The sequence below is a fragment of the Nonomuraea guangzhouensis genome, assembly GCF_019396345.1.
Lineage (GTDB): Bacteria > Actinomycetota > Actinomycetes > Streptosporangiales > Streptosporangiaceae > Nonomuraea > Nonomuraea guangzhouensis.
This window is the reverse complement of sequence record NZ_JAHKRM010000020.1, coordinates 111339-226681: the sequence shown is the minus strand read 5'-3', so window position 1 is coordinate 226681 and position 115343 is coordinate 111339. Positions and strand designations below refer to the sequence as shown.

The following is a 115343-nucleotide window of genomic DNA, read 5'->3' as shown; positions in this document are numbered from 1 at the left end:
AGTGGGATCGAACTGCCGCCGAGCACCCGGCCGACCTCCTCGCGGGTCTCGATCATGGTGCCGACGTGCGGGTGCAGGCAGGCTCCAGGGCCGTACGCCGCGGCGATCCGGTCGAGGTTGGCCAGCAGCGTCGCCCAGCCCTTCTCGTCGAGCACCGGCCGGGTGTCGTAGCCGTCGGCGCCGGTGGCCGCGGCCAGCACGAGCATGCCCGGCGGGTCGGGGGGCAGCTCGGGGAGCGGGTCGTGGCCCGGGTCGTGCAGCACCACGGGCACGAACCCGCCGGCGACGCGCAGGCCGTACTCCTCGATGAGGGCGGGCGTCAGGAAGCCGTCCGGGCCCAGCTCGGTCGCGGTGAGGCCAAGCTCGCGCATCTCGGCGAGCACTCGCTCGGGCGGGAGCTGGAAGCCCCAGCCGGGCACCTCGCACACGCCCCACGAAATGGGCGCTCCTGCCAGGTTCATCGCGTCACCCACGCTCATCGCTTTACCTCCGCGACCTCGACGGGGCGGTGTTCGCGGCGGGAGAGCTCGGCGGCCTCGGCGATGTACAGGGCGGCCAGGGCGTCCTCGATGGAGCACGAGCTCACGTCGCTACGCAGGAAGCCGTCGATCTCGGCGACATAGGCGTCGGCGAAGCGGGTGACGAAGTCCGGCCACGGCTCCCCGGGCGGCTGCAGGCCCTCCGAACTGCGCAGCGGGGCGCGCGGGTCGAGGCCGACGGCCTGTGTGCCCTTCGTCCCGGCCAGCTCCATGCGCACGTCGTAGCCGGCGCCGTTGTAGCGGGAACCCTGCAGGGTGGCCAGCGTGCCGTCGTCGAGGGTGAGCAGCGCCGCGCTGGTGTCGACGTCGCCCGCCTCCCCGAAGAAGGCGGCGCCCCGGTTCGCGCCGGTCGCGTAGACGGACACCACCTCGCGCCCGGTCACCCAGCGCAGGATGTCGAAGTCGTGGATGTGGCAGTCGCGGTAGATGCCGCCGGACAGCGGGATGTACTCGGCGGGCGGCGGCGCCGGATCGGCGGTGATGAGGTGCACGCGGTGCAACTCCCCCAGCTCACCGGCGCGCAGCGCGCGCGCCGCGTCTGCGTAACCGGCGTCGAACCTGCGCTGGAAGCCGATCTGCACCCGGTTGCCCCGGCTGGCTTCGAGCACCTCCAGCGTCTCCTTGACGTCCCCGGCCACGGGTTTCTCGCAGAACGCCGGGATGCCCAGCCCGCACGCCTTCAGCAGCAGCTCGGCGTGCGTGCTGGTCGGGGTGGCGATGACCACCGCGTCCGCCTCGAAGGGGTCTCCCGGCCTGCCGTACGGCGACTCGCGCACGGGATCCGTGACGATCAGCTCGTCCACCAGTGGATGTGCGGCCAGGGTGGCCGCGTGAAACGCGCCGATCCGGCCCAAGCCCAGCAGTCCCACGCGCATGGCACCTCCAATGTGGTGGGGATTTCTTTCTAAGCTAAACCTTGTCCATCAGTCAATATTTTGTCCTGACATTCTGACCTTTAAGCCTTGGATGACCTCCGCCGCCCGATGAGCGGGCAGGCGGGCGAAGCCCACCACGACCGCGGGCGGGCCCGGCGTGAGGCGCGTCGGGCCGACCGGGTCGGCGGCCAGGCCCAGCTCCCGCGCCGGTCCCACGAAGGCGTCCTCGTCCCAGCCCGGCGGCAGGTCCAGGTAGGCGTGCAGACCCGCCTCGATGCCCCGGACCCGCACCTCCGGCAGGTGCTCGGCCACCGCCTTGACCAGGGCGTCCCTGCGACGCCGGTACTCCCTGCGCATCCGGCGCAGGTGCTTGTCGTAGCCGCCGGTACGCAGGAAGTGGGCCAGCGCGTACTGGTCGATGACCGGGGAGCCCAGGTCGAGCTCGCCGCGCGCCTGCCGGATGGACTCGGCCAGGTCGGCCGGGGCCGCCACCCAGCCGAGCCGCAGTCCGGGGGCGAGCGCCTTGCTGACGCTGCCGCAGAGGATCACCCGGCCGGGGGCCAAGCCCTGAAGGCAGCCGACGGGATCGCGGTCGAAGCGGAACTCGGCGTCGTAGTCGTCCTCCAGGACCACACCGTCGCTCTCGGCGGCCCACTCCATGAGGGCGGCCCGCCGGGCCGGGGAGAGCACGACGCCGGTCGGGTACTGGTGAGCGGGAGTGACCAGGACCGCGTGCGCGCCACTGGCCCGCAGGGCCGACACGTCGACGCCCTGGTCGTCCACCGGGACCGGGACGAGCTCGGCGCCCGCCCGGCGCAGGAGGGGGACCTGGCGGTGGCTGTTCGGGTCCTCCATGGCCAGCCGCAGGCCGTCGACCCGCTTGGCGAGCACGTGCAGCGCCAGGCTGAGGCCCAGGGCCACGCCGCCGACGATCACCAGGTTGTCGGGGTGCACGTCCGCGGCCCGAACCCGCCTCAGGTAGCCGGCCAGCTCGTCACGCAGCTCCGGAACGCCGCCGGGATCGCCGTAGTCGAACGCGTCGGAGTGCATCGTGGTGAGCACATGGCGTACGGAGGTCAGCCAGCGCTCCCGAGGGAAGAATCCGAGGTCGGGCGAGGTTGGGCGGTGCCCGTAGTGCGGGCCGCACGCGGCGATCTCCGGGCGGACGGCGGCCGCCGCCACCGAGCTGCGGGACGGCGCGGGGGCCACCTGGGTGCCCGCGCCGACGCGGGAGATCAGGAAACCCTCGGCCACCAACTGCTCGTAGGCCTCGACCACGACACCGCGCGAGACCTGGAGGTCGGTGGCCAGGTCGCGGCTGGCCGGGAGCCGGGTGCCCGGCGTGAGGCGACCCCGCCGGATGGCCTCACGAAGCTCCGAAGCGACCTGCCCAGCTATGCCCCCCTGATCACGATTTATCAGGATGTGTAGGTCAGCCACATTGGTCCATCCTTTTAGTGGGACATTGGACTCCTTACCTGAGCCATTCTGTCCCTAGCCTCCCTTCCATGAGAAACGGAGTCGTCGGGGCGGCTACCGCCATGTTCCTCGTGGGGACGCTGGCGGGTGTGTCGGGCCTGATCCAGGACTATCCGATGTACGGCGGGCAGGCGGTGCGCTACCTGGCCGCGGCGGTGATCTGGCTGGTCGTGATCCGGGTGCTCGGGCTGCGGTTCGTCCGGCTGACCCGGCGCGAGACGCTGCTGCTCGTCGCGCTGACGCTGCTCGGGCTGGTGTTCTTCAACATGTGCGTGATCGAGTCGGCCCGCGCCGCGGGCCCCGGACTGGTCGGCACCGTGCTGGGCACCGTCCCACTCGCCCTGGCACTGCTCAGCGGCCGTCCGGCGCCCCGGCTGCTGGCCGGCGCGGTCGTCGTGGTCGCGGGCGCGACGCTGGCCACCGGACTGGGCAGCGGCAACCTGCCCGGCCTGCTGTGGAGCCTGGGGGCGCTCGTGGGCGAGGTCAGCTTCTCGATGCTGGCCATCCCGCTGCTGCCGAAGCTGGGGGCGATCCGGCTGTCGGCGTACTCGACGATGCTGGCGGTCCCTCTGCTGGCCACGATCGGCCTGGTCAAGGAGGGCACTGCCATGCTCCGGCCACCGACCCCGGCGCAGGCCATCGGCTTCGTCTACCTGGCGGTCGTGGTGACCGTCCTGGCCTTCTTCCTCTGGTACACCGCACTGCCCAAGCTCGGCCCCGGCCACGCGGGCCTGTTCGCCGGGCTCATCCCGGTGGGGGCGATCACCACCGGTCTGGCTTTGGGCATCGCCACCCCGACGGTCTTCGACCTGCTGGGCGCCTCATTGGTGATCGCGGGCATCCTGGTCGGGCTGACCACCACGAGGAAACGGGAACCGGTGCACGTCCTTTGAAACCACCCAGACGGCCGGCAATGCGCACGTCACGGCGGCCGGCCACCTCCACCGGAGGAGCGTGCCCCTGGACAGGGGCCAGGTTGGGCGGCGGGTGGGGCCCACCGGGCCGGCCGTAAAGACTGGTAGAAAAGATAGGCTCTGTGCGGCGAATGGGGAAGATCATGGGCGAGTTCGATTACAGCGAGTTGCTCCCGTTGGGCGCCGACGAGACCGAATACCGGCTGATCACGCCGGACGGCGTGCGGCGGGTCGAGGCGGCCGGACGCAGCTTCCTGGAGGTGGACCCCGAGGCGCTGCGGCTGCTCACCGAGACCGCGATCCACGACATCTCGCACTTCCTCCGCTCCTCCCACCTCGCCCAGCTGCGGAAGATCGTCGACGACCCAGAGTCCAGCGGAAACGACCGGTTCGTCGCACTCGACCTGCTCAAGAACGCCTCCATCTCGGCCGGCGGCGTGCTGCCCATGTGCCAGGACACCGGCACCGCCATCGTCATGGGCAAGCGGGGCCGCCACGTGCTCACCGACGGACGCGACGCCGAGCACGTCTCGCGCGGCGTCTACGACGCCTACACGCGCCTCAACCTGCGCTACTCGCAGATGGCGCCGCTGAGCATGTGGGAGGAGAAGAACACCGGCAGCAACCTGCCCGCCCAGATCGAGCTCTACGCCGAGGACCCCCACGGCCACGCGGACGAGTACAAACTGCTGTTCATGGCCAAGGGCGGCGGATCGGCCAACAAGTCGTTCCTGTACCAGGAGACCAAGGCCGTGCTGAACGAGAAGCGGATGCTGGCCTTCCTGGAGGAGAAGATCCGCTCGCTCGGCACCGCGGCCTGCCCCCCGTACCATCTGGCGATCGTGGTCGGCGGTACGTCGGCCGAGTACGCGCTGAAAACGGCCAAGTACGCCAGCGCCCGCTATCTCGACTCGATCCCCACCTCGGGCTCCCCCTCCGCGCACGGCTTCCGCGATCTGGAGCTGGAGGCCAAGGTCTTCGAGCTGACGCAGAAGCTCGGGATCGGCGCCCAGTTCGGCGGCAAGTACTTCTGCCACGACGTACGCGTCATCCGGCTGCCCCGGCACGGCGCCTCCTGCCCGGTGGCCATCGCCGTGTCCTGCTCGGCCGACCGGCAGGCGCTGGCCAAGATCACGCCGGAGGGCGTCTTCCTGGAGAAGCTGGAGACCGATCCGGCCCGCTTCCTGCCGGAGACCACCGACGAGCACCTCTCGGACGACGTCGTCAACATCGACCTCAACCGCCCCATGCCGGATGTCCTCGCCGAGCTGTCGAAATATCCGGTGAAGACGCGACTCTCGCTGACCGGCCCGCTCGTGGTCGCCCGCGACATCGCGCACGCGAAGATCGCCGAGCTGCTCGACGCGGGCGGCGAGATGCCGCAGTACCTGAAGGATCACGCGGTCTACTACGCGGGTCCGGCCAAGACGCCGGAGGGCTACGCGTCCGGCTCGTTCGGCCCCACGACCGCGGGGCGGATGGACTCCTATGTGGAGCGCTTCCAGGCCGCCGGCGGCTCGATGGTGATGCTGGCCAAGGGAAACCGGTCGAAGCAGGTGACCGACGCCTGCAAGGAGCACGGAGGCTTCTACCTGGGCTCCATCGGCGGCCCCGCGGCCAGGCTGGCTCAGGACTGCATCAAGAAGGTGGAGGTCCTGGAATATCCGGAGCTGGGAATGGAGGCGGTGTGGAAGATCGAGGTGGTCGACTTCCCCGCGTTCATCGTCGTTGACGACAAGGGCGACGACTTTTTTGATCAACGACAACTCGATGGCGGAGCAACGTTCGTAGGCATCCCCACACGTTCCCCCAGGTAGCACGGCCGCCTACCTAGCTCGACGCCCCAGACTGCCGCACTCGCCGGGAGTCTGGGGCTATCTTCACCGTGGGCCACTGCTGGCCGTACGGGGTGCGGGCAGATGTGTTTGTTCCTTACCTGCCGCCAGTGGTTCCGTTCGAGTGCAGCGCGGTCCTCAGATTCGAGGACTACGACATGCATCATGTTCTTGCCCGCGAACTGCTGGTTCGTCTGTCTGACGGGCAGTCGGCATCTGTGTAGCCGCAGTTCGCGCCAGCCGCCCACCTTCCTGCGGATGGACGTATCAGATCTTCACGGCTGAAGGCTCGCTACAGCGGTTGCTCCAGCCAATGCCGCATGTGCACGAGACCCGCGGCTTCGAAGAAGGCCAACGCGCGCTTGTTGAAGTCCCACACGTCGGCCAGAAGGCTGGTACAGCTTGTCTCCTTGCCAGCCACGCGGATTTACTCGACCAGGGCTGTTCCTACTCCAGTACGCGCCATGGTGGGGTCTACTGCGATGTGCTCCACGAAGACAAAGCTCCGGGGGACGCACAAGCGCGCCTCCTGGGCGCTTTTGAATGGTGGCCGTGACATAGCCGACGGGACGTTCCGGAGAATCCGCAATGAACGCAAGAGCGTTCTCGCACGCGAGGAAGGCGCTGAACAGGGACACCAGATCTTCAGCCGATGAGGGCGTGCGAAAGATGTCAGATCGCTCGTTGACGTGAGGGGCATGCACGAAGTCGTTCAGTTGCGCCACCGGATATCAGCCGTGGTTGGCGACGCTTCCATCAAGGATGTTGTACGGCCTCGTCAGAGACGACAGGTCCATCCGTGGCCTCGGCTCCGGGCTCAGGAGCCACCTCAGGCTTGGGCGTGAGGCTCTGGGACAGCATCGGTCTCGTCCCACTCGTCATACGACAGGAAGGCGGGAGCCTCCGTCACTGGAACGGCCTCCCCAGGAGTCACCCTTTCTTGGGGGCTATTTCGATTGAGAACTACAGGGCCAATGCCTCCTGTTTTATGGCGATACGAGACTTTGCCATCTCGGCAAGCCGCTCCAATGAAAGAGTGCTCCCGTCATCTTCAAGCGGAGTGTTGAAGTCGGCCCTGTAGTAGTCCAGATCATCCAGTTGAAGATTGTTTCCCTGGATAAATTCCTTCAGATCCAGGAACTCCACCACGACACTCTCTTTGGCCCACTCAACCAGGTCTCGGAATACTACGACGCGGATGTTGTGCTTCTTGAGGAAGGCTCGCTTCTGCTCGTCGTCTTTCTCTGCCCAAACCTCCGCATAGGTCCTGCCCGTGTTCACGTGCTTCGGAGCGCTGTCCAGGACTTCCACCTCCGCGCGAAGACGAGAGATCTTCGCCGAAAGGCTCTTGTGCATCTTCCAATACGACTCTTGCTGTCCTTCCTCGTCGTACCTACCGGCCATGTAGTCCGTCTCAAGTCGATCGAGCCGCTTCTTCACGGCCTCCAGCTCGGTACGGATCGGGCCGGAGTCCACCGATGACTTCTCGAGCATGGGGGCTTGTCCGAGGGCGCAGCCAACAGCGTCGTTCACGTACCGATCAAGACGCTCGCGCGTGCTTCGGGCCGGGAACCGGCACGTGCCGGTCTGGAGGTTGTTGCAGGCGTAGTAGAAGTACTCGGTTCCCTTGGCGGTGTTCTTCGACTTCTTGGCGGACGACATGTTGGCACCGCAGACGCCACAGGTGGCCACTCCTCCAAGCATCGAACGCGAGGGGGTGGACCTGACCGCCTTCCGCTCATCGGTGGTGAACCGAACGACCATCTGGTTCCACTCATCGGGAGTCATGATCGGGTTGGACGAGATCATGACCGGGTTGCCCTCATCGTCCTCAACCTGCTCACCCTTGTAGGTAAAGAACCCCGCAGCGGTGGGATTGGTGACGATGGCAACGATCGTGGCCGAAGCCCACTGGATTCCCCGAGACGGCTTCCCCGACTTGATGCGCAGATAGTCCCGCCATGTCGGCACCTTGCGCCTGTTGAGGTCCACGGCGATCCGGTAGGCCGACCAATCGGTCTTCACCCTGTCCACGATCTCTCTGAGGAGAGCCGCATACTCGGGATCTTGGGCCAGCTTCTTACCCTTGCCCGCCGCGCTGTCCGTGAACTGGTACCCGAACGGAAGCACTCCCCCGGTCCACACACCCATCTCTAGACGAGTCTGCGCGCTGGCCTGGATCCGGGCGCGGATCGTGTTCAGTTCCCCCTCCGCGAACGCCGCGATGATCTGAGCGAACATCTTCCCCATGGGGGTGGACATGTCGATGCCCTCAGTCACAGAGACGATCGTCTTGCCGCGCTTCTCGCACCACTCAACCAGCTCGGCGAAGTTCTTCGAGCGACGGGTCAGTCTGTCGATCTTGAGAACGGCGATCACATCGAACTCGCTCTCCCGCTCCGTGAGCCAGGGGCCGAGCTTCGGTCGCTTGAACGGGTCGAGACCACCGGACACGTCCAGGTCCTCAGCCCACCCGATCACGGTGCCGCTGACATGCGGGGCGTTGGCCCAGTGCTGGATCGCATCTCGCTGACGTTCGGGGGCCGTGCTGGCGTCCGTAGCGACACTGAGTCTGATCACGCCAAGCACGCGGGGGGCCTCGATCATGCATGTGATCGTAGAGGGGTTGCCGTTAGACAAACAAGTGCAACTTCTTCACCGATCGCACCCGGGCAGTCCTGCCGATAAGCCGCCGCTGACGGTCTCGCCAATCGGTCACCGCCAGAGGGTCTTGTCAATCGGTCGCCGAAGGGTCCCGGGTGGGCCGTTTCGAGCGGCTCGGCACCGGTCGGATGACGCTCAGGCGGCCACGAGACCGCGGTGGGGCGCGACGACGGAGCCGTCAGGAAGGAGCAACCCGGTGTCCTCGAACAGCACCACGCCATTGCACAGCAGGCTCCAGCCCTGGTCAGGGTGAGCCGAGATCACGTGGGAAGCCTCACGGTCGGGTGAGTCGGCGGTGGGACAGAGCGGGTAGTGACTGCACATCGTGCACCTCTCGGGTGACGCTCCAGGTGTGTGGGTTTCAAAAGGGCAGCTGTCGCCCCGACGGCGTGCGAAGGTCCAGCGCGGGCACGATCGGCCTCTTCGTCGGTCGGCGACGAACCTGACTGCGGCGCATCTTCATCACGTCCCTCAACGAACTCGTCATGGCTATTCGTTCCGGTAAAGCACCAGGGCCGTATGTTCCCAGTGTGACCGCCGCCACTGACAGTTTCGGCCGCCGGGTGGGTCCATGAGTTCCCCTTAACTCCACTGTGCCCCAGAGCCCTTACGACACCCTTACAAGTCGCTGACGGCTTCGTCAGACCCCTGTCGGCAATCCTGCCCGACACCTGCCGGACATGGTGCACATTCCTGGCGCCGGGCACCGTATCGGCAGGCCAGAGGCCCGAGAACGGTCCGCGCGGGCAGCGCTCTCGCCCCGGCATCGCCGATGAGATCTTGGCGCCGCGCCAGGCCGGTCCGTTCGCGGCACCGGCGGCACCCTGGACAGGCCGCCCGTAGCGCGCCGGGAGATGACCGACTCGGCACCGTCAAACGTCCCAGCGGGAGCAGACTGGTCATCGGGCCCCTTTGCCAGCATCATGGGAACACCACGCTTGGGAGCGCGTCTACTACCCGCGGTATCGCAATGTCTGTGGAGCCTGATCAACCGGACCGATGTAGCCGACAGGTTTGCTGACGTCACGAGTCAGACGAGTTGACTTAACTTCGCAACATTTTATCGGCCCCGCCTCTACTGGTCGGTTTACACAAATAGGTAAGCTGCCTGCCATGCGTGCGCCCTCCGGATACCTACTCGCCGCGCGCTACCGGCTTCTCGAACCGGTCGGTCGCGGCGGCATGGGTACCGTTTGGCGAGCGCACGACGAGCTGCTCGACCGCGACGTGGCGGTCAAGGAGGTCCGGCTGCCGGCCGTGCTCGACGAGGAACTGCGGGCCGAGCTGTGCGCCCGCACCGAGCGCGAGGGCAGGGCGACCGCGATGGTCGCGCACCCGTCGGTCATCACCGTGTTCGATGTGGTCACCGAGGACGACCGGCCGTGGATCGTCATGGAGCTGCTCCAGGCCAAGTCCCTTGAGCAGCTCATCCTCGAGGGCGGACCGCTCCATCCGCGCAAGGCCGCCGAGATCGGCCGGCAGATCCTCGGCGCGCTGCGGGCCGTACACGCCAAGGGGATCCTGCACCGCGACGTGAAGCCCAGCAACGTGCTGGTGATGGAGGACCGGGCGGTCCTGACCGACTTCGGGCTGGCCGCACTGGAAGGTGACGTTTCCATTACCCAGGCGGGCATCGTTCTGGGTTCCGCCGGATACATCGCTCCAGAGCGGGTGCTGGGATCGAAGGCCAGTCCGGCCGGCGATCTGTGGTCGCTCGGCGCGACCCTCTACACCGCCGTCGAGGGCAGGGGCCTGCATGGACGTCGTACGGCCGCCGCCGCGCTGGCCGCGCTGACCAGTGGCGAGCCGATCCCGATGACGAAGGCCGGGCCGCTGGCGCCGGTTCTCGACGCGCTGCTCCGCATCGACCCGCAGACCAGGCTCGACTCCGTACGCGCGTCGTTGATGCTGGCCAGGGTGGCGGCGGGCGGCTCCGCGGAGGAGCCGCTGGCCCCCAGCGGATCGGGACGGCCGACACCGGTGATCACCGCACCCTCTTTCGCGCGCAGGCCCGCGCACCGCGGGCTGCACCGGGCAGAGGCCACGGCGGCCGCCCTGGCAGTGCCGCCACCACGTCAAGAACGACGGCAGGGTGAAGGCGTCCATCGGAAGAGAGTCGAGCCTCGACCTACTCCGTCCGCTTATGCCCGTTTCAAAGCGACGGTGATAAAGTTGTGCCTTCCTCGACGGTTCTGGCCAAGAGAACTTCGCAAGCGAGGGTAAAGCACTTCCCAAGCGAGAATCGATATCTTCTTCTCATGCCGGAACAGCAGACACGCCTGCTCGCGGAGCGCTACGAGCTCATCGCACCCCTCGGTCGAGGGACCATGGGCACGGTGTGGCGCGCCCGTGATCGCGCGCTCGGGCGCGAGGTGGCGGTCAAGGAAATCCGCCAGGACCCGGGTCTCACCGAGGAACAACGGGCCGAGCTGCGCGAGCGCATGGTCCGCGAGGGGCGTATCGCCGCCCGGATCAACCACCCGTCCGTCGCCGCCATCCACGACGTGCTCATTCACGACAAGAGCCCGTGGATCATCATGGAGCTCATCGAGGCCCGCTCCCTGGAGCAGGTGATCGACGAAGAGGGCCCGCTGCCGCCCCGATTGGTGGCGGAGATCGGTGTCGACCTGCTCGGCGCGCTGCGCGCGGCGCATTCCCAGGGCATCACGCATCGCGACGTCAAGCCGGGCAACGTGCTCATCACCGAGAACGGCCGGGTGGTGCTGACCGACTTCGGCATCGCCAAGGCCGAGGGTGACTCCCGGCTCACCAAGACCGGCATGGTCATCGGCTCTCCCGGCTACACTGCGCCGGAGCGGGCCAGGGGCGAATACACCGGGCCCGAGTCCGACATCTGGTCGCTCGGGGCGACGCTGTACTTCGCGGTCGAGGGCCGTCCGGCCTACGAGCGGTCCACGATCGCGGAGACGCTCGCCGCGCTGCTGAGCGAGAACGCCGACCCACCCACCCAGGCCGGGTCGCTGCGGCCGGTGCTGACCGGGCTGCTGGACAAGGACCACAAGCGGCGCTTGACGGCGGCCAAGGCGGAGACGCTGCTCCGGATGGTCGCCGATACCCCCACGAGCGAAATGCAGGCGATCACGGCCGAGGCCCTGATCGCCCAGGAGGCCGGCGTGCCCGACTCGAACGACACGGCGCCCGCCGTACAGGCCCCCAAGGCGGCCGGCCCGTGGGGCGCTCCACCCGCCGCGCCCGGCTGGGGAGCGCAGGGCGGGCCGTCGGGGCCTGGTGCGCAGGCTCCGCACGCGGCGACCGGACCGGCAGCGGCCGGGGCGGGCGGTCCGGCCGGTCAAGGCGGGCAAGCTGGTCGAGGTGGGCAATCCGGTCAGGGCTGGCAAGCGGCTCAGGGCGGACAAGCCGTTCAGGGCGGGCAAGCTGCTCAGGGTGGGCAAGCGAGGGGCGGTCAGGGGCCGATGGGCGGGCCCCAGGGACAGGTAGGCGGGCCGCAGGGGCGTGGGACCGGGTCGCGGCCGAACGCGCCCGGCACGTCCCCTCAGGGCCCCGCGACAGGGCCACAGGCAGCGCGGGCAGGCGCGGCCCCCGACGCACGGACCGCCAGCCCGACGGGCGGAGTTCCGCCGCACGGACCCTTGGGCGCTCCGTCCGGCGCTCCGCAGGGCCCCGGTGGTCAGCAGGGACCGGGTGGTGCTGGGCGTGGCGTTCCGACCGGGCCTCGGCCCAGCGGCGCGTACGACCCCGAGCGGACCATCAGCGTGCAGCGGCCGAAGGCCCCCATGCCGCAGGACCCGTCACGACGTGGCTCCGACGAGGAGAGCACCGTCACCACCCGCATCCACCAGGCCCCTGGACAGCAGGTGTATCCGGTGCCCCCACCCCAGCAGAACCCCCAGCAAGGACCGCGAGGCCCGCAGATGGGACCGCGGCCAGGACCGCCAACGGGCCCGCAGCAGGCGCCACCCCCGATGGGGCAGGAGCGCCAGGCCGGGCAGGGGCTGGGCACGGATCTGTTCGCCATCGCGAAGGAGCCCGAACAGCGCCCCACCGGCAACCGCAACGGCATGCTGGTCCTGATGGCCGTGGCCGCGGCCGCCGCCGTGGTGATCGCCGTACTCATCGTGGCGCTCCTCTCAAGCTGACCGAGCTGGCTCAGGTCCGTCGGGATGCCCCTTTCGGGGTGATCCGACGGGCGTGAGCCAGACTGGGAGGCATGAGCGAGTTCCGCATTGAACATGACTCCATGGGTGAGGTGCGCGTTCCGGTCGGAGCCAAATGGCGCGCGCAGACACAGCGGGCGGTGGAGAACTTCCCGGTGTCCGGACGGCCGCTGGAGCCGTCGCACATCGCCGCGCTCGGCCTGATCAAGGCGGTCGCCGCCGAGGTCAACGGAGAGCTCGGCGTGCTCGAAAAGGATCTGTCCGAGGCCATCGCGCAGGCCGCGGCCGACGTCGCGGAGAACGAGCACGACGACCACTTCCCGATCGACGTCTTCCAGACCGGTTCCGGCACCTCGTCCAACATGAACGCCAACGAGGTCATCGCGACGCTGGCCCAGGAGCGGCTGGGCCGTCCCGTGCACCCGAACGACCACGTCAACGCCTCGCAGTCGTCCAATGACGTGTTCCCGACCTCGATCCACGTGGCGGCGGCGACAGAGGTGACCTACCACCTGCTGCCCTCGCTGGAACACCTGGCGGCGGCGCTGCGGGCCAAGGCGATCCAGTTCGACCAGGTGGTGAAGTCGGGCCGGACGCATCTCATGGACGCCACGCCCGTGACGCTGGGGCAGGAGTTCGGCGGTTACGCCACGCAGATCGAGCACGGATCCGTACGGGTGAGGTCGGCGCTCGGGCACGTTCTGGAGCTGCCCCTGGGCGGCACGGCGGTGGGCACCGGCATCAACACCCCGCCGGGCTTCGCGAACCTGGCGATCGAGAAGCTGCGTGAGGCGACCGGGATCCCGTTCCGGGAGGCGATGGACCACTTCGAGGCGCAGAGCGCGCAGGACTCCATCGTCGAGCTCTCGGGGCAGCTGAAGGTGGTGGCGGTCTCGCTCAACAAGATCGCCAACGATCTCCGGTGGATGGGCTCCGGGCCGCGCGCCGGGCTCGGCGAGATCAACCTGCCGGACCTGCAGCCGGGATCGTCCATCATGCCCGGCAAGGTCAACCCGGTGATCCCCGAGGCCACGGCCATGGTCGCGGCGCAGGTCATCGGCAACGACGCGGCGATCACGTTCGCGGGCGCGTCCGGCAGCTTCGAGCTGAACGTGCAGCTGCCGGTCATCGCGCGGAACATCCTGGAGTCGATCCGGCTGCTGGCGAACGTCTCGCGGCTGCTGGCCGACCGGTGCGTGGCCGGGATCACGGCGAACGTGCCGCGGCTGCGGGAGTACGCGGAGTCGTCGCCGTCGATCGTCACGCCGCTGAACCGGTACGTCGGCTACGAGGAGGCAGCGAAGATCGCCAAGCAGGCGTTGGCGGAACGCAAGACGATCCGCGAGGTGGTCATCGAACGCGGCCATGTGGCGGCCGGCCGGCTCACGGAGGAGCAACTCGACGCCATGCTGGACGTGCTCTCCATGACCCGGCCCGCCACCTGACGAACAGCCTCAGACCGCCCGGTGGGTGGCGTGTGCCCAGCGGGTGAGCAGGGTCGTCGCCGCACCTGAGTCGACGGCGTCACCCGCTCGCTTGTACGCCTGAGCGAGGGCCGTGGTGAGGCCGTCGGCCGGGGGTGTGCCGTCGGCCGCCACCAGGGCGGCTGCCGCGTTCAGGAGCACGATGTCGCGGACCGGCCCCCGCTCGCCCGCCAGGACCGCCCTGGCCACCGCCGCGTTGTGCGCCGCGTCGCCGCCGACCAGGTCGGACGGGTGTGCTCGCGGGATGGACAGGTCCGCCGGGTCGAAGCGGGTCGGGGTCACCGTGCCCCTGCGTACGAGCCAGACGGCCGAGGGGCCGGAGGTGGTGAGCTCGTCGAGGCCGTCGTCGCCGCGGAAGACCAGCGAGGAGCCGCCGCGCTCCGCGAGGACGCCCGCGATGACCGGCGCCAGGTCCGGGTGGAAGACGCCGACCGCCTGCGCGGCCGGCAGGGCGGGGTTGGTGAGGGGGCCGAGGAAGTTGAAGACCGTCGGCACGCCCAGCTCCCGCCGCGCCCCGGAGGTGCGTTTCAGCGCCGGGTGGAAGGTCGGCGCGAAGCAGAACGTGATGCCGACCTCCTCCACGACCCGGGCGACGCCGGCCGGCGGCAGGTCGATGACCAGGCCGAGCTCCTCCAGCAGGTCGGCGGCCCCGGTGCTCGACGAGGCGGCCCGGCCGCCGTGCTTGACGACCTTGGCCCCGGCCGCCGCCGCCACGATGGCCGCCATGGTCGAGACGTTGACCGTGTTGGCCCGGTCGCCGCCGGTGCCGACCAGGTCGACCGGGTCGCCGGGGATCCTGATGGCCGCCGATCTGGCGAGCATGCCGTCGGCCAGGCCGGACACCTCCGCCACGGTCTCGCCCTTGGCCCGCAGGGCGATGGCGAAGGCGGCGATCTGGGCGTCCGTGGCGGCGCCCGACATGATCTGGTCCATGGCCCAGGTGGCCTGGCCGGAGGTGAGCGAGGTGCCGTCGAGGAGTGTGCTGAGCAGCGCTGGCCAGGTTGTCACGGGACGCCCTTTCGTCTGGGGTGCTCGACAAGGGGGTCCGGACATGACGACGGCCGCCTCGTCGAGGCGGCCGGGGTGCGTATGCGCTAGGAGGACCGCCTAGAAGGCGGGCCACCAGGAGTACGAATACGCGTGCATAGGGGAAACCGTATCAGGGACGCGGGCGCTGCAGCCTTCCAGACACACCACATACGGCGACATCGATCTATGTAGTGGACACCCATGCCACCCTCGCCCCGCGAGCGCTTAGGGTCGGAGACATGGCGAAGGAGCTGACTGGGCGGACGGCGCTGGTCACGGGGGGCGGGGCCGGGATCGGGGCCGCCTGCGCGAGACGGCTGGCAGCCGGCGGGGCGAAGGTGCTGGTCGTCGACCGGAGCGCGGAGTCGGCGGAGAAGGTGGCCGCCGAGCTCGGCGGGGTGCCGGTGGTGGCGGACCTGAGCGACCCGGAGTTCGTCCGCGCCCTGCCGGAGGAGCCGGTCGACATCGTGGTCAACAACGCGGGGTTCCAGCATGTGGCGCCGATCGAGGAGTTCCCGCCCGCGGTGTTCGGCGCGATGCTGCGGGTCATGGTCGAGGCGCCGTTCCTGATCGCGCGGCGGGTGCTGCCGGGGATGTACGAGCGGGGCTGGGGGCGGTTCGTCAACATCTCGTCGGTGCACGGGCTGCGGGCTTCGCCGTACAAGTCGGCGTACACGGCGGCCAAGCATGGGCTGGAGGGGTTCTCCAAGGTCGTCGCGCTCGAAGGGGCGGCCCACGGGGTGACCTCCACGTGTGTGTGCCCGGGGTACGTACGGACCGGGCTGGTCGAGAGCCAGATCGCCGACCAGGCGAAGGCGCACGGCATCGACCCTGGCGAGGTCGTCGAGGACATCATGCTCCAGCCCGCGGCGATCAAGCGGCTGATCGAGCCCGAGGAGGTGGCCGAGCTGGTCGCCTATCTCTGCGGCCCGGCCGGATCGTTCATCACCGGCGTGTCCCTCCCCGTCGACGGCGGCTGGACGGCGCGCTAGGTGGTGCGAAGATGAGCAGGCGTTTTCTGGAGCTGTTGGCCAGGGAGGCGTCGGCGGTCGAGTTCGAGGGGCCGATCATCCAGGCCAGGGCCGCAGGCGCCGACGCGGCGACGGTCGAGGAGCTGGAGCTGGCCAAGGTCGACGCGCTCAAGGTGCGCGCGCTGCTGAAACGCCGGGCCAGGCGCGAGGCCGAGCTGTCGGCGCTCTACGACACCGCCAACGACCTGGCCGCGCTGCGCGACCTCGACGCGGTGCTGGAGGCGATCGTGCACCGCGCCAGGCAGCTGCTCGCGACCGACACCGCCTACCTCACGCTGCACGACCCCGCCCGCGGCGACACGTACATGCAGGTGACGGACGGCTCGATCTCGGCCAAGTTCCGGGCGCTCCGGCTGGCCATGGGGGCGGGGCTGGGCGGGCTGGTCGCGCAGAGCGCCACGCCGTACGCGACCGCCGACTACTTCGCCGACGCCCGCTTCCACCACAAGAACCACATCGACGAAGCCGTCACCGAGGAAGGGCTGGTGGCGATCCTCGGCGTGCCGCTGCGGCTGGGGCAGCGGGTGATCGGCGTGTTGTTCGCGGCCAACCGCAGCGCCAGGCCGTTCCTGCAGGAGGAGGTGTCGCTGCTGGCCAGCCTGGCGGCGCACGCGGCCGTCGCGATCGACAACGCCAGGCTGCTGCAGGAGACCAGAAACGCCCTCGAAGAGCTGTCCGCCGCGCACCGCACGGTCAGGCAGCACGGCCAGGCCGTCGAACGCGCCGCGCTGGCCCACGACCGGATGACCTCGCTGGTGCTGCGGGGCGGCGGCATCGAGGACGTGGCCGCCGTGGTGACCGACGTGCTCGGCGGCTCGCTGGCCGTACTCGACGACCTGGGCCGGCCGATCACCGGAGACGTCGGCGAGCTGGATCCGGGCGTGTTCGAGGCCGCGCAGGCGTCCAGGGCGCTGGGCCGTACCGTACGCCGGGCGGATCTGCTGATCGCGTCGGTGGACGTCGGCGGCGAGCCGCTGTGCACGCTGATCCTGCGCAGCGACGACGCCGACGAGCGCATCCTGGAGCGGGCGGCGCTGGTCTGCGCGCTGCTGCTGCTGTTCCGCAGGAGCGTCGCCGAGGCGGAGGGGCGGGTGCGGGGCGAACTGCTCGATGACCTGATCTCCAGACCCGGCTCGCCGGGGTTGGCCGACCGGGCGCGCCGGCTGGGCGTGGACCTGACCGCGCCGCACGTCATGGTGGTGGTCCGGCACGAGGGGCAGCGCGAGCGGGCCGCGTTCTGGGCGTCGTCGCAGGCGGCCCTACGCCATGGGCTGGCGGCCGGGCGGGCCGGAGAGGTCGTCCTGCTGCTGCCCGGCGGCGACGCGGGCGCCGTCGCGCAGCGCGTCGCGGCCGAGCTGAGCGCGTCCCTGCACACCCCCGCCACGGCCGGAGCGTCGCGCAAGAGCGACGTCGCCGCGGCCTACCAGGAGGCGCGGCGCTGCGCGGCGGCGCTCATCGCGCTGGGCCGCACGGGTGACGGCGCGAGCGCGAGCGAGCTCGGCTTCGTCGGCCTGCTGATCGGCGACGTCCGCGACGTGCCCGGCTACGTCGGCTCGGTGCTCGGGCCGGTGGTGGAGTACGACGCCCGCAGGGGCACCGTGCTGGCCGACACGCTGGCCGCCTACTTCGGCTCGGGCGGCTCCCCCTCCCGTACGGCCGACGCCATGCACATCCACGTCAACACCGTCACCCAGCGGCTCGACCGCATCGGCAAGCTCCTGGGCGACGGCTGGCTGGAGCCGGAGCGGGCGCTGGAGATCCAGCTCGCGCTCCGCCTGCACCGGCTCGGCCACACATCCCCACCACAGACTGTGGGCCCAGACGCCATATGAGTGACGCCGGTCACTCCCTAGCGTGACGGCATGGCCACTTCCATCAAGAAGATCGTCGCCGCGAGCCTGATCGGCACCACCATCGAGTGGTACGACTTCTTCCTGTACGGCTCGGCAGCCGCTCTCGTCTTCAACAAGCTCTTCTTCCCCAACGCCGACCCCCTGACCGGGACGCTCCTGGCGTTCCTCACCTACGCCGTCGGGTTCGTCGCCCGCCCGCTCGGCGGCCTGATCTTCGGCCACTTCGGCGACCGGCTCGGCCGTAAGCGGCTGCTGGTGGTCAGCCTGCTGCTGATGGGCGCCGCCACGTTCCTGATCGGCTGCCTGCCGACGTACGCGGGCGTGGGCGCCGCCGCGCCGCTGCTGCTGACCCTGCTCCGGCTGGTGCAGGGCTTCGCGCTGGGCGGCGAGTGGGGCGGCGCGGTGCTGATCGTCTCCGAGCACGGCGACGCGGCGCGGCGCGGCTTCTGGGCCTCCTGGCCGCAGGCGGGCGCGCCGGGCGGCAACCTGCTGGCCACCGGCGTGCTGGCGATCCTGGCCGCCTGGCAGTCGGACGAGGCGTTCCTGGCGTGGGGCTGGCGGGTGCCGTTCCTGCTGTCGGGTGTGCTGGTGCTGATCGGCCTGTGGATCCGGCTGTCGATCACCGAGTCACCGGTCTTCCAGCAGGCCGAGCCGGAGGAGACGGCGCCGATCATCGGCGTGCTGCGCCACCACTGGCGTGACGTCCTCACCGCGATCGGCGCCCGGCTGGCGGAGAACATCTCCTTCTACCTCCTCACGGTCTTCGTCATCACCTACGCGAAGGCCAACAAGATCGAGAACTCCACCGTGCTCAACGCCGTGCTGATCGCCTCGGCCATCCACTTCGTCACGATCCCGATGTGGGGCGCGCTGTCGGACCGGATCGGGCGCCGCCCGATGTACCTGGCCGGGGCCGCCGGCATCGGGCTGTGGATCTTCGCGTTCTTCCCGCTGATCAACACCGGCAACTTCCTGGCCATCACGCTCGCCATCACCGTGGGCCTGCTCTTCCACGGCATGATGTACGGCCCGCAGGCGGCCTTCTTCGCCGAGCTGTTCGGCACCAGAATGCGGTACACCGGGGTGTCGATCGGCGCCCAGCTGTCGGCGATCGTGGCCGGGGCGCTGGCCCCGATCATCGCGGTCGCGCTGCTGAAGAGCTACGGCAGCGGCCTGCCGATCTCCATCTACCTCGGCCTGGCGGCCGTCCTCACCCTGGTCGCGGTCTTCGCCGCCAGGGAGACCCAGGGCCGCGACCTGGCCGAGAAGGTGCGCGTATGAAGGTCACCACGCCGAGGCTCACCCAGCACGTCCTGACCGTGGCGGGCAGGGAGACCGGTGAGCCCGTGCTGTTCGTCCACGGCAACGTCTCGTCGAGCGCGTTCTGGCGGGACACCATGGCCGCCCTGCCCGGGGCGTACCGGCCGCTCGCGGTGGACCTGCGCGGGTTCGGCGAGAGCGACGCCGAGCCCGTGGACGCCACGCGGGGCCTGCGCGACTGGTCCGACGACCTGATCGAGCTGATCGACCGGCTGCGCCTGGAGCGGGTCCATCTGGTCGGCTGGAGCATGGGCGGCGGCATCGTCCTGCAGCTGCTGCGTGACCGTCCTGCGATGGTCGGGAGCGTCACGCTGGTGAACCCCGTCTCCCCGTACGGCTTCGGCGGCACGGAGGGCGCGGACGGCAGACTCACCCACCCGGACGGCACGGGAGCGGGGGCCGGGGGCGCCAATCCGGACTTCGTGTCCCGCCTGAAGGCGGGCGACATATCGGACGAATCCCCGACGTCGCCTCGCTCGGTGTTCCGGGCCACGTACGTGAAGAACCCGGTGCCCGACGAGGACTTCTACCTCCGCTCCATGCTCACCACCCGGGTCGGCGACGCCCATTACCCGGGCGACCCCATCGGGTCGGCGACGTGGCCGGGCGTGGCGCCGGGCAAGCACGGCGTGCTCAACGCCCTGGCCCCCACCCACTTCCGCATCGACGATCTGCACGAGATCGACCCCAAGCCGCCCATCCTGTGGATCAGGGGCGCCGACGACGTGATCGTCTCCGACACTTCGCTGTTCGACCTGGCCCACCTCGGCGCGCTGGGCGTGGTGCCCGGCTCGCCCGGCACCACCGCGCAGCCCATGGTGACCCAGACCAGGGCCGTGCTCGACCGCTACGGCCGCTATCGGGAGGCCGTGCTCGACGAGTGCGGCCACAGCCCGCACCTGGAGCGACCCGCCGACTTCCAGCGCCTGCTGGCCGACCATCTCGCGGAGTCCTGATGATCGTCGCGTTAACCCTGGTGGCGAGCCTGCTGACGCCCGGCCAGGGCCCGACGGTGCCCGGCGCCGAGTACGCGGTCAGCGCCCGCCTGGACGACCTGACCACCGCGGGCACCGTCGGGACGGGTCACACCGACCCGGCCGACTGGGCCGGGCTGCACTCGGCGGCCACCGTCAACCCCACCGGCGTCCCCGGCGTCCAGATCGACGGCTACTTCCCCGACACCTCGGCCACCAACACCAACCACGGCTGGAACCACGACGCGCAGTTTGTCATCAGGCTCCCCGAGAACTGGAACGGCGGCCTGGTCGTCACCGGCACCCCGGGCAACCGAGAGCAGTACGCCAACGACTTCACGATCTCCGACTGGGTGCTGTCGAAGGGCTACGCGTTCGCCGCCACGGACAAGGGCAACACCGGCCTCCAGTTCCACACCGACGGCCGCCGGCCCGGAGACGCGATCGCCGAGTGGAACGAGCGCGTCACCCAGCTCACGGTCGCCGCCAAGGCCGTGGTCAGGCAGCGGTACGGCCGGCCGGCCCGGCGCACGTTCATGGCCGGCATCTCCAACGGCGGCTACCTCGTCCGCTGGCAGTTGGAGAACCGAGGCTGGCTCTACGACGGCGGCGTCGACTGGGAGGGCACGCTCTGGCGGGTCAAGGGCGACAACCTGCTCAACTTCCTGCCCCAGGCGCTGAAGGGGTCTCCGGAGCAGGCGGGCTTCGCCCCGGGCTCGGAGTTCCTGTGGCCCTTCCACCGTCAGTACTACTGGGAGCTCACCCAGCAGCTCTACCAGAAGGAGCTCGACCCGTCGTACGAAGGCGCCCCGGCGGACTACGACTACGACGCGCGCAAGCCGTACGCGGCCGTCGCCAAGATCGCACTGACCGGCCGGATCACCAAGCCGCTCATCACCATCCACGGCACGCTCGACTCCCTGCTGCCGATCTCCCGCGACTCCGATGTCTACGCCAGGATGGTCGGCCCGCACCGGCCGTTCCGCTACCACCGGGTCGAGGGCGGCAACCACCTCGACGGCCTGGTGGACGTCTACCCCGGCAAGCTGAAGCCGCTCCTGCCGGTCTTCAGGGACTCCTTCACCGAGCTGGAGGACTGGGTCAGTCCCTGAGGTAGCGATGCTTGCCCGCGCGCGCCAGACGCACCATGTGCCGCGCGCCGGGCAGGCGGCGGCCGAGCCGGTGCAGCAGCGTGTCGCCGCCCATCGGCGAGCGCCGCTCGGGATCCATGGCCGCCGACGGCCGAATCTCGATCCTGCCCCTGCGTACCTCCAGCCCGAACCGCAGGCCGGTCTCGTCGTCGGCGGTACGCAGCGAGGAGAGCCAGGCGCCGGGGCCGAGGCTGTCCCTGCCCGGCAGCATCCGCTTGACCGGCACCTTGGCCACCAGCTGGCCGGCGATCTTGCCCGGCACGCCCGGCTCGACCAGCGCGGGCGCGGACACCTCTCGTGGCCGGCGCGAGGTGTTGCGCAGCACGAGCTCCAGCGCGGGGCCGCCGCTCGGCGGCACGTACGGCACGGGCAGCACGACATACAGGTGCCCCTCCTGCCGCCTGATGGTCACGCCCGGCGACACCAGCGCGATCGACTCCGAGAACGAGCGCGGCTCGATGGCAAGACCGAGCTCGCCCGCGTCGCTCCAGCAGGGCAGCACCAGGCGCATCCTGGGCTGCTGGGCGAGCACGCCGAGGCAGTTGAGCGGGCCGTCCGGGCGGCGGACCCGGCTCCTGGCCTGGTGCGCGCCGCCGAACATGCGGACGTGCACCTCCCACTGGCCGGCCTCGAGCGGCTCGCCGAGCGCCGCCGCGGTCACATCCACCCTGGCCTCGCCGACGATCTGGATCCGGACGTGACGGCGCCCGTCCGGGACCCGTTCGACCCGGTAGGCGACCGGCAGGTAGTGGATGACGCCCGTCTCGCTGTGGCGTACGTACACCTCCATGCGGGCGCGCTCGACGGCGCCGGTGACATCCGTGACGCTGTCGGGCAGCAGCTTGGCGTCGACCGAACGGGGCGCCTGCCACAGCAGGCGCTCGCCGCTCGTACGGAACCTGGCCGGCCCCCCGTCGCCGCCCAGGACCTCCACGGAGAGCCCGAGCACCAGCACCTGCGCGTCCCAGCGGACCTCGCTCAGGTCCGCGCGCAGCCCGGCCCGCTTGGAGGAGTTGGCCAGGACGACGAGCTGATCCAGGCGTCCGGCGCGGACGAAGGCGGCCACGACCCGCAGCTGGACGGGCAGGTACTGGTCGAGGCGCTCGGGGAAGCTGTCGAGCACGAGCTGCCTGATCAGCCTGAAGTGCATGCCCCGGTCCACGGACGAGGCGGCGAACCGGCTGGTCAGCAGCGGCTTGAGCACGGTGGAGCGGAACCAGTGGCCGTACATCCGGTCGCGCTGGCGGCCGTCGCCCACGTAGGCGTCGATGGCGGCGAGCAGCGTCCGCAGCTCGGCCACGGTGGTGCGCGGGTCCTCCTCGGCCTCGTCGCGCTCGCCGATGTGGCAGCAGACCTGGTCGGCCAGTACGGCGACGACCTTGGCCTGCAGATAGGCCCGTACGGAGAACGCCTGCTCGGCCACCTGCCCGCCGGGCACGGGGAAGCCCAGCTCGTGCTCCTCCAGGAAGGCGCGGCGGTAGAGCTTGTGCGGCGTGAGCAGGCTGAGCAGCCGGTCGCGCAGCAGGTCGGCGCGTCCCCGGTTGCGGACGAACCCGGTCACCGGCGGCCCCGTGTCCCGCACCAGGCGGCCGACCAGGACGTCCGCGTCGGTCTCGACGGCCCGTTCGTACATGCTGAGCAGCGCGTCGCGCTCCAGCCGGTCGCCCTGCTCCATCAGGTAGACGTAGTCGCCCTTGGCGGCGGCCATGCCGACGTTGCGTCCCCGCATCGATGAGCCGGTGTGCGGAAGGTGCAGCACGCGGACGTTCCTGCGGACGGCGGCGACCGTGTCGAGTCGCTCCGCGATCCCGTCCATGGATCCGTCGTCCACGAAGATCACTTCATAGTGGTCCGAGGGCATGCTCTGCTCCAGGACGGAGCGGATGCACGCGTCCGCACGGCTTCCCGGGTTGTGGACACTGACGATCACACTGACCTTCACACCCATGCGGCCAGCGTGCGCCGGGCCGTCTCATCGGGTGTGGCGGCTTGCTGATTACAGAGGGAAAGATGGTCTGTTAATACCATCCCGTGGACTGCGAGTGCCCCCAGGCGCCGCAGGGCGTGCCGTAGCGGCCCTTGATATAGCCGAGACCCCATTTGATCTGGGTGGCGGCGTTGGTCTGCCAGTCGCCGCCCGCGCTGGCCATCTTGCTGCCGGGCAGGGACTGCGGGATGCCGTAGGCGCCGGAGTAGCGGTTCATCGCCCGCTCGTTCCAGCCGCTCTCCTTCTGCCAGAGCCGCTCCAGGCAGCCCCACTGGTCGGCGCCGAAGCCGGCTCCGGACAGCATCTGCTTGGCGACGGCCTTGTTGCTGCCCGGCGAGGGGTCGCTGCCCGGCGGGAAGTTGGCGGGCGGGAACCCGTCGCCGCCCGGACCCTTCTTCTTGACCTCGACCCAGTCGAGGTCGGCCTTGGTGTTCTTACGTCCGTCCTTGAGCTGCTTCGCCTGGTAGGCCTTGACCCCCGCCTCCTTGAGCGCGTCGCTGGCGGGGTCGGGCGCGTAGAGGTCGCCGCTGGCGATCCGGCCGAAGTCCTCGGCCGAGATCGGTGCGGGCGGCGTCTTGGCGTTCTCGATCGCTCGGTAGGCGACGAAAGCACCGCCACCACCGACGATCACGACGGACAACCCGATGACCGCCACGCGCTTCACCTTCTGCGCGGACGAACGGGCCGGTCGGCGTGCCGAGCGGGAGGTTTCCGACGCGGGACGCTCACTCAACTGCGGACCAGGGCTCACGACCCATGAGCTTGCCCTGTCATGGGGGGTGGTCCGCAACCGAAACGGGACATCTGGTTGGCGCCGCATTTACTAACGGGCTGGTTGGCGGCCAGTTTCCCGGAACGTGTGATTTTCCTCACATCCTCGGCCCGCCCCTCGGGCGCCCGTAACCGAAGGGAGGGCCGCTTTAAGCGTGCCCGTCGTAGTTTGTAGTCCCGTGCGCGCCATGTCACAGTTTCATGACGGAACGCAAGGAGAGTCGGCATGGAAGAATAATGTTCGCGTGGCTGGCATCCTCCTCGTCGAAGACGATCCCTCCGTCCGCACCGCTCTAGAGCTGGCGCTGACCAGGCAGGGGCACTCCGTGACGTCTTACGCGACCGGTGAGGAAGCGCTCGACCACGTCAGGTCCCGCCGTCCCGAGATCGCCATCCTCGACGTCATGCTGCCCGGCATCGACGGGGTCGAGGTGTGCCGGCGCATCCGCCGGCTCGACCAGCTCCCGGTCATCCTGCTCACCGCGCGCGGCGACGATCTGGACGTGGTGGTCGGGCTGGAGGCGGGCGCCGACGACTACGTGGTCAAGCCGGTCGAGCCACGGGTTCTGGACGCGCGCATCCGCGCCATCCTGCGCCGGGCCGAGTCCGCCGCCTCCGACCGGATCTCGTTCGGCGACCTCATGATCGACCGGGGCGCGCTGAAGGTCACGCTGGCCAGCAAGGAGATCCACCTGACCCCGACCGAGCTGCGGCTGCTGCTGGAGCTCGTCCGGCATCCCGGCCAGGTGCTCAACCGCCGCTACCTGCTGCGGGCCGTCTGGGACCACACGCACGTGGCCGACTCGCGGCTGGTCGACGCCTGCGTGCAGCGGGTACGCGCGAAGATCGAGCCGAGGCCGGCCGAGCCGGTGTTCATCCACACCGTGCGCGGGTTCGGCTACCGGTTCAGCCCTCCGTGATACCGCTGCCCACCGGGCTGCGCGCGCGCCTGGTCATCACGTTCACCGTGGTCGCCGTCACCGCCTCCTTCCTCGTCGCGACCATCGGCTTCGAGCTGGCCAAGTCGGCGCTCGTCAAGCGGGCCGAGGACACCTCCATCGACCTGGTGACCAGGGAACTCGGCCGCATCACCTTCCCGGTGGGCACGCTCAGGCAGGGCGAGGCCCCGCCCACCACCAAGAACCTGGAGAACGTCGCCCAGTCGCTCAACGGACCCGGCCGCAGCGTCGTAGTGGAGTACAAGAACCTGACCTACGCCGAAGGCCCGCTCAACATGAACGACGTGCCCAACGAGCTGTACGGCCGGGCCAAACGGAACGTCGTCACCCAGCGCAGGCTCATCCACGACGAGCTCTGGCTCGTCGTCGGCGCCGAGGTATACCGCGAGACCGGCACCGAACCCGAGGCCACCGGTCTGCGGGCCTTCGTGTTCTTCCCGCTGCGCGACGACGAGCGCGAGCTGGCCACGCTCAAGGGCAAGCTCACCCAGGGCGGCGTGGTCATCCTGCTGATCGCCCTGGTCGTGGCCCTGCTGTCGGCCAGGCAGGTGCTGCTGCCCGTCAGGCGGCTCAGCGCCGCCGCGCAGGCGCTCGGCCAGGGCCGCCTCGACACGCGGCTGCCCGTGCACGGCCAGGACGAGCTGGCCGAGCTCACCTCCAGGTTCAACGACGCGGCGGCGGCGCTGGAGCTCAGCGTGTCGGAGCTGCGCTCGCTGGAGGCGCTGTCGCGCCGCTTCGTCGCCGACGTCTCGCATGAGCTGCGCACCCCGCTCACCGCGATGACCGCCGTGGCCGACATGCTCTCGGAGGAGGCCGAGCGCCTGCCCGACGCGCCCGCGGAGGCGGTACGCCTGGTGCTGCGGGAGATCGAGCGGCTGCGCGGGCTGGTCGAGCACCTCATCGAGATCAGCCGCTTCGACGCGGGCACCGCGACGCTCAACCTGGAGCCGGTCAACGTGGCCGACGCCATCGACGACTGCCTGGAGGTACGCGGCTGGGGCGAGGGGGTAGAGGTGCACGCCTCCCACGTTCTGACGGTCAACCTCGACCCGAGGAGGTTCGACGTCATCGTGGCCAACCTCGTCGGCAACGCGCTCAAGCACGGACTGCCCCCCGTCGTGGTCAACGCCAGGGCTACGAAGAACGGGCTGGAGGTCAAGGTTCGCGACCACGGCAAGGGCATCCCGGCGGAGGCGATGGCCCACGTGTTCGACCGCTTCTTCAAGGCCGGCGCGGGCCGGGCCCGCAGCCAGGGCAGCGGTCTCGGCCTGGCCATCGCGCGGGCCAACGTGCACCTGCACGGCGGCACGATCTCGGTACGCCGGCAGGAGCCGGGCACGCTCTTCACGGTCTGGCTGCCCCATGGCTGACCGTCGCGCCCTCGCCGCCACCCTCCTCGCCCTCCTGGCGGTGGCCGCCTGCGGCATCTCCCCCACGGACGTCGAGGTACGGGCCACGCCGCCGGTCATCGAGGTGCCGCCGCCCTCGAAGACGATCTACCTGCTCAAGAACGGCAAGCTGACGCTGGAGCCGGCCGACGTCGAATCCGACACGGTCAGCAGCCTGCTCACCGCGCTGTTCGACGCCTCCGGCCTGCCGCTCGGCGACCGGGACACCGCCCTGCGCGGCTTCACCTTCGAGCGCATCGAGGACTCGCTCAACCCCATCCAGCGCGACGAGGTCCAGCTGCCGCGGACCTCGACGCTGACCGTCTTCATCAGGGGCGAGGGCACCCTCAGCAGGCTGGCCAAGGCCCAGATCGTCTGTACGGCCCAGCAGGACGCGGCGTTCGAGCAAGTCAAGATCATCCACATATACCCGGAGAACCGCCCCTCCAAGACGGAGGGACGGTTCATCTGCGGCGACCTGAAATGATCTGTCGATCTAAAGGGTGATGTCCTCCAGCATCTCCGTCACCAGCGCGGCGATCGGGGACCGCTCCGACCTGGTCAGCGTGACGTGCGCGAACAGCGGATGGCCCTTCAGCTTCTCCACCACCGCCACCACGCCGTCGTGCCTGCCGACCCGCAGGTTGTCACGCTGGGCGATGTCGTGGGTGAGCACCACCCGGGAGTTGGCGCCGATCCTGCTCAGCACGGTCAGCAGCACCCCGCGCTCCAGCGACTGGGCCTCGTCCACGATCACGAACGCGTCGTGCAGCGAGCGGCCGCGGATGTGCGTGAGCGGCAGCACCTCCAGCATGCCGCGGTCGAGCACCTCCTCGATCACCTCGGGAGAGCTGATCGCCCCCAGGGTGTCGAAGACCGCCTGCGCCCACGGCCCCATCTTCTCGCCCTCGGAGCCGGGCAGGTAGCCGAGCTCCTGGCCGCCCACGGCGTACAGCGGGCGGAAGACGACCACCTTGCGATGCTGGCGGCGCTCCAGCACGGCCTCCAGGCCCGCGCAGAGTGCCAGCGCCGACTTGCCGGTGCCCGCGCGCCCGCCCAGCGAGACGATCCCGATCTCCGGGTCCATCAGCAGGTCGAGCGCGATGCGCTGCTCCGCGGACCGGCCGTGCAGACCGAACACCTCCCGGTCCCCACGCACCAGCCGTACCGACTTGTCCGGCAGCACGCGGCCGAGGGCGGAGCCCTTGGCCGACAGCATCCGCAGGCCGGTGTGCGTCGGCAGGTCTCTGGCCTCCGCCAGGTCGGCCGTGCCGTGCTCGAAGAGCGTCCCCACGTCTTCCGTGGTCACCTGGACCTCGGCCATCCCGGTCCAGCCCGACTCGACGACCAGCTCGGCGCGGTACTCCTCGGCCGCCAGGCCGATCGAGGCGGCCTTGACCCGCATGGGCAGGTCCTTGGAGACCAGCACGACATCGCAGCCTTCGGCGGCGAGCGAGCGCGCCACGGTCAGGATGCGGGTGTCGTTGTCACCTAGTCGGAATCCGACCGGCAGGATGGATGGATCGCTGTGGTTGAGCTCAACCCTGATCGTGCCTTCTCCCGTCGGCATCGGCTCGTCCAGCCGGCCGTACTGAACTCGCAGATCGTCCAGGTAGCGCAGGGCTTTCCTGGCGAAGTAGCCGAGTTCGGGGTGGTGTCGCTTGCCCTCCAGTTCGGTGATCACCACGATTGGGAGGACCACGTCGTGCTCCGCGAACCGGGTCGTGGCCGCCGGGTCCGCTAGCAGGACAGATGTGTCCAGCACGTACGTGCGCTTGGCCGGGTTGGTCGAAGGGTTGCTCGAGGACACTGCCACACGTTCTCCCCCGGGCACCCACATGAGCGGGCACCCTGCAGACGAGGTGGGATCCGGACCGGACCCGCGTCCCCGACCACGACGTGCCGGCGGCGCCGGATTCCGGCCCCCCGCGGCAGATAGTGGTGCAAAGGCGGGCCCTCTCCGGAGTGCCCGGTCTGTGACCGGACACTTATCACGTTACGTCCTGGATACCCAGATGTCCCGTCAGGAACCGTAACGTCGATGTCTCGCGGCATAGTCGCGCAGCGCCCGCAGGAAATCCACCCTGCGGAAGTCGGGCCAGTAGGCCTCATGGAAGTAGAACTCTGAGTGAGCGCTCTGCCACAGCATGAAGCCCGACAGGCGCTGCTCGCCTGAAGTCCGGATGAGGAGGTCCGGGTCGGGTTGGCCGCGAGTGTAGAGATGCTCCGCGATGTGCTCGACATCAAGCACCTCAACGAGGTCCTCGATGCTCGCACCCTTGCTGGCGTGCTCCTGGAGGAGTGAGCGCACCGCATCGGCAATCTCACGCCTTCCTCCATACCCAACTGCAACGTTCACAATCAGGCCGGGACGGTGTGATGTGACTTCTTTTGCGTTTTTGAGGACATTCGCCGTTCTGTCGGGCAGCAGATCGAGCGCTCCCACCGGGCTGATCCGCCAGCCCAGCTCCACCAGCTCCCGCGTCACGTCCTCGATGATGCGCAGCAGCGGCTCCAGCTCTTCGCTGGGCCGGTTGAGGTTGTCGTTGGACAGCATCCAGATGGTGACCACCTCGACGCCGGTCTCGCGACACCAGGTGACCAGCTCGGCTATCTTGTCGGCACCCTTACGGTGCCCGCTGGCCACGTCGCGCATCCCCATGGCCCGCGCCCACCGCCGGTTGCCGTCGATGATGACCCCGACGTGCCGGGGGACGCTGTCCTTCGACAGCTTGGTCTCCAGCCGGTGCTCGTACAGCCGGTAGACCAGATCGCGCAGGCCCACGGAGTCCTCCCCATCGGTGCCGTGCCTATGGTCGAATGACCCAACAGGCAATTATCACCGCGTTTCACCCCAGCCTGCTCCCTCAACCGGATTCCCGGGGCCCTTCTCCGCCGCCGAGGCAGTCCTCCGCCTCGTCGACCAGTCCGTGCACGAACGCGGCCAGCTCGGACGATGTCAGAACCGCCCGCATCCCGACTCCGCTGGAGCCCCAGGCTTCCACGAAGGCCCTGCGGGTCACCCGCCACTCGCGCTCGCCCGGAAGCCAGATGGGGATCGTCCTGAGCTGGCAGCGTAGCTCCCCGCCGGTCATCGCGCCGGACCTCGCGCGATATTGGAACGAGAACAGCTCACTCCCGCCCTCGCCCACCGGGAATCTGTCGTCGGGATCGGGCCACTTGCCCGCTTCGCCGGGTCCCGCCGGGCTCTGCCCTTCGCGTGCCCGGCTCACCCCGAGCGCCAGCCGCGCCAGCAGCCAGCCACACCGCTCGCCGACGACTCCGTACGGCGTGCCGTCGCGGCGGAGCTCCAGAGTGATCTCGTACGGCGTGCCGACGCTGTCCATGCACGGGATGGGCGTGACGGTCAGGTATGAACCATCGACACAGCGAAGTCCTCCCATGTGCAGAGAGTATCCGCCATCAAACTCGGTCAAACCCGTAGAAATACCTAGCTGTGTCACCAAATACCCGGTCCCTGTCGGTACCACTGAGCAGGGCCGTGGCCACCTCCCAGACCGTCCGGTAGTCGGCCGCCAGCAGGGCGACGGGCCAGTCGCTGCCGTACATCAGCCGCTCGGGCCCGAACGTCTCGACCGCGTGCTCGACGTACGGCCTGAGGTCCTCCACGGTCCAGGCGCGGTGGTCGGCCTCGGTGACCAGCCCCGAGACCTTGGCGTACACGTTGGGGCAGGCGGCGGCCCGGGTGAGCTGGGCGGCCCACGGCTCCCACTCGTGGTCCTTGATCCGCGGCTTGGACAGGTGGTCGATGACGATCTTCAGGCTCGGGTGGCGCTCGGCGAGCGTGACCACGTGGTCGAGGTGCCGCGGCAGCAGCGACGGCACGTCGAGCGTCAGCCCGGCCTCGGCCAGCAGCCCGAGCGACTCCAGCACGCTGTCCTGGACCACCCAGTCGGGGTCGGGTTCGTCGTGGATGAGGTGGCGGACACCGGCAAACTTCGGATGTCTGCGGTAGCGGGCGATGGCCTCCGCCGCCTCCTCCGGCCGGTCCAGCGGCACCCAGCCGACGACGGCGGCGATGAAGTCGTGCGCCTCGGCCTGGGCCAGCATGGCGTCGGTGTCGTCATAGGAGTTGGCCGCCTGGACCAGGACCGTGGCCTCGATGCCGGTGGCGTCGAGCTCCGGCCGCAGATCGTCCGGGGCGTAGGTGCGGTGGAGCGGGCCGAGATCGGGGGTCAGCCAGGTGTACCAACCGGTGTCGACATTCCAGAAATGCTGGTGCGCATCAACCTTCATCCGACAAAACCTAGGATGTCTGGATATACCAGAGCAAGAGGTCGCGCCGACCGTCACGAAGACGGCCGGCGCGGTCGGTGCCGGTGGATCAGCTCAGGCGGTCGAGCAGATCGTTGTACTCCTCCCACAGCTCCTTGGGCAGGTGCGAGCCGAACGTGTCGAAGTGGGCCGGGATCAGCGCCGCCTCCTCCCGCCACACCTCGCGGTCGACCGAGAGCAGCGTGCGCAGGTCCTCTTCCGGCAGGTCCAGGCCCTCGACGTCGAGCCCCTCCGGCAGCAGGCCGATCGGGGTGGGCACGGCCTTGGCCTCGCCGTTGAGCCGGTCCACGATCCACTTGAGCACGCGGCTGTTCTCGCCGAAGCCGGGCCAGATGAACTTGCCGTCGGCGTTCTTGCGGAACCAGTTCACGTAGAAGATGCGCGGCAGCTTGGCGTTCTTGCGGCGGCCGATCTCCAGCCAGTGGGCGAAGTAGTCGCCCATGTTGTAGCCGCAGAACGGCAGCATCGCGAACGGGTCGTAGCGCAGCTCGCCGACCTTGCCCTCGGCGGCGGCGGTCTTCTCGGAGGCGACGTTGGCTCCGAGGAAGACGCCGTGCTCCCAGCTCAGCGATTCGGTGACCAGCGGCACCGCGGTGGCGCGCCGGCCGCCGAACAGGATCGCCGAGATGGGCACGCCCTTGGGGTCCTGCCATTCGGGGGCGATGGTCGGGCACTGGGCGGCGGGTGTGGTGAAGCGCGCGTTCGGATGGGCGGCGGGCTCATCGGACTCCGGCGTCCACGAGCGGCCCTTCCAGTCGGTCAGGTGCGCGGGGGGCTCGGCGGTGAGCCCCTCCCACCACACGTCGCCGTCGTCGGTCAGCGCGACGTTGGTGAAGATGCTGTTGCCCCAGAGCGTCTTGACCGCGTTGGCGTTGGTGACCTCGCCGGTGCCGGGCGCGACGCCGAAGAAGCCGGCCTCGGGGTTGATGGCGTAGAGGCGGCCGTCGTCGCCGAACCGCATCCAGGCGATGTCGTCACCGACCGTCTCGACCTTCCAGCCGGGGATCGTCGGCTGGAGCATGGCGAGGTTGGTCTTGCCGCAGGCGCTCGGGAAGGCGGCCGCGATGTAGCGGGTCTCGCCGGAGGGCGGGGTCAGCTTGAGGATGAGCATGTGCTCGGCCAGCCAGCCCTCGTCGCGGGCCATGACGCTGGCGATGCGCAGCGCGTAGCACTTCTTGCCGAGCAGCGCGTTGCCGCCGTAGCCGGACCCGTAGGACCAGATCTCGCGGGTCTCCGGGAAGTGGCTGATGTACTTGGTCGAGCTGCACGGCCACGGCACGTCCTCCTGGCCGGGCGCCAGCGGCGCGCCGACGGAGTGGACGCACTTGACGAACTCGCCGCGCTCCTCGATCAGGCGCAGCGCCCGCTCACCCATCCTGGTCATGACGCGCATCGACACGGCCACGTACGCCGAGTCGGTGATCTCGACGCCGAGCTGGGAGATCTCGCCGCCCAGCGGGCCCATGCAGAACGGGACGACGTACATGGTCCGGCCGCGCATGCTGCCCTTGAACAGCTCGCCGAACGTCCGGCGCATCTCGGCGGGCGCGACCCAGTTGTTCGTCGGCCCGGCGTCCTCGGCTCGCTCGGAGCAGATGAACGTCCGGTCCTCCACCCGGGCCACGTCGGTCGGGTCGGACTTGGCGTAGAAGCTGTTGGGCCGCTGGGCCAGGCGAGTGAACGTGCCCTGCTCGACGAGCAGGTTGGTCAGGCGCGTCCACTCCTCCTCCGAGCCATCGCACCACTCGATCCGGTCGGGCTGGGTCAATGCGGCGATCTGGTTCACCCAGGCGACCAATTCGGCATTGCTCGTCGGGGCGGGTACATCCACGGAAACGGACACGGCTACGGCTCCTCCACTCTTCAGGCCCAAACATCATTCACGACGACGGCGGCGAAAATCCAATTGGCATAGACCTATGCCCGGATTCCACCGTCGCCGCAGGCTGCGGCCTTGATGATTGGGGGAGCCTACCCCGGCGAAGCGGTTTCAAAAGAAATCGACTCGCCCACCGTCCCGGCCAATGCGGCTGGTCTAAACCAATTTCGCAAGTGGTTTAGTCCATTCGCCGGGGAGTTTCTCCTGCGCACTCTCAGGAATTGACGTCCGGCCCCGCGGAGCGAACTCGGTCGACGTGTTGCAAGGCGTCTCGCAATTCGGACAGCCAGGTGTCGGTGTTCTTTCCGACGAGTCGTACGCACCAGGCCAGCGCGTCGCTGCGGCTCCGGGCCACGCCCGCGGCGACGAGCGTGTCGAGCACCTGGCGTTCCTGCTGCCGCAGGCGGGTCATGACGGGCACGGAAAGAGTGGTGAACATCACAGTCGTGTCACCGCAGACGACGCCCCACGAGACCTTCTGCCCGAATCGCCGTTCGGCCTCCTTGGCGATCTCGATGCGGCGCTCGCGCGTCTCTTCCCTGAACCGTCCGATGAGCCCCTCGATCAGGGCCGCCTTCTCGGTCTCCGATCCCTCGAAGTCGGGCTCCGGCAGCGTGCCGAGCACCGCGATCTCCTCGCGGTCCCTGACGATCTCCGGCGCTCCGGTGAACCATCCCTCGGGCAGCCGCCCGGTGAACCAGCCCTTGATCGGGGCCGTTGCTTCATCAGTTGCCATGTAATCAGAATTACATGCTTGCGCGGAAAAAGCACGCGCCGAAGGGGGTCTCTTTAGGGGTGAAGCTTCCGTCAGCGAACGCGCGCCGCGAGCGCCGGGCTGACCCTGACGATTCCGGCCAGGTTCCGGGTGCTGATGGGGGCGATCTTGACCACGTCGCCGGTGCGCGGGGCCACCACCATCTTGCCGCCGCCCCAGTAGATCGCCACGTGCGAGATGTAGCCGGGATTGGTCGGGTCGATGCGCCAGAACAGCAGGTCACCCGGCTGGATCTGGGAGAGCGGCACCTGCGGCCCGGCCAGCCACTGCTGGTGCGTCACCCGGGGCATGCGTACCCCCGCCTGCGCGAAGGCCCACTGGACCAGGCCCGAGCAGTCGAAGGTGTCAGGGCCTTCGGCGCCCCATACGTACGGTCTGCCGAGCTTGGAGGCGGCGGCCCTGAGCGCGACGGTGATCTGCTCGCCGCTCATGAACGAGCCAGCCGCGTAGGTGCGGACCTTGGCCTGCGCCGGGGGCAGCACCGGGTTGACCATGGCCACCTGCGTGCCCTTGCCCAGCACCTTGAGCAGGGCCTTGCGCAGTTTGTCGGAGTTGGTCTTCGGCGCGCTCACGATCAGCGCGTTGTCGTGCGGCAGGCCGAGCGTGCGCCCGACCTCGCGGGAGACGACGGCGTCGACCGCCCCGAAACCGGTCGTGGCGTAGGCCCCGATGCGCAGCGACCCGTTGGGCCCGCTCACCCGGCTGTGCAGGCTCAGCCCGCCGTCGTTGCCGAGCACGAACGAGACGGCCACGTCACCGGCCGCCACGTTGTTCCACAGCGCGTCGGAGGCCGCCGTCACCTTGGGGGTGTAGGCGCGGAAGGTCGAGGGGTCGACCGCCAGGGTCTGCACCCGCTTGCCGTCGAGCGTGATCGAGGCCGCGTCGGCCAGCTCCAGCGCGGTCACCCCGCTCACCTTCGCGACCTTGCGCAGCAGCTCGTTGGTCAACGGCTTGCGGGTGACCGCGAAGAGGTTGGGCTTGTGTAACCGGCCCAGCGGCTTCACCGGCTGCGGGGTGTCGCCCTGCTTGCCCTGCTCGGCCGCCAGGGTCTTCTGGGGCTCCGGGCGGTGCTGCTGCTGCCGCACGGCCGCGGCGGGCTGCTGGCCGACCGCCTGCCGTTCGCTCGCCTGCACGAGCAGCATCAGGTCGGCGGTCAGCACCGCGACGAGCGACACCACGATGAACGGGACCAGCTTGTGGTGGTCACGCCGCTTCCTGGAGCGGACCAGGAAGCTGAGGTCCTGCCGAATGCCGGAGGAACGCGAAAAATCCGCCGGGCCGACGTTGGCCCGGCGGTTCGTCTCTTCTGAAGTCAGTTGCCGATGTACGGAACGGCCTCGAGGATCTCGACGGTGTTCTGGCGACCGTTGGGCATGGAATAGGTCGCCTTCTCGCCGATCTTCTTACCATTGATCGCCGCCCCAAGGGGCGATTTCGGCGAATAGACGTCGATCGGAGCTCCGCTCTCCTCCCGGGAAGCGAGCAGGAAGGTCACCTCGTCGTCGTCACGGACGAACCGGATCGTCACGGTCATGCCGGGGCCGACGACCCCTTCGGTCTTCGGTGCCTCTCCCACCTTGGCGTTGTCGATGATCTGCCGGAGGTGGAAGATGCGGGCCTCCATCTTGCCCTGCTCATCCTTGGCCGCGTGATAGCCGCCGTTCTCCTTCAGGTCACCTTCCTCACGGGCGGCCTCGATCTTCTTGGCGATGTCGACGCGCCCTGGGCCCGAGAGGTATTCGTACTCCGCCTTGAGACGGTCGTACGCCTCCTGCGTCAGCCATGTGACGTTCTCATCGCGAGAGTCGGCCACGGGTTCTCCTTGCTTGCCTAGGGGGCCCTGAGATCACTCGAGGTTGCGTTCGGTTGAATTGCGAAAGGCTAACAACTCAACGGCTCGTACGCTTCCTCAAACGTCTCATTATACGAGATGGCAGGACTGGATGTGGACGGATGCGGCCTGGGCACTCGTGTCCAGGCGCTCTTTGAGCTGCTTACTACCCGCCCCAGCCGGAATTCTTACTTCCCTGCTGCCCACTTCTGCGTGGTTGACATCGACTGCCCTGATACGGCATATGGCCACCCGGTCGTCCGGCTTGCTCACCTCGAAGATGATCTCGGCCTCGTCGGGACGGTCGACCACGAACGAGACCACCTGCGGAACGGCCCCGGTGTTGCCGCCGGTCATCGACCACATCACGTAGCCCCAGCCACCTGCGATAATGGCCACCAGCACGCCGATGACGACGTGCACGACGAACCGGCCCCGTCGCTCGGGGCGGTCGGGGAAGTCGTCGGGTGTGCCGAGAACTGGACGGTTCTCGACATCTTCGGTGGCCATGGCGGAATCTCCCTGCACTCCCTCAGCGTTATCCGAGACAATTGTCGCCCGAGGGGGTCACGCCCTCGCGACCGCCCAGCAGAACCTAACCTGTCTGGGCAAGTGATCGGTCCAACTGAGGAGACATCGAGCCCGTGAGTGCACCGTTGAGGCTGATGGCCGTCCACGCCCATCCCGACGACGAGTCGAGCAAGGGCGCCGCCACGATGGCGCGCTACGCCCGCGAAGGCGTGGAAGTGCTGGTCTGTACGCTCACCGGCGGTGAGCGCGGCTCGGTGCTCAACCCCAAGATGGACCGGCCGGAGATCGTCGACAACATCGGCGAGGTGCGCAAGGCCGAGATGGCCCGCGCGCGCGAGATCCTCGGCGTCCGGCAGGAGTTCATGGGCTTCATCGACTCCGGGCTGCCGGAGAGCGAGGAGGAGGAGCTGCCCGAGGGCTGCTTCGCGCTGCAGAAGCTCGAAGACGCCTCCGCGCCCCTTGTCGCCGCGGTGCGCGCGTTCAGGCCACACGTCATCCTGACGTACGACGACGACGGCGGTTACCCGCACCCCGACCACATCATGACCAACAAGGTCTCCGTGGAGGCGTTCGAGGCGGCCGGCGACCCCGACCGCTACCCGGGCACGGGCGACCCGTGGCAGCCGCTGAAGCTTTACTACCAGATGGGCTTCACCAAGGAGCGGTTCGAGGCGCTGCACGAGGCGATGACCGCGCGCGGCATGGGCTCCCCCTACTCCGACTGGATCTCCCGCTGGGAGGACCGGCCCGCCAAGTGGCCGGTGACGACCCGGGTGCCCTGCGGCGACTACTTCGAGCTGCGGGACGAGGCGCTGCTCGCGCACGCCACCCAGGTGGACCCCGACGGCTTCTGGTTCGTCTGCCCGCGCGACCTCCAGCGCGAGATCTGGCCGACCGAGGACTACCACCTGGCGCGCTCGCTGGTCGACACCGAGCTGCCGGAGGACGATCTGTTCACGGGCATCCACGCCGAAGAGGTCTCCCCCGCCTGCCACTGACCGGAGCATGACCCCTCGGTGGCAGACTGAAGGGGTGACAACTCTCGTAGCGGGTGATGTGAGTCCGGGGCTGCTCGGCTTCGTCGTCGTCGCCCTCATCGGTGTCGCCCTGTACATCCTGATCAAGTCGATGAACAAGCAGATGACGAAGATCCAGGTACCCCGGGCAGCCGATATCGACGACAAGAAGGCCGAATAGATGCCGGTCGAAATAGTCGACAACACCGAGCACAGCCGGTTCGAGATCTTCGTGGACGGCACGGTCGCCGGGTTCGCCGACTACCGGCTGCTGCCCACGAAGATCGTCTTCACGCACACCGAGGTGCGACCCGAGTACGAGGGCCAGGGCCTGGCCGGCAAGCTGGTCGGGCACGCGCTCGACGCGAGCAGGGACACCGGCCTGCGGGTGGTGCCGCTCTGCCCCTACGTCGCCAAGTACATCGAACGTCATCCCTCGTACAAAGACCTGGTCGACTCAGACGACTCAGTCGGAGGGTGACCAGGCGCGTTCGAGCGCCTTCGGCAGCCCCCACCAGCCCAGCGGGGTGAGCACCTCTTCGGGGTCGACGACGCCCAGGTAGCCCCACAGGCTCACCACCGGCACGAACAGGCGCTCGGTGGCGTCGAGGTCGTCGGCGTCCTGGTCGTCGATGTCGATGTCCTCCGACTCGGCGATGAGGCGGGCCAGCCGCTCGGGCGAGGCGAGCACGCCCGGACCGAGCCTGGTCAGGGCCGCCACCGCGGCCAGCCAGTCGGCGTGCTGGATGGCGCAGAGGTTGGCCAGCACGGAGTCCTCGTGGCTGAGGTCGCCGTCGAGGTCCGCGAACTCCTCCAGGCTGTCGCCGTCCTCCGACAGATCGGAGATGGGCCCGGCGATGCCGGCCGCCACCGACAGCCAGAGCTCACCGTCGTCGTCGGGCATCGGCCGGTCGTCGAACCCGGCGCAGGCCCGCAGCACGTTCGCCGGATAGCCGGGCAGGCCGAGCAGCTCGCGCAGCCGGGTCCCGGCCCGTCGCAGCTCGACGGCGGGCAGCTCGGGCGGCTTGGGCAGCTCGGCGATGATCCGCCGCAGCTCGGCCAGCGCGAACGCCTCCTCCTCGTCCCAGGCGGCGAACAGCTCCTCGTCCTGCTCGTCACTAACCGCGAACCCGGGCACCCGGCCGTCGGGCTGCGGCGTGCTCAGCCAGCGTTCCTGCAGGTCCTCGTACGTCCTGCGGGCCTCCGGATCACCCGCGACCAGCGCGTCGGGGTCGATCTCACCCGCGCTGACGCGTTCCTCCAGATACCGCACGAGCAGCGAGAACATCTCCTCGGCCACCGGCCCGCGCTCGTCCTCCTCCGGCCAGACGAAGTAGCCGGGCGTCATCAGCATCGGCTCGGTGCCGGTCGACTCGACCCAGCGCTGCACGTCGCCGACCGTGGCGGCGCCCGACTCGATCATGCCGAGCGTCGACCGGGCCGAGTCCCAGAACGCCAGCGAGAGCGGGTTGCCCGCGGCCATCAACGAGCGCCGCAGGTCGGGCAGCGCCACCAGCGCCACCCCTGAGGGCACGGCGAGCAGCGCGCGGGCCACGTCCCTGCGGGTGAGGGCGGCGGCGGGGCGCCCCGCATGCGTGCACACGAAGTCCAGATCCACGCTCCGTAACCTACGCCCCCGCCGTCCCCACCACACGCGTTGCCGCCCACTCTGTGTCCCCCGGATGTGGTCGTAGAGTGCACAAAGGAGGACCTGATGAACCGCTTGAAGGACGCGACGAGCCCCTATCTGCTGCAACACGCGGACAACCCCGTCGATTGGCACCCCTGGGGCGAGGAGGCCTTCGCCGAGGCGCGTCGGCGCGATGTGCCGCTGCTGATCAGCGTTGGTTACTCAGCGTGTCATTGGTGTCACGTAATGGCACACGAGAGCTTCGAGGACGCCGACACCGCGCGGCTGATGAACGAGCACTTCGTCAACGTCAAAGTGGACCGCGAGGAGCGGCCCGACGTCGACGCCGTCTACATGACCGCCACCCAGGCCATGATCCACCAGGGCGGCTGGCCGATGACGGTGTTCGCGACGCCTGAGGGTCACCCGTTCTACTGCGGCACCTACTTCCCGCGGGCCCAGTTCCAGCGGCTGCTGCGCGGCGTGCACGACGCGTGGACCGGCGACCGGGCGACCGTGACGGAGCAGGGCTCGAAGGTGGTCGAGGCGCTCAACGCGCACACGACGCTGCCCAGCGGGCCGCTGCCCGGCGAGGAGGCGCTGGCGCTGGCCGTGGCGAATCTGCGGGAGTCGTTCGACAAGGAGCGCGGCGGGTTCGGCGGGGCGCCCAAGTTCCCGCCGTCGATGGTGCTGGAGTTCCTGCTGCGCTCCGGGGAGAGCGAGATGAGCGGCCGCACGCTGGACGCGATGGCGCGCGGCGGCATGTACGACCAGCTCGGCGGCGGCTTCGCCCGCTACAGCGTCGACGCGGGCTGGGTGGTGCCGCACTTCGAGAAGATGCTGTACGACAACGCGCTGCTGCTGCGCGTCTACACGCACTGGTGGAAGGCGAGCCGGGAGCCCCTCGCCCGGCGGGTCGCCCTGGAGACGGCCGACTGGCTGCTGCGCGAGATGCGTACTGCGGAGGGCGGCTTCGCCTCGGCGCTCGACGCCGACAGCGAGGGCGAGGAGGGCAGGTTCTACGTCTGGACGCCGGAGCAGCTTCGCGAGGTGCTCGGCGACGATGACGGCGAATGGGCCACCCGGCTCTTCGAGGTGCGGGGCACGTTCGAGCACGGCACGTCCGTGCTGCAGCTGCTCGCCGACCCGGACGACGCCACGCGGTTCGACGACGTCCGGGCCCGGCTGCTCGCCGCCCGGGGCCTGCGGGTCCGCCCGGGACGTGACGACAAGGTCGTGGCCTCGTGGAACGGGCTGGCCATCGCCGCGCTGGCCGAGACCGGCATGGTGTTCGACCGGCCGGACCTGGTCGCGGCCGCCCGCCAGGCGGCCGAGCTGCTCGAAGACGTGCACATGGACGGCGGCAGGCTGCTGCGGACCTCACGCGACGGGCGGGCCGGCCGCAACGCCGGGGTGCTGGAGGACTACGCGAACCTGGCCGAGGGGCTGATCGCCCTCTACGGCGTGACCGGCGAGACGCGCTGGCACCGGCTGGCGGGCTCGCTGCTCGACACCGTGCTCGACCGGTTCGGCGACGACGCGGGCGGGTTCTACGACACGGCCGACGACGCCGAACGGCTGTTCCAGCGACCGCAGGACCCCACCGACAACGCGACCCCGTCGGGGCAGTACGCGGCGGCCGGGGCGCTGCTCGCCCACTCGGCGCTGACGGGGTCCGCACGGCACCGTGAGGCCGCCTACGAGGCTCTCGGCACGGTGTCCGTGCTGGCCACCGGGCACGCGAGGTTCGCCGGCTGGGGGCTGGCCGTGGCGCGGGCGGCGCTCGGCGGTCCGGTCGAGGTGGCGGTCGTCGGGCCGCCGGACGACCCGCGTACGCGGGCGCTGCACCGCGAGGCGCTGCTGGCCGACGTTCCCGGCCTGGTCGTCGCGCTGGGCGACGGCGAGGGCGGGCAGCCGGGCGGCCCCGCGCTGCTGGAAGGCCGCGGGACGGTCGGCGGAGCCCCTGCCGCGTACGTCTGCCGCGACTTCGCCTGCCGGATGCCCGTCACCACCCCCGAGGAGCTGCGGGCCGAGCTAGCCGGCCGGTGACCGGCCGCCGGTGTCGTCGGGCCCGGCCGTGGGAACGGCCGGGTCGCCGGTGGGCTGGCCCGTGTCGTTCTGCTGCGGCGGATCCTGGGTCTCGGGCTCCTGCGTGGTGGGCGCCTCCGTGACCGACGGCTCGGAGGCGTCAGGGGTAGGCGTGGCCCACGGGTCGGACTGCTGCGTCTGCGGCGTGTCCTGCGGTGTGTCCTGCCGCTCGTCGGGCCGGCCCCATTCGGAGCCGTAGCCGTAGTCGGACGGCTCGGGGAACTCCATGACGGGCTTGTTCGCCATGGCCTCGGTCATGAACGCCCGCCAGACCTGCGCGGGCAGCTGCCCACCGAACTGCACCCCGTAGCCGGGGATCTCGACCGGCTTGTTGTCGTCGCGGAACATGTCGACCGCGACGGCGAGCTGCGGCGTGAAGCCGTTGAACCAGACCGCCTTGGAGCTGTCCGTGGTGCCGGTCTTGCCGGCCACCGGACGGTCGTACAGCCTGGCCGCGGTGCCCGTGCCGTACTTGACGACCTGCTGCATGGCGTACGTGGTGTCGGCGGCGGCCTGCTCGCTGACCACCTGGGTCGACGTGGGATCGACCACGACCTTCTTGCTGTTGGGGCGGGCCACCGACTTCACGACGTGCGCCTCCATGTGGACGCCGCCGTTGGCGAAGGTGGAGAAGCCGGAGGCGTTCTGCACGGCGCTCACCGAGGCGACGCCGAGCGGGAAAGTGGCGGCCGACTCGTGCTGCTTGAGCTGCGCCTCCGGGATGCCGGCCGCCTCCGCGGTGGCGGCCACCTTGTCGAGGCCGACCTTCTGGCCGAGGTCGACGAACGCGGTGTTGACGGAGTTCTGGGTGGCGCTGATCAGGTTGATCTCGCCGTAGGAGCGGTCGCTGTCGTTCGGGATGGGCTTGGCGGCCGAGGCCACGCGCATCGGCGAGTTGCCGTTGACCCGGGTGGACAGCTCGAAGCCGTTGTTGAGCGCGGCGGCCAGCGTGTACGGCTTGAAGGTGGAGCCGGCCATCACCTTGGCCGAGAAGGCGTTGTCGTACTCGGAGCGGTCGGGACGGCCGCCGTAGAAGGCGACGACCTCGCCGGTGACCGGGTCGACGGCGGCCAGCCCGGTGCGCACCTTCTTGGGCGTCGCCTCTGGCAGCGTGTTCTTGACCGCGTTCTCGGCCGCCGTCATGAGCTTCTTGTCGAACGTCGTGACGACCCTGAGCCCGCCGCCGTTGATGTCCTCGTCGGTGTAACCACGCCGGTTGAGCTCGGCGGTGACCTGGTCGAGCATGTACTGGGCCTGGCCCTTGAGCTCGAACGGCCGCTTCGGCGCCTTGAGCGCCGGGAACGTCTGGGCGGCGGCCTGCTCGGCGGTCAGCGAGCCGGTCTGGCGCATGGCGTCGATCACGGCCTGCCAGCGGGCCTTGGCGGCGTCGAGGTCGGCGCCCTTGGGGTCGGCGAAACGGCTGGGCTGCTGGATCACCGCGGCCAGGTAGGCGCCCTCGGCCACGCTCAGCTTCTCGACGTTCTTGCCGAAGTACGCCTGCGCGGCCGCCTGGACACCGTTGGCGCCACGGCCGAAGTAGATCGTGTTGAGGTACTGCTCAAGGACCCAGTCCTTGGACTTGGACTGGTCGACCTTGATGGAGATCATGATCTCCTTGAACTTGCGGGCGATGGACCGCTCCTGGCTGAGGCCGCTGTAGTAGTTGCGGACCAGCTGCTGGGTGATCGTCGAGCCGCCCTGGAGCTGCTGCCCGGAGACGGTGGACCACACGGCCCGCGCGGTGCCCTTGACGGACACACCGCCGTCCTCGTAGAACGAGCGGTTCTCGGCCGCTATCACCGCGTCGCGTACGTGCTGGGGCACCTTGTCCAGTGGGACGGTCCTGCGGTCGATGCCCTTCTTCGCGAGCACGGTCTTGCCGTCGCGGTAGTAGATCACCGACCCCTGGGCCGTGGCGTCCTTCTGGGTGCTGTCGGGGATCGGGGTCATCGCCCACGCGACGGCGAACAGGCCGATGGCCAGGACGATCCCGGCGCCGAAGACGATCAAAAGGCGTCGAAGAATCCGGCGCTTCCGCATGCCCTTTTCACCACCAGTCCGCACCCGCAACCCCCGATCACATCCCGGCCAAACCCCCGTCAGCTGGGAGAATGTCAAGGCTAAGCGATCGATACCGGTGCCTCATCCCCTCCCGCGATAGTACGACTAGCGCGTAACACGCTGCGGAACATTCGCCACCAATGGCAATACGCGGTATGGAACAGGAGTGTCGAGGGCGATGATTGAAGAAGTCCTGAGAACCCCCTGAACCTCGACGATCCGATCGATCACCCGCTGCAGATCGGCGTTCGTCCGCGCCACCACCCGGCAGAGCAGGTCACTGCCGCCCGTGATCGTGTGGACCTCCAGGACCTCGGGAATGTGGGCCAGCCGGTGCGCCACCGGGTCGTGGCCGGCGACCTGCCTGATCTCCATCGTCACGAACGCGGTGACGTCGTAGCCGAGCGCCTCGGGCGACACGTCGGGCCCGAACCCGGTGATCACCCCCCTGTCGATCAGCCGGTCGAGCCGGGCCTGCACGGTGCCGCGGGCCACGCCGAGCCGGCGCGAGCACTCCAACACGCCCAGCCGCGGCTCGGCGGCCAGCAGCGCGATCAGCCGGGCGTCCAGTTGGTCGATCGTCATGGTGTACAGATCTCCCGATCATTCGCAGTGATGGCTATACAGATTGTCCAGTCTATAAAGCTTCTGTTGCACAACTCTTCGGTTAAATCCGAGGATTGGTGCTATGAGCGATGTTTTTCCGGTTAACGGGATGGACGCCGTGGTGTTCGCCGTGGGCAACGCCCGGCAGGCGGCTCACTACTACTCGACCGCGTTCGGCATGCGGCTGACGGCCTATCGCGGGCCGGAGAACGGCAGCCGCGACGAGGTGGCCTACGTGCTGACCTCGGGGGGCGCCAGGTTCGAGTTCAGGGCCTCGATCCGGCCGGGGACCGACCTGGCCGGGCACGTCGCCGAGCACGGTGACGGGGTGATCGACCTGGCCATCGAGGTGCCGGACGTGGAAGGCGCCTACCGGCACGCCGTCGGGCACGGGGCGCGCGGGCTGGTGGAGCCGTACACGCTGGAGGACGAGCGGGGCAAGGTGGTGCTCGCGGCGATCGCCACCTACGGGGAGACGCGGCACACGCTCGTCGACAGGTCCAACTACAGCGGCGCCTACCTGCCCGGCTACGTGCCCGCAGAGCCGCTCGTCGCCCCGCCCGCGACCAGGACCGGGCGGCTGTTCCAGGCGATCGACCACTGTGTGGGCAACGTCGAGCTGGGCCGGATGGACGAGTGGGTGGAGTTCTACAAGAACGTGATGGGTTTCACCAACATGGCGGAGTTCGTCGGCGACGACATCGCCACCGAGTATTCGGCGCTGATGTCCAAGGTCGTGGCCGACGGGACCCGCAAGGTGAAGTTCCCGCTGAACGAGCCGGCCGTGAGCCGTAAGAAGTCGCAGATCGACGAGTATCTGGACTTCTACCGCGGGCCGGGCGTGCAGCACGTCGCGCTGGCCACCAACGACATCCTGACCACGGTCGACCACATGCGCGCGGCCGGCGTGAGCTTCCTCGTCACGCCCGACTCCTACTACGACGACCCCGAGCTGCGGAGCCGTATCGGGAAGATCAGAGCGCCGATCGAGGAGCTCAAGAAGCGCGGGATCCTGGTCGACCGGGACGAGGACGGTTACCTGCTGCAGATCTTCACCAAGCCGGTGCAGGACCGGCCCACCGTCTTCTTCGAACTCATCGAGCGGCACGGCTCGCTCGGGTTCGGCAAGGGCAACTTCAAGGCGCTGTTCGAGGCGATCGAACGGGAGCAGGAGCGAAGAGGCAACCTTTAGCTCGCGCACACACCTCCTCGACCTAGGCTGGATGCTGACCCCGCGAGCAGGCTTTGCCCGACGAAGCCGCGAAGCAGTCGTCGTCGAAGCCTGACTCCGCGTAGAATTCCGGTCACTTAGCGAAGGGGAGAGCGCAGCCTATGGGGTTTGACCAGCGCGTGGTCGCTTCGCTCATGGCGCTTCTGAGCATGCTCGCCTGCGCGCCGTCCGAGGGGGCCATCGCCCCCGCGTCCTCAGGCGGCCGGCAGTCCAACGCGAGCATGGGCGCGCCCGGCATCGGCGACCCCGACTTCCCCCTCGACGGCAACGGCGGCTACGACGTCTCCCACTACGGCCTGGTGATCGGCTACACGCCGAGCAGCAAGCACCTCGACGGCGTGGCGACGATCAACGCCACGACCACGCAGCCGCTCGCGCGCTTCAACCTCGACCTATCCGGCCTCGAGGTGAGCGATGTCACCGTCAACGGGGAGAAGGCCGTCTTCTCGCGTAAGGGCAGCGAGCTGAGTGTGCTGCCCGCGACGCCGCTCGACGACAAGGCCGCGTTCGCCGTCAAGGTGACCTACGCCGGGGTGCCGCAACCGGTGAAGGACTCCTCCAACCTGGGCACGTTCGGCTTCATCCCGACGCCCGACGGCGCGTTCGTGGCCTGCGAGCCCAACGGCGCCAAGACCTGGTACCCAGCCAACGACCACCCCGCCGACAAGGCGTCCTACGACTTCACCATCACCGTGCCCCAGGGCGTGACCGCGCTGGCCAACGGCGAGCAGGTCGGCGAGCCCACGACCGCGGACGGCAAGACCACCTTCCGGTGGAGCGAACGGCATCCGATGGTGAGCTATCTCGCCACGACCACGATCGGCAAGTTCGAGCTGCGCAAGGGCAGCACGCCGGGTGGCATCCCCAACCTCGCGGCGGTCGATCCCAAGCACCGCGGCTCGCTCGACAACCTCTTCAAGGTGTCGGGCGAGGTCACCGACTACTGGGGCAAGATCTTCGGGCCTTACCCGTTCTCCTCCACCGGCGGCATGATCGACGACTTCTCGGCCGGCTACGCCCTGGAGAACCAGACCAAGCCCCTCTACGGCGGCTTCGCCCCCGACCAGAGCATCATCTCGCACGAGCTGGCCCACCAGTGGTTCGGCGACAGCCTGAGCATCAAGCGCTGGCGAGACCTCTGGCTCAATGAGGGCTTCGCCACCTATGCCGAGTGGCTCTGGGCCGAGCACAAGGGCACCAGCACCGCCGAACGGCTCTTCCAAGGCTTCTACGCCCGCCCCGCGAGCGACCCGATATGGAAATATCCCCCCGGTCGCGCCCAGGCCCGTGACCTGTTCAACGACTCGGTCTACACCCGGGGCGGGATGACCCTCCACGCCCTGCGCAAGGCCATCGGCGACGAGACCTTCTTCAAGCTGCTGAAGACGTGGACGGCCGACCACAAATACGGCTCGGTCACCACGGAGGAGTTCATCGCGCTGGCCGAGAAGCTCTCGGGCAAGGATCTGACGTCGCTGTTCAACGCCTGGCTCTTCACCGCGGCCAAGCCCAGCTGACGGATCACGAGCCGCCCGCCCCGCCCGATGGCGTGGAGAAGATCAGGACGGACGCCGTGAAGCCGTGCACGTGGTTCTGGCCACCGACCGGGCCGACCTCGCCCGCGGCGAAGAAGCCCGCGACCCCGATCGGTCCGAGCGTGTCGCGCAGCGCCACCGGATCGTGGTCGGCGGTGCCGAACATCGCCGAGCCCCGGCCGTTGCAGGAGAACAGCAGCGCGCCGTCGATCCGGCCGAGCTCCTCCCGGTGCGCGTCCAGCAGGTCGTAGAGGTCCTCGTCGGCCGTGGCCGCGTCGCGCACGTGGAAGCGCACGGTCCTGCCGACGTCCACGACGTCGCCGATGGCCACGGCCTCGCGTTCCGGGTCGATGCCGATCACGCCTCTGATGAGGAAGTCGCCCCGTTCGTGCCGTTCGGCGTACTCGTCCATGGCCACGCCGATCTGCAGGCCGGCCGCGACCAGCTCGCGGTCGTCCTCGTCGAGCTCGCTGACGATGTCCTCCAGCCGGGCCAGGGCCGGCTGGCCGGCCAGCTCCAGCAGCAGGTTGTCCTCGGAGCGGGTGACGACCATGGTCGGGCCGATCGGCCGACAGCCCTGGCTGACCACCGTGCTGACCTGCACCGCGCCGCTGAGCAGCACGCCGATGGCGCCCTCGGTGTAGATCTCGCCGTCAGCGAAGAGCCGCACGGAGCCGCGGCCCCGTATCCCGTTGGCCAGCCCGCCGATCAACGGCAGGTTGCCCAGCACGTCCGCCGAACGCTCCACGAACGCGTCCGTGGGGAAGGTGTACGGGTCCGCCAGCAGGATCGCCACGTGGTCGTCCGACGTCCGCTCGGGCAGTCCCACCACCACGAACCGGTCCTCGGCGGTCAGCGTCTCCAGCGCGAACGTGGTCAGCTCGGCCCCGTCCAGCGTGGCCGCCCACGCGCTCACGGCGGACGTCAGCTCGACCCCCTGCCCGTCACCGATCACGCCGGTGGCGCTGCAGCCGATCACGTGGGCCTCGGGGGCCAGCCTCATCGCGCGCTCCCCCGCCCTGGCGACGTCGTCGGGGTCGTCGCCGCAGATGAAGAAGCACACCAGATCCGCCTCGCCGCTGAGCCTCGACAGGGCCTGACCGACAGCACGCTCCGCGGCCTCCACCAGGTCGGACCCCACGGCGAGGCCGTCGGCGAAACGGCTCGTCATCACAGCCACAGATCTCGCCTCCTCGGCGGGTCGAAGTTCCCTAGGAACGGATTCTCCCCATTAAAGGAACAAGCACGCGCACGAACCGTCACGCAATAGTCAAGATCCGAAATCTCCGCCAGATGGGAAACTGTCTGCCGCAGTGGTCCCAAGGGACGTAGTCTCGATCCCGTGCATCAGCCTCTAAATCTCCGCGAGCTGCGAGAGAGCGGTCACGTTCATCGCACGGTGAAAGCAGAGGTCCGCGAAAATCTGCTGGCCAAGCTGCGAGCAGGTGAGCCCCGTTTTCCAGGCATCGTGGGCTTCGACGACTCCGTCCTGCCCCATTTGGAGCGGGCGCTACTCGCCGGGCACGACCTCGTCCTGCTCGGTGAGCGGGGCCAGGGCAAGACCCGACTCATCCGCACCGTCACCGGTCTGCTCGACGAGTGGACTCCGGTGGTCGACGGGTGCGAGATCAACGACCATCCGTACGCCCCGGCCTGTACGCGCTGCCTCGCGCTCGCCCGGGAGCTGGGCGACGAGCTGCCCGTGGCGTGGAAGCATCGCGACGAGCGCTACGGCGAGAAGCTCGCGACGCCCGACACCTCCGTCGGCGACCTGATCGGCGACGTCGACCCGATCAAGATCGCCGAAGGCCGGACGCTCGGCGACCCGGAGACCGTCCACTACGGGCTGGTGCCGCGCACCAACCGGGGCGTGTTCTCGGTCAACGAGCTGCCCGACCTGGCCGAGCGCATCCAGGTGTCGCTGCTCAACGTGCTGGAGGAGCGCGACATCCAGGTGCGCGGCTACAACCTGCGCCTGCCGCTCGACATCCTGCTCATCGCCAGCGCCAACCCCGAGGACTACACCAACAGGGGCCGGATCATCACCCCGCTGAAGGACCGCTTCGGCGCCGAGATCCGCACCCACTACCCGCTGACGGTCGAGGACGAGCTGGTGCTCATCCGCCAGGAGTCCATGCCGGACATCGGGGCCGACATCCCCGAGCACCTGGTCGAAGTGATCGCCCGGTTCACCCGCCTGGTCCGCGAGTCCACGGCGGTCGACGCCCGCTCGGGCGTGTCGGCGCGGTTCTCGATCGCGGCCGCCGAGACCGCCATGGCCTCCGCCGTGCGCAGGGCGGCGATCGCCGGCGAGGAGCAGGCCGTCGCCCGGGTCTGCGACCTGGCCAGCGTCGTCCACAGCCTGCGCGGCAAGGTGGAGTTCGAGGTCAGCGAGGAGGGCAGGGAGACCGAGATCCTCGCCCACCTGCTCCGCCGGGCCACAGCCGAGACGTTCAGGAGCCGGTTGGGCGGGATGGACCTGTCGCCGCTGACGGACAAGTTCGCCGAGGGCAACCAGGTGGAGTCCGGCGAGCTGATCCCGGCCGCCGAGCTGCTGCGCCGCATCGGCCCGGTCAGCGGGCTGGCGAAGGTCATGTCGCGGCTGAGCATGGGCGCGGGCGAGGAGTCGCCGGGACACGCGGCGGCCGCGCTGGAGTTCGCCCTGGAGGGCCTGTACCTCATGCGCCGCCTGTCCAAGGAGGACCTGGACGGAGTCACCGTCTACCGGACATGAACATTGGGGCGGTCTCGCGCGTCGAACGTGGTATCGATCACGTCGTCGGGGGAGACCGCCCATGCGTCCGCTCGTTCTTGCCATCGCCTTGTGCTTGACCGCTTTCGCCGTACCCGCTGAGGCCACTGCTACGAAGACCGTGTACGGCTGGGCCTGGTCCACCGGCGGGACCGGGATCCGCATCACCCCCATGGCCGCCACGTACCGTAAACCGCTCCACACGTTCAAGGCCCTCCCCGGCGCCAGGGAGGTGCGGCTCGACTACGCCAAGGCCGCGTTCCGGCGGGTCACCGTCGCCTGCGACCTCAAGGAGACCGAAGGACGGGTGGCGCTGGACCGCAAGGGCCTGGGCACCACCGTCTGCGCGCCGGGCGACCTGACCGCCGACCTGGCGTTCGGGCCCAGTGCCGTCCGCGTCGAGTATCGCGGCACCACGGCCGTCAAGATCAACGAAGTGCTCGCCAACCGGCCCGGGCCGCGCACCGCCCGCGGCACGGTCAAGCGGATCGACGACACCACGGTCCTGTTCACCAGGGCGGGCCGGACGGTCAAGCTCGGCTACACCAACCTGATGACGTTCGGCAGGACCACCAGGCGCTGCGGCGACGGCTGGCTGGCCGGCAGGCCGGTCAACGCCGACCGGCACGGGCTCGGCAAGAAGCCGTGCCAGGGCCGCGACTTCACCAAAGCCCTCAAGTCGGTCGGGCACCCGGTGCTCGTCCAGGTCGATTACGTGCCCCAGGTCAACGAACTCTCCGGGGTACGTGAGGTATTTGGGGACGCGTAGGCCCGTATATCGGGTTAGCGTGTGTTCGTGATGGCCTACCGCTATGGCGAGTTCAACGATGGCCCCGACCCCCTCGCCCCGCCGTACGACGTGCGCGCCGCGCTCGACGAGATGGGCGACGCCATCCTGTCCGGCTCCACCCCCGTACACGCCCTGCGCGACCTGCTCAAGCGCGGGCTGCCCGGCGCCCAGGACCGCCGGGGCCTCGACGACATGCTCAGAGAGGTACGGCGCCGCCGCCGGGACCTGCGCGAGAGCGGCCGCCTCGACGGCACGCTGGAGAAGGCGCGGGCGCTCCTCGACAAGGCCATCGGCCAGGAACGGGCCGAGCTGTTCCCGGACCCGTCCGACGACGCGCGGCTGCGCGAGAGCGAGCTCGACTCGCTGCCCGACGACACGGCCAGCGCGATCCAGCAGCTGACCTCGTACGAGTGGCGCTCGGCCGCCGCGCGGCAGACCTTCGAGGAGCTGCGCGACCTGCTGCGCCGCGAAGTGCTCGACAGCCAGTTCAGAGGGATGCGCGACGCGCTGGCCCAGCCGGACCCGGCGGCCATGGAACGCGTCCGGCAGATGATGTCGGACCTCAACGACATGCTCGACAAGGACGCCAAAGGTCAGCACACCCCGGCGGACTTCGAGGCGTTCATGAAGAACTACGGCGATCTGTTCCCGGAGAAGCCGCGCAACCTCGAGGAACTCATCGACGTCCTGGCCCGGCGGGCCGCCGCGACCCAGCGCATGCTCGCCTCGATGACCCCGAGCCAGCGCGAGGAGCTGGCCAACCTGATCAACCAGACGCTCGACCAGGCCGGGCTCTCCGACCAGATGCGCCGCCTCGGCGAGGCGCTCCAGGCCCGCCGTCCCGACCTGGCCTGGGACACCCCCGACCGGCTCACCGGCGAGGAGCCGCTGGGCATGGGCGACGCCGTCACCGCTCTGGAGGAACTGGCCGACCTCTCCCAGCTGGAGACCTCGCTCCGGCAGGACTACCCGGGCGCCAGGCTCGACGACATCGACGAGTCCGCGGTCCGCCGCGCGCTCGGCCGGTCGGCGGTCGACGACCTGGAGGCCCTCAAGCGGATCGAACGTGAGCTGGAGGAGCAGGGCTACCTCCTGCGCCGCCGCGGCAAGCTGGAGCTCACCCCCAAGGCCGTCAGGCGGCTCGGCGAGACCGCGCTGCGCCGGGTGTTCTCCTCGCTCGACGCCGGCCGGCGCGGCGATCACGACCAGCACGACGCGGGCTCGGCCGGCGAGCTGACCGGCTCGTCGCGGCCCTGGCGGTTCGGCGACGAGCAGCCGATCGACGTGGTCCGCACGCTGGTCAACGGCGTCCGCAACGGCGGCGTCCAGACGGAGTCCGGCGCGGTCCGGCTGTCCGTCGACGACTTCGAGGTGGCCGAGACCGAGCGGCGCAGCGCGGCGGCCGTCTGCCTGCTGGTCGACCTGTCGTACTCGATGGCCCTGCGCGGGACCTGGGCGGCGGCCAAGCAGACCGCGCTCGCCCTTCAGGCGCTGGTCGCCTCGAAGTTCCCGCAGGACGCCGTGCAGATCATCGGGTTCTCCAACTACGCGCGGGTGCTGCAGCCGGACGAGCTGGCCGGTCTCGACTGGGACATGGTCCAGGGGACGAACCTGCACCACGCCCTGCTCATCGCGGGCCGGCACCTGGATCGCCATCCCGACTTCGAGCCGGTCGTGCTCGTGGTCACCGACGGCGAGCCGACGGCCCACCTGATGCGCAACGGGCAGTCGGCCTTCGAGTGGCCGCCATCGAACGAGACGTTGGAGCTCACGCTGGCCGAGGTGGACAAGATGACGCGGCGGCGGGCGACGCTCAACATCTTCATGCTGGCGGGCGACGATCGGCTCAAGGAGTTCGTCGACGAGGTGGCGCGGCGCAACGGCGGGCGCGTGTTCTCCCCCAGCGCGGAGCGGCTGGGCGAGTACGTGGTGAGCGACTTCCTGCGGGTGCGCCGGTCCCGCTGACCCTCAGCGCTTCAGGCGGTCACGCCTCGACGAGAGGGGCGTAGAAGTCGAGCGCGACGTCGAAGCCGTCGCGGCAGTTGCGGTGGGAGCGGTAGCAGGGGCGCCACGCGGAGCTGGCGCCCACACCCACGCGGGCGTCGCTCAGCGCCGACGGCACGCGCTCGGGGCGGGGCAGCAGCCCGCCGCCCAGATAGCGGACGCCGTCGAGCTGAGTGTGCTCGCCGCGGCCACCGGAGACGAAGCACCCGAGCCGCCACCCGCTCTCCTCGTCCCACACCAGCGCGCTGCCGTCCACGAGGCGGACGGTCGCGCCACGCGGCTCGCAGGGGCCCTCCCACCAGTCGGCGACCTCGGCTCCGAGCAGGTCGACGACCCGCTGCACATAGCCGGTCGGCTGCTGCAGCCACTCGTCGGTATACGGCTCGACATGCCTGATGGCCACGGACGGCACCCCCTTGTGCCCTGAAGGTAAGGAAAAAGCGACGGTTAGCAACCATACCCGCGCTGAACTTATTCCGTTGCCAGAGCGTCTAGTCATAACGGACGATATTTACGTCCCACACGGGGAAGGAGGGGTGTCTCATGATTGCCATGATTCTTCTGATCGTGCTGATGGTGGTCGCCATCGCGGCCACCGAGCTGATCATGCGCTGCTCCTCGGAAGGTAAACAGAGTGTCGAGTCCACGGGCGAGATCGTCGGGGACTAGTCTCCTTCGCATGTCGTCCCTGCTTCTCTGGCTGCACATCGGCTTCGCGATCTTCACGATCGGCCCGCTCACGGCGGCCACCATGGCCGCACCGCGCGCCATCCGAGGTAAGAACGTGCCCGTCCTGCAGAACATCCAGCGGACCACCAGGATCTACAGCATCGGTTCGCTGGGTGTGCTGATCTTCGGGCTGGCCCTGGGCCTGTCCATCGGGGCCGGAGTGCTCGGCAGGTGGTACATGACGGCCTCGATGACGCTGTTCATCGTGGCCATCGTGCTGCTCGTCATCGTCGACCGCGACCTGCGCACCGCCGTCCGGGTCCTCGACACCGAGAGCCCGGACGACGACGCGAAGGTGCAGAACGGCCGGATCGCCGCCATCAGCGGACTGCTGTCCGTGATCTGGCTGGTGATCCTGTTCCTGATGGTCGTACCTGGTTAGCCGAGCGCCTGCTTGAGGTCGGCGAGCAGGTCGTCGACCGTCTCGATGCCGACCGACAGCCGCACCAGGTCGCCCGGCACCTCCAGCGGCGAGCCCGCCGCCGAGGCGTGCGTCATCCTGCCCGGGTGCTCGATGAGCGACTCGACGCCGCCCAGCGACTCGCCCAGCGTGAACAGCTTCGCCCGATTACACACCGCGACGGCCTCTTCCTCGCCGCCCGCGACGCGGAACGAGACCATGCCGCCGAACCGCTTCATCTGCTTGGCGGCCACCTCGTGCCCGGGGTGCTCGCCCATCCCCGGGTAGAGCACCTGCGTCACGCGCGGGTGCGCGAGCAGCAGATCGACGACCCGCTCGGCGTTGTCGCAGTGGCGGTCCATCCGTACACCCAGGGTTTTGAGCCCGCGCAGCGTCAGCCAGGCGTCGAACGGCCCGGCCACCGCGCCCATCGCGTTCTGGTGGTAGGCCAGCTCGTCGCCGACCGCCTGGTCGGCCGCGATCAGCGCCCCGCCGACGACGTCGGAATGTCCGCCGACGTACTTGGTGGTGGAGTGCACGACCACGTCCGCACCCAGTGCCAGCGGCTGCTGCAGGTAGGGGGAGGCGAAGGTGTTGTCGACGACCAGCAGCGCGCCGTTGTCATGGGCGAGCTGGGCGAGCGCGGCGATGTCGGCGATGCCGAGCAGCGGGTTCGTCGGCGTCTCCACCCAGACGATCCGTGTCTTCTGCGTCATGGCCGCGGCCACGGCGTCGAGGTCGCCGAGCGGCACCGGGTCGTAGTGCAGGCCCCAGCGCTCGTTGACCTTCGCGAACAGCCGGTACGTGCCGCCGTACGCGTCGTTGGGGATGATGACATGATCCTGCGGCTTGCAGACGGTGCGCAGCAGGGCGTCCTCGGCAGCCAGGCCCGACGCGAACGCCAGCCCGCGCGCGCCGCCCTCGACCGCGGCCAGGGCCTCTTCGAGCGCGGTCCTGGTGGGGTTGGCCGAGCGGCTGTACTCATATCCGGAACGCAGGCCGCCCACGCCGTCCTGCTTGTAGGTGGACGTGGCGTAAATCGGCGGCACGACCGCGCCGGTCAGCGGGTCGGGCTCCTGACCTGCGTGGATCGCCAGAGTTTCGAAACCGTTCGTCATAGGCCCACGGTAACGGAAGCGGCCCGCGATCCGTTCCCCAACGGATCGCGGGCCGAGGCGGGCGCCGTCCCCAAACCGCGCCCGCGTGACTCGCACGCCATGCCCGTACGAGCCAGGTCTGTTGTTTTCTGTTGTGTGTGAGGGCTCAGGCCGCTTGGGGCTCGTGCCTGTCGCCGCCCGCCCGTGGCGCCAGGCGTACCACGTCGGCGTTCGGCCTGGGCACCTCGATGTGGCGGCCGCTGCCGCCCTCCGCGTCCTCCCCGTTGATGCGGGAGAGCAGCACGGGGTCGGCCACCGCCAGCAACAGCCCGACGACCAGCCCGACACCCAGCAGTACGAATCCAATGAGAACCATTTCCCGTCCCCCTTCCGGACATGTACCAGCATCGTCGACGGGCCCCCGCCACCGCCTCCGCTGAAGGGCTGGTCCTCGGCGCTCCCCATCGGCCGAACGGTCGATACTCGCCGTCCGACTTCCGGCTTAGGCTCCTAGGAGTGGGGGAATCCAAGCGCGTCGTCTACTGGATCCGCCGGCTGAGCGAGATCGCCGCGATCGGCTGGCTGGCCATGATGCTTCTCGTGGACTTCGTCGTGGCCGGCACCAGGGGCGGTGTCCAGTGGGCGGTGGCGATCTGCGGGGTCGCGGGCATCGCGGCCGTCATCCTGCGGCGCCGTCTGCGGGTCGAGACGTTCATCGCCGTGCTGGCCCTGTCGTTCGTCGTCTCGATGGTGATCGGCCTGACCGGGTTCGCCGGCGTGCCCGGCTCCGCGGAGACCGGCGCGCTGATCATCCTGACCATCGGCGTGCTCCGCCACGTCGAGCCGGTCAAGCGGGCCGCCGTGTTCGGGGGCGCCGCGCTGATCGCCCTCATGGCGGAGGGCATCGGGCGCGATCCCCGCAACGAGCTGATCTTCTCGTTCATGCTCTTCACCGCCTGGACGATGACCGCCGCCGTCGGTGGCTACCTCCGCTTCCAGCAGGAGCGCCGCAAGGAGGCCGTCCATTCCGTACGGCGGGCCGAACGCCTGGAGCTGGCCAGGGAACTCCACGACCTGGTCGCCCACCACATCACCGGCATCGTCGTACAGGCACAGGCCGCCCGCACGGTCGCCGACATGAAGCCCGACGCCGTACTGCCCGCCCTCGACGCCATCGCCACCGCCGGCACGGAGGCGCTCACCTCGATGCGGCGCCTGGTCACCGTACTGAGGACCGAGGACGAGGCCGACAGGCGGCCCGGCACGTCGCTGGCCGATCTGCGGCTGCTGACGGAACGGTTCTCGGCGAACGGGCCGCGCGTCGCGTTCGAGATCGGGTCGGGCATCGACGACCACACCCTGCCGCCGGAGGTCATGACGACGATCCACCGGGTGTTACGGGAGGCACTCACCAACATCCGCAAGCACGCGCCAGGGGCCAGCTGGGTCGAGGCCGAGCTGCGCCGGTTCGACCAGCGCGTGCTGTTGCGCATCCGCAACTTCGGCTCAGCCGCCGACCCTCGGCTGTCCCGTCTGGGAGGCGGGTTCGGCCTGGTCGGAATGGCCGAGCGGGTGGAGGCGCTGGGCGGCCGCCTCCACGCCGGGCCCGGGTCCGACGGCGCCTGGGAAGTGGTCGCGGAGTTTCCGGCGGCCTGAGGCGCGGGCCGCGTCGAACGCCTCCTCCCCCATCGCCCTGCGCAACCTGGCGGCGATCCGGTCGACGTCGGCGCGCTCGGGGACGGGCAGAGGCGCCCCTACTGCCTCTCTGAGCACGGCCGCCACCCCGAGCAACCCGGCCGCCTCCCGGCGCTGGTCGGTCTGGTCGGCCTCCTCGGTCTGGTCGGCCTGCATGACCTGCCTGGCCGGTCCGCGATGCTCCACCTGCTCGGCCATGAGTGACAGTGCGCCTGCCAGGCCCTCCAGGGCGAGCGCGATCGCTCTGGGGTCCCCGGTGGTCTGGGCCGCCTCGTAACCATCCCGCTGCCTGGCGAGCGCCGTCCCGGCGTCGCCGCGCTGTTCGGCGGCGAAACCCAGTTCGGCCATGAGGAACGCGATGCCGGGCGTCCCCCGCACCTCCCGCAACCAGCCGAGCCACGGCATCAGAAGCTCTTCCGCCCGCTCGTACCTGCCCTGCCGCCTGGCGCTCAGTGCCAGGCCGAGCACTGCATGCTCCTCCGCGGCCTTGTAGGACTGCTCCACGGCCAGCCGCCGAGCCCGCTCGTGGTAGTGGTCGGCCCGCTCGTACTGGCCCGCCAGGAGCGCCACACGGCCCAGCCCGGCGAGTTTGAACGCCACCTCGAACCCAAGCTCCTCCGCCAGCCGCAACTGCTCCACGCGCAATCTGGCGGCCTCGGCATGGTCACCCCGTATCTCAGCCAGCCGGTCGAGCGCGTCCATGGCCTCCAACTGCCCCCAGCCGTCCCCCAACTGGCTGAACAGCTCCAGACTCCGCCGACCGTCCCGCTCCATCGCGGCCAGATCCGCCCGGCCCACCGCCAGCTTCGCCCGCAGACTGAGCGCGGCGGCGATCCCCCACCGATCGCCAAGCACCTCGAACGCGGCCAACGCCCGGCTCGCCGCCGCCTCGTGCGCCGCCTGATCGCCGTACGCCCAGCGCACGTGGGTCAGAAACCAGTCGGCCAGCGCCCGCCCCACAACGTCGAGCTCCGCCTCCCTCACCGGCGGCGCCACTTCCCCAACCGACAACGCCATCCCCGCCAGCCACACAGACGCGACCGCCGCCTCCGCAGCCGTCCCGTTGACGGGATGACCGACGGTGGGGGCGCTGGTCACAAGCGGACCAGTCACCGACAGATCGGTCGCAGACGTGGCGCCGATGGGCCGATCCCCCACGAGCGACCTGGCGACGGGCCCGCGGGTGACCGGCGAGCCGGTCGCAGGCAGGCCGACCGCAGACGCATCGGACGCGGACGCGCCCGTGGCGGGCCGGTCCGTGGCGGGCCGGTCCGTGGCGGGCCGGTCCGTGGCGGGCCGGTCCGTGGCGGGCCGGTCCGTGGTAGGCCAGTCCGTCGCGAGAGGGTCGGTGGCGGGGTGGGCCGGCGGGCATTGGGGTGGCGTCGGGGTGGTTCTGGATAGGGCGGTGGCCAAGGAGCGGCGGGCCTCACCCATGCGGCCGCGTAGGAACCAGTACCAGGCGAGCGCGTTGACCAGCCGTAGCGGCTCCGGGCCCGATAGGGCGAGTCGTAGGTTGGCGGTCTCGGTGTCCAGGCGTTCGAGCCACTGTCTCTGTCCTGGGCCGCGCAGGTCCGCCCGTTCGGCCAGTGACGTGTAGAAGTGGGCGTGACGAGCGGTGATCTGCCCGTGCTCTCCTGCCTCGGCCAGGCGTTCGGCGCAGTAGGCCGCGACCGATTCCAGCAGCCGGTACCTGGGGCCGGTGGTCACCACTACCAGCGAGCGGTCGACCAGCCGAGCCAGTACGTCCACCACGTCCACGCCGGGCTCGGCGCAGATCGCCTCGGCCGCCTCCAGAGTGCACCCGTCCGCGTGTACGGCCAGCCGCCGCAGCACGACCCGCTCGTGGCCGGACAGCAGGTCCCAGCTCCAGTCGATCACTGCCCGGAGCGTCCGCTGCCTCGACGGGGCGTCACGCATGCCGGAGCTGAGCAGACGGAACCTGTCGTCCAGCCGCTCGGCCACTTCCCGTACGCCCAGCGCGCGCACCCGAGTCGCGGCCAGCTCCAACGCCAGCGGGATGCCGTCGAGCCGCCTGCAGATGGTCGCGACCGCCTCGCCCACCTCGTCCCGGTCGTTCGGCCCGTCCGGCTCATTCCGCCTGCTCGGCCGACTGGTCGCGTAAGTCGCAGCAGGCCCCGTCGTGGTCTCAACAGTCCCGGTGGTCGGGTCAAACGCGGTGCTCGAGTCGGGCGCGGTGGTCGGGTGGGGCCTGGGGGTCGCGTTCGGTTTGAGGTCGGCGCGGGACGTGAAGAGGCGTATGGCGTCGGGCTCGGTCAGTGGCGGCACCGCGTGGACGCGTTCGCCGGTGACGCAGAGCGGTTCTCTGCTCGTCGTCAGGACCCGTAGCCCTGGGGCGGCCCGCAGCAGCGCCGAGACGAGCGCGGCCGCCTCCTCCACCAGGTGTTCGCAGTTGTCGATCACGAGCAGCGCCCGCTTGGCCGCCAGGGCGGTCGCCAGCCTCGGGGGGAGGGGCGCGGTGTCGTCGTCGCGTACGCCGAGGACGTCCGCGATCGCCTCAGCCACGTCGGCGATTCCGCCCAGCTCCACCAGCCACACCCCGTCGGGGAAGGCGGGGCTTTCGTCGAGGAGTGAGTGGGCGGTTTCCAGGGCGAGGCGGGTCTTGCCGACGCCGCCAGGGCCCGTGAGTGTCACCAGGCGGGCGGTGTTCAGCAGGTCGCGGACCTGGGCGAGGTCGGCGTCTCTGCCGATCAGTTCCGTGAGGGGGGACGGCAGGTTGGAGTGGGGCGGCCGGGCGGTGAGTGAGGGGTCCTGGCGGAGGATCGCCTCCTGGAGGGCTGCCAGCTCCGGTGTGGGGTCCAGGCCCAGTTCTCCCGCGAGCCGCTCGCGTAGATCGTCGTAGCTGGCCAGGGCCTCGCCTTGGCGGCCGCCTCGGTACAGGGCCGTCATGTGCTGGGCTCGGAGGCGTTCGCGTAGCGGGTGCTGGGCGACCAGGTCGGCCAGGTCTACGTCCTCGCCCAGCGCCAGCCGTACCTCTGCCTGCTCTTCGAGGGCGGACAGACGCGCCTCCTCCAGGCGCGCGATCTCCGGGCGGAGGAACTCCTCGTCGGCGAGATCGGCGTACGCGGGGCCGCGCCACAAGGTCAGAGCCTCGTGGAGCTGAGCGGCCCGCTCATGCGGGTCCGCGGAACGGCGGCCGGTGAGCTCGAGGAAGCGGTCCGCGTCGACCGCGATACGGAAGCGACCAGCATCACCACCCGCCCCGGAACGGAAGCGACCAGCATCACCACCCGCCCCGGAACGGAAGCGACCAGCATCACCACCCGCCCCGGAACGGCCCAAGGCGTGCCGACCCTCGAAGCGGTCCGCGTCGCGCCGCCGGTCCCGGAAAGGGTCCGGCCCGGAGTGGAAGGCGTCCGGCTCAGTCGAAGTCGGCAAGGGGTCCGCGACGGTAGCCAGGCGGTAGCCGGCCGGGGTGTGGACGATCGAGCCGGGGCCGCCGAGCACGCGGCGGAGCTGGGAGACGCGGGCCTGCAGGGTGCCGACAGGGTTGCGGGAGGGCCGGTCCCCCCACAGGTCGTCGATCAGCCGGTCCATCGAGACCGGGCCGCCCCCGTGCGCCAGGAGGTCGGCCAGCAACGCCCGCATCCTGGGCTCCGTCACCTCGATCCGGCCGCCGTCGTCCGTCCAGACCGCCAGCGGCCCGAGTACCCCGAAACTCACCACGCCAGGGACAACCCGTAGCGAGGCGGAAGGATTTCCGTAGGGCGACATCCGAGGCTGTGGGTCATGAGTCGAGTGACAGTGATCGGAATGGGCCCGATGGGGTCGAAGATGGCGGAGACGTTCCTCGCGGCGGGCCACGAGGTAACCGTGTGGAACCGTACGGCGAGCAAGACAGAGCCCCTGGTGAACAAGGGCGCCCGGCGGGCGGCCGAAGCGGCCGAAGGCGAGTTGCTGGTCATCAGCCAGGTCAGCTACCAGGCCATGTACGACAGCCTGGGCGACGCGCGGCTGGACGGGAAGGTGCTGGTCAACCTCAGCTCCGGCACCCCGGAGGAGCTGCGCGCGGCGGCGGGGTGGGTGGCGGAAAGGGGCGGCACGCTCGTCACCGGAGGGATCATGGTGCCGCCGCCGGGCATCGGCCTGCCCATGGCGTACACCTTCTACAGCGGCCCCAAGGACGCCGTCGACCGGCACGCGGAGACGCTCAAGGCGCTGGCCACGATCACCTACGTGGGCGAGGACCAGGGCCTGGCGATGATGTACTACCAGGCGCAGTTGCTGATCTTCTGGTCCAGCCTGACCAGCTACATGCACGCGCTCGCGCTGCTCGGCACGGCGGGGGTGGCGCCCGGTGACTTCCTGCCGTTCGCCAGGGAGACGTTCACGCAGCTCGGGGGTGACGGGCCGATGGGGTTCGCCAAGATCCTGGCCGAGGAGGCCGAGGCAGGGGTGTACCCGGGCGAGCTCAACTCCCTGCACATGCAGGCGGTCGGCGTGGGCCACGTCGTCCACGCGCTGCAGGACGCCGGGCTGGAGATCACGGTGCCGAACGCGCTCAAGGAACTGTTCGAGCGCGCCGACGCCGAAGGGCGCGGCCTGGAGGGGCTCGGCACCGTGATCGAGTCGATCAGGAAGCCCTAGTGGTTGGCGAGGAAGGCGAGCAGGTCCTGGCGGGTCAGTAGCCCGGCGGGCTTGCCGTCTTCGAGCACCACGGCGGCGTCCGCCTTCTCCAGCGCCTCCACCGCGTGCGCCACCGATTCGCCGCTGCCGATCATCGGCAGCGGCGACGACATGTGCTCGGCGATCGTGTCCGCGGAGGAGAGCCGGCCGCGGTAGAGGGCTTCGAGCAGGTCGCGCTCGACGATGGAGCCGACCACCTCGGCCGCCATGACCGGTGGCTCCTCCTTCATCACCGGGAGCTGCGACACGGAGTATTCGCGCATGATGGCGATGGCCGTGCCGACCGACTCGTGCGGGTGCACGTGCACGAACTCCGGCAGGCCCGCCCCCTTACGGGCCAGTACGTCACGCACCAGGCCCTCCTCGGACGAGGTGATCAGGAAGCCGTAGTCGGCCATCCAGTCGTCGTTGAAGATCTTGGACAGGTAGCCGCGCCCGCCGTCGGGCAGGAGGACGACCACCACGTCGTCGGGCCCCGCCTTGGCCGCCACCTCCAGCGCCGCCACCACGGCCATCCCGCACGAGCCGCCGACCAGCAGGCCCTCTTCGCGGGCGAGCCTCCGGGTCATGTTGAACGAGTCCTTGTCGGACACCGCGATGATCTCGTCGCAGATCTTCGTGTCGTACGTGGCCGGCCAGATGTCCTCGCCGACGCCCTCCACGAGATAGGGCCGGCCGGAACCGCCCGAGTAGACGGAGCCCTCCGGATCGGCCCCGATGATCTTCACGCGGCCCTGGGAGATCTCCTTGAGGTAGCGGCCGGTGCCGCTGATCGTGCCCCCGGTGCCGATGCCCGCCACGAAGTGGGTGATCCTGCCCTCGGTCTGCTCCCACACCTCGGGACCGGTCGAGTAGTAGTGGGAGTCGGGGTTGTTGACGTTGGAGTATTGGTCGGGCTTCCAGGCGTTGGGCACCTCGCGGGCCAGCCGGTCGGAAACCGAGTAGTAGGAGTCGGGGTGGTCGGGCGACACGGCGGTCGGGCAGACCACGACGTCGGCGCCATAGGCGCGCAGCACCGCGATCTTGTCCTGGGCCACCTTGTCGGGCACCACGAACAAGCACTTGTAGCCCCGCTGCTGGGCCACGATGGCCAGGCCCACACCGGTGTTGCCGGACGTCGGCTCGACGATCACGCCACCGGGCCGCAGCTCCCCCGACGCCTCCGCCGCGTCGATCATGCGGACCGCGATGCGGTCCTTGACCGAGCCGCCCGGGTTGAAGTACTCGACTTTGGCGAGCACCTGAGCGGTCAGGCCAGCGGAGACCTTGTGCATCCTGACGAGCGGGGTATTGCCCATCAACTCGACCAGGGAATCGTAAACGCGCACCGAGGTGTTCACCTTCTTTACCAAAGCTTGGTCAGCTTGCCGAAGGCCGAGATCCCGTGGGGGTGGCGAGCGCTCGGCTAGTTTTCAAGCAAACGCTACCGCCGAGTCCAGGCGAAGGGAGCAACGGACGTGGTCTGGGCACCGGGCACGGCGCGCGCGGCGCGCAAGATCGCGACGGCGGCGGCACTCGGAGGCGGCGGTCTGACCGCTCTCGGCGCCACCGCGTACGCCCTCCTGATAGCCGAGAGCCTGCTGGCCAGGAAGGCGATCGGCCGGCCGCACGGCATGGAGGGACCGCCGTCCGACGGCCTCTACGGCGACTTCTCCGGCACCCCGATCACCATGGTCCTGCTGGGCGACTCCCTCTCCGTCGGCCTGGGGATGACCGACCCGGCCATGACGCCGGGGGTGCTGCTCGCGCACGGCCTGGCCTCCGTGTCCGAACGCCCGGTACGCCTCCACGTGGTCGGCAAGTCGGGAGCCCCGTCGGCCGAACTCGCCGGCCAGGTCGACCGGGCGCTCAAAGCGGAGCCCGACCTGGCCGTCATCTTCGTCGGCGCGAACGACGTCACCACCCAGACCCCGCCGGCGGCGGCCGTACGTCACCTGAGCAAGGCCGTGCGACGGCTGCGCGAGGCGGGCGCCGAGGTGGTCGTGGGCACCTGTCCCGACCTCGGCACGGTACGCCCCATCGCGCAGCCGCTGCGCTGGGTGACGCGGCGCTGGAGCCGTCAGCTGGCCGCGGCGCAGACGGTCGCGGTGGTCGACGCGGGCGGGCGTACGGTCGCGTTCGCCGACGTCCTGGGGCCGGAATTCGCCACAAACCCCGGCGAAATGTTCGGACCGGATCGTTTCCATCCATCTGCCCGAGGTTACGCACAGGCAGCTTACGCAGTGCTACCTTCTGTATGCGCTGCGTTGAGGTTGTGGCCAGAGCCGAGACCCGCGCGCGGCGAAGGATTGCAACCGATTTACCTTGCGGCGGCTACGGCCGCGGAGGAGTCCGGCACCGAGGTCTCCGCGACCCGGGTCGCCGGGCGGGCGACGGGTCCCCACGGCAAGTGGGCGACGTTGTTCCGCCGTCGGCTGGGTGAGACGCTCAACGACGCCTGACCCCAGTCACCCTCCGAGTCGAAGCCGTCACTCCTCGTCCCTTTGGAGTGGATTGCTCGTGCTCCGGCCCCTCGCGAACGCCGCCCTCACACTCGCCGGAATCCTGGCCCTGGCCGGCTGTTCCGACAGCGGCGCGGCCACGGCCGACTTCCCGACCTGGCAAAACTCCGAGATCGACGCGGTCAGCCGGATGGCGGCCGCAGGCGGGGTCGTCGCGACCACCTCCATGAAGCCCGACGGCACGCTGGAGACCGTCGCCGTCGACCTCGCCCACGGCAACAAGCTCTGGGCCCAGCCGGCCACCATGGCGGGCAGGCTGCCCGGCATGGGCGTCTCCGCGCCCGCCATCGTGGAGACAGCCCCCGGCCAGGCGGTCGTCGTGGCGATCGACCCGGTCAAGAAGGGCCGCTGGAACGCCGCCCTCGTCGCCCGCGACGCGCGCACCGGCACGCAGAAGTGGACGCGGCCCGTGCATTCGACGTTCGGCCCCCAGCGCTGCGGCACCTACATCTGCCTGTCGGAGCACACCGCGCTCTCCAGCGCCCGCGTGGTGGTGCTCGACCCGGCCACCGGCAAGCAGCTGTGGAAGCTACCCGGCATCGCCGAGGTGGAGTGGTCCGACGCCGACCGGGTGCTGCTGCTCCGCCTGGCCGCCCACCCCATGATCGAGTCGTACGAGCTCAAGACCGGCAAGCTGCAGTGGCAGCAGCCGATCGAGCAGGCGCTCGGCCCCGGCATCGACATGTCGGGCGGATGGGCCTTCGGCTCGACGAGCGACAACCTGATCGGCTATGTCGCCCCCTACACCAACCCGCAGACGAAGAAGGTCTCCACGTTCGGCCTGTTCTCCGTCAAGATCGGCGACGGCACGATCAACTGGATGCGTCCCTCGGTCGTCCGCGTCTACCCCAGCGGCAGCCCCGGATACGCCCCCGTCGTACGCCCGGTCGACCAGCAGGGCACCTACGGCGGCTTCGCCCGGCTCGACTCCGAGAGCGGCCGGGTCGTCGGCCAGATCGCCGCCTCCGAGGTGCCCGGCTCCGGCTGGTGGCTGGCCTTCCCCGACCGCATGGAGAAGCTGGGCTTCCTCAAGCACGACGCCAAGGGCGCCGCCTTCGACCTGACGTCGGGCACCTCGGTTCCGGTCGACAACCAGCGCGGCTGGTCCTTCTGCGTCACCGACCCCAAGCCGCTCCCGCTCCGCGCGCAGGCCCCCGGCTTCTACTCGATAGCGGCCATCTGCGAATACGACCTGTCGACCGGCAAACGGCTCGCGACCTCGGCGACACCGCCGCCCTGGTTCACCGGCAGCCAGGACGGCTGGCGCCTCTGGCGTGACGAGAAGGGCGGCGTCCACGCGGTCAACGACGGCGCGGCCACAGCTCCGGGTATGTACGGCTGACGACCCGAGCTGACGACCCGAGCTGGCGACCCGAGCTGACAACCCGGGCCACCGTGCTCCGCCGATAGGACTGGAATATAGTTCTAAAGGCCGGACACAGGAGGATGAAGATGGCTGAAGCTGTGATCGTCGCTACCGCGCGCTCACCCATTGGGCGGGCTTTCAAGGGTTCGATGAAGGACATCCGTCCCGACGACCTCACCGTGCAGATGATCAAGGCCGCGCTGGCCAAGGTGCCGCAGCTCGACCCCACGACGATCGACGACCTCATGCTCGGCTGCGGCCTGCCCGGCGGCGAGCAGGGCTTCAACATGGCCCGCGTCGTGTCGGTGATGCTCGGCCTCGACGGCGTGCCGGGCACCACCGTCACCCGCTACTGCTCGTCGTCGCTGCAGACCACCAGGATGGCCTTCCACGCGATCAAGGCGGGCGAGGGCGACGTGTTCGTGTCCGCGGGCGTGGAGATGGTGTCGCGGTTCGTCAAGGGCAACTCCGACTCGCTGCCCGACACTCAAAACCCGATCTTCCACGACGCCATCGGGCGCACCAAGGCGTTCGCCGAGGGCGGGCGGACCTGGCACGACCCGCGCGAGGACGACACGATCCCCGACATCTACATCGCGATGGGCCAGACCGCCGAGAACCTCGCCCAGATCAAGGGCGTCACCCGGCGCGACCAGGACGAGTTCGGCGTACGCTCGCAGAACCTCGCCGAGAAGGCGCTGGCCGACGGCTTCTGGCAGAAGGACATCACCCCGGCCACGCTCCCCGACGGCACCGTGGTCAGCAAGGACGACGGCCCGCGGGCCGGGACCACGTACGAGGCGGTGGCGGGGCTGAAGCCGGTCTTCCGCCCCGACGGCACGGTCACGGCCGGCAACTGCTGCCCGCTCAACGACGGCGCCGCCGCCGTCATCGTGATGAGCGACACGCGGGCGGCCGAGCTCGGCATCACGCCGCTGGCGCGGATCGTCTCCACCGGCGTCACGGGCCTGTCCCCCGAGATCATGGGCCTCGGCCCGGTCGAGGCGTCGAAGCAGGCGCTCGCCCGCGCGGGGATGGCGATCGACGACGTCGACCTGGTGGAGATCAACGAGGCGTTCGCCGCGCAGGTCATCCCTTCCTACCGGGATCTGGGCATCGACCTCGACCGGCTCAACGTCAACGGCGGCGCGATCGCCGTCGGGCACCCGTTCGGCATGACGGGCGCGCGCATCACCTCCACGCTGATCAACAGCCTCCGGCACCACGACAAGTCGATCGGCCTGGAGACCATGTGCGTGGGCGGCGGGCAGGGCATGGCGATGGTCCTGGAGCGCCTCTCCTAGTCTTCACGGGCTTTCACGGTCTTTTACGGCCGGCCCGGTGGGCGCCAACCGCCATACGGGGTTGGCGCCCGTCCAGGGAAACGCTCCTCCGGCGATGCGGACCGCCCGCCGTGACGTGCGCATTCCTGGCCGTCTTCTTCGGGCTTCCCTACCCGTGGCGATCCGGCCCGGCCTTGACCGGAGTCACCCGGACGATGACCCTCTTGTCGCGGACCATCGCCGCCTCGTAGTCCGCCCAGTCCGGATGCTCGCCCGAAATGCCGCGATAGTAGGCGATCAGGTGATCCATGGCGTCCGGGAGGGGGATGATCTCCGCCTCGCCCTCTACCTGGATCCAGTTCCCGTAGAAGGCGTCCGTGAAGGCACAGATCGCCACCCTGTTGTCGCGGCGGATGTTGCGGGTCTTGGCGGCCGTCTCCCTGGTGCTGATGACGACGTAGCCCTCGTCGTCCACGCCCACCGTCACCGGGGACATCTGCGGACGGCCGTCGCCGTGTCTGGTGAGGAGGATGGCGCGGTGGTTGTTCCGCAGGAAGTCGCGTGCCTCGTCTAGATCCATGTACCCATGATTACGCGCCCGTGCCAACGGCACGGGCGCGGATGGGCGGGCTCTACAGGAAGCCCGTACGGTTGTGCCGGAACCGCTCGTGTTCGTGCACGATGGCGGCGGCGTAGCCATGGGTCAGCCCGTGCTCGTCGGCGAGCCAGTTGGCCCGCTCGTCACACCTCAGGAAGGACGGGCCGTTGTCGATGGCTTGAAACCACTCGGGGAGTTCGCGTCCCGTTATCGTTGGGACCCTGGCGATGAGCTTCGTGTGCGTCTCCGGTGAGTGGTTCAAGGACATGGGCACCTCCACGGATTAAGGTCCTTTGCTCGACACTGCAACACGTCCCCCGGATTGACAAGCCCCAACCTCCGACCATTTTGTGACGGCGGGTAGATTTTCGGTCGCGCAAAGCGAAGGACCCCGCCGGTTCGACGGGGTCCTGGAGGCGAACGGTCAGTCGCTTCGAGTGAAAATGCTGATGAACCGGAGCACCTCGAGGTAGATCCACACGAGGGTCAGCGTGAGCCCGAAGGCGCACTGCCAGGCGAACTTCTCCGGGGCGCCCTGCCGGACGCCTTCCTCGACCGAGTTGAAGTCGAGCAGCAGGAAGAAGCAGCCGAGCAGGATCATCGCGACGCTGAAGATCCAGCCGAGCGGGGAGTCGGTACGGAGGCCGAGGCCGCCCGTGACGAAGAACCCGGCGATCAGGTTGACGAGCATCAGCCCGATGGCCGCGATGCCCGCGGCGACCACGAACCGGATGAACTTCGGCGTCACCCTGACGATGCGCAGCGCGTAGACGGTCAGGACTCCGCCGAAAGCGAACGCGGTGCCGAGCACCGCCTGGAGGACGATCCCGTTGTAGAGGTTTTCGTAGGCGCTGCTGATCGCGCCGAGGAAGATTCCTTCGAACGCGGCGTAGCTGAGGATCAACGCCGGGTTGGTGCTCATCCTGAACGAGGCGATCAGCCCCAGGACAAGCGCGACGATGGCCGCGCCGACGGCCACACCCAGGGAGACGTTCAGATACCAGGCCGCGGCCGCGGCCACGACGAGCGTGCCCAGGGTCATGAACCCGCGGACCACGACGTCGTCGATCGTCATCGTCCGGTAGGCGGGCGGGGCCGAAGGGGCGTACGACGGGGAGTCGTACATGTTCTGCAGGTCACCGGGGGTCGGCGTCGCGCCTTGCCACCCGGCCGACTGCCTGGACCTGTTGAAAACAGGGTTCTTGCTCTCCATCGCTGCCTCCTGTGCGCCGAGCTTATTGGACCAGGCGTCGCCTAGGTCAACCGGCGCTCAGATCTATGTGGTTTCGAGACTTCAGCACGGTGGACAACGAACGAGTGCGTTCCTGAGTTCCCGCGGTTACTGTCGGTTGTTTAAAGGGGCATTTCCTATGGTAGACGCGGGTGCCCCCGGCGGGATTCGAACCCGCACTACAACCCTTTTAAGGGGTTTGCCTCTGCCTTTGGGCTACGGGGGCGCCGCAATCATACGAAACGGACCATGCTTCCGAGGAGCACAACTTCGTATCAGGCGTCACAACTGTGAAGTCTGCGGTGAAGTGATAGGGCTCCTGACACTCTGTCCAGGAACAGAACGCCGTCTAGATGGTCCAGTTGATGCTGAATGCACCTAGCTTCGAATGCATCCGCCTCGATGGTGACGGGATCTCCCGTCCCAGGCAAGCTGCCGAACACTGTGATACGGGTCGCTCGCCGTACGTCACCGGCAAGATCGGCGATCGACACGCAACCCTCGCGCCCCGCGCGCCAGCGGGATGCCTCAGCGAGGCGTGGATTGACCACCACGAGCTCGCCGGCCCAGGACCGGCCCTTAGGGTGCCCCGCGGCGTCGAAGGCGATCAGCCGCCAGCTCAGGCCGATCTGGGGGGCAGCCAGCCCCGCCGTCCTCGGCTCGCTGCGCAGGGTGGCGAGGAGATCGGCCGCCGCGGCCACCACGCGGGGGTCTGTGGGGTCCACCTGCTGGGCCCGGGCGGACAGGAGCGGGTGCGGAGCGCCGAGCACGCCGCGGACGATCCCGTCCGGCCAGGTCACAACAGGTCCGGTTCAACGGGGCGGAAGGTTATCTCGGACTCGAGACCCGTGCCGACCGTGGCCAGCCGGCGCATCAGCCCGGCCACGTCGACCTCCTCGGGCAACTCGACATCGGCGATGAGGACGTAGAGCCGGCCGGTGAGCCGGGTGCTCATGCCGGTGATGTTGCCGCCCACCGAGGCGAGCACGGCGCTGATGGCCGAGATGATGCCCGGCCGGTCGGGGCCGTGGACGGTCAGGACGTAACCGAGACCGGTCGGCCGCCGGCCGAAGTAGCGGCGGGCCTCGACGGCCGAGGCGGTCACCACCAGCTCCGGCGCGCAAAGGTGCTTGCAGAGCTCCTCGGCGCTCAGGTCGCCCGAGACCAGCAGCATCATCGCGACATGGCCGCCGAGCAGCGTCATGGTCGAGTCCTGGATATTCGCCCCGCAGTCGGCGAGCGAGCCGGTGACCGCGGCGATCACGCCGGGCCGGTCCACGCCGAGCACCGTCACCGCTGAGAGCCCCACTCGTGGATCCCTTCTCTATCGAGATCGAGGATGCCGGAACGCCCCGATGCGACCGCACCGGGGCGCTGCTGCACGCGGGCTAGCGGCGGGTCGTCGCCACGGCGGCCCTGAACCCGTCGCGCGGGTGCTCCATCTCGCCCAGTGAGATGGTCTCCCGCTTGAAGAACAAGGCCAGCGTCCAGTCGACGACGACACGGACCTTGCGGTTCAGCGTCGGCACCCGCGACAGATGGTAAGTGCGGTGCATGAACCACGCAGGGAATCCGCGAAGCTTGACGCCATAGACGTTCGCGACGCCCTGATGCAGGCCGAGACCGGCGACCGATCCGACATACTTGTGACGGTAGTCGACCAGTTCCTGCCCTCGCAGATGGCGAACCAGGTTGTCGGCCAGCACCTTGGCCTGGCGTACGGCGTGCTGGGCGTTGGGCGCGCAATACTGGCCCGGGTTCGTCACGTCGGGCACGCCCGCCGCGTCACCGGCAGCGAAGGCGTCCGTGACGCCCGCGACGGTCAGCCTGGTCGTGGTCTTGATCCGGCCGCGCTCGTCGAGCGGCAGACCGCCGTCGTTGACCACCGGGCTGGGCTTGACGCCCGCGGTCCACACGAGGGTCTCGGCGTCGAACTCGGTGCCGTCGGAGAGCACCACGTGGCCGCCCTCGCACGACTCCAGGCGCGTGTCGAGCTTCACCTCGATGCCGCGCTCGCGCAGCTGCTCCAGCGTCCACTTGCCCATCTCGGGGCCGACCTCGGGCAGCACCCGGTTCGTGGCCTCCACCAGCACCCAGCGGATGTCGGCTGGCGTGATGTTGCGGTAGTAGCGGGTCGAGTGCTTGGCCATGTCCTCGAGCTCGGCCAGCGCCTCGACGCCCGCGAAGCCCGCGCCGACGACGACGAACGTGAGCGCCCGGCGGCGCGCCTCCACGTCCTCGGTCGACTCGGCGAAGTCGAGCAGGTGCAGGACCCGGTTGCGCAGCGCGATGGCCTCGCCCACGGTCTTGAACCCGATGCCGATGTCGGTCAGCCCCGGGATCGGCAGCGTCCGCGAGATCGAGCCGGCGGCCATCACGATCACGTCGTAGGCGATCTGGCGGGGCTCGCCCTTGACCGGCTGGAAGGTGACGGAACGCTCTCCGTGGTCGACCGCGGTGACCGTGCCGTTGAGCACGCTCACCTTGGGCAGCACCCGGCGCAGCGGGGCGACCACGTGCCGCGGGGACAGGTTGCCGGCCGCCGCCTCGGGCAGGAACGGCTGGTAGGTCATGTAGGAGTGGGGGTCGATGATCGTGATGCGCACTTCGCCGTCGCGCAGCTCCGTGCGGAGCTTTTGCTGCAGTCGCAATGCCGTGTAGAGGCCGACGTAACCGCCGCCGACGATCAGAATGTGCTTGTTCATCCTCGGGTCCCATCCCTTGCGGGGAAGCTTGTGAAACTATTCACAAGGTTACGCCAAGAGCGTCCCCAAAAGCCAATCCCCAGGTCGTGCGACACATCACACCCCCAGCGCCCTGGCTCTGGCGAAGACGTCGTCGAGCATCTGGGCGGTCACCCTGCCGGTGAAGGTGTTCTGCTGGCTGGGGTGGTAGCAGCCCAGCAGGGTCACCGGCGCCTGGCCGTAGGAGACCTGGACCTCGACGCCGTGCCCGAACGGCGGCCTGCCGCGCGGCAGCGAGTAACCGGCCTCCTTGAGCGCGGGCCACATGGCCTGCCAGGCGAACCCGCCCAGCGCCACGACCACCCGCACGCTCGGCGCGGTCAGCGCGAGCTCACGGGACATCCACGGCAGGCAGGTGGCCCGCTCCTCGGGCGTGGGCTTGTTCGCGGGCGGCGCGCACCGTACCGAGGCCAGCATCCGGGCGCCGATCAGCTCCTGCCCGTCACCGGCGCGCGTGCTCGTCTCCTGTACGGCCAGGCCGACGCGGTACAGCGAGGCGAACAGCCAGTCGCCGCTGCGGTCACCCGTGAAGATCCGCCCGGTCCTGTTGCCCCCGTGCGCGGCCGGGGCGAGGCCGACGAGCAGGATGCGCGGCTCGTCGTCGCCCCACCCGGCGACCGGCCGCCCCCAGTACGTCTCGTCCATGAACGCGCGCCGCTTCACCTCGGCCACGTCCTCGCGCCATTCCACCAGGCGCGGGCAGGCCCGGCACACGGACTGCGCGGCGGTGAGCTCCGCCAGAGTGTCGCCGGCGGCGGCCAGGCGGCGCACGTCGGCGGGATCGTGGGCGACCGGGGTGTCAGCGGTCGCCGGGTCGCCGGGCCAGCCGGTGCCGGGAGGTACGAAGCTCACGTCGCAACCGTAGCGACAACGAAAAACCGGGTGGTGCCGGAGGGCACCACCCGGTTCGGTTCAACCGATCAGACAGCGATCGATCAGACAGTGCTCTTCGGGCAGGTCACCGAGAAGGTGGTGGCCGAAGAAGCGGCGTCGGGGCTGACGACCACGAGCGAGACAGAGCCCTTGGTCTCGTTGGCGCTCTGCGCGCCGGCGATGCCCCACGTCACGTCCACGCTGCCGTTGACCGTACGCTCAAGGTCCGGGTTCTCCCGCTTGCCGTCGATCACCCAGTAGTACTTGACGGTGGTCGGAGCGGAGCTGGAGATCGTGGCCTTGAAGTCGACGCCCGGGCCGCGCTTGTCGGCACAGAAGTCGTTGCGCTGGCCGACCGTGATGCTCGAAACCGTGATCTTCGGCTTCGGCGCCACGCACGCGGCGTAGGACTGCGAGATCGAGTCGTTGTTGTTCGGACCGGAGACGGTCAGGGTGATCCTGCCACCCTTGGTCGCGTCACCGGACAGAACGCGGTCCGACAGCTCGACGTTACGCGAGCCCTCACGGCCGAAGTAGACCGTGTCCGTGTCGACGGCCGTGCCGTTGACCCGCCACACGTACTCGACCCGCGCGCGGCCGGTCGAGTTGATGGTGGCGTGCGCGCCGACCTTGCAGCCGTCGTTGTTGGTCGCGGTCACCAGGTTGGTGGCCGAGACCCGCACCGAGGGAGCCGGGTTCTCGCAGGTGACCCTGTAGTAGGCCCGGTCGGACGAGCGGCCGTCGCGACCGACGACCTGCAGCACGGCGTAGCCGCGCTCGCTGACCCGCGGCGAGTAGCCGAAGGAGACCGTCCGCGAGTGACGCACCCCGACCTTGCCGTAGTCGACGACGCGGCCGTCCAGCACCCAGCGGTACTTGACCCACGACGGGTCGCTGACCTTGATCCGGCCCACGAAGTTGATCTTGTCACCGGGGGTGCAGGGCCCGGTGTACGAGCTCGGGTCGGCCCAAGCGCTGACCGAGATCTTCTTCTTGTCAAGCTGGTCACCGTCGACGACGACGGCGTCCTGGCAGGTGACCGAGAAGTAGCCCTTCTTGGAGGTCACCTTGCGCGGACCGAGGACCTGCACGGCCTCCCAGCCCTTGACCTCCTCGTCGAAGGACAGCGTCTGGCCGATCTTGACCGACTTGGTGCCGTGGCCCTTGAGCTTCAGGACCTTGACCTTGCCCTTGGAGCCGTCTCCGTGGAGCCAGCGGTAGGCGAGCTCGGTCTTGCCGTCGAGCTTGACGTTGATGTTGGCCGAGATGTCGACCTTCACCGGACAGGAACCGTCGTTGTCGCGGGACGACGCCTTGGGCGTGGACACCGAGACCTTGGGCCGGGCCTTGGAGGAGGCGGCCGCGGTGCCGGCCTTACCCGCGGTGGCCTGGGTGGACGCCTGGGCGGGAGCGGCTGCCAGCCCCGCGACCATGGCGCCCAGCACGGCGGCGGAGGCGCCGAACGCCGCCGCCTTACGCGCTAAAGGAGAGGACTTCATCTGAGAGTGCTCCATTCCGTTAGGGAAAAGACGCGCTCGGGAACGGTTGCCACGCCGACACCATCCGTGTCCGGCGATATGGCAAAGCCCCCGCAATGCTGCCCATACCTAAGCACAAAACTGATTGCACGCTCAACACAACCGGAAACTACCTATGTCCGGGTTTCGTCGAAATATCAGGCTATGTAGTAGGCGATACCGTCAAGGATGTCGTGTTCACTCACGACTACCTGCGGAAACGCGAAACGCCGTACGATGCGGTCCAGAATCAGCGCGCCGGCACAAATCACGTCGACTCTTCCGGGGTGCATCACCGGAATCCGGGCCCGCTCACTATGGGTCATCGCGAGCAGTCGCCGGGTGACGTCATGAACCTGCTGAGCGGTGATCCGGGAGTGATGGATCCGCTCCGGAACGTACGCGGGAAGGTCGAGCGCGATGCCCGCCACCGTCGTGACGGAGCCAGCCAGACCGACCAGGGTGTGCGCCTCCTGGACCGGCACCACCTCGGCCACCCGATCGAGCGCGGCCTCGATGTCGGCCACCATGGCCTCCAGCGCCCGCACCGACGGTGGTTCTTCCGGGACGGCGCCCGATGAGCGCAGATGGCGCTCCGTCAGCCGCACGCAGCCGATGTCGACCGACAGCGCGCCGATGACGTGCTCGGAGCCGACCACGAACTCGGTCGAGCCGCCGCCGATGTCGACGACCAGATAGGGCGGGAGCGGCCCCTGCGGCATCCCGGTCTCGCGCGACAAGCGGACCAGCCCCCTGGTCGCCCCGACGAACGACAGCTCGGCCTCCTCCGCGCCCGTCACCACCTCGGGCTCGACCCCGAAGATCTCGCGCACCCCATCGACGAACTCCTGCCTGTTGGCGGCGTCACGCGTCGCGCTGGTCGCCACCACCCGGGTCGCCGTGGCGCCGTGCTGGTCGATGAGCTTGCGGTAGATCCGCATCGCGGCGAACGTCCGCTCCAGCGCCTCGGGAGCCAGCCGCCCCGTCTTGTCGACACCCTCGCCCAGCCGGACGATCTCCATCCGCCGCTCGACGTCGACCGGCAGGCCACCGGCCGCCCCGCCATGGGCCGGCGCGCCGTCGGTGACCTCGTCGCTTTTGTCGCCGATGTCGGCGATCAGCAGGCGTACGGAGTTGGTGCCGCAGTCAACGGCGGCTACACGCATGGTCCGTCACTCCACCAATCGGGGAGGGCGTCCAGCGCCTCCCGGCCGAACGGGTTGGATCCGGGCACAGCCAGCTCGTGCGCGACGAGCGCGTGCAGGCATTTCACCCTCAGCGGCATGCCGCCGGTGCTCTGCATGTCGCGCGGCAGCGGCTCCAACCCCTGGTCCTCAGCCGCCTTGTCGCGCCTGGCCACGTAGTCGTCGTGGGCGGCCTGGTAGGCGGCGGCCAGCTCGGGATCGGTGGCCAGCCTGGCCTGCATCTCCCGCATCAGCCCCGAGCCCTCCAGGGTGCCGATCGCGGAGGCAGCCTTGGGGCAGGTCAGGTAGTAGAGGGTGGGGAACGGCGAGCCGTCGGGCAGCCTCGGCGCGGTCTCCACCACGTCGGGGTTGCCGCACGGGCAGCGGTGTGCCACCTCGCGCGGCCCTCTCGGCGGGCGCCCCAGTTGCCGCTGCACCGCTTCGACGTCACTGCTGTCCAACGCTCTCCCCGTCTTATTCGGCCTTGCGGCCCTTGCCCGTGTCGACGGCCTCGACCGATTCCCACAACGTCTGGTACCACGGCGGCCGCGTCGCGGGCTGCTTGACCGTCTTCTCGGTCTTGTCCGGCTCGGCGTCCATGACCACGTAGCACTTCTCGCCCGGCCCGCAGTAGTGCAGCCGTTCCTTGGCCGTCCGCTTGATCCAGTTGGGATCGCGGATCTGCTCCGCCTGCGCGGCCAGCGCCTGGCGGTCGGCCTCGACCCGCGCCTTCTCCGCCTGCAACTCCGCGATGCCGCGGCGCTGCGCGATGTACTCGCGCACAGGATAGGCCAGGCTCATGGCGATCGCGCACACCACGATCGCGAGGATGGCGGCCCGACCGGTCAGCTGCGGCCTCTTCGCCAAGGCTCCATACCCCCTCACCGCCCGGCCCGGCGTGGCGACCGGCCCAGGCCTGGGCGGATAGTCGTGTTCGCCGTTTCTGAGCGGCTCGCGGCACACCCGCCATGCCGCGAGCCGTACCCGAAACTAGCGCCGGAAGCGCGGAAAAGCCGCGCGACCCGCGTAGCGAGCGGCGTCGTCGAGAATTTCCTCGATGCGCAGGAGCTGGTTGTACTTGGCCACCCGGTCCGAGCGGGCGGGGGCGCCGGTCTTGATCTGACCGCAGTTGACCGCCACGGCCAGGTCGGCGATCGTCGTGTCCTCGGTCTCGCCGGAACGGTGGCTCATCATGCAGCGGTAGCCGCTGCGGTGGGCCAGGTCGACCGCGTCGAGGGTCTCGGACAGGGTGCCGATCTGGTTGACCTTGACCAGCAGCGCGTTGGCGGTGCCTTCGGCGATGCCGCGGCCGAGCCGCTCCGGGTTGGTCACGAACAGGTCGTCGCCGACGAGCTGGACCTTGTCGCCGATGGCCTCGGTGATGGCCTTCCAGCCTGCCCAGTCCTCCTCGTCGAGCGGGTCCTCGATCGAGACGAGCGGGTAGTTGTCGACCAGGTCCGCGTAGAAGGCGATGAGCTCCTGGGCCGACACGCCCTTGCCGTCGATCGTGTAGACGCCGTCCTTGTGGAACTCGGAGGCGGCCACGTCGAGCGCCAGCGCGACGTCGTCGCCGGGCGTGTAGCCGGCCCGCTCGATCGCGACCAGGATCAGGTCGAGCGCGTCGCGGTTGGACGGCAGGTTGGGCGCGAAGCCGCCCTCGTCGCCCAGTCCCGTGGCGTAGCCCTTCTCCTTCAGCACGCCCTTGAGCGCGTGGTAGACCTCGGTGCCCATGCGCACGGCCTCGCGGAACGTGGACGCCCCGATCGGCGCGATCATGAACTCCTGGATGTCGACGTTGGTGTCGGCGTGGGCGCCGCCGTTGAGGATGTTCATCATCGGCACGGGCAGCACGTGGGCGTTGGGGCCGCCCAGGTAACGGAACAGCGGCAGCTCGGCGCTGTCGGCGGCGGCCTTGGCCACGGCCAGCGAGACGCCCAGGATGGCGTTGGCGCCCAGCTTGGACTTGTTGGGCGTCGCGTCGAGGTCGATCATGATCTGGTCGATGATGCGCTGGTCCTCGGCCTCGATGCCGTTGATCTCTTCGAAGATCTCGTCGGTGACGGCGAGCACGGCCTTCTCCACGCCCTTGCCGCCGTAACGCTCGTCTCCGTCACGCAGCTCCACGGCCTCGAACTGACCGGTCGACGCGCCGCTGGGCACCGCCGCGCGTCCCCTGCCGCCGTCGTCGAGGATCACCTCGACCTCGACGGTCGGGTTGCCCCTGGAGTCGAGGATCTCGCGAGCGTATACGACCTCGATGGTAGCCACGGGTTGCGCTCCTAAATCGAAAGGCAAATATGCCTTCAGAGCCTATCGGTCGCTCGGGACCAGGCAGCAGCCGGAAGCATGACACTCCGCCAAATCCCCGGAGAACCCGGGTGGCGGCGGGGTTACGGCGCCTCGCGCTCGGACTCCCAGCGGAGCACGCGGTCGCGGTAGGAGCGGGCGGCGGCGCGGAGCTCGGCTTCGGCGTCGAGGCCCGCGTCCTGGGCGCGGCGGACGAGGTCGAACAGCTCGCGCCCCAGCCCCTGCGAGATCGCGGCGGCCAGCTCGCCGGGGGCGCCCGCTCGCTCGGCCCGGCGCACCAGCTGGGCGGCCAGCGACAGCGCGGGTTGCCCCATCGGCACCCCGTCGAGCACCGACGAGGTGTCGCCCTTCGACGCGCGCTCGGCCGCCTTGATCGCCTCCCAGTTGTCGTTCACCTCGTCGGCGGTCTCCGCCCGCACCGAGCCGAACACGTGCGGATGGCGCCGCACCAGCTTCTCGACGATCCCCTCGGCCACGTCGTCCATGTCGAACCCATCGGCCACCCGCGCGTGGAAGGCCACCTGGAGCAACAGGTCGCCCAGCTCCTCGCGGAGCGCCGGGTAGTCGCCCTGCTCGATCGTCTCCAGCACCTCGTAGGCCTCTTCGAGCAGGTACGGCACCAAGGTCTCGTGCGTCTGCTTGCGGTCCCATGGGCACTCGGTGCGCAGCCGGTCCATCACCGCGACCAGGTCGAGCACCCGTGCGCCCGGCAGATCGTACGAGCCCGGCACCACCTCGATCAGCGGCGGCTCGGCCATCGCGACGGCGGCGTGGCCGACCGAGCGCATGAAGTCCTCGGAGTCGGCGGCGGCCAGCCAGACCACGGTCTCCGTCACCGCCCGCCGTGCCAGCGCGGCGGGGTCGGGCGTGACGACGGCCACCTCGACCCCGGCCTCGGCCAGGTAGGGCAGTTGCGGGTGATCCTCGGACCCGGTCAGCACGGGGCCCGAACCGAACGCCCGCCACGCCTGGTGGCTCAGCAGACCCGGTGCGACCCGCGGCGAGGTGGTGACGACGATCAGCGGCACGACTAGCCCTGCGACTGCTGCTGGGCCTGGCCGGTCTGCTCGCTGGTCTCCGACGGCTTGCCGAAGCGGCCGGCGTCGACGAAGCCCTGCTGCCCGATCTTGCCGTAGCGCGGGCTGAAGACCGGGGCGAGCGCGTTGTACTCGACCTTGAACTTCTCGACGGCCTGCTGGTTCTGCGAACCGCCGAACTTCTCGATCACCTTGTTGACGCCGATCATCGCCCGCAGGTAGCCGCGCGGGTCGGTCGGGTCGACGGCCTTGGACAGCAGGTTCATCTCGGGCGTCTGCTGCTCGCCCTTGTCCTGGGCGGCGGTGTCGATCTCCGTCTCGCTGACCTGCACCCCGAACTTCTCGGCCAGCTGCTGCTGCCGGCTCTGCTCGGCCATCCTGGACAGGACGAACTGGTTGACCGACACACCGAGCTGCGACGGCTCGATGTTGACCTTCCGCAGGGCGGCCTCGTACGCCTGGACGTTCTTGTTCAGGTCGCGCGCCGAAATCCGCTCATGACCCACCACGGCCGCGGCGCCGGCCTCCATGGGCGAGGAGCAGGCGGTCAGCGCGACACCCACCACTGCAGCGGCCACTGCCACTCGAATCGACTTCACGTGCGTCCTTTCCGACAAAAACCGCGGCTAGCTTACCCTCGCCGGCTCGAGGAACATCGCCTCGACCAGGTCCCCGCACCATTTGAGCAGGTCGAGGTCGCGAAGCGGCTGCCCGCCCAGCGGCTTGGTCTTCGGCGCGGGCACCAGCAGCGTCTCCGCCGCCTGCTTGTAGATGGCCTTCTTGTACAGCCGGTCGAGGCGTACCTGCTGCGACTCCCGCAGCCGGACCGGGCCGAACTTGATGTTCTGGCCCATCAGCGTGACATCGGTGAGCCCGGCCTGACGGGCCCGGATGCGGAAGCGGGCGACGGCCAGCAGGTTCTCCACCTCGACGGGTGGCTTGCCGTATCTGTCCGTCAACTCGGCGCGGACCTCGTCGATGTGGATGTCGGCCGAGATGGCGGCGATCCGCTTGTACGCCTCCAGGCGCAGCCGTTCGGAGGTGACGTAGTCGTGCGGGATGTGCGCGTTGATCGGCAGCTCGACCTTGACGTCGTGGTGCTCCTCGGCCACCTCCACGCCGGACAGCTTGGCCTTCTGCTCTTGCACGGCCTCGGCCATGAGCCGGACGTACAGGTCGAAGCCGACGCCCGCGATGAAGCCCGACTGCTCGGCCCCGAGCACGTTGCCGGCGCCGCGGATCTCCAGGTCCTTCATCGCGACGTACATGCCCGCGCCCATCTCGGTGTGCTGCGAGATCGTCGCCAGCCGCTCGTGGGCGGTCTCGGTGAGCGGCTTCTCCGGCGGATAGAGGAAGTAGGCGTAACCCCGCTCCCTGCCTCGCCCGACCCGGCCCCTGAGCTGGTGCAGCTGTGAGAGGCCGTAGTTGTCCGCCCGGTCGACGATCAGCGTGTTGGCGTTGGGCACGTCGAGGCCGGACTCCACGATCGTGGTGCAGACCAGCAGGTCGTACTCGCGTTCCCAGAAGCCGACCATGATCTTTTCCAGCTGGTGCTCGTTCAGCTGCCCGTGGGCCACCGCGATGCGCGCCTCGGGCACCAGCTCCCTGATCCGGGCGGCGACCCGGTTGATCGAGGCCACCCGGTTGTGCACGAAGAAGATCTGGCCGTCACGCATGAGCTCGCGCCGGATGGCGGCCGCGATCTGCTTCTCGTCGTACGGTCCGACGAAGGTGAGGATCGGGTGCCGCTCCTCCGGCGGGGTGAGGATGGTCGACATCTCCCTGATGCCGGTCAGGCCCATCTCCAGCGTGCGCGGGATCGGCGTGGCCGACATGGCCAGCACGTCGACCTGGGTGCGGAGGTGCTTCATGGCCTCCTTGTGCTCGACGCCGAACCGCTGCTCCTCGTCGATGATGATCAGCCCCAGATCCTTGAACCTGACCTCGGGGCTGAGCAGCCGGTGGGTGCCGATCACCAGGTCCACGGCGCCGGTGCGGAGCCCCTCCAGGGTGCCCTTGACCTCGCCGTCGGTCTGGAAGCGGGAGACCGGCCTGAGCGCGACGGGAAAGCTGGAGAACCGCTCGGTGAACGTCGACATGTGCTGCTGCACCAGCAGCGTGGTCGGCACCAGCACGGCCACCTGCTTGCCGTCCTGGACCGCCTTGAACGCCGCCCGCACCGCGATCTCGGTCTTGCCGTAGCCGACGTCGCCGCAGATCAGCCGGTCCATCGGGACGCCGCGCTCCATGTCGCGCTTGACCTCGTCGATGGCCTCCAGCTGGTCGCCGGTCTCGGCGTACGGGAAGGCGTCCTCCATCTCACGCTGCCACGGAGAGTCGGCGGCGAAGGCGTGGCCGGGCGAGGCCATGCGCGCGGAGTAGAGGCGGATGAGCTCGCCCGCGATCTCCTTGACCGCCTTCTTCGCCCGGGATTTGGCCTTGGCCCAGTCGGCGCCGCCCATCCGGTTGAGCGTCGGGGCCTCGCCGCCGACGTAGCGGGTGACCTCGTCGAGCTGGTCCGTCGGCACGTACAGGCGGTCGCCCTTGGCGTACTCGATGACCAGGTATTCGCGCGTCGCGCCCTGGACCGTGCGCTGCACCATCTCGACGTAGCGGCCGACGCCGTGCTGCTCGTGCACCACGTGGTCGCCGACCTTGAGCTGGAGCGGGTCGACCATGTTGCGGCGGCGGGACGGCAGGCGGCGCATGTCCTTGGTGGACGCCTTCTGGCCGACGAGGTCGAGGTGGGTGAGCACCGCGAGGTTGGGGGTGATGAACCCGTGCTCGATCAACCCCGTCGAGACATGGACAACCTTCGGATCCGGCGACTTATCCAGATATTTCACCAACCGGGCCGGAACGTCCACGCCCTTGAGGACCTCGACCATGCGCTCGGCCGGGCCGTGCCCTTCGCTGAGCAGCACGACCGCCTTGTCCTCGGCCAGCCAGCCCTTGACGTCGTCGAGCGCCTTCCTGGTGTCGCCCCGGTACGCCTCGGAGTCCTGCGCGTCGAGCTCGACCCCGGCCCCGAACGGCGCCATCGTCCACCACGGCTGCCCCAGCACGTCGGCGTGCCCGCGGATCTCCTCCAGCGAGCGGAACGCCGCCGCGCCGAGATCGATCGGCGCCTCGCCCCCGGCCGCCGCGTTGATCCACGACGCCTCCAGGAACTCCTGCGACGTGCGGACGAGCTCCTCGGCCCGGCTCCTGATCCGCTCGGGGTCGCAGACGAACACCGCGGCGTTGGCGGGCAGGTGGTCGAGCAGCAGGTCCATCTCCCCCGCCAGCACGGGCGCGAACGCCTCCATGCCCTCGACCGGCGTCCCCTCGGCGAGCTGGTCGAGCACGTCGGCCAGCGCCGGGTGCTCCCGGCCCAGCTCGCGCGCCCGCTCCCTGACCTCGGCGGTGAGCAGCAGCTCACGGCAGGGCGGCGCGAACAGCCCGCCGTCCGCGGCCTCCAGCGACCGCTGGTCGGCCACCTTGAACCAGCGGATCTCCTCGACCGTGTCGCCCCAGAACTCCAGCCGCAGCGGATGCTCCTCGGTCGGCGGGAACACGTCGAGCAGCCCGCCGCGGACCGCCACCTCGCCCCGCTTCTCCACCATGTCGACCCGGTGATAGCCGTTCTCGACCAGTCGCCGCACGACCTCGTCGAGGTCGGCGTCGTCGCCCGCGCGCAGGCGGGTCGGCTCCAGATCGCCCAGACCCTTCATGATGGGCTGAAGCAACGCCCTGATCGGGGCCACGACCACACTGAGCGGCCCGGCCGACTGATCGTCCTTGACCGGGTGCGAAAGCCTCCTGAGCACCGCCAGCCGCTGTCCCACGGTGTCGCTGCGCGGGGAGAGCCGCTCGTGCGGCAGCGTCTCCCAGGCGGGGAAGACGGCCACGGAGCTGGGCTCGATCAGGCTGGTCAGCGCGCTCGCCAGATCCTCCGCCTCGCGGCCGGTGGCGGTGATCGCCAGCACGGCCCGCTGATCGTGCCCGGCCAGCGCGGCCACCCCGAACGGCCGCAGCGCGGACGGCGCCACCAGTGAGATGTCTCCGCCCTCTTCCAGGGCGGCGGTCAGCTTGGGGTCGGAGATGACAAGATCAAGAAGCCCGGACAGACTCATTTTTCGTTAGCCCCACGACGATTACCCCCAGCCGGCGGGCGTGGGGGTGCCTCTACTCTATTCGCATCTCCCCCACGCCCCCGTCCTGCTCGGCGACCTTGTAGCCCGGGACGGACGGCCAGCGGACCGTCAGGACCACCGACTCCTCCTCCGCGCGCCAGGAGTGGTCCACGCCCTTGCCCCAGACCACGTAGTCACCTCGCTCGGCGAGCAGCACACTTCTCCCCGGTAGTTCGACGCGGAAGCGGCCCGAGATGAGGATCAGCAGCGCCGTACGTTCTTCGCCTTTCACCCATTCGGCGCGCTCGTCGCCGGGAGGGTGGGTGCCCCATTTGATTTCCACTTCGTTGCTGTGTCTCGGGTCCCCGTAGGGTTTGAAATGACCCAGGAGCCAGCCATGGTCCGTCGCGGCGTCCACGTTCGCGTTGCCCACGTACACCAGATCACTCACGGCGCAGGACGCTAGCAGGGAAATGCCTTACTAATTGGCGTCGATTGATTACTCTGGGTGACATGTCTGAGGTGCGGTCGGTAGCCCCGAGGGGCGATCTCTTTGGCCAGCGGATCCGCGAGCAGTGGGCGGGACAGCTCGGCAGGCGGCTCGACGTGCTCGTCGCCGGATGCGCGCACGACGAGCCACTGGTCCTGGACCGGATCGACACCAGGATCACCGGTGTCGACGAGGACCTGCCCCCGATCAGGACGGCGGTCGCCGAGCGAGCCGATCTCGTCAGGTGGTCGCTGGGCGATCTGCGCTGCGTGCCCCTGCCCCCGAGATCCGTGGACGTGATCCAGCTCTCGTTCCTGCTGGAGCGCATCCAGCACGCCGAGCTGGTCTTCGACCGGCTGCTCCAGGCGCTGCGCCCCGGCGGGCTGATCCTGCTGCGCATGCGCGACCGCAAGTCCGCCTACGGCCTGCTCGACCGGATCACCCCGTCCTGGCTGCGGCGGCTGCTCTGGCGGCACCTGGTGGCCGCCGGCACGCCGGGTCCGCTGCCGGCCGTCTACGGGCCGGTGACCTCGCGCGACGGGATACACGCCTTCTGCCTGACACGCGGACTCATGATCACCGATGACCAGGAGGCGACCAGCGGCCCGGCCATGGGCCGCATCGGCCGCACGGCCGTTACGATGACGGCCAAGCTGACCCGGGGCCGCTTCCCGTCCACACACGACGAGATCGCCATGGTCATCAGAAAGCCACAGAACCACTTCGCTCGCCTCATATAGCGACACACTGGTAGCAAAGGATAGACTCCTTTCCTACCAATTCAATCGGAATAGTTGGGATGGCAGATCGTGGAGTGGACCCCCGGCGCGTACGAGCTGGCCGATCTGGAGCTGCTGCTCTCCGGCGCGTTCCAGCCGTTGGGCGGTTACCTCGGCCACGACGACCTGCACGCGGTGCATGAGCGCGGCACGCTCGCCGACGGCACCCCGTGGCCCGCGCCCGTCACGCTCCACCTGCCCGGAGCGGCCGCCCCCGGCGACGAGGTCACGCTGCTCGACCCCGAGGGCGTGCCGCTGGCCGTGCTCACCGTCGCCGAGCGCGAGCCCGACGGCCTGACCTCCGGCGCGGTGAAGGGCTTGGGCGCCCCGGAGCACGGCCCGTTCGCCCGGCTTCGCCGCACTCCGGCACAGGTACGCGACGAGCTCGACGGGCGGGAGGCGCTCGCCGTCACCATGCGGGGACCACTCGACGACCTCACCGAGATCGTCGCCACCGCCAAGGAGCTCGACGCGGTGATCCTGCTGCTCCCCCTCTCCTTCGGCGAGACGGGCCCGGCCGTGGTACGCGCCGCGCTGCGCGCCAAGGAGCAGCTGCCCGAGGGCACGCTGGTGGTCTCGGTGCCCCTGGCGCCGCGCGCGGAGCCCGAGATCGACCTGGAGCTGCGCGAGCACGTCGCCACCGCCTACGGCGCCACCGAGCACCTGGCGGGCCCCGAGCCGGTGCGCATCCCCGGACCGCCGCACCGGCGCGGGCTCGTGGTCTTCTTCACCGGCCTGTCCGGCTCCGGCAAGTCCACGATCGCCCGCGGCCTGCGCGACTCACTGCTGGAGCTGGGCAGCCGCACGGTCACCTACCTCGACGGCGACGTGGTCCGCCACCTGCTGTCCAAGGGCCTGACGTTCTCCAAGGACGACCGCGACCTCAACATCCGGCGCATCGGCTTCGTCGCCGCCGAGGCCGCGCGCCACGGCGGGCTGGCGATCTGCGCCCCCATCGCCCCCTACGCGGACACCCGCGAGGAGGTGCGCGAGATGGTCGAATCGGTCGGGGCCGACTTCCTGCTCGTACACGTGGCCACCCCGCTGGAGGAGTGCGAGCGCCGCGACCGCAAGGGCCTGTACGCCAGGGCCCGCGCCGGGCTCATCCCCGAGTTCACCGGCGTCTCCGATCCCTACGAGGAGCCGGACGACGCCGATCTGGTCATCGACACGACACACATTTCCATCGAGGCGGCCGTCGCCCAGGTGCTGGGGACGCTGCGCAGCGGAGGCTGGGTTCGTTGATCGACTTCCCCCTGATCGCCGGTTCTTTCGTGGTGGCCATCGTCGTCGGGCTCACCGGCATGGGCGGCGGCGCGCTGATGACGCCGATGATGATGCTGTTCTTCCACGTCTCGCCGCTGGCGGCGGTCTCCAGCGACCTGGTCGCCTCGGCCGTGATGAAACCGGTCGGCAGCGCGGTCCACCTGCGCAGGGGCACGGTCAATCTGCGCCTGGTGGGCTGGCTCTGCGTGGGGTCGGTGCCGGCGGCGTTCTGCGGGGTGTTCGTGGCGCGGGCGTTCGCGGTCGGCGACGGGGTGAAGTACGCGCTCGGCGTGGCGCTGCTGCTCGCCGTCGCGGGCCTGGTCGCCAAGACGTGGCTGGGCGGGAAGGGCGGTTCGTCGAGCGCCCACGATATTGTCGTGCGCCCAATCCCGACCGTACTGGTCGGTACGGTAGGCGGTCTGGTGGTCGGGATCTCCTCGGTCGGCTCGGGTTCCCTGATCATCGTGGCCCTGCTCGCCCTCTATCCGGCGCTCAAGGCCAACCAGCTCGTCGGCACCGATCTGGTGCAGGCGGTGCCGCTCGTCGCCTCGGCCGCGCTCGGCCACCTGCTCTTCGGCGACTTCCAGCTCCAACTGACGCTCTCGCTGCTCATCGGTTCGATCCCGGGCGTCTACCTCGGTGCCCGGATCTCCTCCAGGGCGCCGGGCGGGCTCATCAGGGCGATGCTCGGGATCGTCCTGCTCGCCTCCGCACTCAAGCTGCTCGACGCGAGCAACACGCTGACGGTGTGGGCGCTCGCGGTCGCCGTACTCGTGACCGTGGCGGGCTGGCGCTGGCGCGTCAGGGCCGCGGCACGGGCGTCGAGTGAAAGTACGGATCTCGCGCGAGTTCGCTGAACGCCCGCCCGGCCGCGGGGTCGGAGTCGAAACTGGTGTCGCCGCGCGGCGCGTGCGGTGAGTCGAAGTAGATCAGTGCCTTGATCTGCGGGTAGCGCTGGATCTGCGTACGCACCGACTCGAAGAACGAGCGCTTGGCCGTACGGTCGCCGGACCGCTCGAACACGCCCCACTCCGCGACCATGACCGGCTTGCCGGGAAAGCGCCACTGCATCCAGCGGTAGAACCCCGGCCACTGGCCGAAGTCGGGCCGGGTCTTGTTGACCAGGCCGTCGAAGTCGTTGACCCGGTGGTCGGCATAGGGGTCGAGGGCCACCCAGTCGACCACGTCGTCACCCGGGTAGAGCTGCTCGAACCAGGGCTTGGCCGCCCAGTTAGGGGCACCCATGTAGGTCATGACCGTGACCGCGTTCTTGACGCCCTCGTCGCGCAGCCTGAGCACGACATGGCGGTACATGGCGGCGTAGTCGGTGGCCTGCATGCCCGAGCCGGGGGTGACGTCGACGTCGTTCTCCGGCTCGTGGTGCAGGGTGAGGAAGAACCGCTCGGGGAAGGTGCGTCGGATGTAGTCGGCCAGCCGGTCGATCCTACGGTCGATGGCTCCTTCGGCGATCTGCGCCCAGGTGTGGTCGAACGACGGCTTCCAGTTGATGAGTAGCAACCTGGGCCGGACCGGGTCACGGGCCAGCCCGACCTCCTCCTCGGTGGGGAACTCCTCCTTGCCCCGGTGATAGACGTGCAACACGTCGGCGGTGCCGCCGATGCGGGTCTCGGCGCTCTGCAGCGATTTTTCGACGCCCATACCGGTGAAGACCTCTGGGGCGATCCCCCACCAGGCACCGCATGACGGGATGAGCCGGGCGGTGACCGCGCAGGACGGCGAGCTCTCCGCGTTCGGCCGGACGCTCGGCTCCCGCGCCGGGCTCTCCAAGCCCTCCGGCTGCCCCGAGCAGCCCGCGAGCACGGCGACGACCAACAGCGCGACACCTTTGATGCTGATATTTACCGCTATACGAGAAATTCCCCGCCGGTTCAAGGCCGTTCAACCCCCTCACCCAAGGACCCCCGTCCTATCAAACCTGAACCATGCCATGCCATTCCCAGAACTTCAGCAGGAGCGGGTGTATCGCCAGGTCATCGACCATGCAGCCCGCCCTCAATTTCGCATTATTTCGGGTTATTGAAGGGCGAATTGCTGGCCGTTCCAGAGAAATCTCCCAAGATTCGTCCTGGGCAAAAGCAGTTCCACCTATAGTGGGCGGATGCCCGCGACTCGTGACTCACAGTCGCCGATCGGCGACACCGCGCACATACTCCAAGGGAGATCTGCCCCAATGAGCCTGTCGCCGGACTACCCGGGCCGCCGCCCTGGCACCGACCTGGCGGAGCACCTCTCGCTGTTGCGCAGACGCTGGCTGCCGTTCCTGGGGCTCCTGCTGGCCGGCGGCACGGCGGGGCTGGCGCTGCTGCGGGTCACCCCGCCCGCCTACACCGCCACCACTCAGGTCCTGGTCGCGCCCGTGGGCGTCCAGGACCAGAGCAACCAGGTGACCAACCGGCAGCGCGAGCCGCTCAACCTCGACACCGAGGCGCAGATCGCGCAGTCGTCCGTGGTGGCGGCCAAGGCCGCGAAGGAGCTCAAGACCAGCACGCCCGAGCCCGTCGAGGTCTCGGTGCCGCCCAACTCGGCCGTGCTGTGGATCTCCGTCACCGCCGCCGACCCCGCCGTCGCGGCGGCCCAGTCGCAGGCGTACGCACAGGCATACCTGGCCAACCGCACCGAGAGCGCGCAGGCGACGATGACCGCGCAGCAGCGGGCGATGCTCGCCAAACTCCGGCAGGTCAACACCGCGCTCGACACCGTGATCAAGGAGCTCGCCCGGCTGGGCAAGGGCACCATCGAGCACACGATCGCCGCGCACCGGCAGAGCGTGCTCAACCGGCAGGCCTACAGCCTCACACTCAAGTACGACGCGCTGAAGACCGTCGCCGTCACTCCCGGCTCGATCATCAGCCAGGCCACGCCGCCGACCGTGCCGAGCTCGCCCAGCCTGCCGCTCTACCTCGGCACCGGGCTCATGATCGGCCTGCTTCTCGGCACGGCCGCCGCCTACGTCCGCGACCGGCTCGACACCCGGCTGCGCACCGCCGCCGACGTCGAGCGGCTGACCGGGCTGCCCGTCCTCGGCGACCTGTCGGACCCGCCGGCCCGGGGCGTGCCGAATGACCTGGCCGCCGCCGTGGTCGCCGCCTGCCCGGGCAAACGGCTGCTGATCAGGGCGATCCCGGCCGAGCTCGGCGCGACGCAGGTGCTCGGCCCGCTGGCCCGCACCGCGCCGCTGTCGCTGCTGACCGGCTCCGACGTGGGCGACCTGGCCCGGGCCGACGCGGCCTTGCTGCTGGTCGGGCTCGGCCGGGCCACCTCGGGGCAGGCGGACGCCGCCGTACGCCATCTGGGCAGGCACAACGTACCGATCATCGGGGTGGTGACGAAGACGGGCCCGGCCCCCAGGCATGATGCGCGGGCCGGCGCCTCGCTCGGCAAGCTGGTCGCCAGCGGCGAGCTGGACCCCGGCCTGTCCCCTGAGACGGGTCCCATGACCGCGTTCCCCCAGCCACCGGGCACGTCGCCGTGAGAGGCCCCGCGTGGCCGATCGGCGCGCTCCTGCTCGGCTATCCCGTGTGGTGGGCGCTCGGCTTCGGGGGCCTGTCGGTGATCGTCCTGGCGGCGCCCATGGCCGTCATCCTCTGGCGGCGCCGGCCGATCCGGGTGCCGCGCGGGTTCGGCCTGTGGCTGCTGCTCCTGGCCGGTTACGCGGTGAGCGCGCTGATGCTGGCCGACATGCCGCCCGACACCTACGGCGGCTTCAACGCCGGGCGGGTGATCGGCTATCTCATGCGGTTCGCGCTCTACGTGGCACTGTTGATCATGGTGCTCTACCTGGGCAACCTGACCGAGCGGGAGCTGCCGCAGCTCAGGCTCGTACGGATGCTCGGCGTGCTGTTCGTCACGACCGTGGTGGGCGGGCTGCTCGGGGTGTTCTTCCCCCGGCTGGAGTTCACCTCGCCGGTGGAGCGGGTGCTGCCGGGCTGGATCAGCGACAACGCCTTCGTCCAGAACCTCATCCACCCCACCGCCGCCCAGACCCAGAAGGTGCTGGGCTACGCCTCACCCCGCCCCGAGGCGCCGTTCGAGTGGGCCAACGCGTGGGGCAGCAACGTGTCGGTGCTGCTGATCTGGTTCGTGGTCGGCTGGTGGGTGTACGGCGGAGGCGGGCGCAAGGCGGCGGCCATCGCCTTGACGGCCGTGGCCGCCATCCCGATCGTCTACTCGCTCAACCGCGGCCTCTGGATCGGCCTCGGGCTGGCCGGGCTCTATCTGATCGTCCGGGTCGGCGGACGCACCAGGCTGGCCCTGTGCGCCACGGCGGTGGCGGCGACGCTGGCGTTCGCGCTCAGCCCGCTCGCCTCGCTGGTCGGCCAGCGCCTGGACAACCCGCACTCCAACGACATCCGGGCCTTCACCGTGTCGGCGACCATCGCGGCGGCCGCCCACTCCCCGATCATCGGCTACGGCAACACCCGCAACGCCATGGGCAACCACCGCACGATCACCACCGGCAAGACCGAGTGGTGCGGCGGCTGCGGCCATCCGCCGCTGGGCAGCGACGGGCAGCTCTGGCTGCTGATCATCACCCAGGGCTTCGTGGGGGCGGCGCTCTACGTGGCGTTCTTCCTGGGCGCGATCCGGCGCCACTGGCCCGACCGCAGCCCGATCGGGCTCGCGGGCGTGCTGGTCATGATCCTCGTGCTGCTCTACATGTTCGTGTACGACGGCCTGGTCACGCCGCTCAGCCTCTATCTCATCTCGTTCGCCCTCCTGTGGCGCAACGCCAGGGAGAGCTCGTGAACGACGCGAACCGGCGGCTGCGCTATCTCGATCAGACGCTGCGGTCGCTCTACCCCGGCCCCGGCTCACCACGCCCCTACAGCGTGCTCCCGCACCGGCTGGTGCCGCGCCGCCTGGCCCCCCGGCGCCGATGGCACACGCTGCTGGGGCGCCGGGTCATGGTGCACGTCGAGGACTCGATCGAGACCCATCTGAGCGACGTCCTCGGCGTCCCCGTCGAGACCGTCCTCCACGTACGGCCGGCCGGGCGGGCCAACCGCAAGCCCGTCCTGGAGGCGCGCCGCGAGGGCTCCGTCCTGGCGTTCGTTAAGGTCGGCGACACCGAGCGCACCCGCGAGCTGGTCGACGGCGAGGCCGCCGCGCTCAGGAAGCTGGGCGAGCTGGCGCTGAAGACGGTCGTCGTGCCGGCCGTGCTCCACCACGGGCGGTGGGGGGAGTTCTCGGTCCTGGCCCTGTCACCGCTGCCGGTCCGGCGCGGCCGGGTCCCCGCCGCGCTGCTCACCGACGCCGTCAGGGAGATCGCGGACACCGGCGGCCCCGAGGGAGCGGCCTGGCACGGCGACCTGTCGCCCTGGAACATCGCCCCCTCCGGCGACGGGCGGCTGCTCGTCTGGGACTGGGAGCGCTACGCGGTCGGCGTGCCCTACGGGTTCGACGCCGTGCACCACTTCTTCCAGCGCGCGCTGCGGCGGATGAACCCGCCCACGGCCGCGCGGGCCTGTCTGGCGCAGGCCCTGCCGGTGCTCGCGCCGCTCGGGCTGTCGGCCGCCCAGGCCAGGCGGACGGCCCTGCACTACCTCATCGCGCTGGCCGACCGGCACGCCGCCGACGGCCACGAACCCCTCGGGCCGCCGGACACCTGGCTCAACCCCCTCATTGATCAGCAGGAGTCAGTGACGTGAAAACCATGAAGCAGTCGGTGCTGTCCGTCTCCCGGACCACCGGGAAGTTCACGTCGAGCGTGCGGATGCTGCCGTCGTTTCTGATCGCCGGGGCGCAGCGGTGCGGCACCACGTCGCTCTACCGGGCGCTGTCCCGGCACCCGCTGCTGCTCAAACCGGTGCTGCACAAAGGCGTCCACTACTTCGACGCCAACTACGGGCGGAGCCTGTCCTGGTATCAGGGGCATTTCCCGCTCCGGGCGGCCGCCGCGCGGCTCGCCCGCCGCCACGGCACGCACCCGCTGGCGTTCGAGTCGTCGCCCTACTACCTGTTCCATCCGCTGGCCGGCGAGCGCATCGTCGCCGACCTGCCCGGGGTCAAGCTCATCGTGCTGGTCCGCGACCCGGTCGAACGGGCGTGCTCGGCGCACGCCCACGAGCTGGCCAGGGGGTACGAGACCGAGTCCGGCTTCGAGCGGGCCGTGGAGCTGGAGGTGCCACGGCTGGCCGGAGCCGAGCAGAGCCTGCGGGCGCGCCCCTACTCCATCCACCACTCGCACCGCCACCACGCCTACCTGGCGCGCGGGCAATACGCCGAGCAACTCGACCGGCTGGAGCCGCTGTTCGGCCGCGAACGCATCCTGGTGCTCGACAGCCACCGCTTCTTCACCGAGCCCGAACGCATGTACGACCGGGTGCTGGACTTCCTCGGCCTGCCGCATCTGGGCTACCCGGCGTTCGAGCGGCACAACGGGCGGCCGCTGCCCCAGCCGCTGCCCGACTCGGTCAGGCGGGCGCTCAGGGACCACTTCGAGGTGTACGACACGCGGCTCACCCGCTGGCTGGGGGGTGACCCGTCGTGGCGTCGCTGACCACACGTCTGGCGGGCCCGCTCGGGCAGGTGACCGCACGTCTGGCGGGCCCGCTCGGGCAGGTGGCCAAGGGCGGCATCGCGGGCGTCACCGGGGCCGCCATCAGCGCGGCGGCCCAGTTCCTGCTGGTCGTGGTCGTCACCAGGGCCTTCACCGCGCACCAGGCGGGCACCTTCTTCACCGCCACCGCCCTGGCCCTCATGATCGCCGGAGTGGCCAAGCTCGACGCGGGCAACGGCCTCATCTACTTCATCGCCCGCGCCAAGACCTACGGCTACCACGGCATTTCCGGATATATCCGGGCAGCGCTGCTCCCGGCGGTCCTGGTCGCCACCGCCTTCGGAGCGGTCCTTTACCCGCGGCTCGGCGTCCTGGCCGCGGCTCTGCCGGTGATGGTCGTCGCCGACGTCCTGCTCGCCGCCACCCGCGGCTTCGGCACCATGCGTCCCACGGTGCTGCTCGACGGGATGGCGCTGCCCGCGCTGCAGTTCCTGCTGGTCGCCGCCGCGGCCGTCGCCGTCAGGCCGCAGTGGCTGCCGTTGGCGTGGGCGCTGCCGTACGTGCCGGTGACGCTGCTCGCCGCGAGCCGGCTACGCGAACGCCTGCCGCGCACGCCGTACCTGCCGGGAACAGGCCGCGACCTGTGGCGTTACACGGCGCCGCGCTCGGTGGCGGGTGCCATCCAGGCGGTGTTCCAGCGGCTCGACATCGTGATCGTCGCGGTGCTCGGCGGCCCGGTCCAGGCGGCCGTCTACACCGCCGCCACCCGGTTCAAGGTCGTCGGGCAGCTCGCCAACCAGGGCCTTGCGCAGGCCGTACAACCGCGGCTGGTCAGGGCGCTGGCCGACGGCGAGCTGGCGCGGGCGCGGGAGCTGTACCAGGCGGCGACGATCTGGTTGGTGCTGCTCACCTGGCCGGTCTGGCTCGGGTACGCCGCGCTGGCGCCGTGGCTGCTGCGGCTGTTCGGGACGGGGTACGACGCCGCCGTGCCGGTGGCGCTGGTCCTGGCGGGCACGATGATGCTGGCGACGGCATGCGGCATGGTCGACGTCGTCCTGACCGCCGCCGGGCACACCACGGCCAGCCTGTTCAACCTGGTGATCGCGATCGCCTGCACGGTCGCGCTGGACGTGGCGCTCATCCCGGCCCACGGCGCCTTCGGCGCGGTGCTCGGCTGGTCAGGCGGGATGGTCGCGAAGAACCTGCTCCCCCTCTGGCAACTGCACCACCGCTACGGCCTCCATCCTTTCGGCCGCCACAGCCTCCCGGCGCTCCGCTTCCGCTCCTGGGCCACCGCATGACCGGCCCCATCCTGGTGACGGGCCTGCCCAGGAGCGGCACGAGCTGGGCGGGCAAGATGCTGGCGGCCGGCGGCGACCTGGTCTACGTCAACGAGCCGCTGAACCCCCAGCATCCGCCCGGCCGCTGTCCCGGTGTCCTGCGGGCACACGTCAGCCACCGTTTCCAGTACATCTGCGATGACAACGCCGCCGACTGGCTGCCCGCCTTCCGCGACACGGTGGCGCTGCGCTACCGCTACCTGGCCGAACTCCGCGCCAACCGCTCGCCGTACGATCTCGCCCGGATGGCGCGCTACGGCACGGCTTTCACGCTGGGCCGCCTGCTGGGCCGGCGCGCGCTGCTCGACGACCCGTTCGCGGTGCTGTCGGCGGGCTGGTTCGCCGCGAGTCTGGGCTGCAAGGTGATCGCGCTGACCCGCGACCCGGTGGCGTTCGTGGCCAGCTGGCAGCGACTGGGCTGGACCGTCTACTTCCACGAACTCCTCGAACAGCCCCTGCTCATCCGCGACCACCCCGAGCTCCTGGCACTACGCGCCCTCGTCGGCTCCCAGGACCGCATCGCCAAGGCGGCGGCGCTGTGGCGGGTCACCCGGTCGATCCTCGCCCGTACTCCGGACATCCTGCTGACCTCCTACGACGCCTTGGCCGCCGCACCGGTCCAGGGCTTCCGTCAGCTGTACGCCTACGCAGGCCTCGCCTGGTCACCCGCCGCCGAACGCCGCATCACCAGAGCCTGTACGGCCCCCGCCGGCAGTGGCAGCGCGTTCGCCTGGTCGGGCCTGTCCCGCACGGCCTTCCGCCCCATGAACTCGCGCCGCGCCCTCGAAACGGCCACCCGCGGCCTGACCCCCGCGGAGGCGTCTCGCGTACGGGCGCTCACTTCCGCAGATTTTCCGGCCTGAGGTGCGTGGGCAGGTCCACGGCCACCCCGCGGCCACGCAGCAGCACCCACACCAGCCGGGTCTGCACGATCGCCGCGATCACGAACGCGTAGATGTAGAGGAAGAGGTTCCCCACGAGCAGGGCGGGGACCGACAGCGGCAGCAGCGCGTAGATGAGCACCGGGCTCACCACGCCGGTCATGTCGCCGGCCATGTCGAACACCCCCACCGCGATGGCCCCTAGGCAGAACACGCCATAGCCCGTGCTCACCCAGAAAGCCAGGATGCCGCGTGAATACCGGCCGGTGAACTCGGTGATCGTCTCGTCTCTGGCCCACGCGTTGCCGCCGGCGGCACGGGGTTTGCCCCTGCTGAACCACCACAACGGCACCGCCTGCACCAGCCCGAGCCCGGTCAGCAGGGCGACCGTCACCAGGTCCTCGAAATGGAGATCGGGCAGCAGGAACGTCACCAGGCTGGCCGGGAACGCGATGATCGAGAGCAAACTCGCGAACGTACTCGCGGCCGGGCTCACGATCACGAGGACGGCCAGCAGAACCAGCAGAGCGCAGTAGACGAGCATCAGCAGGCCGACGAACCGGGCCCGGGTGGGTAATTTCACGGCGACACCCTATGGGCCCGCGAACCGCCGGCAGAAGGCCTATTCGCCCGTGGATCTGCCGCTTCCTGAGGAGGCCCGTTTCCGCAGGCAGCCGCCCAGCAGCCGGGCCGCGAACGGCAGGTCGTCGATCAGGTAGCGCCTGGCCAGCCGCCCGGGCTCGGTCGCCAGCCGGAACGCCCACTCCAACCCCGCCCCCTGCATCCAGCCGGGCGCCCTGGGGACCGTCCCGGCGGCGAACGCGATCGCCGACCCGCACCCCACGAACCACGACTCCGGCAGATCCTGGCTCAGCCGCGCGATCAGCCGGTCCTGCCGCGGAAACCCGAGCCCGACGAACACCAGCCTCGGCCCCGCGCCCACGACCCTCCGCCGCACCCGCTCACGCCCTCCGTCCCCGTTCTCGAACCGGAACGGCGGCGCGTCCACGCCGCAGACCTGCAGCCTGGGATAGCAGGCGGTGAGCTCACGAGCGGCCGCCACCGCCGCTCCCGGCGGGCCGCCCAGGAGATAGATCGGCCACCCTCGGCGCGCGGCCAGCTTGCTCAACGACCAGATCAGGTCGGCCCCGGTGACCCGCTCGGGTATCGGCGTGCCGAGCAGCCGCGCCGCCCACACCAGCGGCATCCCATCGGCCACGACCAGGTCGGCGGAGTTGACGAGGTGGCGGAGTTTGTCGTCCTTTTCGACGGCCCGGCAGATGTCGACGTTCGGCGTCACGATCCGGCCGCCCCGCCCGGCCTCCAGTTCCCCGTCCACGTGCTCGACGACCTGCCGCTCGGTCAGCGGATCGACGGCGACGCCCCCGACCACCACCCGCCCCGGCCTCTCCTTCTCCCCAGCCATCCCCCACCCCTCTCCCGACGCCCCCGTGAGCCCCTCCCATGTCGCGCCCCGCATCCGGACTCCTTGCGACAGGGGCAGGATGCTGCGCTCCCGCCGGAGTGCGGAAGAACGCCACACCTCGACCCGACCGCTCAGGCCGGACGTGTGACCGCGGCACGCCCCGATCCGGCCACTCAGGCCGGACGTGTGACCGCGGCACGCCCCGACCTGGCCGCTCGAACTGGACGCGAGACCGCGGGATTACCCCTCCTGCTCGCCCGCTCTGGCAATGAGACGGCGACACGGCCGCGTCGGGGCGCTCGGCCTGGGCACAAGGCGGTGACGCCGTCGGCTCCGGCTGGTCGTGGGAGGGAGGTCCGGGGTGGGTCAAATGCCGTGCCCCCGATCGTGGAGCAGGGCGAGCACCGCACGTGCCGAGATGAGGCCGGCGGCGACGGCGAGGGCGATCGGTGCGCGAGGTTCGCCGATGCGGGAGGCGAACGTGCGCAGGGCCCAGCGCCCGGCCTCACGGCGCCGGCCCAACGCGGCGTGGTGGAAGGCGAGTTGACCGTAGACCCGCGCTGCGCCTCGCGGATCCACGGCCAGTTCGGGGTGCCGGGCGAGCATCCATTCCAGCCCGGCAATGCGGTCGGCCCAGCCGGCGACATAGTGGGAATTGCCCCAACGGATACGTACAAGTGGGCGATCGACGTTCGCGATCGGATGCCGCTTGGCGGCGCGCAGGGCCAGATCCCAGTCCTCGTTCTGCCCGGCCGGAGCACTCTCGTCCACCCACAAGGCGCCACGCCGGAACAGGAACGTCGACGAGTGCACCATCATCATGCGCGAACGCACCAGGTCGGCCACCGTGACCGTGTCGGTGCCCGCGAGCCTCGGCACCCGGCGCCGGCCGTACTCGACCTCGATGCCGCAGCTCACGAACTCGGCGCCATCCTCGATGGCCCGCGCCTGCGCGGCGAGCTTGCCCGGCAGCCACACGTCGTCGTCGTCGCAGAACGCGATCAGCTCGGTGTGACAGGCGGCGATCCCGGTGTTGCGCGCGCCCGGCAGACCGGCGCTGAGCACGTTGGGCAGGACGAGCACACGGTGGTGGACGCCCGTGCCGTTCCGCTGCGCGGCCACGTCGGCCACCTGCTCGGCGACCGCGGCGGGATCACCACCGTCGACGACGATGGCCAGCGAGATCCGCCCGGGGTAGTCCTGCGTCAGGACGGCTCGGGTGGCCGTCCGCAGTTGTTCGGGCCGGTCTCCCCGGGTCGGGATCACCACGCCGACGGACGGGCTCATGCGGCCCCCACTTCGAGAGGTACGGCCCACGCCGCGGCGTCGGCAACCGATCCACGAGGCACGGCTCGCACCCCGGCGTCGGCAAGCGGTCCACGAGGTATGGCTCGCGCTCCGGCGTCGGCAAGCGGTCCACGAGGTATGGCTCGCGCTGCGGTATCGCAGGTCCGAGGCGTGTTCATGCCATCGCCTCCCCGTAGCCGTACCTCAGCCTGAGCGGCCAGGTGAGCGCGGCGACCAGCCGCCGATGGTGGCGCGACAGGCCGGAGCGCCATGAGTCGTCCCGCCGTAGATGGACCGGACCGACGGTGAAGCGCATGGGATTGCCCGAGGCGGTGTGGGCGGTGGTCAACCGGGCGGTCGTGCCGGTGAGGAACGGCAGCGCCGTGGCCAGGCCCAGGGTGTCGGCCAATGTCGCCAGGGCGGCCGCTGGGTCGGCCAGGAGGTCTTCGTAGCGGAGCCGCGTCACCTGGACACCGCGAGCGGCCAGGAGGTCCAGAGCGAGGTTCTGGGCCGTCCAGTGGGCTGCCGTGCGGGCGGGGCCCCAGCGGGTCATCGGGCGGCCGTCCTCGGGGCGTTCGACGGTCTTGCGCCAGGAGTGGGCGACGGCCCGCGGGTCTCTGACCACGTGGACCACGTGCACGTCCACCCCGGCCGCCGCCAGGCAGAAGGCCAGGGAGGCGTGTTTGCCGGAGTCGATGACGGCCGTCGCGCCGGCGGTGACGGCCGCGGCGTCGTAGAGGCGCTGGTAGGTGGCGGTGTATTCCGCCAGATCCGGGTGGGTGATGTGCGGGATCCTGCGCGTGCGGTCGACGCGGTGCCGCAGGGCGAGGACGCGCTCGGCCAAGGCCGGTGTCCATCCGCCGAACGCGGTATCGCCGACTTCGCGCCAGAACGGGCAGGCCGGGAACGGGGCGCCACAGCCGCACGGCTCGCCGGCCAGCACACCTCTGGCCCAGAGGTGGACGACCTCGCCCAGGGGGGCCACGCCCGGGATCTCGCCGAGCAGTCTTTCGAGCAGCGTGGTGCCGCTACGGCCGAGGCCGCCCAGGTAGATCACCCGGGTGGTGGTCGAACGGTGAGTCACGGGGGAACGGCTTTCGCGCAGAGAATACGGAACGTGGAGAGGCTAGCGCGGAGAGTAATCATTCCATCCGTGAAACGGTAAAGGATCTACCTAAGTCTCGCCGTGGGCGTGGCGGCAGCCCAAGTGCCACCAAAAGCCACGCAAAAGCGGGCGCCCGATCCGCCGGACGCCCGCTTCGAACGACGTGACTACCGCACGTCCATGATCATGCCGGCCCCCACCGTCGCGTTCGTGGCCTCGTCCACCAGGATGAACCCACCGGTCAGCCGGTTACGCGAGTAGTCGTCCACGAACAACGGCTGGGTGATCCGCAACGACACCCGCCCGATCTCGTTGAGTGAGAGCGAGGTCGCCGCCTCGTCCCGGTGCAGCGTGTTGACGTCGAGCCGATAGTGCAGGTCACGAACGAGCGCACGAGCGGTGCGCGTCGTGTGCTTGATCATGAGCTTGGAGCGCGGCGCCAGTTTGGCGGTGTCGGCCATCCAGCAGACCATGGCCTCGATCTCCTGCGCCACCTGCGGCTGGTTGTTGGGCCGGGCGATCAGGTCGCCGCGCGAGATGTCGATGTCGTCCTCGAAGCGGAGCGTCACCGACATCGGCGGGAACGCCTCCTCGACCGGCCCGTCGAAGGTGTCGATCGAGGCGATCCGGGTGACCAGGCCCGAGGGCAGGTGGACGACCTCGTCGCCGGGCTTGAGCACGCCGCCCGCCACCTGGCCCGCGTAGCCGCGGTAGTCGTGGAAGGCGTGGTCGGTGGCCCGCTGCGGGCGGATCACGTATTGGACGGGGAAGCGCACGTCGACCAGGTTGCGGTCGGAGGCGATGTGGACGTTCTCCAGGTGGTGCAGCAGCGACGAGCCGTGGTACCAGGGCATGTTCTCGGACCTGGAGACCACGTTGTCGCCGTTGAGCGCCGAGATGGGGATGAACGTCAGGTCGGCCACGTTCAGCTTCGAGGCGAAGGCGGTGAACTCCTCGCGGATCTCCTCGAAGCGTTCCTCGGAGTAGTCGACCAGGTCCATCTTGTTGACGGCCAGGACCAGGTGGGGCACCCGCAGGAGCGTGGTCAGGAAGGCGTGCCGCCTCGACTGCTCCAGGACGCCCTTGCGCGCGTCGATGAGGATGATCGCCAGGTCGGCGGTGGAGGCGCCGGTGACCATGTTGCGGGTGTACTGGATGTGCCCGGGCGTGTCGGCGATGATGAACTTGCGGCGTGGCGTCGCGAAGTAGCGGTAGGCCACGTCGATCGTGATGCCCTGCTCCCGCTCGGCCCGCAGGCCGTCGGTGAGCAGCGACAGGTCGGTGTATTCGGTGCCGCGGTCGCGCGAGGTGCGCTCGACGGCCTCCAGCTGGTCTTCGAAGATCGCCTTGGAGTCGAAGAGCAGGCGGCCGATCAGGGTGGACTTGCCGTCATCGACGCTTCCGGCCGTGGCGAAACGCAGGATGTCCATAGATTTAGAAGTAGCCTTCCCGCTTGCGATCCTCCATGGCTGCCTCCGAGGCGCGGTCGTCGGCCCTGGTGGCCCCGCGCTCGGTGATCCGGGTGACCGCGATCTCCTCGATGATCTCCTCCACCGTGCCGGCCGTGGACTGCACGGCCCCGGTGCAGGTCATGTCACCCACCGTGCGATAGCGCACCACCGCCTCGAACAGCGGCTCATCGTCGCCCCGCTTGACGACCTCGGAGTCGGGCAGCAGCATGCCGTCGCGCTCGAAGACCTTGCGGGTGTGGGAGAAGTAGATGGACGGGATCTCGATGCCCTCGCGCCGGATGTAGTCCCAGACGTCGAGCTCGGTCCAGTTGGACAGCGGGAACACCCGGATGTGCTCGCCCTTGCGGATCTTCGCGTTGTAGAGGTTCCACAGCTCGGGGCGTTGGTTCTTCGGGTCCCACTGGCCGAAGTCGTCGCGGAAGGAGAACACCCGCTCCTTGGCGCGGGCCTTCTCCTCATCGCGGCGGGCACCGCCGAAGACGGCGTCGAACTCCTGCTCCTCGATCGCGTCGAGCAGCGTGGTGGTCTGCAGGCGGTTGCGCGAGGCGCGCCGCCCCGTCTCCTCGACCACGCGCCCGGCGTCGATCGAGTCCTGCACGCTGGCCACGATCAGGCGGGCGGCCAGTTCCTCGGAACGGCGGTCACGGAACTCGATGACCTCCTCGAAGTTGTGGCCCGTGTCGACATGCATCAGCGGGAACGGGATCGGCGCCGGCCAGAACGCCTTCTCGGCGATCCGGAGCATGACGATGGAGTCCTTGCCGCCCGAGAAGAGCAGACAGGGACGCTCGAACTCCGCCGCCACTTCACGCATGATGTGAATGGCCTCGGCTTCGAGTACGTCAAGCTGCGACGTCGTATAGTCGCGCTGGAGCATGGGGACTTCCTCCGGCCTTCAGCGGTGCAGATCCCGAATCCCGGCGAGCAGAGCAGACGCCAAGTCAGGTAGGGAAACAAGGATATCCGGTAGTGAGGGGTCAACCTGGTTGTAGGTCAGCGGCGAGCCGTCGATGCGGCTGGCATGAGCCCCGGCCGCCTGCGCGACGGCGACGGGCGCGGCTGAATCCCACTCGTACTGGCCGCCGGCGTGTACGTACGCCTCGACCTCGCCGGTGAGCACGGCGGAGATCTTCGCCCCGGCCGACCCGATCGGCACGAGGTCGGCACCCACCAGATAGGCCAGCTTCTGCACGAACTCGGGCGGCCTCGTGCGGCTCACCGCGATGCGGAACCGGCCGTTGTTGGCGGCGGGGTCGAAGGCGGGCAGCGTGGGCGGCTCGGCGGTGGTGAGCGTGCGGCCCTGCGCGGGCAGCGCCACCGCGCCGGCGGTCAGCGCGCCCCGGTCCCAGAGCGCCACGTGGACGGCCCAGTCGGCCCGGCCCTCCTCGGAGAACTCGCGGGTGCCGTCGAGCGGGTCGACGATCCACACCCGTGAGGCGCTCTGCCTGCGCGGGTCCAGCCGTTCCTCGCGGGTGGCCTCCTCGGAGAGCACGCAGTCGCTCGGTCGCAGCCGGGCCAGTGACTCCATCAGGAAGACGTGCGCGCTGCGGTCGCCTTCGGCCCGCAGCGCGGCCGCGTCAGCAAAGCCGGTGCGTCGCCGAGTCTCCAGCAACCGCTCGCCCGCCTCGGTCGCCAGATCGGCGGCGAGGGCATGGTCGTCCCGGATCGTCATCAATAAGCTCCTTGCCCGCGGGCGACGGCCGACCAGGTCTTCCAGAGGATCTGAAGATCCAACATGAGAGACCAGTTCTCCACGTAACGCAGGTCGAGACGGACGGATTCCTCCCACGATAGGTCGGATCTCCCACTAACCTGCCACAGCCCGGTCAGTCCGGGCCGGACCAGCAGCCTTCTGCGCACGTCGTCGCCATAGCGGGCGACCTCTTCCGGCAGCGGCGGGCGCGGGCCGACCAGCGACATGTGCCCGAGCACCACATTGATGAGCTGTGGCAGTTCGTCGAGCGAGTGGCGCCGCATCAGCGTGCCGAGCGGCGTCACCCGGGGATCGTTGCGGACCTTGAACAGCACGCCGTCACCATCGCTGACGAGAGTGATCTTCTGCTGCTCGGCGCCACGCCGCATCGTGCGGAATTTCACAATCATGAATAGCTTGCCGTCCTTGCCGACCCTGATCTGCCGGAACAGCGCCGCCCCGGGGCTGGTCACGCGTACGGCCAGCGCCAGCCCGCCCAGCAGCGGCGCCAGGCACACCAGCAGCAGGGCGGCCACCACCCGGTCGAAGCCGTTCTTGACCAGTTGCCTGGCCCCCGCCAGCTCGGGGTGCTCGACGTGCAGCAGCGGCAGCCCGGCGGCCGGACGGATCATCGTGCGCGGCCCGGCCACGTCCATCAGCGCCGGGGCGACCACCAGGTCGGTCCGGGTGCGCTCCAGCCGCCAGGCCAGCCGCCGCAGCGCCTGGCCGTCCATCTCGGGGCAGGCCAGCACGGCCACGGTGTCGGCGCCGGACTGGTCGACCACGATCGACACGTCGCTGAAGCCACCCGCGACGGGCACGTCCGCGATCCGGTCTTCGGGCGCGTCGTCGGGCAGGCAGGCGGCCACGACCTCCATGCCGTGGTAGGGCTCCCTGCGGAACAGCTGGACCAGCTCGGCGATCGCCGAGGCGTGCCCGACGGCCACCACCTTGCGCATGCACGTGCCCGCCGCCCGGCGCCGGTGCAGCGAGCGGCGCAGGCCGTACCTGCAGAAAAGGGTGAAGAGCGTGACGAGCGGCAGGGCGAGGACCACGTAGCCGCGGGCGATGTCGGTCTTGGTCACGTAGGAGCCGATGGCCGTCGCGGCGGTCAGCGCGACGCCGCACTGCACGACCCGGCGGAACTCCTCGGAGCCGATGCCGATCATGCGCGGCTCGTAGGCCCGGTTGAACGCGACCGTGCAGATCCACAGCAGCGGCAGCGCCACACTGACCGCGAAGTATGGCGCGGAGTAGGCGGTGAAGCCGCCGAACCTGACGTAGAACGCGGAGCCGGACGCCAGGCCCGCGCACAGGAAGTCGCTGAGCATGGCACGGATGCGATAGGCGCGTATCCAGGTAGGCAGATAGGGGCTGACCCGCCTGGACCTGGCGTGGCCAGACCGGACTAGGGTCATCAGCCCCTCGCCGTCGCGCACGACTCCTCCACGTGACCGGTGATCAACAGACAGTCACCAGATCGTAGCGTCGAGGGAGGCATGGGAACCTACGAACGACCCAATGCGATGGTCAGCGTGGAGGGCCGGAAATGTGCAGATCAGCGCGGTGGAATTCGTTCTGCGTGACTTCGAGGCCGTGCTCCATCAGCGACTCCACCACGTCGGCCGCCCGGTCGACCAGGAAGGCCAGGTCCTTGCGCTCGGCCGTGGCGAAGTCCTTCAACACATAGGCGGCGGGGTCCATCCGGCCGGGCGGGCGCCCGATGCCGAAGCGGACCCGCAGGTAGTCGCGGGTGCCGAGCACCTTGGTGATCGACTTCAGCCCGTTGTGGCCGTTGTCGCCGCCGCCGAGCTTGGCGCGCAGCGCGCCATACGGGACGTCGAGCTCGTCGTGGACCACGATCAGCCGGTCGGGGGCGAGCTTGTAGAAGTCGGACAGCGCTTTGACCGGGCCGCCCGACAGGTTCATGTACGTCAGCGGCTTGGCCAGCACCGCGCGGCTGGACTCCAGCACCTCGGACCGGCTCCGGTGCGCCTTGAACCGCCCGCCGGCCCTGGCGGCCAGCTCGTCGAGCACCATGAAGCCCGCGTTGTGCCTGTTGCCGGCGTACTCGGAGCCTGGATTGCCCAGCCCGACGATCAACCAGCGGTCCATGTGTCTCCCTCACGCGAAACGGGGCAGCCATCGGCTGCCCCGTCGCCGAACAGCGGCGTGTTACTCGGCGGCCTCGTCGCTGACCGTGGCGACCTCGGCCTCCTCGCCCTCGGCCTCGGTGGGCTCCTCGACCGGCTTGGAGATGACCTGGAGGATGACGGTCTCGGGCTCGGCGATCAGCGTGGTGCCCTTGGGCAGCTTGAGGTCGGCGGCGGTGACCACCGTGCCGATCACCAGGCCCTCGACGTCGACCTCGACGCCGCTCGGGATGTGGGTGGCCTCGGCCTCGACCGAGACGGAGACGAGCTGCTGGTCGAGCAGGCCCTCGGAGTTGACGTCGCCGACCGTGGTGACCGGGATGTCGACCGTGACCTTCTCGCCCCGCCGGACCAGGAGCAGGTCGACGTGCTCGACGAAGCCCTTGATCGGGTCACGCTGAACGCCCTTGGGCAGCGCGAGCTCGTCGACGCCGTCGCCCTTGAGGTGGATCAGCACGTTGGCGGTGCGGAGCGCGAGCAGCACCTCGTGGCCGGGCAGCGTCAGGTGCCTGGTGTCAGTGCCGTGGCCGTAGAGGACGGCGGGCACCTTGTTGTCACGACGGATCTTACGAGCGGCGCCCTTGCCGAACGTGGTGCGCGGCTCGGCGGCGATACGTACTTCAGACACGACATCTCCTAGGGATGCATTTTCCGGATTTTGCGCTCCCCCTCACCCGCCCTAGCGGAAGGCGTTACGAACGCAACCGTCCAAGTCTACCGGCTCAGGTGTCGCCCTCGAACAAGCTGGTCACCGAGCCGTCGGTGAACACCTCGGTGATCGCGCGGGCGATCAGCGGTGCTATCGACAGGACGGTGAGCTTGTCGAACCTGTTGGCCTGCGACAAGGGCAGGGTGTTGGTGACGATGACCTCGGAGATCCGGGAGTTCTTCAGCCGGTCGACCGCGGGATCGGAGAACACCGCGTGGGTGGCTGCGGTGATCACGTTGGTGGCGCCCTGCTCGTAGAGGGCGTCGGCGGCCTTGCAGATGGTGCCCGCGGTGTCGATCATGTCGTCGATCAGCACGCAGGTGCGTCCGCGTACCTTGCCGACGACCTCGCTGACCTTCACCGAGTTGGCCACGTCGAGGTCGCGGCGCTTGTGGATGAAGGCCAGCGGTGTGCCGAGCGTGTCGGCCCAGCGCTCCGACAGCCGGACCCGGCCGGTGTCGGGCGAGACGATCGTGGTGGTCGCCAGGTCGAGCCGGTTCTTCAGGTAGCTCTCGAGCACCGGCATGGCGAACAGGTGGTCGACCGGGCCGTCGAAGAAGCCCTGGATCTGCGAGGTGTGCAGGTCGATCGACATGAGCCGGTCGGCACCCGCGGTCTTGAACATGTCGGCCATCAGCCTGGCCGTGATCGGCTCGCGGCCGCGGCTCTTCTTGTCCTGCCTGGCGTAGCCGAAGAACGGCATGACCACGGTGATGCGCTTGGCGGAGGCCCGCTTCAGCGCGTCGACCATGATGAGCTGCTCCATGATCCACTGGTTGATGGGCCAGGTGTGGCTCTGGATCACGAAGGCGTCGCAGCCGCGGACGGATTCGAGGTAGCGGGCGTAGATCTCGCCGTTGGCGAAGTCGATCAGCTTGGTGGGAGTGAGTGAGACGCCGACGTGCTCGGCGACCTCCTCGGCGAGCTCGGGGTAGGCCCGGCCGGAGAAGAGCATGAGGTTCTTCTCGCCCGGCTGCTTGATGCTGGTCATGAGACCCCCTTCGTCGGTCCCATGACCACGTTACGGTTGTTACTGATGACCTCGACAAGCTCGGTCATTTGCCACTCTCCTGCTGTTCTTGCTTGGCCAGCGCCTTTTCGGCCGCCGCAGCCGATTTCGTACCCGCGCGCCTGCGCAAGACCCATTTCTCGATGTTGCGCTGTCGCGCCCTGGCCACGCCGATCGCGCCCGGAGGGACGTCGCCGTCGATGACCGAACCGGCCGCGGTGTAAGCGCCGTCGCCCACGGTCACGGGGGCGACGAGCATGGAGTCGCAGCCGACGAACGCGCCGTCGCGCACCGTGCTGCGGTGTTTGTTGACGCCGTCGTAGTTGACGAAGATCACGGCTGCGCCGATGTTGACGTCGTCGCCGATCGTGGCGTCGCCCGCGTACGACAGGTGTGGCACCTTCGACCGCTCACCGACCTGCGTGTTCTTCATCTCGACGAACGTGCCCGCCTTGGACTTGTGGCCGAGCACGGTGCCGGGGCGCAGGTAGGCGTAGGGGCCGACGCTCGCCTCCGGGCCGATCTCGGCGTGGTCGCAGACCGCGTTGCGTACGACCGCGCCCGCGCCGACCCTGGTGTCGGTCAGCGTGGTGGCCGGCCCGACCTCCGCGCCGGCTCCGATGACGGTGTCGCCGTGGAGCTGCGTGCCGGGGTGGACGACCACGTCGGGCTCGATCTCGACGCCGACGTCGATCCAGGTGCTGGCCGGGTCGATGATCGTGACTCCGGCCCGCATGTGGCCGTCGAGCAGCCGCTGGTTGAGCACCTTGCGGGCGGAGGCGAGTTGCACGCGGTCGTTGACGCCCTCGACCTCGACGAAGTCGGCGGCGATGTGCGCGCCGACCCGGTGGCCCTCCTCCCGCAGGATGGACAGCACGTCGGTGAGGTATTCCTCACCCTGGGCGTTGTCGGTGGAGACTCGTTTGACGGCGTCGGCGAGCAGCAGCCCGTCGAAGGCGTAGATGCCGGAGTTCATCTCCTTGATGGCACGCTGCTCGGGCGTGGCGTCCTTCTCCTCGACGATCTCCAGCACGGCGCCGCAGGGGTCGCGGATGATGCGCCCGTATCCGGTCGGATCGGGCACCTCGGCCGTCAGCACGGTGACCGCGTTGCCGTCGCCCGTGTGGCGTTCGAGCAGCCCGGCGAGGGTCTGCGTACGCAGCAGCGGCACGTCTCCGTACGTGACGAGGACGGTGCCGGCGATCGTGCCGAGCTCTTCGAGCACGGTGCGGACGGCGTGGCCGGTGCCGCGCTGCTCCCGCTGGACGACGGCGCGCGCGTCGGGGCTCGACTCGGCCAGGTGCGCGCCGACCCGTTCGGAGGCGTGGCCGATGACGACGATGAGCCGTTCGGGACCTAGGTCGCGAGCGGCGGTGAGCATGTGGTCGACCAAGGCGCGGCCGCACATCTCATGCAGGACTTTGGGGGTTCGGCTCTTCATCCGGGTGCCCTCGCCTGCGGCGAGGACGATGACTGCGGCCGGGCGCGGCACACTCACGGACTGGGGCTCCCTGTGGCTGGGCGGTTCAGGGTAGCGGCTCTCGCACCGCCACCCTCCCGACACCGTGAGGATACCCAACAGACACTCACGCTTACTCGGCGGGAGAGCCTCCAAGCTCCCGGAAGAGGACTCGAACCCCTACAAAGTGGACCAAAACCACTTGTCCTGCCGATTAGACGATCCGGGACTAAATCGGGCACCGCAGCGCCCGACGCACTCCTACGATACCGATCCTTGGCCCACGCGCGCGCCACATAACAGACCACCCGAAAAGCCGCAAGGTACAGAACCTACTCCTCTTCCGGGCAGAGAGTCGACTTCGCCACACTCGCGGCTTAGGTCTTACTAACTTACGATGGCGTAGGTTACGGTGGCGTAGCCAGGACATTCGTTCTCATATATGTCGTGAGAGGTAGCCCATGACCGTTATCGCCGAGCGCACGTCCCCCGGACCGAAGCCCGACGTCGAACCCGAACCCCGGACCAAGGCCGAGCTCGTCACCTTCGCCCTCGTCGTGGGGCTGCCCATCATCGCGATCGTGGCCGCAGTGCCGTTCGCATGGGGTTGGGGGCTCGGCTGGACCGACATCGTCATCGCCTTCGTCTTCTACGTCGTGACCGGCCTCGGCGTCACCGTCGGTCTGCACCGCTTCTTCACGCACGGCTCGTTCAAGGCCAAGCGCCCCCTGAAGATCGCGCTGGGCATCGCGGGCAGCCTCTCGCTGGAGATGTCCGTGCTCGACTGGGTGGCCACCCACCGCAAGCACCACAAGTTCTCCGACAAGGAGGGCGACCCGCACTCGCCGTGGCGCTTCGGCCCCGGCTTCAAGTCGCTGTCCAAGGGCCTGCTGTACGCGCACATGGGCTGGATGTTCGACGCCGACCGGACCAACCGCGAGAAGTACGCCCCCGACCTGGTCAAGGACGACGACGTCGTCAAGCTGCACAAGTGGTTCGGCCCGCTGGCCCTCACCTCGCTGCTGCTGCCCGGCATCCTCGGCGGCCTGCTCACCTGGTCCTGGCAGGGCGCGGTGACCGCGCTGTTCTGGGGCTCGCTGATCCGCATCGGCCTGCTGCACCACGTGACCTGGTCGATCAACTCGATCTGCCACGTGTTCGGCGAGGAGGACTTCCAGGTCCGCGACAAGTCGCGCAACGTCTGGTGGCTGGCCATCCCCTCCTTCGGCGAGTCGTGGCACAACCTGCACCACTCCGACCCCACCTGCGCCAGGCACGGCGCGCTGAAGGGCCAGATCGACCTGAGTGCCGAGGTCATCCGGATCTTCGAGCGGCTCGGCTGGGTGTACGACGTACGTTGGCCGACCCCCGAACGCCTGGCGGCGAAGCGCATTGGATGACCCCGGCTCCTTGATGACCGGCTCTTTGATGACCGGTCAGTCATCGAGCACCGCCATTATGGAAACCGTGACCGAACCCCGATCTCGCAGGCGCATGACTGGCAGGGAACGAAGAGAGCAGCTGATCCAGATCAGCCGTACGCTCTTCGCCGAGAAGGGGTTCGACGGGACCTCCATCGAGGAGATAGCGGCAACGGCCCAGGTCTCGAAGCCGGTGGTGTACGAACACTTCGGCGGCAAGGAAGGCGTCTACGCGGTCGTGGTCGACCGCGAGATGCAGAAGCTGCTCAGCATGATCACCGAGGCGCTGTCCGCCTCCCACTCGCTGATCAAGCTGGAGCGGGCCGCCCTGGCCCTGCTCCACTACATCGAGGAGAGCAGCGAGGGCTTCCGCATCCTGGTGCGCGACTCGCACGCCGCCTCGGGCACGGGCACGTTCGCGAGCCTGATCAGCGAGATCGCCAGCCAGGTCGAGGACGTACTGGCCGACGAGTTCGTCTCTCGCAACTACGACCCCAAGCTGGCGCCGATGTACGCGCAGATGCTCGTCGGCATGGTGGCGCTGACCGGCCAGTGGTGGCTCGACGTACGCAAGCCGGGCCGCGAGGAAGTCGCCGCCCATGTGGTCAACCTGGCCTGGAACGGCCTGACCGGGCTGAACCCGCACCCGGCCATCACCGCGACCGGGCGCGCCCACCCGGTCGTCGCCGTGCCGCGCGCCAGCGAGAAGGAGCAGCGCGAGCTGGAGAAGGCCCGCGACAAGGAGCTCAAGGAGGCCGAGAAGGCCCGCCAGCGGGAGCTCAAGGAGGCCGAGAAGGTCAGGGTCCGCGAGCTGAAGGAGCGCGAGAAGCTGCTGAAGGACGCCGAGAAGGCCCGCGAGCGCGAGGAGAAGCTGCGCCAGCGGGAAGCTCGCCTGGCCGAACGCGCCGCCCGGCTGGAGCAGATTGACCAGGCAGAATAAGCCGTTGCCGGGTCGTTCACGTTCTGTTCAACCAAATGGGGCATATTTCTCATATGTCCGCGGAACCACTTCGTCCTGAGAGCGATCTCCCCCTGCCACAAGAGAGGTTCCTCAACCGCGAGGAGAGCTGGCTGCAGTTCAACGAGCGCGTTCTGGAACTGGCCGAAGACTCGACCCTGCCCCTGCTCGAACGCGTGCGCTTCCTGGCGATCTTCGCCAGCAACCTGGATGAGTTCTTCCGGGTACGGGTGGCCGGGTTGAAGCGGCGGATGGCCACCGGGCTGCTGCTCAGGACGAAGAGCGGGCTGAAACCGCGCGAGGAGCTGGCCCGGATCGCGGCGATCTCCGACGAGCTGGCCAAGCGGCACGCGGCGGTCTTCCACCAGCAGGTCTGCCCGCAACTGGCCGCCGAGGGCATCGAGATCGTCCGGTGGGACGACCTGGGCCGCGAGGAGCGTACGGAGCTGCGCAAACTGTTCAGGGAGCGGATCCGGCCGGTGCTGACGCCGCTGGCCGTCGACCCTGCACACCCATTTCCGTATATTTCGGGACTCAGCCTGAATCTGGCGGTCCTGGTGAGGAATCCGGCGAACGATCACACCGTGTTCGCGCGGGTCAAGGTTCCGTCGCAGCTGCCCAGGTTCGTCACCGCCTCCAAGGACCGGTTCGTGCCGATGGAGGACGTCATCGCGGCACATCTGGGGCAGCTCTTCAAGGGCATGGAGATCGTCCAGCACCACGCCTTCCGGGTGACCCGCAACGAGGACCTCGACGTGGACGAGGACATCACCGAGAACCTCATGCAGGCGCTGGAGCGGGAGCTGAAGAACCGCCGCTTCGGCCCGGCCGTACGGCTGGAGGTCGAGGACACCATCACGCCCGAGGTGCTCGACCTGCTGGTCGAGGAGCTCGAAGTCGCGCCGCACGAGATCTACCGGCTGGCCGGTCCGCTCGACCTGACCGGGCTGCACGCCCTCGCCGATCTGGACCGGGCCGAGCTGAGCTACCGGCCGTTCGTCCCCAGGGAGGCCGTGCTGGCGGATGACGACATCTTCGCGGCGCTGCGCGAGCGGGACGTGCTCCTGCACCACCCCTACGACTCGTTCGCCACCAGCGTGCAGCGCTTCATCGAGGCGGCGGCCGAGGACCCGAACGTCCTGGCGATCAAGCAGACCCTCTACCGGACCAGCGGCGAGTCCCCCATCGTCGACGCGCTGATCGACGCGGCCGAGTCGGGCAAGCAGGTCGTCGTGGTGGTGGAGATCAAGGCCCGCTTCGACGAGCACGCCAACATCGAGTGGGCGCGCAAGCTGGAGAAGGCCGGCTGCCACGTGGTCTACGGCGTGGTCGGGCTGAAGACACACTGCAAACTGGCCCTGGTCGTACGGCAGGAGCCGTCCGGCGAACTGCGCCGCTACTGCCACATCGGCACGGGCAACTACAACCCCAAGACGGCCAGGCAGTACGAGGACCTCGGCCTGCTCACCGCGGACCCGCTGGTCGGCGAGGACGTCACGGACCTGTTCATCCACCTGACCGGCTACTCCAACCACTCGGCCTACCGCAGGCTGCTCGTCGCCCCGCACTCGCTGCGCGGCGGCCTGATGGCCAGAATCGAACGGGAGATCGCCCACCAGGAGGCGGGCCGTCCCGCGCGCATCAGGATCAAGACGAACTCGCTGGTGGACGAGCCGCTCATCGACGCCCTCTACCGGGCGTCGCGGGCCGGCGTGCAGGTGGACCTGTGGGTGCGGGGCATCTGCACCCTCCGCCCCGGGATTCCGGATCTGTCGGAAAATATCCGCGTACGGTCGATACTCGGGCGTTTCCTGGAGCACTCCCGCATCTACGAGTTCGGCCTGGGCCGGCGGCCCGAGGTGTGGATCGGCAGCGCCGACCTGATGCGCCGCAACCTCGAACGCCGGGTCGAGTCCCTGGTCAAGGTGACCAGCCAGCAGCACAGGGCGTACCTCATCGAGCTGATGGACGTCGCCACCGCTGACACGACGAGCGCGTGGCAGCTGAACTCCGACGGAACCTGGGTGCGACATCCGGGCGAGGACCTGCAGAGCCATCTGATCGGCACCCGCCGCTGGAGGACCGTTGATGACTGACCCGCTCCGTGCCGCCGGAGCCGTGGTGTGGCGTGGTGACGAGCGCCGCCCCGAGGTGGCCGTCATCCACCGCCCGGCCTACGACGACTGGACCTTCCCCAAGGGCAAGCTGAAGCACGGCGAGCACGTGATCGCCGCCGCGCTGCGCGAGGTACGCGAGGAGACGGGCCTGGTCACGGCGCTCGGCCGCGCCCTGCCGCCGGTCCACTACCTGATCACGGACCGGCTCAAGCGGGTCGACTACTGGGCGGCCCAGGCCACGTCCGAGAGCGTGGCGTTCACCCCCGGCGACGAGGTGGACGAGATGCGCTGGCTGCCGCTCGACCGCGCCCGCGAGCTCCTCACCTGGGAGTGGGACGCGGGCCTGCTCCACTCGCTGGAGGCGGCGCCGCTCGAAACCGTCCCCCTTGTCCTGGTACGTCATGGCTCCGCGGGCTCCAGGCAGGCGTGGGAGGGCGATGACGCGCTGCGTCCCCTCGACACGGACGGCAGGGCGCAGGCCGAGACCATCGCCCGGGTGCTGCCCGCCTACCGCCCCGAGGCCTTGGTGAGCTCGCCGAGCCTCAGGTGTGTTCAGACGCTCCAGCCGTACAGCGCGGACATCAGGACCGAGCCGCTGCTCAGCGAGGAGCACCACGACCCGGACAAGACGACCGCGCTGGTCGAGGAGCTCAGGACGGCGGCGGCCGTGTGCAGCCACGGCAAGGTGCTGCCCGACCTGATCCAGTCGCTCAGCGGCAAGGACGTGCACCTGCGCAAGGGGGCGTTCGCCGTGCTGCACCGGCTGGGCGAGCGGGTCGTCAGCGTGGAGCGTTACCCGACCTGACCGGTCACCAGGTGACGGGCAGTTCGGCGACCCCTTCGGTGATCCGGCCCTCGTTGCGCCGCAGCTTGTCGAACGGCACGGCCACCCGCAGGTCGGGGAAGCGCTGATAGAGCCGGCTGAACACCGCCTCCAGCTCCACCCTGGCCAGGCTGGCGCCGATGCAGTAGCGCGGGCCGTACCCGAAGCTCAGGTGCGGGTCGCTGGACGCCCTGCCCACGTCGAAGGTGTCGGGATCGGGGTAGATCCGCTCGTCCCTGTTGGCCGCTCCCGGCATGAGCAGCACGGCCTCGCCCCTGCGGATCGTGACGTCGCCGATCTCGATGTCGTCGTGGGCGTAGCGGGGCAGGCCGTGCAGGCTGGGCGAGGCCATGCGGAGGATCTCCTCGACGGCGGCGGGCGCCCGCCCGGGGTCGGCCTTGAGCAGCGCGAGCTGGTCGGGATTGGCCTCCAGGAACAGCACGCCGTAGTCGATGCGGTTCACCGTGGTCTCGTGCCCGGCGAACAGCAGCCCGCCGGCCAGCTGGGCGATCCTGCCGTCGTCGTCCAGCACATCGGCCAGGTCCGACAGGACGTCCTCGCCGGGTTCGTGCCGTTTGCGGTCGATGAGCCCGGCCATGTACGCGCTCAGCTCCTCGCGCGCCGCCATGCCCTTGGCCTCGTCCGCGACGTCACCCATGCGGGCGGAGACGCCGCTGAAGTAGCCCCGATCCTCGAAGGGGACGCCGAGCAGCTGGCAGATGACCAGCACGGGGAGCGGGAAGGACAGCTCGGCGTGCAGGTCGGCGGGCGGCGTCAGCCCGGCCAGGTGCTCCAGCCGCTCGTCGACCAGGGCGCCCACGTGGTCGCTGAGCGCCTTCATCCGGCGGGCGGAGAACGAGGGCATGAACAGCTTGCGCATCCGCTCGTTGTCGGCCTTCTCGGTCGCGCTCTCGCCCTGGGGGCCGCCGAGCAGCGCGGAGCCGGAGACGCGGGCGGCCTTCTCCGGCTCGGGGTGCGAGCGCCCGAGCCGGGAGTCGGCGAACAGCTTTCGGGCGTCCTCGTAGCCGCTGACGAGCCAGACCTCACCGCCCACCCGGGTCCGCACCCGGGTGATGCCCTTCTCGGCCCGCAGCTCCCGATAGGCCGCGGGGACCTCGAGCGCGTCGTGTCGTTCGAAAGGTATGACTGGTAAGTCACTCATAGTAGTTTCCCGATGGCTTCCACTGTTTCGGCCCAGACTCTGGGGAAGTCCGCGTGTGCTCGCTCCGCCGTGCCGCGTTCGAGGCCGATGAGCACGCCGTAGGTGAAGGTGTCCTCGCCTGCCTGGCGCGCGGTCTCCGCCTCCTTGGCCAGCGTCTCCTGCGCCACCACACCGTCCTGGTGCGTGCCGAGCACCTCCTGCACGGCCGTGGCGTGCTTGGCCAGCTTGGCCATGCTCTTGCCGAGCGTGGGCTGGAGGGCTTCGGCGGTGTAGCGGGCGCGTTTGGCCGCCTTGCGTACGTCGTGCATGGCGATCTCGCGGCGCTCGGGGTCGGAGATCGCCTGGGCGGTGTCGTAGGCCTTGGTCACCCGGTCCCAGTTGCCGGCGGCCACGTCACTGAGCTTGTCCTGTGCCGGTTTCGCCGCGGGCTTGGTCAGCCTCGGCCTGGCCGTGAGCGTGTCGAGGGCGTCGAGCAGCGCGTAGTAGCGCTCGCCGCTGAGGGTCTCCTTGATGCGCTCGTACGCCTCGTGCTCGCGTGCGAGCAGGTCGTCGCCGAGCCTGGCCAGGATGGGGCCGGTGATCAGTTCGGGGGCCAGCACCGCCAGCTCGCGGGCGAACCTGGCTCTGATCACCTCCAGGTCACGGGCCTCGCCGAGCACGTTGCCCAGCCAGCGCAGCTCGTCCTGGACTCGCTTCGTGCCGGTGATGATGGTGTCGAACGCCTTGAGCGCGCTGCGCAGCCTGCGGGCGGCGACGCGCATCTGGTGGACGGCGTCCTCTTCCGCCCTGCGTACTCGGGGATCCTGTGAGAGGAGGGCTGTTACCTGGCTTGCCAGGTAGTTCACGATGACCTGGCCTGCCGTGCCGTCCTTTGTCACGGCCTGGGCGGGGGGCGGGGGTTCGAGGAGCCTGGCGAGCTTGCTGGTCGCCTCCGACGGGGTGGCGCCGGCCTTCATGAGCCGCTTGCCGACCTTGGCGAGCAGGGCCTGGTCGCCTTCGAGCAGTTCCGCCTCCACCTCGCGCCACCGCACGACCCTGGGCTCTTCTGGCCTGCTGGTGTAGACCGTGCCCTTGACCCGGTCGTCGGCGATCTCGACCAGCCCGGTCGGGGCGGCGCGCAGCAGCGTGACGGTCCGGCGGGTGTCGAGCTCGGCCACCACCTGGAGCTCGGCGCCGCGGGTGTAGGCGCGGACGAGTTCGGCGAGCTCGGGGGGCACGATCTTGGTGCTCCGGGTGAGCGGGCGGGTGATCTCTTGGCGGACGCCCTTGGCCTTGGGCAGTTTCAGATGCCAGCCCGCGTCATCACCGCCGCGTCTTCGGCGGAGGGTGATGCCCCGGGTCGCCAACCGCAGGTCGGGCGTGTCGTAGTAGAGCGCCACGAGCTGATAGCTCTTCGGGCCCGAGATCTCCGCCAGCTTGCTCAGGTCGGGTACCGCGTAGTCGGGAAAAACGTCGAACTTGTCCTCGATTTCGATGCCCACAGCACCTCACAGCCTTGGCCGATTTGGACAATCATGCCACCACTGGATGAACTTCACACTTCTTGAAGTAGCTCGATTCTGTTCCCAACCGGGTCCGTGAGGTAGATCCGGCGGTAGCCCGGGAGCAGGTCGTCGGGGGGTTCTGTGCCGAACGCGTCGAGGTCGTCCACCAGGAACGCCGGGTGCGCCTTCCTGGCGGGCCGGAAGTCGTCCTCGATGCCGAGATGCACCTCCACGCCCTCGCCACGAAACCAGACGCCACCACGTTTGGCCAAATCAGGCGGTTTGGGGACCTCCTGGAGCCCGAGGACTCCCCCGTAGAACTCCCTCAGCAGCGGCTCGCTCCCCGCGGGCGCGGCGAGCTGGACATGGTGCAGGCCCGTGATCACTGCTGCTGATGTTTCTGCGCCACCACGAAGATGCGCCGGAACGGGAACGGCGTGCCGTACGGCTTGGCCGGATAAACCTCGTCGAGCCGCTGCGCCAGCTCGGCCGTGAACTTCTTCTGCTCGTCGGCGTCCAGCCGGTCGAAGATCGGGCGCAGGGCGGTGCCGGAGATCCAGTTCAGCACCGCGTTGTCGCCCTCGAGCAGGTGGACGTACGTCGTCTCCCAGGCGTCGACCCGGCAGCCGCGCAGGAAGTCGACGTAGCCGGCGGCGTCGTCGACCGGGCTGCCCCGATCGAAGTCGCCGAGCCGATCGGACCACGCGGGCGAGGCGCAGAGCTCGCGGATCGCCACGTGGCTGGGGGCGTTGAAGTTGCCCGGTACCTGGAAGGCCAGCCAGCCGCCCGGGCTCAGCGAGTCGATCCAGTGCTCCAGCACGTCGCGGTGCGAGGGCACCCATTGCAGGACGGCGTTGGAGACCAGCACGTCCACCGGCCGGTCGGGGCGCCACGTGGTGACGTCGGCGACCGTGGACCTGATCTGCTGGTGCCGGCGGGCCTCGGTGATCATGGCCGGGGAGGCGTCGAAGCCGTCCACGGTAGCCTGGGGCCAGCGGCGGGCGAGTTCGACGGTGAGTTCGCCGGTGCCGCAGCCGGCGTCCACGACATAATCGGGACTGTCGGCGCCGATTCTGGCGGTCAGCTCGAAGAACGGGCGTGCTCGCTCGTCGGTGTACCTGGCGTACGTTGTGGGATCCCAGATATCTCTCGACATAGAGATTATTGATATCGAGATATGTATCTCGATGTCAAGACAGTACAATCTGAGGCATGACGCAGGACGAGCTCTTCCCGAGCTGGCGATCTCATAGCAAGGCGGTGTGGTGAACGGAGAGCCGCGGGACGAGGTCGACCGGCTGGTGGCGGCCTGGCGGACGGAGCGCCCGGACCTCGACGTGGAGCCGCTTCAGGTGCTGTCGCGGGTTTCGCGGCTGGCCAAGCATCTCGACCGGGCCAGGCGGGCCGCGTTCGCCGAGCACGATCTCGAGCCGTGGGAGTTCGACGTGCTGACGGCGCTGCGGCGGGCGGGCAAGCCGTACGAGCTGAGCCCGGGGGCGCTGATCCGCGCCACGTTGGTCACCTCGGGCACGATGACGAACCGCATCGACCGGCTCGCCCAGGCGTCCCTGGTCCGGCGCCGGCCGGATCCGGAGGATCGGCGGGGGGTGCTGGTGTCGCTCACTGAGAGCGGGTTGGCGCGGGTGGATGCCGCGTTCGCGGATCTGCTGCGACGCGAGCACGCCCTACTCGCCGCCCTGGCCCCCAACGACCAACGCACCCTGTCCGCCCTGCTCCGCACCCTGCTCGCTCCCTTCGACTCCTAGCCCGTTTCGTGGCCCGTTTCGTGGCCCGTTTCGTGGCCCGTTTCGTGGCCCGTTTCGTGGCCCGTTTCGTGGGCTCGCGTTTCAGAGAGGGCTGATGACGTCCCGGCCGCTGTCTTCGGCGAGTTGGGCCGCCATTTGCGGGAGTTCTCTCCTTACGGCTTCTTTTCTTGTACGGCTTCGCATGGGTTGCCCGCCCCACCGTCGTTGGCGCGCGACCGTCAAGCGCCGGTCGTGAAGGCTCACGGGGTGCTCGCCGTAACGACTCGTTCTTGGCCGCCTTCTTCGGAAGCCCGTCACCGTAGACGGTACCGATCGCTCTTCGGGCGTCTGCTCCGGAGCCCTTCACCCGTAGACCGTCGCTGCTCGCTCTTCGGGCGTCTGCCTCGGAAGCCAGACGCCCGCGTGCCACCCGCATGCCGCTACGGCGCGTACGTACTTGGGCGCCTTCTTCTAAAGCCGACCACCCGTTTGCCGCTGCGGCAGCGTTTGGGCCGCCTGCTTCCAAGTCAGCCGCTCAGTCTCTCAACCGCTTAAGACCGTCAGTCGCTCAGTCGGTCGGCGAGTTCGAGCCACTCGGCTTCGACGGTGTCCTTTTGGTCGAGGATGTCTCTGAGCTGGGCGTCCAGGGAACCTAGTTTGGCGTAGTCGCTGGCCGCGTCCGCCATTGCGGCGTGGAGCTTGGCTTCCTGGTCGCCCAGTCGGTCGAGTTGGCGTTCGAGGCGGTTGAGCTCCTTGCGGAGCTCTCGTTCCTCCTTGGCCGACATGCCCTCTTGGGGGGCTGCGGGCTGGATCTGTGCGGGAGTGGGCTGGAGTGAGGTCGTTCGCGCTGTCAGGGCGGTGCCCTGGGCGCGGCGGGCCAGGTATTCGTCCACGCCCCCCGGAAGGAACGACAGCTTGCCGTTGCCCAGGAGGGCTACGCACTTGTCTGTGACGCGCTCCAGGAAGTAGCGGTCGTGGCTCACCAGGATGAGCGTGCCGGGCCAGCCGTCGAGGAGGTCTTCGAGCTCGTTCAGGGTCTCGATGTCGAGATCGTTGGTCGGCTCGTCGAGCAGCAGCACGTTGGGGTCGTCCATGAGCAGCCTGAGCAGTTGCAGCCGCCGCCGCTCGCCACCCGACAGGTCGCCGACGACCTTCCACTGCGCCTCGCCCTTGAAGCCCAGGCGTTCGAGCAGTTGGGAGGCGGACCACTCCTTCTTGCCGACCTGGATGTACTTGCGGATCTCCTCGACCGTCTCCAGCACCCGGCGGGTGGGGTCGAGTTCGGCCAGCTCCTGCGACAGGTGCGCCA

At 69.5% G+C, this 115343-nt stretch carries 101 protein-coding genes, 2 tRNA genes and 1 pseudogene (2 of these 104 cut by a window edge); 42 read left to right on the top strand and 62 right to left on the bottom strand.

What is annotated here, in order from left to right; translation table 11 throughout:
• The 3 genes in view from KME78_RS37100 to pdxR are tightly spaced (at most 48 nt apart) and all read right to left on the bottom strand, a layout consistent with a single transcriptional unit that may run on beyond the window.
• Positions 1 to 479 carry the 5' portion of a TIM barrel protein gene (locus tag KME78_RS37100; RefSeq protein ID WP_246652712.1) on the bottom strand. 352 nt of this gene lie to the left of the window's left edge, so 479 of the gene's 831 nt are visible here — the first part of the coding sequence; the start codon lies at positions 477 to 479; its stop codon lies beyond the left edge, outside the window.
• Entirely contained in the window at positions 476 to 1414 is a 939-nt protein-coding gene (locus KME78_RS37095; RefSeq protein ID WP_219534106.1) for a Gfo/Idh/MocA family protein, read from the bottom strand. The genes KME78_RS37100 and KME78_RS37095 overlap by 4 nt, the downstream gene beginning before the upstream one ends.
• A gap of 48 nt (positions 1415 to 1462) precedes the next feature.
• Positions 1463 to 2854: a MocR-like pyridoxine biosynthesis transcription factor PdxR gene (gene pdxR / locus KME78_RS37090; RefSeq protein ID WP_219534105.1), complete on the bottom strand. Its 1392-nt coding sequence runs from the start codon at positions 2852 to 2854 to the stop codon at positions 1463 to 1465.
• Positions 2855 to 2922: 68 nt separating this feature from the next.
• On the opposite strand from pdxR, the gene KME78_RS37085 reads away from it, so the two are divergent.
• Positions 2923 to 3786 carry a DMT family transporter gene (locus tag KME78_RS37085; RefSeq protein WP_219534104.1) on the top strand — a complete coding sequence of 288 codons (864 nt, stop codon included), beginning with the start codon at positions 2923 to 2925 and terminating at the stop codon, positions 3784 to 3786.
• A 164-nt stretch (positions 3787 to 3950) separates the two neighbouring features.
• Positions 3951 to 5624 carry a fumarate hydratase gene (locus KME78_RS37080; protein WP_219534103.1) on the top strand — a complete coding sequence of 558 codons (1674 nt, stop codon included), beginning with the start codon at positions 3951 to 3953 and terminating at the stop codon, positions 5622 to 5624.
• 981 nt (positions 5625 to 6605) lie between these two features.
• Here KME78_RS37080 and KME78_RS37075 read toward each other — a convergent pair.
• The gene (locus tag KME78_RS37075; protein WP_219534102.1) at positions 6606 to 8249 is read right to left on the bottom strand and encodes a recombinase family protein; all 1644 of its coding nucleotides are present in this window, start codon (positions 8247 to 8249) and stop codon (positions 6606 to 6608) included.
• 192 nt (positions 8250 to 8441) lie between these two features.
• Complete coding sequence (locus KME78_RS37070) at positions 8442 to 8630, bottom strand: DUF5999 family protein (RefSeq protein WP_214639679.1); 189 nt, start codon at positions 8628 to 8630, stop codon at positions 8442 to 8444.
• A gap of 789 nt (positions 8631 to 9419) precedes the next feature.
• Here KME78_RS37070 and KME78_RS37065 point away from each other — a divergent pair.
• From KME78_RS37065 to KME78_RS37055, 3 genes are all read left to right on the top strand, one after another.
• Entirely contained in the window at positions 9420 to 10529 is a 1110-nt protein-coding gene (locus KME78_RS37065; RefSeq protein WP_219534101.1) for a serine/threonine-protein kinase, read from the top strand.
• Between the two features lie 35 nt (positions 10530 to 10564).
• On the top strand, positions 10565 to 12424 hold the full coding sequence (locus tag KME78_RS37060; RefSeq protein ID WP_219534100.1) for a serine/threonine-protein kinase: 1860 nt from the start codon (positions 10565 to 10567) through the stop codon (positions 12422 to 12424).
• 71 nt (positions 12425 to 12495) lie between these two features.
• Entirely contained in the window at positions 12496 to 13887 is a 1392-nt protein-coding gene (locus KME78_RS37055) for a class II fumarate hydratase (RefSeq protein WP_219534099.1), read from the top strand.
• Between the two features lie 9 nt (positions 13888 to 13896).
• On the opposite strand, the gene trpD is transcribed toward KME78_RS37055, so the two are convergent.
• Positions 13897 to 14979 carry an anthranilate phosphoribosyltransferase gene (gene trpD / locus KME78_RS37050; protein ID WP_219534098.1) on the bottom strand — a complete coding sequence of 361 codons (1083 nt, stop codon included), beginning with the start codon at positions 14977 to 14979 and terminating at the stop codon, positions 13897 to 13899.
• A 215-nt stretch (positions 14980 to 15194) separates the two neighbouring features.
• Between trpD and KME78_RS37045 the strand changes: the two genes are divergently transcribed.
• The 5 genes from KME78_RS37045 to KME78_RS37025 are packed head-to-tail and all read left to right on the top strand — an operon-like array spanning position 15195 to position 21245.
• The gene (locus KME78_RS37045; protein ID WP_219534097.1) at positions 15195 to 15947 is read left to right on the top strand and encodes a 3-hydroxybutyrate dehydrogenase; all 753 of its coding nucleotides are present in this window, start codon (positions 15195 to 15197) and stop codon (positions 15945 to 15947) included.
• 11 nt (positions 15948 to 15958) lie between these two features.
• Positions 15959 to 17818, top strand: a complete 1860-nt coding sequence (locus KME78_RS37040) for a helix-turn-helix domain-containing protein (protein WP_219534096.1) — start codon at positions 15959 to 15961, stop codon at positions 17816 to 17818.
• Positions 17819 to 17848: 30 nt separating this feature from the next.
• Positions 17849 to 19120, top strand: coding sequence for an MFS transporter (locus KME78_RS37035; RefSeq protein ID WP_219534095.1), 1272 nt, complete (start codon positions 17849 to 17851; stop codon positions 19118 to 19120).
• Positions 19117 to 20115 (top strand): alpha/beta fold hydrolase, encoded by a 999-nt coding sequence (locus KME78_RS37030; RefSeq protein WP_219534094.1) that lies wholly within the window; start codon positions 19117 to 19119, stop codon positions 20113 to 20115. The genes KME78_RS37035 and KME78_RS37030 overlap by 4 nt, the downstream gene beginning before the upstream one ends.
• Positions 20115 to 21245 carry an alpha/beta hydrolase family protein gene (locus tag KME78_RS37025; RefSeq protein WP_219534093.1) on the top strand — a complete coding sequence of 377 codons (1131 nt, stop codon included), beginning with the start codon at positions 20115 to 20117 and terminating at the stop codon, positions 21243 to 21245. The genes KME78_RS37030 and KME78_RS37025 overlap by 1 nt, the downstream gene beginning before the upstream one ends.
• Here KME78_RS37025 and KME78_RS37020 read toward each other — a convergent pair.
• Positions 21235 to 23232 carry a glycosyltransferase family 2 protein gene (locus KME78_RS37020; protein WP_219534092.1) on the bottom strand — a complete coding sequence of 666 codons (1998 nt, stop codon included), beginning with the start codon at positions 23230 to 23232 and terminating at the stop codon, positions 21235 to 21237. The genes KME78_RS37025 and KME78_RS37020 overlap by 11 nt on opposite strands.
• 70 nt (positions 23233 to 23302) lie before the next feature.
• Positions 23303 to 23926: an aggregation-promoting factor C-terminal-like domain-containing protein gene (locus tag KME78_RS37015; protein WP_308127277.1), complete on the bottom strand. Its 624-nt coding sequence runs from the start codon at positions 23924 to 23926 to the stop codon at positions 23303 to 23305.
• A gap of 361 nt (positions 23927 to 24287) precedes the next feature.
• On the opposite strand from KME78_RS37015, the gene KME78_RS37010 reads away from it, so the two are divergent.
• Genes KME78_RS37010 through KME78_RS37000 form a run of 3 tightly spaced genes read left to right on the top strand, consistent with a single transcriptional unit; the run spans position 24288 to position 26876 of the window.
• Positions 24288 to 24962 carry a response regulator gene (locus tag KME78_RS37010; protein WP_219534091.1) on the top strand — a complete coding sequence of 225 codons (675 nt, stop codon included), beginning with the start codon at positions 24288 to 24290 and terminating at the stop codon, positions 24960 to 24962.
• Positions 24959 to 26371, top strand: coding sequence for an ATP-binding protein (locus KME78_RS37005; RefSeq protein ID WP_219534090.1), 1413 nt, complete (start codon positions 24959 to 24961; stop codon positions 26369 to 26371). The genes KME78_RS37010 and KME78_RS37005 overlap by 4 nt, the downstream gene beginning before the upstream one ends.
• A complete protein-coding gene (locus KME78_RS37000) occupies positions 26364 to 26876 on the top strand; it encodes a hypothetical protein (RefSeq protein ID WP_219534089.1) in 513 nt (170 codons plus the stop codon). Before KME78_RS37005 ends, KME78_RS37000 begins: the two co-directional genes overlap by 8 nt.
• A 9-nt stretch (positions 26877 to 26885) precedes the next feature.
• Here the strand turns inward: KME78_RS37000 and phoH2 are convergent, their stop codons facing one another.
• The 9 genes from phoH2 to KME78_RS36955 form a co-directional block, all read right to left on the bottom strand.
• The gene (gene phoH2, locus KME78_RS36995; RefSeq protein WP_372455024.1) at positions 26886 to 28199 is read right to left on the bottom strand and encodes an RNA 5'-3' helicase PhoH2; all 1314 of its coding nucleotides are present in this window, start codon (positions 28197 to 28199) and stop codon (positions 26886 to 26888) included.
• Between the two features lie 213 nt (positions 28200 to 28412).
• On the bottom strand, positions 28413 to 29174 hold the full coding sequence (locus KME78_RS36990; RefSeq protein WP_219534088.1) for an isoprenyl transferase: 762 nt from the start codon (positions 29172 to 29174) through the stop codon (positions 28413 to 28415).
• Positions 29175 to 29256: 82 nt separating this feature from the next.
• Complete coding sequence (locus KME78_RS36985) at positions 29257 to 29793, bottom strand: hypothetical protein (RefSeq protein WP_219534087.1); 537 nt, start codon at positions 29791 to 29793, stop codon at positions 29257 to 29259.
• A 19-nt stretch (positions 29794 to 29812) separates the two neighbouring features.
• Positions 29813 to 30646, bottom strand: a complete 834-nt coding sequence (locus tag KME78_RS36980) for an amidohydrolase family protein (RefSeq protein ID WP_219534086.1) — start codon at positions 30644 to 30646, stop codon at positions 29813 to 29815.
• A gap of 88 nt (positions 30647 to 30734) precedes the next feature.
• A complete protein-coding gene (locus tag KME78_RS36975; RefSeq protein WP_219534085.1) occupies positions 30735 to 32528 on the bottom strand; it encodes a phosphoenolpyruvate carboxykinase (GTP) in 1794 nt (597 codons plus the stop codon).
• Between the two features lie 250 nt (positions 32529 to 32778).
• A complete protein-coding gene (gene abmR / locus KME78_RS36970) occupies positions 32779 to 33300 on the bottom strand; it encodes an ATP-binding transcription factor AbmR (RefSeq protein ID WP_219534084.1) in 522 nt (173 codons plus the stop codon).
• Positions 33301 to 33371: 71 nt separating this feature from the next.
• A complete protein-coding gene (locus KME78_RS67435) occupies positions 33372 to 34514 on the bottom strand; it encodes a C40 family peptidase (RefSeq protein WP_308127276.1) in 1143 nt (380 codons plus the stop codon).
• A gap of 137 nt (positions 34515 to 34651) precedes the next feature.
• Positions 34652 to 35152, bottom strand: a complete 501-nt coding sequence (greA, locus tag KME78_RS36960) for a transcription elongation factor GreA (protein WP_219534083.1) — start codon at positions 35150 to 35152, stop codon at positions 34652 to 34654.
• 108 nt (positions 35153 to 35260) lie between these two features.
• Complete coding sequence (locus KME78_RS36955) at positions 35261 to 35680, bottom strand: DUF4307 domain-containing protein (RefSeq protein WP_219534082.1); 420 nt, start codon at positions 35678 to 35680, stop codon at positions 35261 to 35263.
• Between the two features lie 134 nt (positions 35681 to 35814).
• Here KME78_RS36955 and mca point away from each other — a divergent pair, with 134 nt between their 5' ends.
• From mca to KME78_RS36940, 3 genes are read left to right on the top strand one after another with little or no spacing between them, the layout of a single operon-like run.
• On the top strand, positions 35815 to 36699 hold the full coding sequence (gene mca, locus KME78_RS36950) for a mycothiol conjugate amidase Mca (protein WP_219534081.1): 885 nt from the start codon (positions 35815 to 35817) through the stop codon (positions 36697 to 36699).
• A 34-nt stretch (positions 36700 to 36733) separates the two neighbouring features.
• Entirely contained in the window at positions 36734 to 36898 is a 165-nt protein-coding gene (locus KME78_RS36945; RefSeq protein WP_246652708.1) for a hypothetical protein, read from the top strand.
• A complete protein-coding gene (locus KME78_RS36940; protein WP_219534079.1) occupies positions 36899 to 37198 on the top strand; it encodes a GNAT family N-acetyltransferase in 300 nt (99 codons plus the stop codon).
• On the opposite strand, the gene KME78_RS36935 is transcribed toward KME78_RS36940, so the two are convergent.
• On the bottom strand, positions 37184 to 38335 hold the full coding sequence (locus KME78_RS36935) for a hypothetical protein (RefSeq protein ID WP_219534078.1): 1152 nt from the start codon (positions 38333 to 38335) through the stop codon (positions 37184 to 37186). The genes KME78_RS36940 and KME78_RS36935 overlap by 15 nt on opposite strands.
• A gap of 96 nt (positions 38336 to 38431) precedes the next feature.
• Here KME78_RS36935 and KME78_RS36930 point away from each other — a divergent pair, with 96 nt between their 5' ends.
• Positions 38432 to 40396 (top strand): thioredoxin domain-containing protein, encoded by a 1965-nt coding sequence (locus KME78_RS36930; protein ID WP_219534077.1) that lies wholly within the window; start codon positions 38432 to 38434, stop codon positions 40394 to 40396.
• Here KME78_RS36930 and KME78_RS36925 read toward each other — a convergent pair.
• On the bottom strand, positions 40382 to 42475 hold the full coding sequence (locus tag KME78_RS36925; protein ID WP_246652707.1) for a transglycosylase domain-containing protein: 2094 nt from the start codon (positions 42473 to 42475) through the stop codon (positions 40382 to 40384). The two genes, KME78_RS36930 and KME78_RS36925, sit on opposite strands and share 15 nt — an antisense overlap.
• 126 nt (positions 42476 to 42601) lie before the next feature.
• Entirely contained in the window at positions 42602 to 43081 is a 480-nt protein-coding gene (locus tag KME78_RS36920; protein WP_214639652.1) for an Lrp/AsnC family transcriptional regulator, read from the bottom strand.
• A 103-nt stretch (positions 43082 to 43184) separates the two neighbouring features.
• On the opposite strand from KME78_RS36920, the gene hppD reads away from it, so the two are divergent.
• Both hppD and KME78_RS36910 read left to right on the top strand, forming a co-directional pair.
• A complete protein-coding gene (gene hppD / locus KME78_RS36915; RefSeq protein WP_219534075.1) occupies positions 43185 to 44294 on the top strand; it encodes a 4-hydroxyphenylpyruvate dioxygenase in 1110 nt (369 codons plus the stop codon).
• A 173-nt stretch (positions 44295 to 44467) separates the two neighbouring features.
• Positions 44468 to 45850: a M1 family metallopeptidase gene (locus tag KME78_RS36910; protein WP_246652706.1), complete on the top strand. Its 1383-nt coding sequence runs from the start codon at positions 44468 to 44470 to the stop codon at positions 45848 to 45850.
• Between the two features lie 4 nt (positions 45851 to 45854).
• On the opposite strand, the gene KME78_RS36905 is transcribed toward KME78_RS36910, so the two are convergent.
• Entirely contained in the window at positions 45855 to 47039 is a 1185-nt protein-coding gene (locus KME78_RS36905; protein ID WP_219534154.1) for an FIST signal transduction protein, read from the bottom strand.
• A gap of 171 nt (positions 47040 to 47210) precedes the next feature.
• Here KME78_RS36905 and KME78_RS36900 point away from each other — a divergent pair, with 171 nt between their 5' ends.
• The 3 genes from KME78_RS36900 to KME78_RS36890 all read left to right on the top strand — a co-directional run bounded on the left by KME78_RS36900 (position 47211) and on the right by KME78_RS36890 (position 51375).
• Complete coding sequence (locus tag KME78_RS36900) at positions 47211 to 48602, top strand: sigma 54-interacting transcriptional regulator (protein WP_219534073.1); 1392 nt, start codon at positions 47211 to 47213, stop codon at positions 48600 to 48602.
• Positions 48603 to 48663: 61 nt separating this feature from the next.
• Complete coding sequence (locus KME78_RS36895) at positions 48664 to 49389, top strand: hypothetical protein (RefSeq protein WP_219534072.1); 726 nt, start codon at positions 48664 to 48666, stop codon at positions 49387 to 49389.
• A gap of 30 nt (positions 49390 to 49419) precedes the next feature.
• Positions 49420 to 51375 (top strand): vWA domain-containing protein, encoded by a 1956-nt coding sequence (locus tag KME78_RS36890; RefSeq protein WP_219534153.1) that lies wholly within the window; start codon positions 49420 to 49422, stop codon positions 51373 to 51375.
• Between the two features lie 19 nt (positions 51376 to 51394).
• Here KME78_RS36890 and KME78_RS36885 read toward each other — a convergent pair whose 3' ends face one another.
• On the bottom strand, positions 51395 to 51817 hold the full coding sequence (locus tag KME78_RS36885; protein ID WP_308127275.1) for a DUF6292 family protein: 423 nt from the start codon (positions 51815 to 51817) through the stop codon (positions 51395 to 51397).
• 276 nt (positions 51818 to 52093) lie between these two features.
• Between KME78_RS36885 and KME78_RS36880 the strand changes: the two genes are divergently transcribed.
• On the top strand, positions 52094 to 52525 hold the full coding sequence (locus KME78_RS36880) for a DUF2269 family protein (protein WP_219534070.1): 432 nt from the start codon (positions 52094 to 52096) through the stop codon (positions 52523 to 52525).
• Here KME78_RS36880 and KME78_RS36875 read toward each other — a convergent pair.
• On the bottom strand, positions 52522 to 53661 hold the full coding sequence (locus KME78_RS36875; RefSeq protein ID WP_219534069.1) for a cystathionine gamma-synthase: 1140 nt from the start codon (positions 53659 to 53661) through the stop codon (positions 52522 to 52524). The two genes, KME78_RS36880 and KME78_RS36875, sit on opposite strands and share 4 nt — an antisense overlap.
• A 145-nt stretch (positions 53662 to 53806) precedes the next feature.
• Positions 53807 to 54016: a hypothetical protein gene (locus tag KME78_RS36870; protein ID WP_219534068.1), complete on the bottom strand. Its 210-nt coding sequence runs from the start codon at positions 54014 to 54016 to the stop codon at positions 53807 to 53809.
• 20 nt (positions 54017 to 54036) lie between these two features.
• Here KME78_RS36870 and KME78_RS67430 point away from each other — a divergent pair.
• Positions 54037 to 55227: pseudogene (locus KME78_RS67430) on the top strand (sensor histidine kinase); the annotation flags it as partial.
• Here the strand turns inward: KME78_RS67430 and KME78_RS64990 are convergent.
• Positions 55147 to 58890 (bottom strand): ATP-binding protein, encoded by a 3744-nt coding sequence (locus tag KME78_RS64990; protein WP_246652751.1) that lies wholly within the window; start codon positions 58888 to 58890, stop codon positions 55147 to 55149. The pseudogene KME78_RS67430 and the gene KME78_RS64990 sit on opposite strands and share 81 nt — an antisense overlap.
• 192 nt (positions 58891 to 59082) lie before the next feature.
• Here KME78_RS64990 and KME78_RS36855 point away from each other — a divergent pair, with 192 nt between their 5' ends.
• On the top strand, positions 59083 to 59940 hold the full coding sequence (locus tag KME78_RS36855; protein WP_219534066.1) for an NAD(P)-dependent oxidoreductase: 858 nt from the start codon (positions 59083 to 59085) through the stop codon (positions 59938 to 59940).
• Here KME78_RS36855 and KME78_RS36850 read toward each other — a convergent pair.
• Positions 59937 to 61307: a cystathionine beta-synthase gene (locus tag KME78_RS36850; RefSeq protein WP_219534065.1), complete on the bottom strand. Its 1371-nt coding sequence runs from the start codon at positions 61305 to 61307 to the stop codon at positions 59937 to 59939. The two genes, KME78_RS36855 and KME78_RS36850, sit on opposite strands and share 4 nt — an antisense overlap.
• 129 nt (positions 61308 to 61436) lie before the next feature.
• Here KME78_RS36850 and KME78_RS36845 point away from each other — a divergent pair, with 129 nt between their 5' ends.
• The 3 genes from KME78_RS36845 to KME78_RS36835 all read left to right on the top strand — a co-directional run bounded on the left by KME78_RS36845 (position 61437) and on the right by KME78_RS36835 (position 65150).
• Positions 61437 to 62420, top strand: a complete 984-nt coding sequence (locus KME78_RS36845) for an SGNH/GDSL hydrolase family protein (RefSeq protein WP_219534064.1) — start codon at positions 61437 to 61439, stop codon at positions 62418 to 62420.
• A gap of 58 nt (positions 62421 to 62478) precedes the next feature.
• Positions 62479 to 63822, top strand: coding sequence for an outer membrane protein assembly factor BamB family protein (locus KME78_RS36840; RefSeq protein ID WP_308127273.1), 1344 nt, complete (start codon positions 62479 to 62481; stop codon positions 63820 to 63822).
• 110 nt (positions 63823 to 63932) lie between these two features.
• Complete coding sequence (locus KME78_RS36835; protein WP_219534062.1) at positions 63933 to 65150, top strand: acetyl-CoA C-acetyltransferase; 1218 nt, start codon at positions 63933 to 63935, stop codon at positions 65148 to 65150.
• Positions 65151 to 65298: 148 nt separating this feature from the next.
• Here KME78_RS36835 and KME78_RS36830 read toward each other — a convergent pair whose 3' ends face one another.
• The 17 genes from KME78_RS36830 to KME78_RS36750 form a co-directional block, all read right to left on the bottom strand.
• Positions 65299 to 65709: a PPOX class F420-dependent oxidoreductase gene (locus tag KME78_RS36830; RefSeq protein WP_219534061.1), complete on the bottom strand. Its 411-nt coding sequence runs from the start codon at positions 65707 to 65709 to the stop codon at positions 65299 to 65301.
• Positions 65710 to 65761: 52 nt separating this feature from the next.
• Positions 65762 to 65995: a DUF4287 domain-containing protein gene (locus KME78_RS36825; RefSeq protein ID WP_214639636.1), complete on the bottom strand. Its 234-nt coding sequence runs from the start codon at positions 65993 to 65995 to the stop codon at positions 65762 to 65764.
• Positions 65996 to 66151: 156 nt separating this feature from the next.
• On the bottom strand, positions 66152 to 66940 hold the full coding sequence (locus KME78_RS36820; RefSeq protein WP_219534060.1) for a Bax inhibitor-1/YccA family protein: 789 nt from the start codon (positions 66938 to 66940) through the stop codon (positions 66152 to 66154).
• A 171-nt stretch (positions 66941 to 67111) separates the two neighbouring features.
• Positions 67112 to 67184: transfer RNA gene (locus tag KME78_RS36815), tRNA-Leu, on the bottom strand.
• Between the two features lie 49 nt (positions 67185 to 67233).
• Positions 67234 to 67758, bottom strand: coding sequence for a peptide deformylase (locus KME78_RS36810; protein WP_219534059.1), 525 nt, complete (start codon positions 67756 to 67758; stop codon positions 67234 to 67236).
• Positions 67755 to 68267, bottom strand: coding sequence for a glycine cleavage system transcriptional repressor (locus tag KME78_RS36805; RefSeq protein ID WP_219534058.1), 513 nt, complete (start codon positions 68265 to 68267; stop codon positions 67755 to 67757). The genes KME78_RS36810 and KME78_RS36805 overlap by 4 nt, the downstream gene beginning before the upstream one ends.
• 79 nt (positions 68268 to 68346) lie before the next feature.
• Positions 68347 to 69663 carry an NAD(P)/FAD-dependent oxidoreductase gene (locus KME78_RS36800; RefSeq protein ID WP_219534057.1) on the bottom strand — a complete coding sequence of 439 codons (1317 nt, stop codon included), beginning with the start codon at positions 69661 to 69663 and terminating at the stop codon, positions 68347 to 68349.
• Positions 69664 to 69759: 96 nt separating this feature from the next.
• On the bottom strand, positions 69760 to 70554 hold the full coding sequence (locus tag KME78_RS36795; RefSeq protein WP_219534056.1) for a uracil-DNA glycosylase: 795 nt from the start codon (positions 70552 to 70554) through the stop codon (positions 69760 to 69762).
• 83 nt (positions 70555 to 70637) lie between these two features.
• Positions 70638 to 72074 carry a hypothetical protein gene (locus tag KME78_RS36790; RefSeq protein ID WP_219534055.1) on the bottom strand — a complete coding sequence of 479 codons (1437 nt, stop codon included), beginning with the start codon at positions 72072 to 72074 and terminating at the stop codon, positions 70638 to 70640.
• Between the two features lie 176 nt (positions 72075 to 72250).
• Positions 72251 to 73258, bottom strand: a complete 1008-nt coding sequence (locus tag KME78_RS36785) for a Ppx/GppA phosphatase family protein (protein ID WP_219534054.1) — start codon at positions 73256 to 73258, stop codon at positions 72251 to 72253.
• Positions 73249 to 73737, bottom strand: coding sequence for a DUF501 domain-containing protein (locus KME78_RS36780; RefSeq protein ID WP_219534053.1), 489 nt, complete (start codon positions 73735 to 73737; stop codon positions 73249 to 73251). Before KME78_RS36780 ends, KME78_RS36785 begins: the two co-directional genes overlap by 10 nt.
• 13 nt (positions 73738 to 73750) lie before the next feature.
• Positions 73751 to 74143 (bottom strand): FtsB family cell division protein, encoded by a 393-nt coding sequence (locus KME78_RS36775; RefSeq protein ID WP_219534052.1) that lies wholly within the window; start codon positions 74141 to 74143, stop codon positions 73751 to 73753.
• Between the two features lie 123 nt (positions 74144 to 74266).
• A complete protein-coding gene (gene eno / locus KME78_RS36770; RefSeq protein WP_219534051.1) occupies positions 74267 to 75544 on the bottom strand; it encodes a phosphopyruvate hydratase in 1278 nt (425 codons plus the stop codon).
• A 122-nt stretch (positions 75545 to 75666) separates the two neighbouring features.
• Positions 75667 to 76611 carry a nucleoside triphosphate pyrophosphohydrolase gene (locus KME78_RS36765; protein WP_219534050.1) on the bottom strand — a complete coding sequence of 315 codons (945 nt, stop codon included), beginning with the start codon at positions 76609 to 76611 and terminating at the stop codon, positions 75667 to 75669.
• 2 nt (positions 76612 to 76613) lie between these two features.
• Positions 76614 to 77219, bottom strand: coding sequence for a SurA N-terminal domain-containing protein (locus tag KME78_RS36760; protein WP_219534049.1), 606 nt, complete (start codon positions 77217 to 77219; stop codon positions 76614 to 76616).
• A gap of 27 nt (positions 77220 to 77246) precedes the next feature.
• The gene (mfd, locus tag KME78_RS36755; RefSeq protein ID WP_219534048.1) at positions 77247 to 80735 is read right to left on the bottom strand and encodes a transcription-repair coupling factor; all 3489 of its coding nucleotides are present in this window, start codon (positions 80733 to 80735) and stop codon (positions 77247 to 77249) included.
• A gap of 52 nt (positions 80736 to 80787) precedes the next feature.
• Positions 80788 to 81186 carry a cupin domain-containing protein gene (locus KME78_RS36750; protein ID WP_219534047.1) on the bottom strand — a complete coding sequence of 133 codons (399 nt, stop codon included), beginning with the start codon at positions 81184 to 81186 and terminating at the stop codon, positions 80788 to 80790.
• A gap of 62 nt (positions 81187 to 81248) precedes the next feature.
• Here KME78_RS36750 and KME78_RS36745 point away from each other — a divergent pair, with 62 nt between their 5' ends.
• The 3 genes from KME78_RS36745 to KME78_RS36735 are packed head-to-tail and all read left to right on the top strand — an operon-like array spanning position 81249 to position 84127.
• A complete protein-coding gene (locus KME78_RS36745) occupies positions 81249 to 81965 on the top strand; it encodes a class I SAM-dependent methyltransferase (RefSeq protein ID WP_219534046.1) in 717 nt (238 codons plus the stop codon).
• A 54-nt stretch (positions 81966 to 82019) separates the two neighbouring features.
• Positions 82020 to 83249 carry an adenylyl-sulfate kinase gene (gene cysC, locus KME78_RS36740; RefSeq protein WP_246652702.1) on the top strand — a complete coding sequence of 410 codons (1230 nt, stop codon included), beginning with the start codon at positions 82020 to 82022 and terminating at the stop codon, positions 83247 to 83249.
• Positions 83246 to 84127, top strand: a complete 882-nt coding sequence (locus KME78_RS36735) for a sulfite exporter TauE/SafE family protein (RefSeq protein WP_219534045.1) — start codon at positions 83246 to 83248, stop codon at positions 84125 to 84127. The genes cysC and KME78_RS36735 overlap by 4 nt, the downstream gene beginning before the upstream one ends.
• On the opposite strand, the gene KME78_RS36730 is transcribed toward KME78_RS36735, so the two are convergent.
• The gene (locus KME78_RS36730; RefSeq protein ID WP_246652701.1) at positions 84072 to 85103 is read right to left on the bottom strand and encodes a glycoside hydrolase family 26 protein; all 1032 of its coding nucleotides are present in this window, start codon (positions 85101 to 85103) and stop codon (positions 84072 to 84074) included. The two genes, KME78_RS36735 and KME78_RS36730, sit on opposite strands and share 56 nt — an antisense overlap.
• Positions 85104 to 85461: 358 nt before the next feature.
• On the opposite strand from KME78_RS36730, the gene KME78_RS36725 reads away from it, so the two are divergent.
• From KME78_RS36725 to KME78_RS36700, 6 genes are read left to right on the top strand one after another with little or no spacing between them, the layout of a single operon-like run.
• Positions 85462 to 86763: a YveK family protein gene (locus KME78_RS36725; protein WP_219534044.1), complete on the top strand. Its 1302-nt coding sequence runs from the start codon at positions 85462 to 85464 to the stop codon at positions 86761 to 86763.
• Positions 86760 to 88037 (top strand): O-antigen ligase family protein, encoded by a 1278-nt coding sequence (locus KME78_RS36720; protein WP_219534043.1) that lies wholly within the window; start codon positions 86760 to 86762, stop codon positions 88035 to 88037. The genes KME78_RS36725 and KME78_RS36720 overlap by 4 nt, the downstream gene beginning before the upstream one ends.
• Positions 88034 to 88939, top strand: a complete 906-nt coding sequence (locus tag KME78_RS36715; protein WP_219534042.1) for a hypothetical protein — start codon at positions 88034 to 88036, stop codon at positions 88937 to 88939. The genes KME78_RS36720 and KME78_RS36715 overlap by 4 nt, the downstream gene beginning before the upstream one ends.
• Before the next feature lie 5 nt (positions 88940 to 88944).
• Positions 88945 to 89790 carry a sulfotransferase domain-containing protein gene (locus tag KME78_RS36710; RefSeq protein WP_219534150.1) on the top strand — a complete coding sequence of 282 codons (846 nt, stop codon included), beginning with the start codon at positions 88945 to 88947 and terminating at the stop codon, positions 89788 to 89790.
• Positions 89778 to 91091 (top strand): lipopolysaccharide biosynthesis protein, encoded by a 1314-nt coding sequence (locus KME78_RS36705; RefSeq protein ID WP_308127272.1) that lies wholly within the window; start codon positions 89778 to 89780, stop codon positions 91089 to 91091. Before KME78_RS36710 ends, KME78_RS36705 begins: the two co-directional genes overlap by 13 nt.
• Positions 91088 to 91993 (top strand): sulfotransferase, encoded by a 906-nt coding sequence (locus tag KME78_RS36700; RefSeq protein WP_219534041.1) that lies wholly within the window; start codon positions 91088 to 91090, stop codon positions 91991 to 91993. Before KME78_RS36705 ends, KME78_RS36700 begins: the two co-directional genes overlap by 4 nt.
• Here KME78_RS36700 and KME78_RS36695 read toward each other — a convergent pair.
• The 13 genes from KME78_RS36695 to KME78_RS36635 all read right to left on the bottom strand — a co-directional run bounded on the left by KME78_RS36695 (position 91968) and on the right by KME78_RS36635 (position 104553).
• Positions 91968 to 92594, bottom strand: a complete 627-nt coding sequence (locus KME78_RS36695; protein WP_219534040.1) for a hypothetical protein — start codon at positions 92592 to 92594, stop codon at positions 91968 to 91970. The two genes, KME78_RS36700 and KME78_RS36695, sit on opposite strands and share 26 nt — an antisense overlap.
• 39 nt (positions 92595 to 92633) lie before the next feature.
• Positions 92634 to 93491, bottom strand: a complete 858-nt coding sequence (locus KME78_RS36690; protein WP_246652700.1) for a WecB/TagA/CpsF family glycosyltransferase — start codon at positions 93489 to 93491, stop codon at positions 92634 to 92636.
• 312 nt (positions 93492 to 93803) lie between these two features.
• Positions 93804 to 94724: a glycosyltransferase family 2 protein gene (locus tag KME78_RS36685; protein ID WP_219534039.1), complete on the bottom strand. Its 921-nt coding sequence runs from the start codon at positions 94722 to 94724 to the stop codon at positions 93804 to 93806.
• Positions 94725 to 94899: 175 nt separating this feature from the next.
• On the bottom strand, positions 94900 to 95808 hold the full coding sequence (locus tag KME78_RS36680) for a sulfotransferase (protein ID WP_308127271.1): 909 nt from the start codon (positions 95806 to 95808) through the stop codon (positions 94900 to 94902).
• Positions 95809 to 95996: 188 nt separating this feature from the next.
• Complete coding sequence (cysN, locus tag KME78_RS36675) at positions 95997 to 97259, bottom strand: sulfate adenylyltransferase subunit CysN (RefSeq protein ID WP_219534038.1); 1263 nt, start codon at positions 97257 to 97259, stop codon at positions 95997 to 95999.
• Positions 97260 to 97263: 4 nt separating this feature from the next.
• A complete protein-coding gene (gene cysD / locus KME78_RS36670; protein WP_219534037.1) occupies positions 97264 to 98178 on the bottom strand; it encodes a sulfate adenylyltransferase subunit CysD in 915 nt (304 codons plus the stop codon).
• An 18-nt stretch (positions 98179 to 98196) separates the two neighbouring features.
• Positions 98197 to 98973 (bottom strand): 3'(2'),5'-bisphosphate nucleotidase CysQ, encoded by a 777-nt coding sequence (locus KME78_RS36665; RefSeq protein ID WP_219534036.1) that lies wholly within the window; start codon positions 98971 to 98973, stop codon positions 98197 to 98199.
• Positions 98973 to 100412: a sugar transferase gene (locus KME78_RS36660; protein ID WP_219534146.1), complete on the bottom strand. Its 1440-nt coding sequence runs from the start codon at positions 100410 to 100412 to the stop codon at positions 98973 to 98975. The genes KME78_RS36665 and KME78_RS36660 overlap by 1 nt, the downstream gene beginning before the upstream one ends.
• Positions 100413 to 100524: 112 nt before the next feature.
• Positions 100525 to 101109, bottom strand: coding sequence for an aminoacyl-tRNA hydrolase (pth, locus tag KME78_RS36655; RefSeq protein ID WP_219534035.1), 585 nt, complete (start codon positions 101107 to 101109; stop codon positions 100525 to 100527).
• Between the two features lie 60 nt (positions 101110 to 101169).
• A complete protein-coding gene (locus tag KME78_RS36650; protein WP_219534034.1) occupies positions 101170 to 101775 on the bottom strand; it encodes a 50S ribosomal protein L25/general stress protein Ctc in 606 nt (201 codons plus the stop codon).
• Positions 101776 to 101869: 94 nt separating this feature from the next.
• Positions 101870 to 102847 (bottom strand): ribose-phosphate diphosphokinase, encoded by a 978-nt coding sequence (locus tag KME78_RS36645; RefSeq protein ID WP_219534033.1) that lies wholly within the window; start codon positions 102845 to 102847, stop codon positions 101870 to 101872.
• Positions 102848 to 102911: 64 nt separating this feature from the next.
• The gene (glmU, locus tag KME78_RS36640) at positions 102912 to 104363 is read right to left on the bottom strand and encodes a bifunctional UDP-N-acetylglucosamine diphosphorylase/glucosamine-1-phosphate N-acetyltransferase GlmU (protein ID WP_219534032.1); all 1452 of its coding nucleotides are present in this window, start codon (positions 104361 to 104363) and stop codon (positions 102912 to 102914) included.
• A 118-nt stretch (positions 104364 to 104481) separates the two neighbouring features.
• Positions 104482 to 104553, bottom strand: a tRNA-Gln gene (locus KME78_RS36635).
• 232 nt (positions 104554 to 104785) lie between these two features.
• Here KME78_RS36635 and KME78_RS36630 point away from each other — a divergent pair.
• From KME78_RS36630 to KME78_RS36615, 4 genes are read left to right on the top strand one after another with little or no spacing between them, the layout of a single operon-like run.
• The gene (locus tag KME78_RS36630) at positions 104786 to 105724 is read left to right on the top strand and encodes an acyl-CoA desaturase (protein WP_219534031.1); all 939 of its coding nucleotides are present in this window, start codon (positions 104786 to 104788) and stop codon (positions 105722 to 105724) included.
• A 58-nt stretch (positions 105725 to 105782) separates the two neighbouring features.
• On the top strand, positions 105783 to 106685 hold the full coding sequence (locus KME78_RS36625; protein ID WP_219534030.1) for a TetR/AcrR family transcriptional regulator: 903 nt from the start codon (positions 105783 to 105785) through the stop codon (positions 106683 to 106685).
• 53 nt (positions 106686 to 106738) lie between these two features.
• On the top strand, positions 106739 to 108799 hold the full coding sequence (locus tag KME78_RS36620; protein ID WP_219534029.1) for an RNA degradosome polyphosphate kinase: 2061 nt from the start codon (positions 106739 to 106741) through the stop codon (positions 108797 to 108799).
• Positions 108792 to 109625: an NUDIX hydrolase gene (locus tag KME78_RS36615; protein ID WP_219534028.1), complete on the top strand. Its 834-nt coding sequence runs from the start codon at positions 108792 to 108794 to the stop codon at positions 109623 to 109625. Before KME78_RS36620 ends, KME78_RS36615 begins: the two co-directional genes overlap by 8 nt.
• A gap of 4 nt (positions 109626 to 109629) precedes the next feature.
• Here the strand turns inward: KME78_RS36615 and KME78_RS36610 are convergent, their stop codons facing one another.
• The 4 genes from KME78_RS36610 to KME78_RS36595 are packed head-to-tail and all read right to left on the bottom strand — an operon-like array spanning position 109630 to position 113445.
• On the bottom strand, positions 109630 to 110805 hold the full coding sequence (locus tag KME78_RS36610) for a cytochrome P450 (protein WP_219534027.1): 1176 nt from the start codon (positions 110803 to 110805) through the stop codon (positions 109630 to 109632).
• Positions 110802 to 112286 carry a CYTH and CHAD domain-containing protein gene (locus KME78_RS67425; RefSeq protein ID WP_219534026.1) on the bottom strand — a complete coding sequence of 495 codons (1485 nt, stop codon included), beginning with the start codon at positions 112284 to 112286 and terminating at the stop codon, positions 110802 to 110804. Before KME78_RS67425 ends, KME78_RS36610 begins: the two co-directional genes overlap by 4 nt.
• Before the next feature lie 53 nt (positions 112287 to 112339).
• Positions 112340 to 112675, bottom strand: coding sequence for a VOC family protein (locus tag KME78_RS36600; protein ID WP_219534025.1), 336 nt, complete (start codon positions 112673 to 112675; stop codon positions 112340 to 112342).
• The gene (locus KME78_RS36595; RefSeq protein ID WP_246652698.1) at positions 112672 to 113445 is read right to left on the bottom strand and encodes a trans-aconitate 2-methyltransferase; all 774 of its coding nucleotides are present in this window, start codon (positions 113443 to 113445) and stop codon (positions 112672 to 112674) included. Before KME78_RS36595 ends, KME78_RS36600 begins: the two co-directional genes overlap by 4 nt.
• Positions 113446 to 113554: 109 nt before the next feature.
• On the opposite strand from KME78_RS36595, the gene KME78_RS36590 reads away from it, so the two are divergent.
• Complete coding sequence (locus KME78_RS36590) at positions 113555 to 114055, top strand: MarR family winged helix-turn-helix transcriptional regulator (RefSeq protein WP_219534024.1); 501 nt, start codon at positions 113555 to 113557, stop codon at positions 114053 to 114055.
• Positions 114056 to 114594: 539 nt separating this feature from the next.
• Here the strand turns inward: KME78_RS36590 and KME78_RS36585 are convergent.
• Positions 114595 to 115343 carry the 3' end of an ABC-F family ATP-binding cassette domain-containing protein gene (locus KME78_RS36585; RefSeq protein ID WP_219534023.1) on the bottom strand. It continues 1048 nt past the right edge of the window, so the window shows 749 of its 1797 coding nt (coding positions 1049–1797); the start codon falls outside the window, past its right edge; it ends in the stop codon at positions 114595 to 114597.

What these genes read in the sequence shown, in the direction of transcription:
- KME78_RS36700 (WP_219534041.1), top strand. Translation starts at nt 91,088, where the DNA reads ATGACCGGCCCCATCCTGGTGACGGGCCTGCCCAGGAGCGGCACGAGC.
- KME78_RS37045 (WP_219534097.1), top strand. Translation starts at nt 15,195, where the DNA reads ATGGCGAAGGAGCTGACTGGGCGGACGGCGCTGGTCACGGGGGGCGGG.
- KME78_RS36920 (WP_214639652.1), bottom strand. Translation starts at nt 43,081, where the DNA reads ATGACGATCGACCAACTGGACGCCCGGCTGATCGCGCTGCTGGCCGCC.
- KME78_RS37040 (WP_219534096.1), top strand. Translation starts at nt 15,959, where the DNA reads ATGAGCAGGCGTTTTCTGGAGCTGTTGGCCAGGGAGGCGTCGGCGGTC.
- KME78_RS36870 (WP_219534068.1), bottom strand. Translation starts at nt 54,016, where the DNA reads ATGGTTCTCATTGGATTCGTACTGCTGGGTGTCGGGCTGGTCGTCGGG.
- cysN (WP_219534038.1), bottom strand. Translation starts at nt 97,259, where the DNA reads ATGGACATCCTGCGTTTCGCCACGGCCGGAAGCGTCGATGACGGCAAG.
- KME78_RS36835 (WP_219534062.1), top strand. Translation starts at nt 63,933, where the DNA reads ATGGCTGAAGCTGTGATCGTCGCTACCGCGCGCTCACCCATTGGGCGG.
- KME78_RS36595 (WP_246652698.1), bottom strand. Translation starts at nt 113,445, where the DNA reads ATGTCGAGAGATATCTGGGATCCCACAACGTACGCCAGGTACACCGAC.
- KME78_RS36925 (WP_246652707.1), bottom strand. Translation starts at nt 42,475, where the DNA reads ATGCGGAAGCGCCGGATTCTTCGACGCCTTTTGATCGTCTTCGGCGCC.
- KME78_RS36910 (WP_246652706.1), top strand. Translation starts at nt 44,468, where the DNA reads ATGGCGCTTCTGAGCATGCTCGCCTGCGCGCCGTCCGAGGGGGCCATC.
- KME78_RS36630 (WP_219534031.1), top strand. Translation starts at nt 104,786, where the DNA reads ATGACCGTTATCGCCGAGCGCACGTCCCCCGGACCGAAGCCCGACGTC.
- KME78_RS36620 (WP_219534029.1), top strand. Translation starts at nt 106,739, where the DNA reads ATGTCCGCGGAACCACTTCGTCCTGAGAGCGATCTCCCCCTGCCACAA.
- KME78_RS37025 (WP_219534093.1), top strand. Translation starts at nt 20,115, where the DNA reads ATGATCGTCGCGTTAACCCTGGTGGCGAGCCTGCTGACGCCCGGCCAG.
- hppD (WP_219534075.1), top strand. Translation starts at nt 43,185, where the DNA reads ATGAGCGATGTTTTTCCGGTTAACGGGATGGACGCCGTGGTGTTCGCC.
- KME78_RS37095 (WP_219534106.1), bottom strand. Translation starts at nt 1,414, where the DNA reads ATGCGCGTGGGACTGCTGGGCTTGGGCCGGATCGGCGCGTTTCACGCG.
- KME78_RS37030 (WP_219534094.1), top strand. Translation starts at nt 19,117, where the DNA reads ATGAAGGTCACCACGCCGAGGCTCACCCAGCACGTCCTGACCGTGGCG.
- KME78_RS37070 (WP_214639679.1), bottom strand. Translation starts at nt 8,630, where the DNA reads ATGTGCAGTCACTACCCGCTCTGTCCCACCGCCGACTCACCCGACCGT.
- KME78_RS36940 (WP_219534079.1), top strand. Translation starts at nt 36,899, where the DNA reads ATGCCGGTCGAAATAGTCGACAACACCGAGCACAGCCGGTTCGAGATC.
- KME78_RS36930 (WP_219534077.1), top strand. Translation starts at nt 38,432, where the DNA reads ATGAACCGCTTGAAGGACGCGACGAGCCCCTATCTGCTGCAACACGCG.
- KME78_RS36665 (WP_219534036.1), bottom strand. Translation starts at nt 98,973, where the DNA reads ATGACGATCCGGGACGACCATGCCCTCGCCGCCGATCTGGCGACCGAG.
- KME78_RS36855 (WP_219534066.1), top strand. Translation starts at nt 59,083, where the DNA reads ATGAGTCGAGTGACAGTGATCGGAATGGGCCCGATGGGGTCGAAGATG.
- mfd (WP_219534048.1), bottom strand. Translation starts at nt 80,735, where the DNA reads ATGAGTCTGTCCGGGCTTCTTGATCTTGTCATCTCCGACCCCAAGCTG.
- KME78_RS64990 (WP_246652751.1), bottom strand. Translation starts at nt 58,890, where the DNA reads ATGGACCGGCTGATCGACGACCTGTGGGGGGACCGGCCCTCCCGCAAC.
- KME78_RS36895 (WP_219534072.1), top strand. Translation starts at nt 48,664, where the DNA reads ATGCGTCCGCTCGTTCTTGCCATCGCCTTGTGCTTGACCGCTTTCGCC.
- KME78_RS36790 (WP_219534055.1), bottom strand. Translation starts at nt 72,074, where the DNA reads ATGAAGTCCTCTCCTTTAGCGCGTAAGGCGGCGGCGTTCGGCGCCTCC.
- KME78_RS37060 (WP_219534100.1), top strand. Translation starts at nt 10,565, where the DNA reads ATGCCGGAACAGCAGACACGCCTGCTCGCGGAGCGCTACGAGCTCATC.
- abmR (WP_219534084.1), bottom strand. Translation starts at nt 33,300, where the DNA reads ATGGCAACTGATGAAGCAACGGCCCCGATCAAGGGCTGGTTCACCGGG.
- KME78_RS37035 (WP_219534095.1), top strand. Translation starts at nt 17,849, where the DNA reads ATGGCCACTTCCATCAAGAAGATCGTCGCCGCGAGCCTGATCGGCACC.
- KME78_RS36905 (WP_219534154.1), bottom strand. Translation starts at nt 47,039, where the DNA reads ATGACGAGCCGTTTCGCCGACGGCCTCGCCGTGGGGTCCGACCTGGTG.
- KME78_RS36615 (WP_219534028.1), top strand. Translation starts at nt 108,792, where the DNA reads ATGACTGACCCGCTCCGTGCCGCCGGAGCCGTGGTGTGGCGTGGTGAC.
- KME78_RS37000 (WP_219534089.1), top strand. Translation starts at nt 26,364, where the DNA reads ATGGCTGACCGTCGCGCCCTCGCCGCCACCCTCCTCGCCCTCCTGGCG.
- KME78_RS36875 (WP_219534069.1), bottom strand. Translation starts at nt 53,661, where the DNA reads ATGACGAACGGTTTCGAAACTCTGGCGATCCACGCAGGTCAGGAGCCC.
- KME78_RS36880 (WP_219534070.1), top strand. Translation starts at nt 52,094, where the DNA reads ATGTCGTCCCTGCTTCTCTGGCTGCACATCGGCTTCGCGATCTTCACG.
- KME78_RS36645 (WP_219534033.1), bottom strand. Translation starts at nt 102,847, where the DNA reads ATGACCAGCATCAAGCAGCCGGGCGAGAAGAACCTCATGCTCTTCTCC.
- KME78_RS37085 (WP_219534104.1), top strand. Translation starts at nt 2,923, where the DNA reads ATGAGAAACGGAGTCGTCGGGGCGGCTACCGCCATGTTCCTCGTGGGG.
- KME78_RS37075 (WP_219534102.1), bottom strand. Translation starts at nt 8,249, where the DNA reads ATGATCGAGGCCCCCCGCGTGCTTGGCGTGATCAGACTCAGTGTCGCT.
- KME78_RS36825 (WP_214639636.1), bottom strand. Translation starts at nt 65,995, where the DNA reads ATGTCCTTGAACCACTCACCGGAGACGCACACGAAGCTCATCGCCAGG.
- cysD (WP_219534037.1), bottom strand. Translation starts at nt 98,178, where the DNA reads ATGCTCCAGCGCGACTATACGACGTCGCAGCTTGACGTACTCGAAGCC.
- KME78_RS36830 (WP_219534061.1), bottom strand. Translation starts at nt 65,709, where the DNA reads ATGGATCTAGACGAGGCACGCGACTTCCTGCGGAACAACCACCGCGCC.
- KME78_RS37055 (WP_219534099.1), top strand. Translation starts at nt 12,496, where the DNA reads ATGAGCGAGTTCCGCATTGAACATGACTCCATGGGTGAGGTGCGCGTT.
- KME78_RS36725 (WP_219534044.1), top strand. Translation starts at nt 85,462, where the DNA reads ATGAGCCTGTCGCCGGACTACCCGGGCCGCCGCCCTGGCACCGACCTG.
- pth (WP_219534035.1), bottom strand. Translation starts at nt 101,109, where the DNA reads ATGGACCGCTGGTTGATCGTCGGGCTGGGCAATCCAGGCTCCGAGTAC.
- trpD (WP_219534098.1), bottom strand. Translation starts at nt 14,979, where the DNA reads ATGTCCGGACCCCCTTGTCGAGCACCCCAGACGAAAGGGCGTCCCGTG.
- KME78_RS36890 (WP_219534153.1), top strand. Translation starts at nt 49,420, where the DNA reads ATGGCCTACCGCTATGGCGAGTTCAACGATGGCCCCGACCCCCTCGCC.
- KME78_RS37080 (WP_219534103.1), top strand. Translation starts at nt 3,951, where the DNA reads ATGGGCGAGTTCGATTACAGCGAGTTGCTCCCGTTGGGCGCCGACGAG.
- KME78_RS36980 (WP_219534086.1), bottom strand. Translation starts at nt 30,646, where the DNA reads ATGAAGGTTGATGCGCACCAGCATTTCTGGAATGTCGACACCGGTTGG.
- KME78_RS36785 (WP_219534054.1), bottom strand. Translation starts at nt 73,258, where the DNA reads ATGCGTGTAGCCGCCGTTGACTGCGGCACCAACTCCGTACGCCTGCTG.
- KME78_RS36685 (WP_219534039.1), bottom strand. Translation starts at nt 94,724, where the DNA reads ATGAGCCCGTCCGTCGGCGTGGTGATCCCGACCCGGGGAGACCGGCCC.
- KME78_RS37065 (WP_219534101.1), top strand. Translation starts at nt 9,420, where the DNA reads ATGCGTGCGCCCTCCGGATACCTACTCGCCGCGCGCTACCGGCTTCTC.
- KME78_RS37020 (WP_219534092.1), bottom strand. Translation starts at nt 23,232, where the DNA reads ATGGGTGTGAAGGTCAGTGTGATCGTCAGTGTCCACAACCCGGGAAGC.
- KME78_RS36955 (WP_219534082.1), bottom strand. Translation starts at nt 35,680, where the DNA reads ATGGCCACCGAAGATGTCGAGAACCGTCCAGTTCTCGGCACACCCGAC.
- KME78_RS36820 (WP_219534060.1), bottom strand. Translation starts at nt 66,940, where the DNA reads ATGGAGAGCAAGAACCCTGTTTTCAACAGGTCCAGGCAGTCGGCCGGG.
- KME78_RS36660 (WP_219534146.1), bottom strand. Translation starts at nt 100,412, where the DNA reads ATGACCCTAGTCCGGTCTGGCCACGCCAGGTCCAGGCGGGTCAGCCCC.
- KME78_RS36800 (WP_219534057.1), bottom strand. Translation starts at nt 69,663, where the DNA reads ATGAACAAGCACATTCTGATCGTCGGCGGCGGTTACGTCGGCCTCTAC.
- KME78_RS36625 (WP_219534030.1), top strand. Translation starts at nt 105,783, where the DNA reads ATGGAAACCGTGACCGAACCCCGATCTCGCAGGCGCATGACTGGCAGG.
- KME78_RS36710 (WP_219534150.1), top strand. Translation starts at nt 88,945, where the DNA reads ATGAAGCAGTCGGTGCTGTCCGTCTCCCGGACCACCGGGAAGTTCACG.
- KME78_RS36745 (WP_219534046.1), top strand. Translation starts at nt 81,249, where the DNA reads ATGTCTGAGGTGCGGTCGGTAGCCCCGAGGGGCGATCTCTTTGGCCAG.
- KME78_RS36610 (WP_219534027.1), bottom strand. Translation starts at nt 110,805, where the DNA reads ATGAGTGACTTACCAGTCATACCTTTCGAACGACACGACGCGCTCGAG.
- KME78_RS36985 (WP_219534087.1), bottom strand. Translation starts at nt 29,793, where the DNA reads ATGGGAGGACTTCGCTGTGTCGATGGTTCATACCTGACCGTCACGCCC.
- KME78_RS36690 (WP_246652700.1), bottom strand. Translation starts at nt 93,491, where the DNA reads ATGCGGGGCGCGACATGGGAGGGGCTCACGGGGGCGTCGGGAGAGGGG.